This window comes from Streptomyces sp. M-16, from assembly GCF_052114405.1.
GTDB lineage: Bacteria > Actinomycetota > Actinomycetes > Streptomycetales > Streptomycetaceae > Streptomyces.
Genome location: NZ_JBFRER010000007.1, coordinates 1 through 114,479 on the forward strand (window position 1 = coordinate 1; position 114,479 = coordinate 114,479).

Sequence of the window (114,479 nt, forward strand, 5' to 3'; positions counted from 1 at the left end):
GGGGCGCCGGCGTCCCGGCGCGGCGCCCCGCTCGGCCGGGGCCCGGTCGTATACCCGCCGCGCGTCCGGGCCGGCCCCTCCCGCGGCCGTGCGGCACTGCCTTCCGCGACGAGGCCCCGCGGTCCGGACGGACCGCACGGCCGGACCGCGCCCGGGCGCTGCCGCGGACGGCTCCGGATCCCCTACGGCCATCCGCACGGTGCGCACCCGACGGACAGGGCCGGCTACTCGCGCCGCGGGATCCCGTCGCCCCGTTGGGGCAGGACCACGTCGCCGGGGTCCTTGGCGGGTGCCCGGACATCGGGGTCGGCGCAGGCCGCGAGCAGCAGGCCGCTCGCGAGGAGGGCTCCGAGCATGGCGAGACCGAGGCGTTTCGTTTCGTTCACGGCTGGCATGCCGTCAGGCCTGCCCCGCGCCCCGGCGGCGCCACCGCCGGTTGCGCCGATCGGCCTCGGGACACTCCCCCGGCACGGGCGTACCGCCGCGCGGGGCTCCGCCGTCAGGCGGGTACGAGGACGCAGGCGCGGACGAGTTCGTCCAGGGAGAGGCCGAGGGCCTCGGCCAGCGCGGCCACCGTGAAGAACGCGGGGGTGGGGGCGCGCCCGGTCTCGATCTTTCGGAGGGTCTCGGGGGAGAGCCCCGCGCCGGCCGCGACCTCGACCATGCTGCGGTCGCCGCGGGCCTTGCGCAGCAGCGCACCCAGACGCTCGCCGCGCTCGCGCTCTTCGGGGGTCAGGGGGGTGCGGACCATGCCCCCAGCCTACCCCTCCACCCCCAATAATCATCCCGGTAAAGTTATACCGGTATAGTTATTGGCATGGTGAAACTGAAGACGAACGAAGCGATCGACGAGATGCGTGCCGCCGGCCGGGTGGTCGGGCACGCCCTGGCCGCCGTCCGGGAGGCCGCGGAGGTCGGGGTCTCCCTGCGGGAACTGGACGCCGTGGCCCGGACGGTCCTGCGCGGGGCCGGGGCCGCCTCCCCCTTCCTGGGCTACCGGCCGCGGTTCGCGCCCGTGCCCTTCCCGGCGGTGGTCTGCGCCTCGGTCAACGACGCGATCGTGCACGGCATCCCCGACGACTACCGGCTGCGCGACGGCGACCTGGTCAGCATCGACTGCGGGGCGGAGCTCGGCGGCTGGGTCGGGGACGCCGCCGTCAGCTTCACCGTCGGCCGGCCCCGCCCCGCCGACCTGCGCCTGATCGAGACCGCCGAGGCGGCCCTCGCCGCCGGCATCGCCGCGGCCGTTCCCGGCAACCGGATCGGCGACATCGCGCACGCCATCGGCACCGTCTGCCGCACCGCCGGCTACGGCATCCCGGACGGCTTCGGCGGTCACGGCGTGGGCCGCACCATGCACGAGGACCCCGGCGTCCCCAACGAGGGCCCGCCGGGACGCGGCATGAAGCTGCGCCCCGGCATGGTCCTCGCGATCGAGCCGATGCTGATCGCGGGCGGCACGGACGACTACGCCTGCGACGCCGACGGCTGGACCCTGCGCACCGTCGACGGCAGCCGGGCCGCCCACGCGGAGCACACGGTCGCCGTCACCGCCGACGGCCCGAGGATCCTCACCGCCCCGTAGACCCGCCCTCCGGCTTCCCGTGGGGGTGGACGACCATCGCCGAGCCGCCGCCGCGCCGGGTGGTCTCGGCCGCGGCCAGCCAGCGGCCGTCCGCCAGGCGCTCCACGCCGGTGGCCGCGCCGATCTCGGGGTTCTGGCGGAAGCCCTGGCCGAGGGCTTCCAGCTCGGTGCGCACGGGGCTGTTCCAGAGCCCGGGTTCCAGTTCGGTGGTGGTCTGGTTGCGCTGGCTGGCGCGGGGGGCGGCGATGGCGTCGACCAGCGGCAGGCCCCGGTCCAGGCGGCCCAGCAGGGTCTGCAGGACGGTGGTGATGATGGTGGCGCCGCCCGGCGAACCCACGGCCAGGACCGGCCGTCCGTCCTTGAGGACGATCGTCGGGGACATCGAGGAGCGCGGGCGCTTGCCCGGCCCCGGCAGGTTCGGGTCGGGCACACCGGGGGCGGCCGGGGCGAAGGAGAAGTCGGTCAGCTCGTTGTTGAGCAGGAAGCCCCGCCCCGGGACGGTGATGGCGCTGCCGCCGGTGGACTCGATGGTCAGGGTGTAGGAGACCACGTTGCCCCAGCGGTCGGCGACCGTCAGGTGGGTGGTGTTCTCCCCCTCGTAGGTGGTCGGGGCCACCTGGCCGGTGGTGGCGCAGGGGGCCGGGTGCCGGGGGTCGCCGGGGGCGAGCGGGCTGGTCAGGGTGCGGTCCGGCCTGATGAGGCAGGCGCGGGTGTCCGCGTACCGCTGCGAGAGCAGCTCGCGGGTCGGGACCTGCTCGGCGGCCGGGTCGCCGACCCAGCGGCCCCGGTCGGCGAAGGAGATCCGGGAGGCCTCGATGTAGCGGTGCAGGTACTGCGCCTCGGAGAGCTTCGACAGGTCGGTGCCCTCCAGGATGTTCAGCGCCTCGCCGACCGTGGTGCCGCCGGAGGAGGAGGGCGCCATGCTGTAGACGTCCAGGCCCCGGTAGGCCACCTGGGTGGGGGCCTGCCGTTTGGTGGCGTAGGCGCTCAGGTCGGCGGTGGTCAGGTCGCCGGAGCGCACGACACGGGTGGCGGCCGGGTCGACGGGAGGTGTGCGGACGGCCCGGACGATGTCCTGCGCGAGCGGGCCGCGGTAGAGGGCGCCGGTGCCCTTGCGGGCGAGTTCGGCGTAGGTGGCGGCCAGGTCCGGGTTCTTGAAGGTGGAACCGACGACCGGCAGTTGCCCGCCGGGCAGGAACAGTTTGCGGGTGTCGGGGAAGTCCTTGAACCGGTCCTGGTTGAGCTCGGTCTGGGCCCGGAAGGTGGCGTCCACGGTGAAGCCGTCCCGCGCCAGCTTCTCGGCGGGCCGCAGCAGCTGCCCCAGCGGCCGGGTGCCCCAGGCGTCGAGGGCGCTCTTCCAGGTGGCGGGGGTGCCGGGGACCCCGACGGAGCGGCCGCTGGTCTGTCCCTGGTCGAAGGGGATAGGGACGCCGTTCTCCTGGAACAGGGTGGCGGTGGCGCTCGCGGGCGCGGTCTCGCGACCGTCGATGGTGTGCACCCGGCGGGAGGCGGCGTCGTAGTAGACGAAGTAGCCGCCCCCGCCGATGCCCGCCGAATAGGGTTCGGTGACTCCCAGTGCGGCGGCGGTGGCGACGGCGGCGTCCACCGCGTTGCCGCCGGCGCGCAGCACCGCGATCCCGGCGGCGGAGGCGTCGGCGTCGACGCTGGCCACGGCGCCCCCGTAGCCGGCGGCCACCGGGACCTTGGGCGGTGCGGCGGTGTCCTGGGGCGGCGCGGCGGCCCCCGTCGAGACGAGCGCCCCGGCGAGGGCGACGAGGGCCAACTGACGTGCTGCGGGACGGCGCATCCGGTTCCTCCAGTCGACGGCCTGTCAGACCTGCGAGCCGCAGCGTAACTTCACGGCACCGGCCGCGTCAGGAAGGCCGGGCGACGGTTACCATCCGCCGCATGAACGACGACGTGCGCAACATCGTGCTCGGGGTGGTGGCCACCGCCGTCAGCGGCGGTTTCGGCTGGTTCTTCCGGACCTACCTGTGGCGCCGCGAACTGCGCCGCAAGCAGTCCTTCTTCGGGCTCCCGGCCGGCTCCGACTGCCTGTTCGTGGTCAACCGGCAGATGGGCGGCAAGGATTCCTCGCTGCACCGCAACGACGCCTTCGCGCTGCTGGAGATATCGGCGCTGATCCGCGACTGCGGGGCGACCGTCCAGCTCGTCGGCCACGACGCGGCCCGGCAGGGCTTCGGCGAGCGCGCCGAGTTCTGTGTGGGCGGGCCCTCCTCCAACTCCCGTACGACGGCGCACCTGACGTCCCTGCTGCCGGGGGTGCGGATGGTCGTCGCGGCCGAGCCCGTCCAGGACCGGGGGGCGATCACCGTGGGCGGACGGACGTACCGCTGGGAGGCGGGCGCGGCCGAGTACGTGCTGCTGGCCCGGCTGGTCACGGAGCGGGGCACGCGGCCGGTGTTCGTCCTGTGCGGGCAGACCGCCAACAGCAACCAGGCGGCCGCCCGCTACCTGGCCAGGCACCACCGGGAGCTGGCGCGCGCCCACGGCGGCGACTCCTTCTGCCTCCTGCTCAAGGTGATCAACTCCGACGCCTACGGGCCGGACGTGACCGAGCTCGTCGCGGACGTCACGCGGGCGGCCCGGACACCCGCAGCGGCAGCCGCGTGATCCCGTTGATGAAGTTGGACACCAGCCGGCGCGGCTCCCCGGCGAGTTCGGGCGCGGGCAGGGCGGTGCGCCACTCCTCGTGGAGGATGCGCAGCTGGAGGCGGGCGAAGTGGGCCCCGAGGCAGACGTGGGGACCGTCGCCGAACGAGACGTGCGGGTTCGGGGAGCGGCCGGGGTCGAGGCGGCCCGGGTCGGCGAAGACGCGTTCGTCGTGGTTGGCGGAGGCGTGGAAGACGACCACCTTGTCCCCGGCGCGGATCGGCTGACCGGCCAGTTCGGTGTCGCGGGCGGCGGTGCGCCGGAAGCTGAGCACGGGCGGGTGGACGCGCAGGAGCTCCTCCACGGCCCGGTCGGCCGGGGCACTGCCGTCGGCGATCCGGCGGTAGGCGTCGGGGTTCCGGGCGAGGGCGAGGAGTCCGCCGGGTGCGGCGCTGCGGACGGTGTCGTTTCCGGCGACGGTCAGCAGGAAGAAGAACATCTCCAGTTCGGCGGGGTCCAGTCCGGCCTGCGCGAGGGCGGTCATCACGTCGTCGCCCGGGTGCGAGCGCTTGTGCGCGGCCAGTTCGCGGGCGTACGCGAACATCTCGCCGAGCAGGGCCGGGGACCGCGGGTTCAGCGGTGTGCCGTCCGGGCCGAGGAGCGGCGCGGGGGCGTCCTCGGGGTCCTGGTAGCCGATGACCCGTACGGTCCACTCCAGCAGCAGGCCCCGGTCGGCGGCCGGAACTCCGAGCAGGTCGGTCAGGTTCAGCAGGGCGTACTCGTCGGTGACGGACGCCACCACGTCGACCGCGCCGTCCTCGGCGCCGTCCCGGGCGGCGGCCAGCAGGGTGCGGGCCCGCTCCCGGACCCGGTCGGCGAAGGCGTCGACCCGGGCGGGGGTGAAGGCGCGGGCGACCAGGCGGCGCAGCCGGCCGTGTGCGGGCGGGTCCTGGTTGAGCATGGTGCTGCGCAGGAAGGGCAGGTCGGCGGGGTCGGGGTCGCGGATCTGGGTGGCTCCGGTCCAGGAGGAGTACGTGGTGTGGTCGCGCAGGACGCGGACGACGTCGGCGTGCCGGGTGACGGCCCAGAACCCGGGGCCGGCGGGCCAGCCCCCGACCTCAGGCTCCTCCTGCCGGGCGACCGGGCGGTGGTCGCGCAGCAGCCGGTAGCGCGCGTGCGGGACGCCCGCGGCGTACAGGCGCGGATCGAACACGTCGGGGATCCCGGGGACCTCGGGGACGTCGGAAGTGGTGCCCGGGGCTGCTGCGGCGCGGTCCATGGTCCACACGGTGGCGGCACGCGGGGCGCCCCCGCAAGGGCGCCGGGCCCGCGTCAGCGCCCGGCCTCGCAGCGTGTGGGCTCCAGTTCGGTGTCGGGACCGCGCACCACCACCTCGACGGCGGGTCCCGCGGTGGACACGGCCGTGCACACGAGCTGCCGCAGACCGAGCGGGTCGAGCGCGGCCACCGGGAAGGGGACACGGACCTCCAGCCGGTCCTTCGCGCTGAAGAAGGCCCTGACTCCCCCGGCCACCCCGCCGTCCGACGGCGGCAGCCGGGTGCCGAGCCCCGCCTCCTGTTCCACCCCGCCGGGCCCGCGCATCAGCAACTGCAGGCTGCCCTGCGGGCTGGTGTCGGCGTAGTCGGGCTCGGGCGCGGGGACCAGGCGTCCCTCACCGGTGACGAAGTACGCGATCGGGGCCCGGGAGGGCGCGGCGACCGGCACGCGGGCGGCGGAGCCGCTCTCGACGACCTCGGTGGGTTTGATCCCGCAGCCCGTGACCAGCGGCGGGCCGAGCAGGGCGGCGGCCACGGCCGCGGCGGTGCGGCGGCCGGATGCGGAACGGAGGGTCACGCGGTGGCCTCCAGGGGCATGTCGAGGGTGAACACGGCTCCCCCGTCGGGGGCGTTGGCCGCGCTCAGGGTGCCTCCGTGCAGCCGGACGTTCTCCAGGCTGATGGCGAGCCCGAGGCCGCTGCCGGCGGAGCGGGTGCGGGCGGCGTCGGCCTTGAAGAACCGGTCGAAGATGTGCGGGAGCACCTCGGCGGCGATGCCGGGCCCGCTGTCCGCTACCTCGACCAGCAGCCGTTCCCCGTCCTCACGGGACTCGGTGCGCACGGCGATCCGTACGGGGGCGCCGCCGTGCCGCAGGGCGTTGCCGACGAGGTTGGCGAGGACCACGTCGAAGCGGCGCGGGTCGAGCCGGGCGCGGACCTCGTGCGGCAGGTCGGCGCTCACCCGGTCGCCGTCCCAGTGGCGACGTTCGAGGGTCTTGCGCACGGCCTCGGCGACGTCCACGTCGTCGAGGTTGAGTTCGGCGGCGCGGGCGTCGAAGCGGGATATCTCCATCAGGTCCTCGACGAGGACGGCGAGTTTGCCGGTCTCGGCGCTGATCAGCCGCAGCGCCTTGGCGGTGTCGGGGTCGAGCCGTTCGGCGTCCTCGTCGAGGACCTCGGTGACGGCGAGCATCCCGGCGAGCGGGGTGCGCAGTTCGTGGGAGACGTCGGCGGCGAACCGGCGGGCCCGGACCTCCGCCTCCCGCAGTTCGGCGACGGACTGTTCCAGGGCTCCGGCCGTCTCGTTGAAGGTACGGGCCAGCCCGGCCAGTTCGTCGGCCCCGCGGACCTCGATACGCGTGTCCAGCTGCCCGCGTCCCATGCTCTGTGCGGCCCGCCGCAGGTTGCGCACGGGCCGCAGGACGCTGCGCGCGGCGAGCAGGGCGGGGACGACGGCGATGGCGAGGCCGGGGATGGCGCCCTGCCGGGCGGCCTGGACCATGGCGTCGACGGTCTGCTGCTCGGTGAGCAGCGGCATGACGGCGTAGAGGACGGCGCCGGTCGGCTCGCGGACGCCGTTGTGGGCGAAGACGGCGGGCATGGCGATGGTCAGGTACGGCTCGCCCCGCTCGTTCTCGACGCGCTGGAAGGCGCCGTGCGGATGGTCGGCGACCTGGGCGCGCAGGGCGTCGGTGAGGATGCCGGAGGTGGTGGGGGTGACGTTGGAGGAGGCGCGCAGGGTGCCGTACTCGGCGTAGACGGTCCAGGGGTGGGGCTTGCCGCGCTTGCCGATCTCGTTGACGACCCGCTGGAGCTGCGCGCGGTCCATCGGCAGGGTCAGGGCCTGGCCCTCCAGCTGGTCGCGCAGGGTGCTGACGGCGGTGTCCTGGCTCTGGGTGAGGACGGCGCTGCGGGCCTGACGGTAGGTGAGGGCGGCCGTGCTGACCGCGCAGATCGCGGCGACCAGGAGGAACGCCGCGATCATGCGGGTGCGCAGCCCGAGCGGCGCGAACTTTCGCACGGCGGCCGCCCTAGCGCGGTCCGAGCGGTCCGAAGCGGTAGCCGAAGCCCCGCACGGTCTGTATGTAGCGGGGGTTGCCACCGGGGTCCTCGATCTTGTTGCGCAGCCTGCGCACACAGGCGTCCACGAGCCGGGCGTCGGCGTGGTAGCTGTGCTCCCACACGTACTCCAGGAGCTGTTGGCGGGAGAAGACCTGTTCGGGCGAGGCCGTGAGGTGGAGCAGGAGTTTGATCTCGCTGGGGGCGAGGGGCACGCGTTCGCCGTTCTTGGCGACGGTCAGGCCGGCGCGGTCGACGGCGAGTTCGCCGTGGTGTTCCACGCCGGGGCGGACACCGGGGTCGCTGAGCCGGCGCAGCACGGCCTTGATGCGGGCCTCGATGATCTCGGTGCGGGCCGGTTTGACGATGTAGTCGTCGGCCCCGGCCTCCAGGCCGACGACGATGTCGAAGTCGTCGCCGCGTGCGGTGAGCATGATGATCGGGACCTCGCTGGTCTCGCGGATCCGGCGGCACACCTGGACGCCGTTGATCCCCGGCAGCATGAGGTCGAGGAGCACCAGGTCGGGGTGGAAGCCGCCCATGAGGGCGAGGCCGGCCTCGCCCGTGTCGGCGGCGCTCACCTCGTGGCCGCGGCGGCGCAGGCCGAGCCCCACCCCTTCCCGGATGGAAGGGTCGTCCTCGATCAGCAGTACGCGTGGCATCCGGTCAGTATCCCAGGCTGTTTCATACGGTCTCCTCCCGCTTCCGGCCGGTCTTGCGCCGCAGGGAGTCGATCAGGTCGGTGATCTCCGTCAGGCGCAGGGGCCCGGCGAGGAGTACGACGACCAGCGCGAGCACGATGGTTCCCGCCCCGGCCGCCGCGTAGGCCCCGAGGCCGTCGGCGGCCCTGGCCGTCGCGTACGCGGCGGCCCCGGCGGGCAGGCAGGCGACGAGCAGCCGCAGGTGGGTCCCGAGGGCCGTGGTGCGGGCGGCGCCGCGGGGCCGCGCGCGCGGGCCGAGCCGGCGCGCGAGGGCGTACGCGGTCACGGCGGCGCCCGCCGTGAAGGCGATCGAGGTGGCCGCGGCCATGCCGGTCACGGCCCAGCGCAGCGGGAGGACGGCGTAAGCGGCGTAGGAGAGCCCGGCGTTCAGGGCGACGATGACCAGGTTGAGGAGGAAGGGGGTCCGGGTGTCGGAGAGGGCGTAGAAGCCGCGGGCGAGCACGTACTGGGCGGAGAAGGCGATGAGCCCGGGCGCGAAGGCGATGAGCATGCCCGCCATGACCTCGACGTCGGCGGCGGTGACGTGCCCGTATCCGGCGACGCAGTCCATCAGCCAGGGGGCGAGCGCGGCGAAGAGGGCGGCGGCGGGCACGACGAGGGCGGCGCTGGAGCGCAGCGCGTAGGAGATCTCCCTGCGGACGCCCGTGAGGTCGCCGTCGGAGGCGGCCGTGCTCATCCGTGGCATCAGGGCGGTCACCAGGGAGACGGTGATGATGCCCTGGGGGACGATCCACAGCTGGTAGGCGTTGGTGTAGGCGGCGTAGCCGGCGTCGCCCGCGAGGCCCGCGTCGTGGGCGAGCCTGCCGGTGACGGTGGAGAAGCGGGTGACGACCCAGTAGGCGATCTGGTTGGTGAACACCAGCAGCACCAGCCAGCCCGCGTTGCGCAGCGGGCGGGCGAGGCCGCTGCCGCGCCAGTCGAAGCGGGGGCGCCAGCGGAAGCGGGCGGCGCGCAGCGAGGGGACCAGCGCGAGGGCYTGGACGACGATCCCGGCGGTGGTGCCGATGCCCAGGAGGCGGGTCCCGGAGGCGGTGAGTCCGTCGGGGGCACCGTGGGAGAGATACAGGAAGAGCCCGAACACGGCGATGACGACGGCGTTGTTGAGGACGGGGGTCCACATCATCGCGCCGAACCTGCCGCGGGCGTTGAGTATCTGCCCGAGGAGGGTGAAGAGGCCGTAGAAGAAGATCTGCGGGAGGCAGAACCGGGCGAGCGCGACGGTGGTGTCGCGCTGGGCGCCGGTGTAGTCGGTGTACCCGTCGATGAGGAGCGGTGCGGCGAGCACGGCGACGGCGGTGAGCACCACGAGGGCCAGGGCGCAGGCGGTGAGCAGCCGGTCGGTGTAGGCGGCCCCGCCGTCCTTGTGCTCCTTGGCGGCCCGGATCAGCTCGGGGACGAAGACGGCGTTGAGCGCGCCGCCGACCAGCAGCATGTAGATGATGTTCGGGACGGTGTTGGCGACGGCGTAGCTGTCGCCGAGGGGGCCGGTGGTGAGTGCCGCCACGACCACCGCGGAACGGAGGAAGCCGGTGGCCCGGGAGACGATGGAGCCGGCCGCCATGAGCGCGCCGCTGCGCAGGACCGAGCCGCCTCCCGTGGGCGCCGTCCGGCCCGCGTCGGCTTCGGCCCCGGCCCCGGCCCCGGCTCCGGTTCCGGCCGCGCGGGGGTCCGTGCGGGTGCTGGCTTCCATCAAGGTGTGTTCCCTTCACCTGGTCGAAGGTGGAGGGTAACCCGGTCCCACCGGACGGTCCCGCTCCGGCCCCGGTCGTGCGCGTGCGGCGACATCGGCATCCCGCCAGTGCTTTTCGGCCTTTGCTCCGGGACCAAAGTCCTTTCCGGAACGAGCCCTTTCATGTGACCGAACGGCAACTGTTTCGCTGCGGTGCACGTCACAACCCCGGAGGACGATGTTTTCCGCGGAATAGGGAACCTAGAGTCGTGTCGTCCGCTCCTTGATTACGGACGACCATTACTTCGGAGGGGTTTTCGTTGAGCCGCACACGCCGTACCGCACTGCCGCGTCGCCGGGTCCGCCATGTGGCGCTGGCCGGCACCGCGCTGCTCGCCGCCGCGCTGACCGCCTGTTCGGGTGGCGCCGACGGGGGCACGGACGGCGGCGACGCCAAGGCGGACGCGAAGAACAAGCCGGCCATGGCTGTCTCGGTGAACCTGACGGGCGACCAGGTCAAGGCGGGCGAGCCGGTCAAGGTGACCATCGCCGACGGCAAGCTGGCGCAGGTGAAGGTGACGGACGGCAAGGGCGGTGAACTGGCCGGGCAGATCACCGCCGACGGGAAGACCTGGACCTCGGGGCGCAACGCGGCGCCGAACACCGACTACAAGGTCGAGGCGCAGAACACCGACAGCCAGAACGCGAGCACGCAGTTCAAGACCTCGGCCGCCGACAAGGTGAACAAGGTCTCCATCAACATTTCGAAGGGCAGCACGGTCGGCGTCGCGATGCCCGTCTCGCTCGTCTTCGACAATCCGGTGAAGAACAAGGCCGAGGTCGAAAAGCAGCTGAAGGTGACCACCTCGAACAACACCGAGGGTTCCTGGGGCTGGTTCAAGGACTATTCCGGCAACGACCGGGTGGACTGGCGGCCGAAGGACTACTGGAAGTCCGGCACGGACGTGAAGGTCGAGATGAACCTGAACGGCGTGGACTCCGGCGCGGGCGGCGGGCTCTTCGCCCGCGATTACAGCACGGAGTTCAAGATAGGCAAGGACCGCCGGATGGAGGTGAGCCTCGACACGAAGAAGATGTCGATCACCGAGGACGGCCAGGTCGTGAAGACGGTCCCGGTCTCGGCGGGCACTCCGGGCGGCCAGAAGGCCTCCTGGTCCGGGAAGATGGTGCTGATGGCGAAGGAGGGCACCATCCGGATGGACTCCCAGACGGTGGGCCTCGGCGACGCCTACGACAAGATGGTCGACTACTCGATGCGCCTGACCTGGTCGGGCATGTACGTGCACGCCGCCCCCTGGAACTCCGCCAACTTCGGCAGCGCCAACACCAGTTCCGGCTGCGTCGGCATGAGCGACGCCAACGCCAAGTCCGTATACGAGCAGGTGCAGGCCGGCGACCCGCTCGAAGTGGTCGGCAGCGGCTCCAAGGGCAAAGCCGACCTCGGCAACGGCTACGGCGAATGGAACCTGTCCTGGGACGCCTGGAAGGCCAAGAGCGCGCTGGCCGGCGGCGACCGGAACGGCTGACCCCCGATCAATTGTTACCACCACGTAACTTACTGACGGGTTACCTTCGGTAAGCCCTTCCCGTTACCGTCGGGTCACTTTAGGACACCGGCGCACGCGAGGAGCGATCCGTGAAAGCCCGCCCCACCACCGCGGCGGCAGTGGCCGCCCTGCTCGCGGCCACCGCCCTGGGCCTGGCCCCCCACCAGGCCCAGGCGGCCCCCGCCGCGCCCGCGCCCTCGGCCCCGGCGGCCTCCCCGGAACTGCGCTTCCACGACATTCCCGGCTCCGGAGGCATCACCCTCAAGGGCAACGTCTTCACCCCCGCCGGGGCGGAGTCCGGCCGGAAGTACCCGCTGATCGTGCTCCCCAGCAGCTGGGGCCTGCCGCAGATCGAATACGTCRCCCAGGCCCGCAAGCTCGCCGACTCCGGCTACGTGGTGGTCAGTTACGCCTCGCGCGGCTTCTGGCTGTCCGGCGGCGAGATCGAGACCGCGGGCCCCGCCGACATCGCGGACGTCTCCGCCGTCATCGACTGGGCCCTCGCCACCACGCCCGCGGACCCCGGCCGGATCGGCCTCGGCGGGGTCTCGTACGGGGCCGGCATCAGCCTGCTGGCCTCCGCGCACGACCCCCGCGTCAAGGCCGTGGTCGCGCTCAGCGGATGGGCGGACCTGATCGAGTCCATCTACTCCGGCCGTACCGAGCACCGCCAGGCGGCCGGCCTCCTCGGGGCCACCGGACACCTCACCGGCCGCCCCGGCCCCGAACTCCGGCAGATCCTCGACGACTTCCTCGGCTCCAGGCTGGACAAGGAACAGGCGATGATCGACTGGGGGCGGAAGCGCTCCGCCTCCGAGCAGATCGACCGGATCAACGCCAACGGCGCCGCGATCATGCTGGGCAACGCCTGGGGCGACACCGTCTTCCCGCCCAACCAGTACACGAAGTTCTTCGAGGGGCTCACCGGCCCCAAGCGGCTGGAGCTGCGCCCCGGCGACCACGCCACCGCCGAGGGCACCGGCCTCCTCGGCCTGCCCAACGACACCTGGACCAACGCCCACCGCTGGTTCGACCGCTACCTCAAGGGCGACCGCAACGGCGTCGACACCGAGGCCCCCGTCCAGATCAAGTCCCGCAGCGACAACGGCTACGAGGGCTACGCCGACTGGAAGGCGGTCGGCTCCGGCGGCACCGAGCGCATCCCCCTGAACGACAGCGAGCACGTCTTCGCGAACGTCGACTCCGGGGCCGACGGGGGCGTGGTCATGCTCTCCAGCGTCCTCGACCAGTTCTTCAAGGCGCCCCCCGTCGCCTCCATCCCCCTCCTCCCCCGCGCCTTCGCGGCCGTCTGGCAGTCCGGCCGCTACCAGGAGGAGCGCCGGATCCGCGGCACCGTGCGCCTGCACACCACCGTCACGCCCACCAAGGGCGACGGCACGTTCGTCGCCTACCTCTACGACGTGGGCCCCCTCGGCCTCGGCAAGCTGGTCAGCAACGCCCCGTACACCTTCCACGGCAAGACCCCCGGGCAGTCCTTCGGCGTGGACCTGGACCTCTTCTCCACCGCCTACGACGTGCCCGCGGGCCACCGGCTCGCCCTGGTCGTGGACACGGTCGACCCGCTCTACATCGAGCACAACCCCGCCGGGGCGCAGCTGACCTTCTCCTCGCCGCGCACCGATCCCTCGTACGTCTCGGTACCGCTGCGCGAGCAGTGATCCACGGCTGCCGCCGGGGCGGGGCGGATCCTCACCGCCCCGGCAGCACCGTCTCGGGCTCCGCGGGGGCGACTTCGACGGCCGCGGTCTTCGGGCTGCGCCGCTCCCGCCGGGCCACCCAGGTGGCGAACCAGGACAGCAGCATGCACATCCCGATGTAGATCGGGGAGATGATCATCACGACGGGGATGAACGGCAGGTCGTAGTCGAGGTTCGAGGCGATCAGCTTGCCCGCGTGCAGGAACTCCTCGTAGGTGATCAGGTAGCCGAGCGAGGTGTCCTTCAGCGCGACCACCAGCTGGCTGATGATCGCGGGCAGCATCGCGCGGACGGCCTGCGGGGCCAGCACGAAGGTCATGACCTGCGTCTTGCGCATGCCGAGGGCGTACGCCGCCTCGCGCTGGCCCTTCTCCACGGAGTTGATGCCCGTACGGAAGACCTCGGCGAGCACCGATCCGTTGTACAGGGTCAGCCCCGCCACCAGCGCGGGCAGCGGCTGCGCCTTGAGCGCGACGAAGATGAAGAAGATCATCACCAGCACCGGCATGGCCCGGAAGAACTCCACGAACAGCGTCGCCGCCCAGCGCACGGGCCGGTGCACCGAGAGCCGGCCGGCGCCGAGCACCGCGCCGAGCAGGAGCGAGAGCACCGAGGCGTAGGCGAAGGCCTTGAGGGTGTTGCCCAGCCCCCGCAGCACCAGTTCCTGGATGCCCTTGTAGGTGAAGGGGCTCCACTTGGCGGAGGTGAACTGCTCGGTGTCGAAGAGCAGGTAGAGGATCCAGGCCAGCAGCCCGAGGATCACCACCGTCGAGACGATCCCGTAGAGGAGGTGACGGCGCCGGGTGCGGGGACCGGGCAGGTCGTAGAGGGCCGTGGACTGCGGGTCCCCGTGGAGCGCGTGCGCGGTCATCGGGCGACTCCGTAGCGCTTCTCCAGTACGTGGAAGAGCGCGCTGATGGACAGGGTGATGATCAGGTACCCCACGGCGATCCAGACGAAGGTCCAGATGATGTTGTAGCCCAGCTCGCTGAGCGTCTTGTACGTACCCAGCAGCTCGTTCACGCTGAAGGCGCCGGCGATCGCGGAGTTCTTGGCGAGGGCGATCAGCGTGGAGCCGATGGGCGGGATCACGGACCGGAAGGCCTGCGGCAGCACCACCGTGCCCAGCGTCTGCCCGAAGGACATCCCCAGGCTGCGGGCCGCCTCGCCCTGGCCCTTGGGCACCGTGTTGATGCCCGAGCGCAGCACCTCGCAGATGAAGGCGGAGGTGTAGCAGCCCAGGGCCAGGATGGCGAAGACCTGGAAGGGCAGCACCAGCCCGAAGCGGGGCAGGCCGAGCAGCACCGCGAAGAAGAGCAGGGTGAGCGGGGTGTTGCGCAGCACGGCCACCCAGACCGTGCCGAAGACCCGGAAGGAGCCGACGGGCGCGACCCGGAAGGAGGCCATCACGAAGCCCAGGACCAGGGCGAGGAGGGAGCCGTAGAAGGTCAGCTGGACGGTGCCCCAGAAGCCCTTCCCGTAGAGCGCGAAGTTCTCGGTGAGTACGTTCATGGCGGTGGCTCTCCCCTCAGCTCGCCGGGTAGCGGTCGATGGGCGGTGGTGTCGGGGCGGGCTTGCCGGAGAGGCCGAGCGTGGCCTCGTAGGCCTTCTTCCAGTCGCCGTTCTTCCCGTGCTCGGCCAGCGCGTCGTCGAGGGCGAAGCGCAGGGCCTCGTCGGAGCGCGGCACGCCGATGCCGTACGGCTCGCGGGAGAAGGGTTCGCCGACCACCTTGAGCTCGTCGGGGACCTTGGCGGCGTATCCGAGGAGGATGGAGTCGTCGGTGGAGACGGCGTCGACCTGGTAGGTGAGCAGGTTGTCCACGCAGACCGAGTAGGTGTCGTAGGCGACGAGGACCGCCTCCGGGTGCTCCTTCTGGAGCCGTTGGTAGGGCGTGGAGCCGGCGGCCGAGCAGACCCTCTTCCCCGCGAGGTCACCGGGGCCCTTGATGTCCTGCTCGTCCTTGCGGACCAGCAGGGACTGGCCGGCCATGAAGTAGGGGCCGGCGAAGCCGACCTGCTTCTTGCGGTTGTCGTTGATCGTGTAGGTGCCCACGTAGTAGTCGATCTGGCCGTTCTGGAGGGCGGTCTCGCGGTTGGCGGAGGAGATGGTCTTGAACTCGATGGTCTTGGGGTCGAAGCCGAGCGAGGCGGAGATCATCTTGGCGATCTCGATGTCGAACCCGGAGTAGGTCCCGCGCGCGGGGTCCTTCTCCCCCATGTACGGCTGGTCCTCCTTGGCCCCGACCACGAGGTGGCCGCGCTTCTTCGCCCGCTCCCAGGTGCGGGACTCGGGGAGCCGGAAGCCGGTGGCCACCCGGTACGCGGGCAGGTCCTCGGGCTGCGGCCCCTTGACCGGAGGGCTGCCGGGCTTGCCGCAGGCGGCGGCCGCGAGGAGGGCCAGGGCCAGGGCGAGGGCGCGCAGGACGTGCAGGGCGCGCGCGAAGCGGGTGGCGTGTCTCACCGGGCCGCCCCTCAGTGCTTGAGGATCTTGGAGAGGAAGTCCCGGGCCCGCTCGCTCTCGGGTGCGGTGAAGAACTCCTCCGGGGTGCGGTCCTCGACGATCCTTCCGTCGGCCATGAAGACGACGCGGTTGGCGGCGGAGCGGGCGAAGCCCATCTCGTGCGTGACGACGACCATCGTCATGCCGTCGGCCGCGAGCTGCTGCATGACCTCCAGCACCTCGTTGATCATCTCCGGGTCGAGCGCCGAGGTGGGCTCGTCGAAGAGGAGGGCCTTGGGGCTCATGGCCAGGGCGCGGGCGATGGCCACGCGCTGCTGCTGGCCGCCTGAGAGCTGGGCGGGGTACTTGCCGGCCTGGTCCGCGAGGCCGACCCGGTCCAGGAGTTCCCGGGAGCGCTTGTCCGCCTCCTCCTTACCGCGCTTCCTGACCTTGAGCTGTGCGAGGGAGACGTTGGCGAGGACGGTCTTGTGCGCGAAGAGGTTGAAGGACTGGAACACCATGCCCACCTCGGCACGCAGCCGGGCCAGCTCCTTGCCCTCGGCGGGCAGGGGCCGGCCGTCGAGGGTGATCGTGCCGGACTCGATGGTCTCCAGCCGGTTGATGGTCCGGCAGAGGGTGGACTTACCGGAACCGGACGGGCCGATGATCACCACCACCTCCCCGCGGCCGACGGTGAGGTCGATGTTCCGCAGGACGTGCAACTGCCCGTAGTGCTTGTTGACGTCCCGCAGCTCGATCAACGGATCGACGGCCATACGCTGCCCTGCCCACTTGTCGGTGTGTCGAGGTCAGCGCAAACTATCCAGCCGCCGCAGGGGCTTCACCGCGACACGCCTGAAAGGTACATAAAGCGCATCGGCGCTTCAGTCCCACGGGGTGGATCAGCCTTCGGAGGCCTCCGCGTAGGCCTGGCTGAGTTCCGGGGAACCGGTCATCGCCCAGGACACCCCCGACTCGACCACGTCGAGCTCCCGCCCCGAGGCGAGCCGGATCACGGGCCGGCCGTTGGGCCACGACTGCCAGGCGGATCCTCGGAGGGTGCGGACGATCACGGTGCCGAGGTAGAACCCGGCGTCGCTGCCCAGCCACGGGACGGCCTCGGGGTCCCGCCGCCAGCGGGGCATCAGCTGGTCGAGGGCCTCCAAGGAGGCCGGGGTCTGGTCGAGTTCGAGACCGGCCGCCCTCGCCTGCGCCCGCAGCATCTCGCACTCCGAGAACAACTCGGCGACGCCCTCGGGGTGATCCGCGAGGGCGGCGGCGAGTCCCGCACCCTGTTCCGTTTCATGCCGGTTCAGCCAGTTGGCGAGGAAAGGGATGTTCATACCGCCCAGCCTGGCACCAGGATCCCCGGCTGGCCACAGGGCGCGCCTTGATCCCTCGCCCGGTTCCGCTCCGGGCCGGGGCTACAGGTCCAGATCGACGACGACGGGGGCGTGGTCCGAGGCGCCCTTGCCCTTGCGCTCCTCGCGGTCGACGTAGGCGTCCTTGACGGCCTTGGCGAAGGGCTCGTTCCCGTAGACGAGGTCGATGCGCATGCCCCTGTTCTTGGGGAAGGCGAGCATCCGGTAGTCCCAGAAGGTGTACGGGCGGTCGTACTTGAGGGCGCGCGGGAGGACGTCGGAGAGACCGGCCGCGCGCAGGGCCTCCAGGGCGGCGCGCTCGGCGGGGGTGACGTGGGTGAGGCCCTCGAAGACCGCCGGGTCGTACACGTCCTCGTCGGTGGGCGCGACGTTGAAGTCGCCGAGCACGGCGAACGGGCGCGGTCCGGCCGCGTCTTCGGCGACGACGTCCGCCAGGACGCGGAACCACTCCAGCTTGTAGCCGTAGTGGTCGTGCTCGACCTCGCGGCCGTTGGGCACGTACACGGACCACACGCGGACGCCGCCGCAGGTCGCGGAGATGGCGCGGGGCTCCTGCACGCCCTCGTAGTCCGGGCCGCCGGGGAGCCCCGTGACGACGTCCTCCAGGCCGACCCGGGAGAGCAGGGCCACGCCGTTCCACCGGCCGGTGGCGTTGACGGCCGACTCGTAGCCCAGCTCGCGCAGCTCGGCGGCGGGGAACTGCTCCGCCGAGCACTTGGTCTCCTGGATGCAGAGCACGTCGGTGCCGGAGGTCTCCAGCCAGGCCAGCAGGCGCGGCAGCCGGGCGGTGATCGAGTTGACGTTGAAGGTGGCGATACGCATGCCGTCAAACCTACCGCCCGGCACCGACAGTCAGAGCGCGGCGCTCTCGCCCGCCCCGAGCCGGTGGTGGGGGGCTCCGCCGAGGTTGCCCAGGGCCGTGTCGTAGATCGGCCGGGCGATGTCCGCGAGGTAGGCGTCGTGGATGTCGATCGCCTGGCGGGGCTTGACCTCGCGGACGTAGTCGATCACTTCGGCGATCTTGTTCCAGGGTGCGTGCACCGGGAGCATCAGCGTGTCGACGGGGGCGTCCGGGACGGTCAGCGCGTCGCCCGGGTGGAAGAGGGAAGCGTCCACGAGGAAACCCACGTTGGTGATCCGCGGGATGTCCGGATGGATCACGGCGTGCAGCTCGCCGTGCACCCGGACCTCGAAGCCGGCGGCCTCGAAGGCGTCCCCGTGCCCCACGGCGTGCACCCGGCCGGGATAGGCGGCGGACAGCTTCTGCGCGACGCTGCGCGGGGTCCACAGCTCCGCCGCCGGATTCGCGTCGAGGGCGGCACGGATCCGGCCCTCCTCGAAGTGGTCCGGGTGTTCGTGGGTGACCAGCAGGACGTCGGCGCCGAGGCCCGCGTCCGCTTCGCTGAAGGCGCCCGGGTCGATGACGAGCGTCTGCCCGTCCTTCTCCAACTGGACGCAGGAGTGCAGCCGTTTGGTGAGCTTCATGGGGCCACCCTAGATCCCGCGGTTTACGGGACGGTGGTGGAGACCACGTAGACGCGCGGGGCGCGCGGATTGGCGAAGTCGACCGTGACGTCCCGGGTGGGGCGCGGGTCCTCGGCCTCGACGGTGACCCCGGACCACTTGTGCTTCGGGCTCCAGCTCCAGCCCGCGACCTTGGCGTCGCGTTCGGAGACCGACACGCCGGGGGTGAGGGCGGCCCGGCTGGTGCCCACGTCGGCGAGGAAGGCGTCCAGCGCCTGCGGCGTGACCTGGAACTGGACGTACAGCCGGCTGGTGTGCCAGTTGTTGGTCTCCAGGTAGCCGACCGAGGAGGCCCCCGAGTCGGGGATCGGGACCTCGTAGATGCTGCGCTGCACCGTGGACGGCCAGTCCGGACGGACCTTGGCCGCTCCGACCCGGGCCGCCTTGTCCTTGCCGCTGGCGCGGCTCTGCTGCGCGGAGACGGCGAGATAGCCCGCCGGGACGCCGACGAGCAGCAGGATGATGAGGGCGGTGATCCAGCGGCGCCGGACCGTCTCGCGGCGGCTCCCGCGTTCCCCGGCGGCGGGCGGGCGGCGGTCCTCCGCCTCGGGGGCGGGCGCCTGTCTGGGCAGGGAGGTGGGCGGTGTCACTGCTGGTCCTGGTCCTTGGGTTCCTGGGGCGGTGTCGGGCCCGTGGCGGTGCGCAGGCCGAACTGCGCGTAGCGCTCGTACCGCTCGACGCGCCGGCGCGTGGCGCGGCGGAAGCGGCGGGCGACGAGCCGGGCGAGGTCGGCGGCGCCGACCATGCCCGCCTCGGGACCGAGCTGGGCCTTGGCGATGCGCGCCTCGGGGCGGTAGCCGCGGCCGGTGAGGTGGCGGCGGAAGGCGTCCCGGGCGGGTCCGATGAGGAGGTCGTCGGCGGCGCTGACCCCGCCGCCGATGACGAAACAGGAGGGGTCGAGGGCGGCGGCGAGGTTGGCGATGCCCACGCCGAGCCACTGGCCGATGTCCTGGAGGAGCTCCACGCACATGGCGTCGCCCTCACGGGCCAGCTCGGTGATCAGCGGCCCGGTGATCTCGTGGACGTTGCCGCCGACCCGGGCGATGATGTTGTACGCGACCGGCGAGTCGGCGGCGGCCAGCTCCCGGGCCTCGCGGACGAGGGCGTTGCCGGAGCTGTACTGCTCCCAGCAGCCGCGGTTGCCGCAGGGGCAGCGGTGGCCGCCCGGGACGACCTGCATGTGGCCGAACTCTCCCGCCACCCCGTAGCGGCCGCGCTTGACCTGCCCGCCCTCCAGGATGGCCCCGCCGATGCCGGTACCCAGGGTGATCATGACCAGGTGGTCCTCGCCGCGGCCCGCGCCGAAGCGCCATTCCGCCCAGGCCGCGGTGTTGGCATCGTTGTCGACCATGACCGGGACCGCGAGCCGGGACTGYAGGGCGTCGCGCAGCGGCTCGTCGCGCCAGGCCAGGTGCGGGGCGAAGAGCACGCGGGAGCGGTCTGCGTCGACCCAGCCGGCGGCGCCGATGCCCACCGCGTGCACGTCGTGCCGGTCGGAGAGGTCCAGGACCAGCTCGACGATGGTGTCCTCGACGACCTTGGGGCTCTTGGACTTGTCGGGGGTCTCGGCGCGGATCTTCTCCAGGATGACCCCGTCGGCGTCGACGACGCCGGCCATCACCTTGGTGCCGCCGATGTCGATGCCGACGGTCGGGACGCGCGGGGCGGTCAGCAGCGAGCGGCGCTCCCGCGTCCCGACGGTCCGCAGGACGGTGCCCCGCGCCGCGCCCCGGTGGGAGAGCGCGAAGTCCCGGTACGTGCTCATCGAGTCGTGTCGTCCCTGTCGGAGGCGGAGTCGGATGGGGGGCCGGCGGGGGTGCCGGCCGGGGTGTCCCGTCCTGATTCTGCCACCCGCTCCAGCTCGTGGCTCAGCTCGTCCAGCTCGGAGCCGCCCGCCATCTGCCGGGTGAGCTCGTCCAGGGTGATCGAGTCCTTGGTGTGGCTGCCGGCCATGGCGCCGCGCTTGAGGAGGACGAAACGGTCCCCCACCAGGTACGCGTGGTGCGGGTTGTGGGTGATCAGGACCACCCCGAGACCGGCGTCGCGGGCGGCGGCGACGTATTTGAGGACCACGCCGGACTGCTTCACGCCGAGGGCGGCGGTGGGCTCGTCCAGGACGAGCACCTTGGCCCCGAAGTGCACGGCGCGGGCGATGGCCACGCACTGGCGCTCGCCGCCCGAGAGGGTCCCGATGGGCTGGTCGACGTCGCGCAGGTCGATGCCCATGCGCAGCAGCTCGGCGCGGGTGGTCTCGCGCATCAGCTCCACGTCGAGGCGGCGGAAGGGGCCGCGGCCCCTGGTGGGCTCGGAGCCGAGGAAGAAGTTCCGCCAGACCGGCATCAGGGGGACGACGGCGAGGTCCTGGTAGACGGTGGCGATGCCGCGGTCCAGGGCCGCGCGCGGGTTGGCGAGCACGGTCTCCTCCCCCTCGATCTCGAAGGTGCCGGCGTCGTGCCGGTGCAGCCCCGCGATGATCTTGATGAGGGTGGACTTGCCGGCGCCGTTGTCGCCGAGCACACAGGTGATCTCGCCGGCGGAGACCTCCAGCGAGACGCCCTGGAGGGCGCGGATGTTGCCGTAGTACTTGCTGACGTCGGTCAGCTTCACCAGGGCGGTCCCGGTCTGCGGGCCGGGCGCGGTCTTCGTGGTCACTTGCTCTCCTCCGCCCGCTTGCGGACCCATGCGTTCAGCAGCGTCGCCAGCAGGAGCATGGCGCCGAGGAAGAACTTGAACCAGTCCGGGTTCCACTGGGCGTACACGATGCCGTTGCTGGTCATGCCGAAGATGAAGGCGCCGACGGCCGAGCCGATGGCGGAGCCGTAGCCGCCGGTCATCAGACAGCCGCCGATGACCGCGGCGATGATGTAGAGGAACTCGTTGCCGACGCCCTCGCCCGACTGGACCACGTCGAAGGAGAAGAGGATGTGCTGCCCGGAGATCCAGGCGCACAGCGCGACGCCCATGTAGAGGCCGATGCGGGTCTTGACCACGGGGACGCCGGTGGCGCGGGCCGCGTCGGCCCCGCCGCCCACGGCGAAGATCCAGTTCCCGGCGCGGGTGCGCAGCAGGATCCACGTGGCGACCGCCACCAGGGCGAACCACCAGAGGATGGTGACCTTCAGGGTGACCGAGCCGATGTTCCACTGCGAGGCGAACAGGGCCCGCGCGGAGGAGAACCCCTCCATGTCGGCGATGGTCTTGGTGGAGACCGAGCCGCTGATCAGCTTGGTGAAGCCGAGGTTCAGGCCGGTCAGCATGAGGAACGTGCCGAGCGTGATGATGAAGCTCGGGAGCCTGGTGCGGGTCAGCATGAAGCCGTTGAAGAAGCCGATGGCCAGGGTGACCAGCAGCGACACCCCGACGCCGACCCACACGTTGGCGGTCATCTGGTAGCTGAACATCGAGCTGACCAGTGCCGAGGTGGTGACCATGACGCCGGCGGAGAGGTCGAACTCGCCGCCGATCATCAGCAGGGCCACCGGGACCGCCATGATCCCGATGGTGGAGGCCGAGTACAGGATCGTGCTCAGGCTGGAGGCCTGCAGGAAGCTGGGGGCGGCGAAGGAGAAGAAGACGAAGACGGCGGCGGCCCCGACGACCGCGCCCAGCTCGGGGCGGGCGAGGAGCTTCCTGAGGTGCGAGGCCGGCGCGAGCCGTTCGTCGGCGGTGCCGGTGCCGGCGCTCATCGGCTGCCCCGCTTGATGTACTCCTCCAGCTTGGCGGCCTCGTCCGCGGTGACGATCTGCGGCCCGGTCAGCACGGGCCGGCCGCCGCCGAGGACGTCAGCGTTGTATCGGTAGAGCCACAGCAGGTCGATCGCCTCGTAGCCCTGGAGGAAGGGCTGCTGGTCCACGGCGAAGCCGAGGGCGCCGGACTTCAGGTCACGGGCGACGGACTCGTTGAGGTCGAAGGTGTCCACCTCGGCCTTGCTGCCCGCCGCGTCCTTCGCCTTGACGGCGGTGGGGGCGAAGGGGGCGCCGAGGGTGACGATCGCGTCGACGGAGGGGTCGGCCTGGAGCTTGGCCTGGATGGCGGCCTGGACGGAGGGCATGTTGGTGCCCTCGACGTAGAGGTTCTCCATGCTTCCGCCGAAGGTCTTCTTCGCCCCGGCGCAGCGCTGCTCGTGGCCGACGTTGCCCTGTTCGTGCAGGACGCAGACGGCCTTCTTGCGGCCGCGCTTCGTCAGCTCGGTGCCGACCGCCTCGCCCGCGATCGCCTCGTCCTGGCCGATGTGGGTCAGGGCGCCGTACGCGGCCGACTGCTCGGATCCGGAGTTGACCGTGATCACGGGGATGCCCGCCTTGACGGCCTTGCCGAGGACGTCCTTGAGGGCCTCGGGCTTGGCGAGGCTGACCACGATGCCGTCGACCTTCTGGTCGATCGCGTTCTGCACGAACTGGGCCTGCTGCTGCGCCTGGTCGTCGTGCGAGTAGACGAAGTTGATGTTGTCCTTCGCCGCGGCCTCCTTGGCGCCCTTCTGGACGATGTCCCAGAAGGTGTCGCCGTCGCCCGCGTGGGTCACCATCGCGAAGGTCCAGCGCGGCGTGGAGACGGCCGGCCGGCCCGCCCGGTCGGCCTTCGCCCGCTCCTCGGCACGCTTGCCGCCCGTGCTGCTGCAGCCCGAGAGGGAGGCTCCCAGTACCACCGCGAGCACGGCGCCCACGACGCGTACCCCTGTCCGAACCCTAGCCACGTCGCCGTGCCCTTCCCTCGTCATACCCGCCACTGATTCTCAAAGTGGTCATTCCGGTTCCAGCCGCCCAGTATCCGCCACAGTCGACCTTGGGAGCCCATCGGGGCCGTCGCCACCATCGTGGCCGTCCGCGGGCGGAGGCGGGCAGATTGACAGCTCCCCCGGACGGGGCCACGTTGAGTGCATGCGCATCGGGCTCATCGGGACGGGCCGGATCGGCTCCTTCCACGCGGCCACGCTGGCCCGGCGGCCGGACGCCGGTTCGCTGCTGCTGGCCGACGCCGACCCGGCACGGGCCGCACGGCTGGCCGACCGGCTGGGGGCGACGGCCGCGCCCTCCGTCGAGCAGGTCTTCACCTGGGGCGTGGACGCGCTGGTGGTGGCCTGCTCCACCGAGGGGCACGCGCAGCTCGTGGTCCGCGCGGTGCGCGGCGGGCTGCCGGTGTTCTGCGAGAAGCCCGTGGCCCCGGACCTGGACCGCACCCTGGCGGTGCTCCGCGAGGTGGCCGCCGCCCGCGGGGTCCTGCAGCTGGGATTCATGCGCCGCTTCGACGCGGGCTGCCGCACCGCGCGGGAGCTGGTCCGTTCGGGTGTCCTGGGCCGGCTGCACACCGTACGGACGACGACGGCCGATCCCGCTCCGCCGCCCGCCGCGTACCTGGCGACCTCCGGCGGGCTGTACCGGGACTGCATGGTGCACGACTTCGACATGGTGCGCTGGGTGACCGGGCGGGAGGTCGTGGAGGCGTACGCGGTCGGCTCGGACGCGGGGCCGGCCGCCTTCCGGGAGACCGGTGACGTGGACACGGCGGCGGCCCTGCTCACGCTCGACGACGGGACGCTGGTCAGCAGTACCGCCACCCGGTGCAACGGCGCCGGTTACGACGTGCGGATGGAGTTCGCCGGGGAGCTGGACCAGGTCTCCTCCGGGCTGGACGACCGTACGCCGATCGCCTCGACGGAACCGCACGGGCCGCCCCCGGCGAGCAAGCCCTGGGGCGGGTTCCTGGAGCGGTTCGGTCCCGCCTACGAGGCCGAGCTGGGGGCCTTCGTCAAGCTGGTGCGCGGCGAGGGGCCCAACCCCTGCGACGGCCGGGAGGGGCTGGCCGCGTTCCGGATCGCGGAGGCGTGCGAGCGCTCCCGGCGCGAGCGCCGCCCCGTGCGGCTGGAGGAGCTCCCGGATCTCTAGGGCGGGCATGCGGGCCACAGTAGGGCGGATGATCACCCGGCCAGGAGGCGATTCCCGGACATTCGTTCAGGCCGCGGCGCGCCGTCCCCAGGCGGTGCCGGCCAGGACCAGCGCCGCGCCCGTGAGGCCGAGGGGGCCCGGGTGCTCGCCGCCGAGGGCGATGCCCGCGGCGGCGGCCCACAGGGGTTCGGTGCCGAGCAGCAGGCTGACCCGCGACGGGGAGGTCCTGCGGACGGCCCACATCTGCACGAAGAAGGCGAAGAGGGTGCACAGGACCGAGAGGAAGGCCAGTCCGGCCCACTGGCCCGGTCCGAAGCCGGCGGCGGCCGCCCAGGGCGAGTCGCCGGTCCCCGGCAGGGCCGCCAGCAGGGCGAAGACCAGGACGGCGCCGCCGAGCTGCACCGTGGTCAGGGAGAGGGAGTCCGCGTCCTGGACGGCCTTGATCCGCGCCATCAGCAGGACGTGCGCGGTGCGGGCGAGGGCGGCTCCGAGGATCAGCAGGTCACCTGCGCCGGGCGCGGTGAACCCGGCGCCCTGGGTGAGCAGCACGACACCCGCGACGGAGACGGCGGCCGCGCCGAGGAAGGCGGCCGGGGGCGCGGTGCGGCGGACGGCGGACTCGGCGAGCGGGGTGAAGATCATGGTCAGGCTGATGATCAGCCCGGCGTTGGTGGCGGAGGTGTGCACCACCCCGTAGGTCTCCAGCAGGAAGATCCCGCCCAGGACGAGACCCAGCACCCCGGCGCCGCGCAGCTGGGCGGGGCTCAGCGCCCGCAGCCGCCGCCGGCCGGCGAGGACGAGGACGGGCAGCACGAGCGCGAAGCGGAGCACCAGCACCGCGATCACGGTGTGCGGGGCCGTGATCCCCTTGGCCGCGAGGTAGCTGCCGCCCCAGACGACGGCGACGAGCAGCACGGGCAGGTCCGCGAGCCGGGCCCGGCGGGGAGCGAGGGCGGGGGCGGGGGCGGGGGCGGGGGCGGCGAGGGTGGACACCGGGGCGGCTCCGACGGCGGGAAGGGAGTGGAGACGACGGCGGCTCGCACGGATGCGGGCTCACGGTAGCCGAGCCGATCTTCCCGGTCGAACGTTTTGCCGGCCGCCCTCCCGCCGGCTCAGTCCGCGAAGGTGCCGAAGGTGGCGCGGCCCGTGGGCCGGTAGGTGTGGAGGGAGATGCCGGAGCCCGTGGTGCGCGAGGCGACCTGTGCGAAGGCGGTGGGGAGCCCGCCGGTCGGGAACAGCCGGCGGCCCGCACCGAGGAAGACGGGGAAGACCAGCAGGTTCAGCTCCTCGACGAGGTCCCGGGCGAGCAGCCACTGCGCCAGCTGTCCACTGCCGTGCACCTGGAGCTCCCCGTCGGTGGCGTCCTTGGCCCGGACGACCTCCGCCTGGAGGTTCTCGCCGTCCACCACGGTGGCGGGGGTCCAGCCCGGGTCCTTCAGGGTCGTCGAGGCGACGTACTTGGGCAGCCGGTTGAGGCGGCTCGCGACCGGGTCGGCGGGGTCGTCGTGCTGCGGCCAGTACGCGGCGAAGATCTCGTAGGTGCGCCGGCCGAGCAGGAACGCCCCGGCCCGCGCGAAGACCTCCTGCACGAACTCCCCCATGCCCTCGTCCGCGTACGGCACGACCCAGCCGCCGTACTCGAACCCGCCGCGGGGGTCCTCTTCGGGCCCGCCGGGGGCCTGCATCACGCCGTCGAGGGTGAGGAAGGTGGTGAGGGTCAGCTTTCCCATGGCACTGCGCTCCTTGGGTGTCGGCGCCCGGCCCGTATGCCGTGCACCGGTTCAGACTCCCCCGCCTCGCGGAACTCATCGGTGCGGCGCGCGCGAACCCGGGCCGCGTGTCCGCCGTGGGGGTGCCCGGACACGCCGCGGGGCGCACCGCGTGCGGTGCGCCCCGTGGGAGCGTGCTCGCGCCCCGGGGGTGTCGGCCCCCGGGGCGGTCCGTCGGGCGGGGTGGCGTCAGCCGCCCAGCTCCTGGTGACGGGCGGCGTGCGCGGCCGCGCCGGCCTCCGTCAGCGAGCCGAACAGGCGCAGCCGGGAGAAACCGCCGTCCGGGAAGATGTCGATGCGCACGTGCGTGCCGACCGCCGGGGCGTCGAGCACGAAGCGGTGGTTGGTGTCGGGCTGCAGGCGGGTGCGCGGCAGGAACTCGCTCCACTCGCCCTCCTCGCCCGTCTTGACGGACAGCGAGGCCCAGCCGGCCGAGTTGCCCTTGAGGTAGGCGGTGTCGATCTCGACGGCGCGGATCTCGGATTCGGCGACGAGCTGGTAGCGGATCCAGTCGTTGCCGTTGTCGCGGCGGCGGGCGGTCTCCCAGCCGTCGTCCATCTTGCGGGAGCGGCCCGGGTTGATGGTGTTGGTCGGCGGCGAGTAGAAGCGGTTGGAGGCGTCCTCGACCGAGCCGCCGTTCTCCAGGGCGACGACGTCGAAGGTGCCGAGCGCGGCGAGCCACTTGGGGTCGGGGCGGACCTCGCCGTAGACGCGGATGCGGGCGACGCCGCCGTCCGGGTGCTGGTTCAGGCGCAGGTGCGTGAAGCGCTGCTCGACGTCGACCTCGAAGCCGTTGGCCGCGTGGCCGCCGACGGGGGTGCGCTCGACGAGGGTCGTCCACTTGACGTCCTCGGACAGCAGCTCCTCGGCGGTCGGGGAGCCGGGTACCGAGGCGGCCTGGACGGACACGGCCTGCGGCATGTTGCCGCGGAAGTGGGCGGTGTCCACGACGATGCCGCGGATGACGCCGGGGGCGCCGAGGCGGATCAGCGCGAAGTCGTGGTCCTCGGCGGTCGGCCAGGGCTGCTCGGCGGACACGCCGCGGCGGCGGCGGGTCTCCCAGCCGTCCATGACCTTGCCCTTGTGCCCGAAGTGCTCGGGGTCGAAGTGCGGGGCCTCGGCGATGAGGAGGTTCTCGCGCTCGGCGAAGAACTCGTCGTTGGCGGCGATGACACCGGCGCCCAGCTCACGGGCGGCGAGGTTCGCGTACTGGGTGAAGGAGAAGTCCGCGGTGCGGTAGTCCGCGTACGGGTCGCCGCCCCCGTACGGGTTCGCGTTACCGGTGAAGGAAGCCAGTCCAGTCGAACGCTGTGCCACTGTCAGTTCTGCCTTTCAAGGAGGAGGCCCGTGGGCTCGGTCGGGGTTCCGTGGTCGGCGATCTGCCGTCCGCGCAGCCAGGTGGACTTCACGACGCCGTGCAGGGTCTTGCCCGCGTATGCCGTGACCTGGTTGCGGTGGTGCAGGTGCGCCGGGTCCACGGTGAAGGTCTCTTCGGGGGCCAGGACGGCGAAGTCGGCGTCGCGGCCGGCCTCGATGGCGCCCTTGGCGGCCAGTCCGGCGAGTGCGGCCGGGGCGGTGGACATCCAGCGGGCGACCTCTTCGAGGGTGCGTCCGCGCTTCCTCGCCTCGGTCCAGATGGCAGGCAGGCCCAGCTGGAGGGAGGAGATGCCGCCCCAGGCGGTGGCGAAGTCGCCGGTCTTCAGGTCCGCGGTGGAGGGCGAGTGGTCGGAGACGATGCAGTCGATGGTGCCGTCGGCGAGCGCGTCCCACAGGAGGTCCTGGTTGGCGGCCTCGCGGATGGGCGGGCAGCACTTGAACTCGGTGGCGCCGTCGGGGACTTCCTCGGCGGTGAGCGTCAGGAAGTGCGGGCAGGACTCGACGGTGACGGCCACGCCCTCGGCCTTGGCCGCGGCGATCAGGGGCAGCGCGTCGGAGGAGGACAGGTGCAGGACGTGCACGCGGGCGCCCAGCCGCCGGGCCTGGGCGATCAGGTTCTCGATCGCGGTGTTCTCGGCGTCCTTGGGACGGGAGGCCAGGAAGTCGGCGTACTTGGGGCCCGGGTTCTGCGGGGCGGACTCCAGATGGTGCGGGTCCTCGGCGTGCACGATCATCAGGCCGCCGAAGCCGGTGATCTCGGCGAGGGAGGCGGCCAGCTGCTCCTGGTCGAGCTGCGGGAACTCGTCCACGCCCGAGGGCGACAGGAAGCACTTGAAGCCGTAGACGCCGGCGTCGTGCAGCGGGCGCAGGTCCTTGACGTTGTCCGGCAGGGCGCCGCCCCAGAAGCCGACGTCCACGTGGGCCTTGGTGCGGGCGACCTCCTGCTTGACGCGGAGGTGGTCGACCGTGGTGGTCGGCGGGAGGGAGTTGAGCGGCATGTCGAGGATGGTGGTGATGCCGCCGGCGGCGGCCGCGCGGGTCGCCGTCCAGAAGCCCTCCCACTCGGTGCGGCCGGGGTCGTTGACGTGAACGTGGGTGTCCACCAGACCGGGGAGCAGGACGTCGTCGCCGAAGTCCTCCAGCCGGGCTCCGGCCGGTACTTCGGCGTCGTGTGCGAGCACGGCCGTGATCTTCCCGCCGGCGACGGCCACCGAGGCGGCACGCGTCCCCTCGGGGGTGATGACGCGCGTCGAGCGCAGTACCAGTTCCACAGCCACGTCGGCCACCGGAACCTCCCCATCTACTTCCACAGAGCGAAATTCAACGTTCTGTTGACGGAGTCTTCACCCCGATCGTGGGCCAGTCAAGAGCCGCCGGACGGACTGCCCAGCCCGCCATGCCGCAATTGGATGTTTCCACAGGATGGAATTAAGATTTCACTATCCAGAATGTAGCTATCACCACCGGATGCCGGGCAGGTAACTTCCCGAGGATGTCCGCCACCGGACAAACCGCCTCTGACCGGCGGGGACGGCCAGGCCCCGGCTCTAGGGCCGACGCCGACCGACCGGTAGGCTGCTTCCTTGCCTGCCAGCACCGAAAGGACCGCGCCGTGCCGACGTCCAGCGCCAGCACCACCGACGCTTCCGCCAAGCCCACCGCCGCCAGCGGTGGCGTCCAGTCCCTTGAGCGCGCCTTCGATCTGCTCGAACGCATGGCCGACGCYGGGGGCGAAGTCGGCCTCAGCGAGCTCTCCGCCGCCAGCGGACTGCCCCTGCCGACCATCCACCGCCTGATGCGCACCCTCGTCGCGTGCGGCTACGTGCGCCAGCAGACCAATCGACGGTACTCCCTCGGGCCCCGGCTGATCCGCCTCGGCGAGTCCGCCTCGCGGCTCCTGGGCACCTGGGCCCGCCCCTACCTCGCCCGGCTGGTCGAGGAGACCGGCGAGACGGCGAACATGGCCCTGCTCGACGGCGACGAGATCGTCTACGTCGCCCAGGTGCCGTCCAAGCACTCCATGCGCATGTTCACCGAGGTCGGCCGCCGCGTGCTGCCGCACTCCACCGGCGTGGGCAAGGCACTGCTCGCCCACACCCCCGCCGACGAGGTGCGCGCCCTGCTGGCCCGCACCGGGATGCCGGCCGCGACCGAGAAGACCATCACCACCCCGGAGGGCTTCCTGGAGGCCCTGGAGCAGGTGCGCGCGGTGGGCTACGCGGTCGACGACAACGAGCAGGAAATAGGAGTCCGCTGCCTGGCCGTGTCGGTGCCGAACTCGCCGACCGCCGCCGCGATCTCCATCTCGGGTCCGGCGGGGCGCGTCACCGAGGCGGTGGCGGAGTCCTTCGTACCGATCCTGCAGGGGGTGGCCGCCGAGCTGTCGGTGGCCCTCCAGAGCCAGAACCCGGCCTGACAGGCCCTGCGGGAAGGGCCGACCCGCCCGAACGGCCCCGGTGTCCCGGGCGCGCACCCGCGCGAGGGGCCACCGGGGCCTTCGTGGAATGAGTACGGTCTGCTCATGCACAGCATCGCGATGGAGCAGCAGCGGGGGCACGTACTCCTCATAGCCGGGGACGCCGTCGTGCGCCGCCGCGCCGTCCAGGTCGCGCCGAGCGCCAATCTGGCAGCGCTGGGCGTGGTGCCCGTGCCGGTGCTGCTGGGCAGCCCGGTCCCCAGCGACACCACCTACCTCGACGGGGCCCGCGACCCGAACACCGTGCTGACGCGGCTGCGGACGGCGGCCGCCACACCCGGCCCGCTGCTGGTCTACCTGTCGGGGCGGCTGACCGTCGACCGCCGCGGCCGACGGCTGCACCTGTGCCTGGCGGGGACCACGGCGGCCAGCGTCCGCCACACCGGCCTGCCGTGGGAATGGCTGGGCTCCGAGCTGCGCGAGAGGCCGCCCGGACTGACCACCGTGCTGCTGGACCTCGCCGCGGACAAGGCCGCCTGGCCGCTGCTCCAGGAGTACGGCAGCCTCCCCGCCCCGCCCTCCGTCGAGGTGTACGGGGTGGTGGCGCCCCCGGGGTTCGCGGGCGGCGGCAACGGGGTGAGCGGCTACACGCGGCAGTGGATCGAGCAGCTGCGCAGCAGCCCCGGACGGCCGGACAACCTGCGGCTGCACGCCCTCGCGGTGGGCGGCGCCGCGCTTGCGCCGGGCACCCTCGTCCTGCCGACGGCCCGCGAACTCGCCGCCCACCCGGCCGGGGAGCCGGGGCGCGGGGCCGCCTACCGGCACGGCCGGGAACCCGGGCCGGAGGCCGCCTACCGGCACGGCCGGGAACCGGGGCCGGAGGCCGCCTACCGGCACGGCCGGGAACCCGGGCCGGAGGCCGCCTACCGGCACGGCCGGGAACCCGGGCCGGAGGCCGCCTACGGGCACGGCCCGGCCGCGGGGCCGGGCGCCCTGGCGGAGGCCGCGGTCCGGCCCGCCCCGGAGCACGCGCCGCAGGCCGCGTACGGGCCGGACCGGGAGCGGCCCGGCGCCGGCGCGCAGGACCTTCCGGGCGGCGGGCGCGATCCCCGGCCGCACATCCACGCGCTGGCCACCGCCGGCCGGCACCCGGAGGCGGACGCGCTCGCGCAGGCGTGGGAGGCGCACGTCCTGCGGGCGTACGGGCCCGCCTCGCCGGAGGCGATCCACTGGGCGGAGATCCGCGCCGACCTCGCCCGCATGGCGGGCGACTTCCGGCTCGCGACCCGGCTGTGGACCGGAGTCGGGGTGACCCGGCTGGCCCGCCAGTCCCCCGACGCCCCCGAGGTCGAGGGCGCCGCCGCGGGCGCCCTGTACTGCTGGACCCAGCTCAAGGACCGGGCGGCGGCCGCCGAGGCGGGCCCGGAGCTCATCCGGCTCCTGCGGGCCCTGCCCTCGCTCGACCCCCGCCACCTGGAGCTGGCCGGCCAGCGCCTCGAACTCCTGCGCGCCGCCCCGATCGGCCGCTGAGGGACGGCCGCGCGTCGGCGTCGGCGGCTACGCCGCGGCGACCGGGTCCGGGCTCTGGACCAGGCGGCCGTCCGTGATGGTCGCGGCGCGGTCCATCCGGTCCAGGTGGGCGTGGTCGTGCGTGACCAGCACCGTGGCGGTGGACCGCTCGCGCGTGAGGGTGACCAGCAGGTCGAGCACGGCCGCGCCGCTCTCGTGGTCCAGGGCGCTGGTGGGCTCGTCGACCAGCAGCACGGTGGGCTCGTTCATCAGCGCGCGGGCGATGTTGACGCGCTGGCGCTGGCCGCCCGAGAGCTGGTGGGGGCGCTTGTCGGCCTTGTCCGCCAGGCCGACCGCGTCCAGCAGCTCGACGGCCCTGCGGCGCAGCTGCCGGGGGGACCGGCCGGAGAGGTGGGCCATCACCTGGAGCTGCTCGACGGCGGTGAGCGAGGCCAGCAGGTTCGGCTGCTGGAAGACGATGCCGATCTTCTCCCGGCGCAGGGCCGACTTCTCGGCGGCCCCCATCCGGGTGGTCTCCCGGCCCGCGACGACGACCGCGCCGGAGTCCGGGGTGACCAGGGTGGCGGCGACGGCCAGCAGGCTGGACTTGCCGGAGCCGGACGGCCCGACGATCGCGGTCAGGGTCCCGGCCGGAACCTCCAGGGACACGTGGTCGAGGGCCGTGAGGCGGCCGTCGCCGTCGGGGTAGGTGAGCGTGACGTCGTGGACGAGGAGGGTCATCGGGCGCTCCCGAGGGCGGTCAGCGGGTCTACGGCGGTGATCCGCCGGATGGACAGGGCCGCGCCCAGCACCCCGAGCGCGATCATGATCGCGGCGGGCACGAGGACCGTGGCGGGGTCGAGGACGAAGGGCACGTCGCCCCCGCTGATCAGCGCGCCGAAGCCGGCGGCCAGCGCGGTTCCGGCACCGGTGCCGATCGCCAGCATCACCACCGCCTGCCCGAGGGCGTCCTTCAGCAGGTACGGGGTGGAGGCTCCCAGCGCCTTGAGCACGGCGATGTCGCCGCTGCGCTGGATCGTCCAGACGGTGAAGAAGGCTCCTATGACCAGCGCGGAGATGACGAAGAGGAAGCCGCGCATCAGCTGGAGCGAGCCGTTCTCGGCCTGGTAGGACCCTATGGCACCCAGTGCCTCGTCGATGGTCTGCGTGAGGGTGCCGGTGGCCCGGTCGCCCGCGGCCCAGTCCACGTCGTCGGAGCCGTCGAGGGCCAGGACGGTGGCGACGGTTTCGAGGGAGGTGCCGGGGTTGCCGACGCGCTGCCAGTCGTTCAGGTCCATCCACACCACCGGGGTGTGGCTGTAGGCGGCGGTACCGGACACGGCGGCCACGGTCAGCTCCAGCGGGCCGACCTTCAGCCTGCCGCCCGCGGTGAGCCCGCCCAGTTCCCGGGCGGCCTTCTCGGTGAGGACCACCCGCCCCTGGCCGAGCCCGGCCCCCGCGGGCGCGAGCCGGCCGGTGGACTCGACGCCGAAGACGGAGACGGCGGCGGTCCGCTCGCCCGAGACGGCGTTGGTGGTGCGGATGCCGAGCGGTTCCGCAGCCGTCACACCCGGCCTGGCGCGCCAGTCGCGCCAGGCGCTCTCGGGCAGCTGGGAGCCGGTGAAGGAGACCTTCTGGTCCCCGGTGGGCGCGGCGAAGGCCAGCCGGGCGGCGGGCAGGCCGGTGACGGCCGAGATGTTCTCCCGGGCCAGGCCGGACGTGAGCCCGGACAACAGGCCGACCAGCAACGTGATGAGCAGTACGACCGAGCCCATGAGGGCGAAGCGGCCCTTGGCGAACCGGAGATCTCTCCATGCGACGAACATGTCCCCCACCTTGGTCGTGCACGGGGGCACCGGGCATCGCGCCACGGTAGGGATCCTGGTATCGAAGGTGGGATCCCGACATCGAACTTTTGGTTGACCGGGGGCCTTGGCCGTCGACTTACGCTGGTCGGGCCATGTCTGTCACTTCCCGTGCCCGCGCCCGCGCCGACGCCCGTGCCGATGCCGGTGCGCGCCCCGGCGCCGGCTTCCGCTCCCCGACCCCCGTCTCCCGCGTCCTGCGGCTGTGCCTGCACGCCCTGCTGGCGGGGCTGCTCGCGCTGGCCGCCGGGCGGGCCGTCGCCGACTCCGCGCCGCGGGCCGGGTGGGTGGTCGGCGTCTGCGCGCTGCTGGCCGTCGTCTACGCGGCCGGGGTGCTGGTCCCCGTCGTGGGGCGCTCGACGCCCGCCTCGGCGCTGTGGCTGGGCTCCCTGGCCGCCGTGTGGGTGGCGCTGCTGGTGGTGTCCCCGGACGGGCTGTGGATCGCCTTCCCGCTGTACTTCCTGGAGCTGCACCTGCTGCGGCCGCGCTGGGGCATCGCCGCCGTCGTGGTGACCGCCTGCGCGGCGATCGGCGGGTTCCTGGCGCACAGCGGCTCGGTGACCCCGGGGGCCTTCCTCGGGCCGCTGCTGGGCGGGGCGGTGGCGGTGGCCACCGTCCTGGGCTACCAGGCGCTGTACCGGGAGAGCGAGCGCCGCCGCGAGCTGATCGAGGAGCTCATCGCCACCCGTGCCGAGCTCGCCGTCGCCGAGCGGGGCGCGGGGATCCTGGCCGAGCGCGAGCGGCTCGCCCGGGAGATCCACGACACCCTCGCCCAGGGCCTGTCCTCCATCCAGCTGCTGCTGCGGGCGGCCGAGCGGACGCTCCCGCCGGACTCGCCGGCCACCGAGCACATCGCCCGGGCCCGCGGGGCCGCGCAGGAGAACCTCGCCGAGGCGCGTCGCTTCGTACGGGCCCTGACGCCCCCCGACCTGGAGCACGGCTCCCTGGCGGGGGCGCTGGAGCGGCTCTGCTCGGGGGCACCGGGCCCGCTCGTGCGGTTCTCGGTGAGCGGCACGCCCCGGGAGCTGCCCACCCCGTACGAGGTGGCGCTGCTGCGGATCGCGCAGTCGGCGCTGGCCAATGTGGTGCGGCACGCGGGGGCCGGACGCGCCGGGATCACCCTGACCTTCATGGACACGTCGGTCACCCTGGACGTGGTCGACGACGGGCGGGGCTTCGACCCGGCCTCGGCTTCCTCGGCCGGCTCGGACGGGGGCGGCTTCGGTCTGCCGGCGATGCGCGCCCGGGCCGAGACGCTGGGCGGGCTGTTCACCGTCGAGTCCGCCCCGGGCCAGGGCACCGCCGTGGCCGTCACCCTGCCGTTGCCCGTGGAGGCACCGTGACCATCCGTCTCCTGCTCGCCGACGACCACCCGGTGGTGCGGGCCGGGCTACGGGCCGTACTGGACACCGAACCGGACTTCGCGGTGGTCGCCGAGGCCGCGACGGCGGAGCGGGCCGTGGAGCTGGCCGCGTCCGAGCCGGTGGACGTGGTGCTGATGGACCTCCAGTTCGGCGCCGGGATGCACGGTTCGGCGGCCACGGCGGCGATCACGGCGCGGCCCGGCGGCCCCCGGGTGCTGGTCCTGACCACCTACGACACGGACGCGGACATCCTGGCCGCCGTCGAGGCCGGCGCCTCCGGCTACCTGTTGAAGGACGCCCCGCCGGAGGAACTGGCGGCGGCGGTCCGCACGGCCGCGGCCGGCCAGTCGGCACTGGCCCCGGCGGTGGCCCTGAGGCTGATGGACCGCATGCGCACCCCGGCGGAGGCGCTCACGAAGCGGGAGCTGGAGGTGCTCCAGCTGGTCGCGGACGGGCTCTCGAACCTGCAGATCTCCAAGAAGCTGTTCCTCAGCCAGGCCACGGTCAAGTCCCACCTGGTGCACATCTACGCCAAGCTCGGCGTGGACTCCCGCACCTCGGCGGTCGCGGCGGCCGCGACCCGCCGTCTGATCCGTACGCCGTAGGGCGGCCCCCGAGGTACACCACCGCAGCCGACCGGCCCGTCTCCGCCGCTCCCCGGGAGGTCCGCGGGCCGTACGCTCCGTGGCTCACCGCCGTGGGCGCACCTTCGCGGGCGCCGGTAGCCGGTCGGCTAGGCCACCCAGTACGGGCGCTCCACGCCCGGGGCCAGCGGCACCCCGTCGTGGAAGGCCTGCGCGAGGAGGCGTACGCCCTGGTCGAGGCGGTCCGCCGGCAGGGTGTACGGGATGCGCAGGCGGTGCTCGAAGGTGCCCGGGTCCACCCCGAAGCGGGCGCCGCGGCCGATGTGCACGCCCGCGGCGGCGGCCCGCTCCGCGAGCGCGGCGCTGACCGGTTCGCCGAGGTCCACCCAGAGCGACAGGCCGCCGGGCGGCAGCCGCCAGGACCATTCGGGAGCGTGCCGCTGGAGGGACTGGGCCAGGGCCGCGCGCTGGATCCGCAGCTGTGCGAGCCGGGCCGGCAGGGTCTGGTCCAGCCGCTCCATCAGGGGCAGGGCGACCACCTGGTCGAGCACGGAGCCGGTCATGTCGGCGGACACGCGGACGGCCGCCAGCTCGGTGACCAGTTTGGCGGTGGACCGGATCCAGCCGACCCGCAGGCCGCCCCAGTGGGTCTTGCTGAGCGAGCCGATGGTGATCACGTGGTCGGCGCCGGTGCGCCCGCCGAGGGAGGCCAGCGGCGCGGGCGCGGGCACGTCCAGCGCGATGTCGGCGATGGTCTCGTCGACCACCAGCCAGGTGCCGGCGGCCCGGGTCGCGGCGAGCAGCCGCAGCCGCTGCCGCTCGGGCATCAGGGCGCCCGTCGGATTGTGGAAGTCGGGGATCACGTACGCGAGCCTGGGCACGGTCTGCCCCAGCGTGGACTCGGCGACGTCCATGTCCCAGCCACGGTCGGAGACGGCGAAGGAGCCGGTGCGCAGCCTGGCGTGGCGCAGGGCGTCGAGGGCGTTGGCGTAGGTCGGGTTCTCGGTGACGACCCGGTCCCCGGGGCGGCAGAGCAGGCTGATGACCAGGGCGAAGGCCTGCTGGGCCCCGGCCGTGACCAGGATCTGCTCGGGGCGGGTGGGCAGGCCGCGCCGGGTGAAGCGGTCCGCGACGGCCTCGCGCAGGTCGGGCAGGCCGAAGGGGTGGTAGCCGGGGTTGCGGGCGAGCGCGGGCAGCCGGGGCGCGGCCCAGGCCAGGGCTTCGGTGAGGCTGCCCTCGGGGGCGCCCATGGCGGCGATGGCGAGGTCGATGCCGGGGTCGCCGTCGGCGTTGAAGCCGCCCGCGCCGACGAGGGAGTGGGCGCCGACCGGGCGGTGGCCGTCGGGGAGTTCGGTCCAGGTGCCGGAGCCGCGGCGGCTGCGGACGTAGCCGCTCTCGCGGAGCAGGTCGTAGGCGGCGGTGACGGTGGCCCGGCTGGCGCCGACCCCCTCGGCCAGCTCGCGCTCGGCGGGCAGCCGCACGTGCAGGGCGATCCGGCCGTCGAGGATCAGGGTGCGCAGGGCGTCGGCGAGGGACCGGTAGCCGGGGCGGGCCCGTACCTCGGCCGGGAGCATGGCCGCGAGCTGGCGGCTGCCGATCATCCTGTCCGCCGTCTGGACCACTCGCCCGTATGCCATGCCAACCTCCCCCGATTGGCTCTGCCTGCCAGGCCAATCGGGGTCCAGACTCGCGGTATTGGCCCGCGATTGGCAAGGAGAAGCCATCATGCCGTACGAGGTGTTCACCGACCGTGACGAACGCGCCCTGCTGCTGCGCGCGGAGAACCGGATCTCCCGGCCGCTGCGGATCGGGGCGGCCCTGACCGCCGTGGCCGCCCTCCTGGCGCGGCGGCCCCGCGGCGCGGGCGAGGAGCGAGAATCGCTGCCATGTCAGCAGAAACAGAGCAGGACCCCGGCCGCGGCCCCGGCAGCCGCCCCGGCCGTTCCGCAGCCCCACTGACCGGCGCGCAGGGCGCGGGCGCGGCGGCGGTGATCGCCGGTCTGCTCCTGGCCGCCGGTGGCGGCCGCCGGCTCGGGGGGCGGCCGAAGGCGCTGCTCCCCTACCGTGGCCGGCCCCTCGTCGAGAACGCCGTGCGCGTGCTGCGCGAGGCCGGCTGTGATCCGGTGCACGTGGTACTGGGCGCCTCGGCCGACGAGGTCCGGGAGCGGGCCGACCTGAGCGGCTGCGTGGTGGTGGACAACCCGGACTGGGCCGAGGGCATGGGCTCCTCCCTGCGGGTCGGCCTCGCCTCCCTGGCCGGGACGGGAGCCGGCGCGGCCCTGGTCTCGCTGGTGGACCAGCCGGGCATCGGAGCGGAGGCGGTGCTCCGGGTACGGGAGGCGTACCGCTCCCCGACGAGCCTGGTGGCCGCCTCGTACGACGGGGAGCGCGGCCATCCCGTGCTGTTCGGGGCGGACCGCTGGCCGGACATCGCGGCGACGGCGACCGGGGACCGGGGCGCGCGGGTCCACCTGAAGGAGCACGCGGACGAGGTCATGCTGGTGGAGTGCGGGGACGTCGCCGCCCCTTTCGACATCGACACCCCGCCCGACCTGGCACGTCTGGCTTGAGGAACGCTCGGGTGTCACTTGAGCGGGCTGTGACCGTTATGGCACTGAGGGCCATGGGTGATCGGAATCTGTCGACTCAGAGAATCTCGACATCAACAAACCATTGAACTTCCACCATGAGGAAATTACTATCCACTGGTCAGAAGCGCCCTGAACCACAGACGGCGCCCGCGACCGTTACCCGGAACTCTCCACACCCGACGGCACTGCGTGCCGTCTCGCGCGAGCATTCCCCGCGGCCGCCAGGCACCGCCGCTGAAGGAGTGACAGATATGTCCGCACCAGCGCCGTCCCCGCTGGCCATCGTCGACACCGAGCCCCTGCCCCGGCAGGACGAAGTCCTCACCGAAGCGGCCCTCGCCTTCGTGGCCGAGCTCCACCGGCGGTTCGCCCCCCGCCGTGCCGAGCTCCTCGCCCGACGCGGCGAGCGGCGCGCCGAGATCGCCCGGACCTCCACCCTCGACTTCCTCCCGGACACCGCACAGGTCCGCGAGGGAGACTGGAAGGTCGCGCCGGCCCCGGCCGCGCTGAACGACCGCCGCGTGGAGATCACCGGTCCGACGGACCGCAAGATGACCATCAACGCCCTCAACTCGGGCGCCAGGGTCTGGCTCGCCGACTTCGAGGACGCCTCGGCTCCCACCTGGGAGAACGTCGTCCTCGGCCAGCTCAACCTCATCGACGCCTACGAGCGCCGCATCGACTTCACCGACCCGCGCACGGGCAAGGCGTACGCCCTGAAGCCCGCCGACCAGCTCGCCACCGTCGTCATGCGGCCGCGCGGCTGGCACCTGGAGGAGCGCCACCTCAGCTTCGAGGGCGGCCCCGCCTCGGGCTCCCTCGTGGACTTCGGCCTCTACTTCTTCCACAACGCGCAGCGCCTGATCGACCTCGGCAAGGGCCCGTACTTCTACCTGCCGAAGACCGAGTCGCACCTGGAGGCTCGCCTCTGGAACGAGATCTTCGTCTTCGCCCAGGACTACGTCGGCATCCCGCAGGGCACCGTCCGCGCGACCGTCCTCATCGAGACCATCACCGCGGCCTACGAGATGGAAGAGATCCTCTTCGAGCTCAAGGACCACGCGGCGGGCCTCAACGCGGGCCGCTGGGACTACCTGTTCTCGATCGTGAAGAACTTCCGCGATGGCGGCGAGAAGTTCGTCCTGCCGGACCGCAACGCGGTCACCATGACGGCCCCCTTCATGCGCGCCTACACCGAGCTGCTCGTGCGCACCTGCCACAAGCGCGGCGCGCACGCCATCGGCGGCATGGCGGCCTTCATCCCGTCCCGCAAGGACGCCGAGGTCAACAAGGTCGCGTTCGAGAAGGTCAAGGCCGACAAGGACCGCGAGGCGAACGACGGCTTCGACGGCTCCTGGGTCGCCCACCCCGACCTGGTCCCGATCGCGATGGCCTCCTTCGACGCGGTCCTCGGTGACAAGCCGAACCAGAAGGACCGCCTGCGCGAGGACGTCTCGGTGGCCCCGGGCGAGCTGATCGCGATCGATTCCCTCGACGCGAAGCCCACCTACGACGGCCTGGTCAACGCCGTCCAGGTCGGCACCCGTTACATCGAGGCGTGGCTGCGCGGCCTCGGCGCCGTCGGCATCTTCGGCCTCATGGAGGACGCTGCCACCGCCGAGATCTCCCGCTCGCAGATCTGGCAGTGGATCAACGCCGGAGTCGTGTTCGAGAACGGCAAGACGGCCACCGCCGAGCTGACCCGCGAGATCGCCGCCGAGGAACTGGCCAAGATCCGCGCCGAGGTCGGCGAGGAGGCCTTCGCGGCCGGCAAGTGGCAGCAGGCCCACGACCTCCTCCTGCAGGTCTCCCTGGACGCCGACTACGCGGACTTCCTCACCCTCCCCGCGTACGACCAGCTGATCGGCTGACCTGGGCCTTCGACTGAAACGCACAGCAGTCGAACACCGGGTTCCGCCCCCGTCGCCACCGAGGCGACGGGGGCGGAGCCATGTCGTGGACCGGTCGCGGGCCGGTCGCGGGCCGACCGAATGGTCGGCCGTTACTTCATCGTAACCTTGCTGTACCTAGCGGTAACAAGCGGGGGCGTGTCACCTTTCCGATGCCACCGGCGCCGGCGGTACCCCCACTTTCCAAGCCACGCACCGGAGTTGCCGCCCAGCGTTTCGTCGGCGGCTCCGGCGTGGCCGACCGCAGGAGTTCCGCAGTGATCGGATTCCGCAAGGCCGGCAAGGACAGGGCCGCCGCCCGCAGCCGCGTGCGACGACTGGCCGGCGCCGCGATGGCCGTACCGCTCGCCGCAGGCGCGCTGCTGGCCGCCGGGGCCGGGACGTCGGCCGCCAGCCCGGGGACCGGGCCCACCGCCCTGGTGTCCATGGGCGACAGCTACATCTCCGGCGAGGCCGGACGCTGGAAGGGCAACAGCCTGACCAACAGCGGGAGCAGGAACGGCACCGACCGGGCGTGGGTCAGCGGCAGTTCCTACGACCCCGCCAAGGTGTACGGCGCGACCGCCATGGGGTGCGACCGCTCGGATTCGGCCGAGGTGCTGAGCGCGGGCGCCGTCGCCGAGGTGGCCGTCAACCTCGCCTGCTCGGGAGCCACTTCGCAGAACGTGTTCCGCGCCTCCAACGGCGGCGTGGCCTTCAAGGGCGAGGCCCCGCAGGCCGACCAGCTCGCGGCCGTGGCCGCGGCCAAGAACGTGAAGGTCATCGCCCTGTCCATCGGCGGCAACGACCTCGGCTTCGCCGACATCATCAAGGACTGCGCGCTCGACTTCGTCCTCTGGAACTCGTACTGCTACGACGACCAGCAGGCGGTCGTCGACCAGAAGATCGACGGGGTGGTCGCAGGCATCGGCAAGTCCGTCGACGAGATCCGCGCCGTGATGGGCGGGGCCGGCTACGCGGACTCCTCGTACCGGATCGTGCTGCAGTCGTACCCGTCGCCGATCCCCCGGGGCGCGGAGAACCGGTACACCCAGAGCGACTGGAGCCGGCTCAACACCGGTGGCTGTCCCTTCTGGAACCGTGACTCGGACTGGGCGCGCGACTCGCTCGTGCCGCAGCTCTCGGACCGCATCAAGGGGGTCGCGACGGCCAAGGGCGTCCAGTTCCTCGACCTGCGCGACATGCTCCAGGGGCGCGAGGTGTGCGCGAAGGCCAGCAAGCTGGTCAGCTCCACCGTCCCGGCCTCGGCCAAGACGAGCGAGTGGGCGCGCTGGATCGACAACAACGAGACCCAGGGGCCGATCCAGGAGTCCATGCACCCGAACTACTACGGCCAGCTGGCCGTCGGGCGCTGCCTGGCCCTGGCCGTGGCCCAGCCCGCGAACTCCGGTTCGAGCTGCAAGAACACCGCCGGGGGCGACCACACCGGGATGTACCTGACACCGGCCCCGTAAAGCGGATGAGCGAAACGGGACGGGCTGCCATCCTCTTGGTCATGACAGCCCGTCCCGCACGCCCGGCACGCCCCGCACGTCCGAGCCTCTACATCTCCGTCGACATCGAGGCGGACGGCCCCATCCCCGGCCCGTACTCGATGATCAGCTTCGGCGCCGCGGTCGCGGGACGCCAGGACGGCGCCGTGTACACGGCGGCCGACCCGGCGGAGCGGACCTTCTACCGGGAGCTGCGGCCCGTCGGCGACCGGTACGTGGACGCCGCGCTCGCCGTCAGCGGCCTCGACCGAGACCGGCTGCTGCGCGAGGGCGCCGACCCGGCCGAGGCCATGGACGCGTTCCGTGCGTGGGTGCGGGAGGTCTCCGCCGGGGCGCAGCCCGTGATGTGCGGCTACCCGGCCTCCTTCGACTGGACCTTCCTGTACTGGTACCTGATCGCCTTCGGCGACGACAGCCCCTTCGGGCACTCCGGCTGCCTGGACATGAAGACCCTCTACGCGACGAAGGCCCGCGTCCCGCTGCGCGCCGCCGTGAAGGGGCGGATGCCCCGCGAGCTGCTCCCCCGACGCCCCCACACCCATCACGCGCTGGACGACGCGGTCGAACAGGCCGAGCTGATGAACAATCTGATGCTGTGGCAGCCCGGGGACCCCGGCACCGGCTGACCCCCGACCGGGCGCCGGAGCCTACGCCGCGCGCCGCGGACCGCCCGGGAGGGCGGCCAGGGCCGTGGCGAAGGCCGCGCGGCAGCGGAGCCAGTCCGGGTCCGGGGACGGCGCGTGCAGCGCGAGGAGCTTGGGCAGGAGGTCCGCCGAGAAGGCGCGGGCAGCCTCCGCCGGGAGCAGCGAGGGCAGGTTGTCGATGGCGATGACGTCCAGCGCGGGGGCGCCGCCGCGCAGCCGGCGGGCGGGGGCCGTCCAGTCGGTGAGGCGGTCGTAGACGGGGAGCAGGTGCAGCGGGGATCCGGTGTCACAGGTGATATCGGCGATCACCGAGAGCCGGCGGGTCCCGGCGGAGGCGTCGAGGTCGGCCGGGGTGAGGAAGGGCGCCACCGGGCGGGTGGTGAGGACCGCGTGGACCAGGATGTCGTGGCCGAGCAGCGCGGCCCGGTCCAGATCGCGGGTCGCGGCCCGGTCCCAGAGCGTGGGCCGGATCCCGGCGGTGGTCAGGGCGTCGCAGGCCCCGCGTCCGCTGCGGCCGCCCGCGCCGGTCACCAGGGCCCGTAACGGCCGGCCCTCGCGGGCCCGGCGCAGCCGCGCGTCGAGTTCGGCGCGGGGCAGCGGGGCCAGCGGGGCGGTGAGCCGGCCGCGCGCGTGCAGTGCGGCCAGGGCGGCGCCCGCGTACCCGGCCCAGTAGCCGAAGGCGGCCAGCCTGCGGCCCTGCGCGTCGGCGAGGTACTCCAGGTCGAACAGGGTCCCGCCGCCTGCCGCGAAGCGCCTCAGCAGCTCGGGGCCCTGCGCCTGCCCCTTGTAGGCGTGCCCGAAGTACACGTGCCGGTGGTGCAGCCGCTCGGGTGTGGGCGGGAGTTCCTTGAGCCCGAGGACGTACGCCGACCGGGGCGCGGACCCCGCCCAGGACCCGGCCGGGGCGGTGGCGCAGCCGGCGGCCGCGTAGGCGTCGAGCGGGAAGACCCGGTGGCCGGACTCCTCCACCGTGATCCGTACGCCCTGCCGGACGAGCCGCGCGGCGTCCTCGGGGGTCAGCGGTGCGCGGCGTTCGGTGGGTCGGGTCTCGCTGCGCATCCAGAGCTGGGGGAGCTGCGACATGGCTGTACCACCTGTCCGTTCGGCGGGGTGGGTGGGCTCATGCGATGTCTTTCCGCGTCGTATACGGCGTACGCGGGATCGGCGCGGCAACTCCGGGCCCGGGAGCCCCCGGGGCCCCGCCCGTCGCCCCCGGCCCAGGGCCCGCCGGGGGCCGGCCCGGACCCCGTCCGGCGGACCGTCCGGCGGCCGTCCGGCGGCCTGGATCAGAGTTCCGGGAGGAGGGCCCGCAGCGGGGTCCTGGCCCCCTCGGCGAGCGCCGCCCGGAAGGCCTCCGGGTCCATGCGGGCCCGCAGGACCCGCTCCGCCCGCGGGAGGCAGGCGCTGGCCGGGCGGATGCGGGCGACCGCTCCGAGCAGCCGCGCGGACTCCTCGTAGCAGCCCGCGTCGGCCTCCAGTTCGGCGAGCAGTTCCGCCGAGAGCGCCTGCCCGAGCCCGTCGCCGAGGACCAGCTGGATCTCCAGGGCGCGCAGCAGTTCGGCGCGGGCCAGCGCCGGGCGGCCCTCGCGGCGCTGGACCATGGCATGGGCGTATCCGGTCCAGGAGCGGGCCCACAGGTCCACCGGTCCGTCCGGCGGACCGTCCTCGACGGGGACGGACGCCGGGTCGGTGTGCGCGAGCGCCATCGTCAGGGCCGCCCGCACCGCCTCCGGCCCCGGTCCGAACTCCGGCTCCGGGGGCAGCAGTTCGAGTGCCTCGCGGAATTCGGCGGCCGCCTCCCAGGGCCGGTCCCGCCAGAGCGCGACGAGCCCCCGCAGGTGGGCCAGGTAGGCCACGCAGGCGTCCTCCCCCTCCTGCACGGCCGCGCTCCAGGCCTCCACCAGCAACGGATCGGCGGCTTCCGCCTCCCCGGAACTCGCCACCAGCCAGGCGGCCAGCCACAGCGCCCGGGCGGGCCGGGGCGCCGGGTGCACGGCCAGGGCCCGTTCCAGGTGCCGCCGCCCCTCCACGACCAGCCCGCAGGGCGACCACAGGAACCACAGCGACACGGCGATCTCCAGGGCGCCCCCGGGGCCGGCCGCGGTGAGCGGGTTCATCGCGGCGCGCAGCTCCGGCAGTTCCGCGACGGCCAGTGCGCGCGCCTCCCGCTGCGCCCCCGACCGCCACAGCCGGGCGGCCCGCTCGGCCGTCGCCCGGTACCGCTCGCGGTGACGGCGTGCCGCGGTCGCCCCGTCGCCGTTCGGGGCGAGGGCGAGCCGCCGGGCCGCGAGGGCGCGTACGGACAGCGGCAGCCGGTGGCGGCCCGGGTGCCCGGCTTCCTCCAGCAGGGCGGGGCTGATCCGCTCCAGTGCCTCGGCGGCCCGCCGCGGGGCGAGCGGGCCGAAGCCGCACACCTCGACGACGGCGTCGCGGTCGAAGGAGCCCGCGAAGACCGAGAGCCGTTCCCACAGCAGCCGTTCGTCGGGCGGGGCGAGGCTGCAGGTGCGCAGGGCGTCCGCCCCGCCGGCCCGGCCGGCGCCGCCCGAGAGGAAGTCCAGCGGGTCGGCGGTGAGCCGGCGCAGCGCCTCGGCGGGGGCGTACCGGTGGGCGCGCCCGGCGGCGAGTTCCAGCGCGCCGGGGATCCCGTCGAGGGCCCGGCACAGGGCGGCGACGGCTCCGGCGTTGCGTTCGGCGAGCTCGAAGAAGGGGTCGGCCCCGCGCGCCCGTTCCTCGTAGAGGCGTACGGCCTCGTACCCGGCGACCTCGGCCACGGGCCGCCGGGCGGGATCGGGCGCGGCGTCCGGTACGGGCGCGGGCGGTACGGGCGCCGGCGGTACGGCGAGCGGCGGTACGGCGAGCAGTGCCTCCCCGGCCGGCCCGACGGCGCGCTGCGAGGTCGCCAGGATCCGCAGCCGGGGCAGCCGTACCAGCAGCGCGGACACCAGCGGGCCGGCCTGCGCGCCGAGCTGTTCGCAGCCGTCGAGCACCAGCAGGGCCTCGCGGCCGTCGAGCCGCCGGACCAGCTCCGCCTCCAGCGCCCCGCTGCCGTCCGGGGGCACGCCGACCATGTCGGCCCAGACCACGTCGACCCCCTGGCTGCGGCCCAGGGTGCGGACGGTGCGCACGGCCAGCCGGGTCTTGCCGATGCCGGCCGGTCCTGTGAGGGTGACCAGTCGGGCCGTGGCGAGCAGGACCGCCGTACGGCTCAGCTCGCGCTCCCGGCCGATGAAGCTGGACAGTTCGGCAGGCACCGACTGGCGCACGCTCGTGCCGGGCTCCCCCACACGTCCTCCCGCTGATCTCGCCAAGGTGCGCACTGCTGTCCGATTCAACAGTTCAGCACACAAAGAGAGATCATCAGCCGAGCGTCCGGTCGACCGGACGGTGACCGGGAGAACCACCAGGGGAAGGCATGAACTCCGCCGTTTCCGCCATCGACGACACCGACCGGGCGCTGGTCCACGCGCTCCAGCTGGCACCCCGTGCGAGCTGGGAGCGGCTGGCACCGGTGCTCGGCGCCCGGCCGGACACCCTCGCGCGCCGCTGGGACCGGATGACCGCCGCCGGGGAGGCCTGGATCACGGGCCTGGGGCTGCGGACGGGCACCCGGGCGCCCTGCATGGCGTGGGTGGAGGTGACCTGCGCGCCGGGCTCCTCCCCCACGGTCGGCTCCTCCCTGGTGGCGGACCCCCACACCATGGGCGTGGAGCACACCACGGGCGGCCGCGACCTGCTGCTCTTCGTCGCCGTGCCCGACCTGCACACGTTGTACCGCTACCTTCAGTTCCGCGTTCAGCGGATCCCCGGGGTGAGCGGTACCCGCTCCTCGATGGTCACGGCGGTGCACACCGCCCCCGACCGCTGGCGCCTGGACCAGCTGACGCCGGCCCAGAGCGACCGGCTGACCGGGCGCACCCGCCGGGCGGCCGCCCCGGTCTCCGCCTCGGCGCCGGGGCCGGCGGCCCTGCTGGAGGAGGACCGGGCCCTCGTGCTGGCACTGGCCTCGGACGCGCGCCGCAGCGTGGCCTCGCTGGCCCGGGAGTCGGGGATGAGCGAGTCGACGGTACGGCGCCGGCTGGGACGGCTGGAATCGCGGCAGAGCCTGCGCTACAGCTGCGCGATGGCCTCGGGGCTGTCCGGCTGGCCGGTGTCGGCGACGCTGTGGGCGGAGGTGCCGGAGCACGAGGTCGCCGACTGCGCGGCGGTGGCCTCGGGGCTGCGCGAGACCCGGACCTGCATGTCCGTCAGCGGCCCCTGGAACTTCATGATCAGCGCCCGGCTGCGCACCGTCGAGGAGCTGTCCCGCTACACCGCCGACCTGTCGCGGCGGCTGCCGGGGCTGCACATCACCGACACGGCGGTGGCGCTGTGCGTGCGCAAGTCGGAGGCGCAGGAACTGGACCAGGCGGGCCGCAGGGTACGGACCGTCCTGCCGGACATCTGGCGCGACCCGGTGCCGGAGCCCGGCTCCGCACACGGGCGGGGCGCCCCGCAGGTCGGGGCCCCCGGCGGTCAGGGCTTTCCGTAGGACGGGGCTCACCCCAGTACGGGGCACCCCGCAGGTCGGAGCTCACCGCGGTCAGGGCTCACCGCAGGACGGAGCACCCCCGCAGGACGGGGCTCACCGCGGTCGGGGCCCACCCCAGACCGGGGCCACCGCGGTCGGGGCTCCCGGCAGGCGGGGAGCCCCGTACGGCAGGGCTTCCCCATGGGCCTCAGGTCCCCGGGGGCAGGGCCCGCTCCAGCGCGTCGAAGGCGGCGTTGACCCGTGCGCGGTGGTCCTCGGCGATGTCCGCCGCGCGTTCTCCGGCGAGCAGCCGCCCGGCCGTGGTGACGTAGACGGTCCGGTACGCGGCCACGGTCAGGGCCGCCGTCAGCCGGGCCCCGGGGCCGCCGATCGCCTCGGCCAGCGCGTCCTCCAGCTCCTCGACGCCCTCGCGCGCCCGGGCCCGCAGCGCCGGGGAGCCGAGGACGATCCGCCAGAAGTGCGGGAAGGTGTCGCCGACGCCCGCCAGCGGGTGGCGCTGGTCGAGGAGCCTCAGCAGCAGCTCCCGAAGGCCGGTCAGCGCGGGCGTGCCGTCCGGACGGTCGCGCACCGCGTCCGAGAACAGCTCGACGGCTTCGGGGATCCGGTCGAGGAAGAGGTCCTCCTTGCGCGGGAAGTGGTTGAACACCGTCATCGTCGAGACCTGCGCGGCCTTGGCGACCTCGGCCACGGTCACGTGGTCGAAGCCGCGCGCCGCGAACAGCGTCGTCGCCACGTCGGAGATCCGCTGCCGGGTCTCGCGCTTCTTGCGTTCGCGCAGCGAGCCCGTCGCCGGGCCCGCGTCCTTCTCGTGTTCCATGAAGATAACTATAGCGACTACAAACTTTTAGTGACTATAGTCAACGCATGGACTCGGACTTCGGCACAGACGCACACACAGGACCCGCCGCGGAAGCGGGCACGGACACGGACGTGGTGGTGGCCGGCGGCGGCCCCGTCGGGCTCATGCTCGCCTGCGAACTCCGGCTCGGCGGGGCCCGCGTGGTCCTCGTGGAGCGCCGCACCGACGTGGACCCGACCGTCAAGGCGGGGGCGATCAACACGCCGACCGCCGAGGCCTTCCACCGGCGCGGGATGCTGCCCGCGCTCGCCGAGGTGCAGCAGCGCGCCCTCGAACAGTTCCGGAACTTCATGCGCGACCGGCCGGGGGGCGACCAGGACGCACGGCCCCCTCGTACGCCGCCCCGGTTCGCCGCCCACTTCGGCGGGATCATGCTGGACGGCACCCTCCTGGACGAGGCCGACCCCGACTTCGCGCACGCCGGTCCGGCCTCCGAGGTGGGCTTCGTACCGCAGCAGGACATCGAGCGGGTGCTCGCCGAACGCGCCGCGCGGCTCGGCGTCGAGCTGCTCCGGGGCGTGGAACTGACGGGCTTCGACGCCGACGACGAGGGGGTCGAGGTCCGCACGGCCCCGGTGGGCGGCGGGCCGGACCGGAGGATACGGGCGGACTGGCTGGTCGGCTGCGACGGCGGTCGCAGTACGGTGCGCAAGCTCGCGGGCTTCGCCTTCCCCGGAACGGATCCGCAGATCACCGGTCACCAGGCCGTCGTCAGCATGACCGGGGCCGAGGCCCTGAAGACCGGCTGGCACCACACCGACACCGGTACGTACGTCCACGGCCCCGTCCCCGGCCGCATCCTCACGGTCGAGTTCGACGGACCGCCCGCCGACCGCGAGGCGCCCGTCACCGCCGAGGAGCTGCAGAAGAGCCTGCGGCACGTCACCGGCTCGGCCGACGTCACGGTCACCGGTGTGCACTCCGCCACCCGGTTCACCGACAACGCCCGCCAGGCGTCGGACTACCGCTCGGGCCGCGTACTGCTCGCGGGGGACGCGGCGCACGTCCACTCGCCGTTCGGCGGACAGGGGCTGAACCTCGGCATCGGGGACGCGGTGAACCTGGGCTGGAAGCTCGCCGCGGTGGTCCGGGGCGGGGCTCCCGAAGGACTCCTCGACTCCTACACCGCCGAACGGCACCCGATCGGGGCCTGGGTGCTCCAGTGGACCAGGGCACAGATCGCCCTGATGCGGCCGGAGCCCGCGTCCCGGGCCCTGCGCGACGTGGTCGGCGAGCTGACCGCGACCGTGACCGGCACCACCTACTTCGTCAAGAAGATCTCCGGGGTGTGGCAGCGCTACGAACTGCCCGGCGGCCACCCGCTGGTGGGCCGCAGCGCCCCCGACCTCGAACTGGCCGACGGGCGCCGGCTCGCGGACCTGATGCACGACGGGCGGGCCCTGCTCCTGGACCTCTCGGAGGACGCGGGCATCGGGGCCGTGGCCGACGGGTACGGGGAGCGGGTGCGGGTGGTCACCGCCGCCGGCCCCGCCGGACCGGCGCCGGCCGCACTGCTCGTGCGCCCCGACGGGTGCACCGCCTGGGCGGTGGACGCCGACGGCGACCGGGCGGAGGCGCTGCGCGGACTCGCCGACTCCCTGACCCGGTGGTTCGGCTCCCCCGCGCCCGCCGGAGCCTGACCCCGCCGGCCGGACCTCGTCAGGGGGACCGGGCCCCGTACGGGAGCCGGCACGAACGGCGGCGCGTACGCCACACCCGCAGTGCCGAGGTGGTTGAAGGCCAGGTTGAGGACGATCGCGACCACGCAGCCGGTGCTGATGCCGGAGTCGAGGACGACGAGCAGGTCCTTCGGGAAGTGGTGGTAGAAGCCGGGGGCGGCGATCGGGATCAGGCCGATGCCGACCGAGGCGGCGACGATCAGGGCGTTCTCGCCCTTCTCCATGGCCGCGCCCGCCAGGGTCTGGATCCCGCTGGCCGCGACCGAGCCGAAGAGCACGATGCCGGCGCCGCCGAGGACGGGCAGCGGGACGACCCCGATGACGGAGGCGGCCATCGGACACAGGCCCAGCAGGATCAGGATGCCGCCGCCGGCGGCGACCACGAACCGGCTGCGCACCTTGGTCATCGCGACCAGGCCGATGTTCTGGGCGAAGGCGCTGCACATGAAGCCGTTGAACAGCGGGCTGAGGGCACTGCCGAGGGTGTCGGCGCGCAGGCCGCCCTCGATGGTCTTCGCGTCCGCCGGACGTCCGACGATCTTGCCGAGGGCGAGGATGTCGGCGGTCGACTCGGTCATGCAGACGAGCATGACGATGCACATCGAGATGATCGCGGCCACCTGGAACTGCGGGGCCCCGAAGTGGAAGGGGGTGGGGAAGCCGATGACGTCCGCGTTCTTGACGGCGTCGAAGCTGGTCATGCCCAGCGGCAGTGCGATGAGGGTGCCCGCGACGAGGCCGAGCAGGATGGAGATCTGCTGCAGGAAGCCGCGCAGGAACTTGCGCATCACCAGGACGATCGCCAGCGTGAGGGCGGCCATGCCGATGTTCTTCATCGAGCCGTAGTCGGTCGCCGTGCGGTTGCCGCCCTGGGACCAGTTGAACGCCACGGGGAGCAGTGAGACGCCGATCAGGGTGATGACGGTGCCGGTGACCACGGGCGGGAAGAAGCGGACGAGCTTGCCGAAGTAGGGGGCGGCGAGGAAGCCGGCCAGTCCGGCGACGATGATCGCGCCGAAGATCACGGGGATGGCGTCGGCGCCCTCACCCTTGCCTATCGCGATCATCGGGGTCACTCCGGCGAAGGAGACACCGTTGACGAAGGGGAGTTTGGCGCCGATCTTCCAGAACCCGAGGGTCTGGAGGAGGGTGGCGAGCCCTGCGGTGAAGAGCGAGGCGCCCATCAGGAAGGCGGTCTCGGCGGCGGAGAGTCCGACGGCGGGGCCGACGATCATGGGCGGAGCCACGACGCCCGCGTACATGGCGGCCACGTGCTGGAGCCCGCTCGTGAACATCTTCAGCGGAGGCAGGGTCTCGTCGACCGGGTGCGTCTCCTCCGGTACTGCGACTGCATCTTTGCGAAACCTGGGCGTTGCGGCCACGGCTTCCTCCGGTCGGTATAGCACGTCGCAGGGACGTGAGTGTCATGGAGGGGGGTGCGAAAGCGTTGCTGTCGAGCCTGTATGGAGTTGTGGGTGCTGCGACTTCTTGTCCCAAGGGGTGCGGAAACGATTCGCCCAAAAAGGTTCCGCGCATCGAGCCGGTATGGCCGTGGCAGTGGACCGGAACAGGGCAGCACGGTGCCGCGGTCCTGGTGTTGTCACGCCTCACCGCCCCCGGGAACGCCTTCGGATCTCTCCTCGGGCGCTTCCCGGGAACGGCTGCCGCGGACCCCGCTCGGGTCCGCGGCCGCCGGCCGGGGGCCGTCCCCCCCGACCGGACTCCGTGGGATCAGGCCTGCGCGGAGATCCGCGCGAGGCGCTGGGCCTCTTCCCGGGTGGACACGGCGATCGCGTCCTCGTCGGCGAAGAGCAGTCGGTTGTTCTCGACGATCTGCTTGCCGTTGACGAACGAGGCCGTCACCGGGGCCGCCGCGCCGAAGACCAGGGCGGTGACCGGGTCGGCGATGGAGGAGTGCAGGAAGGTGTTCAGGTTCCACAGGACCAGGTCGGCGAGCTTGCCGACCTCCAGCGAACCGATGCTGTCCGCGCGGCCGAGGACCTGGGCGCCGCCGTAGGTGCCCAGGCGCAGCGCCTGGCGCGCGTTGAGCGCGCGCTCGCGGTGGACCGGGTTCAGACGGTTGATCAGCAGCGCGTTGCGCAGCTCGGTGTGCAGCTCACCGGACTCGTTGGAGGCGGTGCCGTCCACGCCGAGGCCCACCGGTACGCCGGCGGCCAGCATGTCCGGGACGCGGGCGATGCCGGCGGCCAGACGGGCGTTGGAGGACGGGCAGTGCGCGACACCGGTCTTGGTACGGGCGAACGCGGCGATGTCGGAGTCGTTCATGTGGACGCTGTGCGCCATCCACACGTCCTCGCCGAGCCAGCCGGTCGACTCGAAGTAGTCGGTCGGGCCCATGCCGAACAGTTCCTTGCAGAACTGCTCTTCCTCGACGGTCTCGGAGCCGTGCGTGTGCAGGCGCACACCCAGGCGGCGGGCCAGCTCGGCGCCCTGCCTCAGCAGCTCGGTGGAGACCGAGAAGGGGGAGCAGGGGGCGACGGCGACCTGGGTCATCGAGTCGAAGGAGGCGTCGTGGTACTTCTTGACGGTCGCCTCGGTGTCGGCGAGCGCGCCTTCGAGGGTCTCGACGGCGTGGTCCGGCGGCAGGCCGCCGTCCTTCTCGCTGCGGTCCATCGAGCCGCGGGCGAGGGTGAAGCGGACACCCATCTCGGACGCGGCGCGGATGATGGAGCCGGACAGGTCACCGGAGCCCTTGGGGAAGACGTAGTGGTGGTCCATCGCGGTGGTCACACCGCCCTTGGCCATCGCGGCGAGGGAGCCCTGCGCGGCCGTGTACGTCATCTGCTCGTCGATGCGCGCCCAGGTCGGGTACAGCGAGACGAGCCAGTTGAAGAGGTTGTGGTCGGTGGCCAGGCCACGCGTGATCCACTGGTAGAAGTGGTGGTGCGTGTTGACCAGGCCGGGGGTCACGAGGTGGCCGGTGCCGTCGATGCGGCGGACGACGTTGTCGAGGTTCTCGGGAGCCTTGCCCGCACCGATGAACTCGATCTTGTTGCCCGCGACCACCACGTGTCCCGAGACGTACTCGGTGTCGTTCGCGTCGACCGTGGCGATCGCACAGTTTTCGATGACGATGCGCTCGACGGCGCTGTCCTGGGCTGCGGGTGCTGCCATGGGACTTCCTCGTGCTTTCAGTGGCGGTGCGGGCACGGCAAAACCCAGGGGATTTGAGTGCCGGAGCCGGGGGCCTTGACAGCTGACAGTACTGCCGCCCCGAAGGGTGCGTCCGGGTGCCGATTCAGGAAGCGGGAACGTGTCGCCCGTCCCGGGGCCACTGCGGAGCCCCGGGACCGGCGTGCCGTGATCAGAGGTTGGTCATGTCCACGGGGATACGGGCATCGACGCCGTCGCGGAGGACCGTCGCCTCGATCAGACCGTACGGACGGTCCGCGGCGAAGTACACCTCGTTGTCGTTCTTGAGGCCGAAGGGCTCCAGGTCGACGAGGAAGTGGTGCTTGTTCGGGAGCGAGAAGCGGACCTCGTCGATCTCCGAACGGTGGTTGATGATGCGCGAACCCATCTGGTACAGGGTCTGCTGCAGCGACAGGGAGTAGGTCTCCGCGAAGGCCTGGAGCATGTGCTTCTTGGTCTCGGCGTAGGACTTCTCCCAGTTGGGCATCCGCTGCTCGTCGTCCGACCAGTTGAAGCGCCAGCGGCCCGACACCTGGGTGGCCAGGATGCGGTCGTACGCCTCCTGCAGGGTCGTGTACTTGTCCTTCACGTAACCCCAGAACTCGGAGTTCGTGGAGTTCATGACGATCAGGTCCTTGAGGCCGGAGATGACCTCCCAGTTCTGGCCGTCGTACGTGATCTGGGTGACGCGGGTCTCCATGCCCTTGCGGACGAAGGAGTGGTTCACCTCGTCGGAGCCGATGAACTTGGAGTTGGCGTCCGAAGTGGCGATCCGGTCCCAGGCGTACTCCTCGATCCGGATCCGCGCGCGCTTGATCGGCTCCTGGCTGTTGACGAACCAACGCGCCAGGTGGATGCCGAACTGCTCGGCGGACTCGATGCCGTACTCCTTGGCGAACGCGTACACCGTGTTCTTGGTGGTGTCCGTCGGCAGGCAGTTGGCGTTCGAGCCGTTGTAGTGGACGTCGTCCATGTCGCCGGAGAGGGCGACCGAGACGTTCAGGTCCTTGATGTGATGGGTGTCGCCGTCCCGCGTGATCTTGACGACGCGGTTCTCTGCCTTGCCGTACTGGTTCTGGCCCAGAATCGTGGCCATGACTAGCTCCCTCGGTAAACGGAGTAGCCGAACGGGTTGAGCAGCAGCGGTACGTGGTAGTGCTCGCCCGGGTTCACCGCGAAGGTGATGGTTACCTCGGGGAAGAACGCACCGCTGTCCCTTACGCGGGGGGCGTCCTGCTGCGCCTCGGCTTGCTTCTCTGCACTGTGCTTATTCAAGAAGTACGTCTCGGTCTCGAAATCGAGACGCACGTGTGTGGTGCCCTCCGGCAGCGCCGGCAGGTCCTTGCAACGCCCGTCGGCGTCGGTGGCGGAACCGCCGAGAGCCGCCCACTCGCCGTCCAGGCCCGTACGGGCCGACAGGGAGATGGCGACGCCCTCGGCGGGCTTGCCGATGCTGGTGTCCAGGATGTGCGTGGACACCGACGCGGTGGTCGCGGTGCTCATGCTCACTCTCCTTCTTCTGCGAGTTCTGCGAGGCGGGTCAGACGGATCCGGTTGATCTTGACGAGCTCGCCGCGGGCGATTTCGCGCTCCCGCTCCGGCGAGTTGCCGATCCGGACCTTGACCGCGTCCCGCATGAACTCACCGGTCGCACCGGTGGCGCAGATGAGGAAGACGTGGCCGAACTTGTCCTGGTACGCGAGGTTCAGTTCGAGGAGCTCGTTCTTGAGCTCCTCCGAGGCACCGGCCATGCCACGCTGCTCGCGGGCGGAGGTCGGGTCTCCCGGCTTCGGCCGGCCGATCGGCGCGTGGCCGCCCATCGCCTCGCCGAGGTCCTCGGCGGTGAGCTCCGCCATGGCGGACTCGTTGGCCGAGAACAGGGCATCGACGTCGGCGAAGGGGCGCTGGGCGAGCATCTTGCTCCCCCAAGCCGAGCTGGCGCACACCTCGTGGAGCTCGGCCGCGGCCGCGCTGTCGTCCAAGGCGTTGAACCGGGTGAGACCCGGGGTCGGACTCGAAGTCACGGTAGGCCTCCGTGGCCTGTTGTTGCTTTGACGGGCTGCGCATAGCTAACGCCCTCGACAACACGGCGTCAACACTTTGTTGAAACTTCCCGTACACAAAAGCCGCCGCCCGGGTGAATTGGGCGGCGGCTCGTCACCGCGGGTGAATCTGCGTTCACTCCTGGCCGCTCTTGGCCCCCTTCGGGGCGCCGGCGTCCCTGTTCAAGTAGTTGTAGACCGTGAAGCGGCTCACGCCCAGGGCTCCCGCGACCGTTTCGACGCCGTGCCGCACGGAGAAGGCGCCCCGCGCCTCCAGTATCCGCACCACGTCCTGCTTGGACTTCCGGTCGAGCTGCGCCAACGGTACGCCGTGCCGCCGCTCCAGGGCCGCCAGGATGTGGTCCAGCGATTCGGAGAGCTGGGGCAGGCGCACCGCGAGCAGCTCCCGACCCTCCCACGACAGCACGACGTCGTCCGGCTGCGCCAGGGCGGGATCCATCAGCTCGCCCCCCATCGCGTCCACCAGCGGCTTGACCGCGGTGACGAAGGGGTGGTCACGGGGCTCGGTCACGGGGTGTCCTCCCCGATCACGTTGACCTGGAGCGAGACGCGCGTCGCCCCGGCCTCCAGGGAACCGCGCAGCAGCGCGGCCACCGCGGTCAGCACCCGGTCGGACTCGCCCTCGGCGGTATTGCCGAACGGGCCGACGTCCACCGCGTCCAGCTGGGCCTTCTGGATGACCTCGCGGGCGGCCACGGCGTGGGCGGGGGCCTCTTCGAGGTCGAAGGGCTCGGTCGTGAACTCCACTCTCAATCGCACGCAGGTCAACCTACTGCGCGGTCGGGATTTTTCGGGAGTCCGCACTTGACATCCGCGCCGAGGCCAATGCAGTCTTCCATCAAGCAGAAAATAACTTCCGCAATACGGAAGGAGCGCACACCCCTCATGGGATACACGGACCAGCGCTTCGATGTGAACCTGTCGATCCTCTTCACGGAACTCCCGCTTCTGGAGCGTCCCGCGGCCGCCGCCGCGGCGGGCTTCACCGCGGTCGAGCTGTGGTGGCCCTGGATCGAGACCCCCACCCCCGCTCAGGAGGAGCTCGACGCCCTCAAGCAGGCTCTTGAGGACGCCGGCACTCAGCTGGTGGGCCTGAACTTCTACGCCGGCCGGCTGCCGGGCCCGGACCGCGGCGCGGTCTCGGTACCCGGTGAGGAGTCGGACCGCTTCAACGCCAACATCAACGTGGCGGCGGACTTCGCCGCCTCGGTCGGCTGCAAGGCGCTCAACGCCCTCTACGGCAACCGGGTCGACGGCGTCGACCCGGCCGTGCAGGACGAGCTGGCCCTGAAGAACCTGGTCGTCGCGGCCCGGGCCGCGGACCGCGTGGGTGCGATCCTCTTGATCGAGACCCTCAACAAGCCCGAGTCGCCGCTCTACCCCCTGGTGAGCGCCCCGGCCGGCATCGAGGTGGTGGACAAGGTCAACGAGGCCACCGGCCTCGGGAACGCCAAGTTCCTGCTCGACCTGTACCACCTGGCGATGAACGATGAGGACCTCTCCGAGGTCATCGAAAAGTACGCCGCCAAGACCGGCCACGTCCAGATCGCGGACAAGCCGGGACGCGGTGCCCCCGGTACCGGCGAGCTGCCCCTGGAGGCGCTCCTGGACCAGCTGAAGAAGGCCGGGTACGAGGGCTGGGTAGGCCTCGAATACAAGGCCGCCGACGCCGCCGCGTCCTTCGCCTGGCTCCCCGCCGAGGCCCGCGCCGCCCGGTAGGCGGGCCAAGTCCGGGCGATCAGCCGGGCACCCCACGCACTTTTCGTACGATGCATCAAGAGAAGGACCCTCAATGAGCACCCTCCCCAAGATTGCCTGGATCGGTCTCGGAATCATGGGCTCCCCCATGGCCGAGAACCTCCTGAAGGCCGGCTACTCGGTCACCGGCTTCACCCTGGAGCAGGACAAGCTGGACCGCCTGGCCGCCGCCGGCGGCTCCGCGGCCGGCTCGATCGCCGAGGCCGTCAGGGACGCCGACGTCATCATCACGATGGTGCCCGCCTCCCCGCAGGTCGAGGCCATCTCCTACGGTGAGAACGGCATCCTGGAGAACGCGAAGTCCGGCGCGCTGATCATCGACATGTCGTCGATCACCCCGCAGACCTCGGTCGACCTCGCGAAGAACGCCGCCGCGAAGGGCATCCGCGTCATCGACGCCCCGGTGTCCGGCGGCGAGGCGGGCGCCATCGAGGCCGTCCTGTCGATCATGGTGGGTGGCGAGCAGGCCGACTTCGACGAGGCCCTCCCGGTCCTCCAGGCCCTCGGCAAGGTCATCGTCCTGTGCGGTCCGCACGGCTCCGGCCAGACGGTGAAGGCCGCCAACCAGCTCATCGTCGCGGTGAACATCCAGGCGTGTGCCGAGGCCGTCGTCTTCCTGGAGAAGTCGGGCGTGAACCTCACCGCCGCCCTGGACGTCCTCAACGGCGGTCTGGCCGGCTCCACGGTCCTGACCCGCAAGAAGGACAACTTCCTGAACCGCGACTTCAAGCCCGGTTTCCGGATCGACCTGCACCACAAGGACATGGGCATCGTCACCGACGCCGCCCGCAACGTCGGTGCGGCCCTCCCGGTCGGCGCGGTCGTCGCCCAGCTCGTGGCCTCGCTGCGCGCCCAGGGTGACGGCGGCCTGGACCACTCCGCGCTGCTCCGCGCGGTCGAGCGCCTCTCCGGCGCCCAGGTCTGATCCACCCCCCGCGGCGGCCCGCTGTCCCGGGCCGGATGGTGCCGGTGCTGACACCTGTCCTGTCGCGCCCAAGTGCCGGCACCGTCCGGATCACCACTCCCCTCTTCTTTCTTTCAACAAACTGTTGACGTCGAGTTCACGCCGAAATTAGGCTGTTCCGCATGACGGAAGACGCTTTCCGTCAACAGTTGTCCCGTACGGAAGGTCACCATGTCGAAGCGCACGCTGACGACCGAGTCCGGCGCCCCGGTCGCCGACAATCAGAACTCCGCCACCGCCGGCGTCGGTGGCCCGCTCCTGGTCCAGGACCAGCAGCTGCTGGAGAAGCTCGCCCGCTTCAACCGCGAGCGGATCCCGGAGCGCGTGGTGCACGCCCGCGGCAGCGCCGCCTACGGCTACTTCGAGGTGACCGACGACGTCACCGCGTACACCAGCGCGGCGTTCCTGAACACCGTCGGCAAGAAGACCGAGACCTTCCTGCGCTTCTCCACCGTGGCCGACTCGCTCGGCGGCGCGGACGCGGTCCGCGACCCGCGCGGCTTCGCCCTGAAGTTCTACACCGAAGAGGGCAACTACGACCTCGTCGGCAACAACACCCCGGTGTTCTTCATCAAGGACCCGATCAAGTTCCCCGACTTCATCCACTCCCAGAAGCGCGACCCCTTCACGGGCAAGCAGGAGCCGGACAACGTCTGGGACTTCTGGGCGCACGCCCCCGAGGCGACGCACCAGATCACCTGGCTGATGGGTGACCGCGGCATACCGGCGTCCTACCGCCACATGAACGGCTACGGCTCCCACACCTACCAGTGGACCAACGCCCAGGGCGAGGCCTTCTTCGTCAAGTACCACTTCAAGACGAACCAGGGCATCCGCTGCCTGTCGGGCGAGCAGGCCGCCGAGGTCGTCGGCAAGGACGCCAACTCGCACCAGACCGACCTGCTCCAGGCGATCGAGCGCGGCGTGAACCCGAGCTGGACCCTCTACGTCCAGGTCATGCCCGCCGCCGAGGCCGCGGACTACCGCTTCAACCCGTTCGACCTCACCAAGGTGTGGCCGCACAGCGACTACCCGCTGCAGCGCGTGGGCCGTCTGGTCCTCGACCGCAACCCCGACAACGTCTTCGCCGAGGTCGAGCAGTCCGCCTTCTCCCCGAACAACTTCGTCCCGGGCATCACCGCCTCGCCGGACAAGATGCTCCAGGGCCGCCTGTTCGCGTACGCCGACGCCCAGCGCTACCGCCTCGGTGTGAACCACACCCTGCTGCCGGTCAACGCCCCGAAGGCGACGCAGGCCGACAACTACGGCCGCGACGGCGTCATGGCGCTGCGCAACGGCTCGCGCCACGACAAGAACTACGAGCCCAACTCGTACCAGGGTCCGGCCGAGACCGGTCTGGCGCTCGGCGCCCCGAAGGCCGTCTCCGGCTACACGGGCACCCACGAGGCCCCGGCCCACACCAAGGACGACGACTTCTTCCAGGCCGGTGAGCTCTACCGCCTGATGTCGGAGGCCGAGAAGGAGCGTCTGGTGGCGAACATCGCCGGCGGTCTCTCCCAGGTCACCCTGGAGGACGTCATCGAGAAGAACCTGGCTCACTTCCACGCCGCCGATGCCGACTACGGCAAGCGCGTCGAGGAGGCCGTCCGCGCCCTGCGCGACGCCTGAGCCGCATGTTGTACCGGGGGCCTGACGGGAGGTCATGCCCCGGGTGCTGAGCCCGCACCGCGGACCCGGATGAGGGGTGGTACGCGGTGAGGGCAGGACGAGGACCGTGACGGGCGTGTGAGCCAGTGCGGTGGTAATGGGTTCCGAGGCCCGTCTCTTGACCTGAGGGAGACGACGCCGGAGTTCTCGTCACCGCCCGTCGCGGTCCCAGCCACTCCCCCCTCCTCCATGTACAGGGGCCACGCACAGAGCCCCTGCCCGTGGAGCGGGAAACCCTCCCCCAGTCTCCGCCCGGCGGTGCGAACGTCCTGTCGCGCCAGCCTCGCACCGTCGGGCGGTCACACACCAGAGCGCCGAGTCACGGACGGTCCCGTGACTCGGCGCTTTGCCGTTCCCCCGTGACGCGCTCCCCCGTACGGCTCGGGCTATCGTTGCAATCTGACTGAAAGCTCAGTCAAGCCGGTCCGAGCAAGGGGTGCGAGCAAGAGTGGCCGACCGTCAATCGCTGATCCTGGAAGCAGCCGTCCGAGTCATCGCCCGCAACGGCGTCAGAGGGCTGCGGGTCGAGGAACTGGCGACCGAGGCCGGAGTGTCCACCGCACTCATCTACTACCACTTCAAGGACCGCGCCGGCCTGGTCCAGCGCACGCTCGCCTTCATCAGCGACCGCGCCACCGGCTACACCGACGAGGCCGTCGAGGCCGTGGCGGGCACCGAGGACGCCCGCGCCGTCCTGCTCCAGATGCTGCTCGGCGAGCTCCAGGACACCCCCCGGGTGCGCGAGAACAGCATCGCCTGGGGCGAGCTGCGGGCCACCGCCATCTTCGACGCGGACCTGCGCGCCGCCCTCGCCGAGTCCACCCGCAGCTGGAACCGGGACACCGCCGACGCCGTGGCGGACGCCCAGGCGGCCGGTCAGGCCGACCCGGCCGCGGTCCCGCTGGACGTGGCGGAGCGGCTGAACTCCCTGGTGGAGGGGTTGAGCGAGCGCTGGCTGAGCGGCTCACTGGAGCTGGAGCGGGCCCGGACGCTGCTGGAGGGCGCGGTGGACGCGGAGCTGGGCCCGTACCCCGCTCGAAGCGGCGGCCCCGGGCCCCGGGTCCCGTAGGAGAAGCGGAAGGCCCCGGGCCCCGCAAGGGGACGCACGGAACACCGAGCAGGTCCACGGCACGCGGAACGGCCCCCGTACCTCCACAGGGAGGTACGGGGGCCGTTCCGTGCTGTCACACCGGTACCGGCGCGGTGTTCACCGCGCCGGGGGCGCGGACGGTCAGACGGTCAGCGGGCGGATCGCGGTCGGGGCGTGGCCCGGCTCGGTCGCCAGCTCCTCGAACTCGGTGACGTCGCTCATGTCGACGGTCTTGCTCATCGCGATGTTGGTGATGCGCTCCAGGATGGCCTCGACGACGACCGGGACCTGGAACTCCTGCGCCAGCTTCTTGGCCTCCTCGAAGGCCTCGCCCAGCTTGTCCGGGTCGGTGACGCGGATGGCCTTGACGCCCAGGCCCTCGGCGACCTTGACGTGGTCGACGCCGTAGACGCCGATCTCCGGGGTGTTGATGTTCTCGAATTCGAGGTTGACCTCGAAGTTGATGCCGAGGCCGCCCTGCGCCTGGCGGATCAGACCCAGGTAGGCGTTGTTCACGAGGACGTGGACGTAGGGGACCTTGTGCTGGGCGGCGACCGCCAGCTCCTCGATCATGAACTGGAAGTCGTAGTCGCCGGAGAGGGCGACGACCGGGGTCTCCGGCTGCGCGGTGGCGGCACCGATGGCGGCCGGGATGGTCCAGCCGAGCGGGCCGGCCTGGCCGCAGTTGACCCAGTGGCGCGGCTTGTAGACGTGCAGGAACTGCGCGGCGGCGATCTGGGAGAGACCGATGGTGGTGACGTAGCGGGTCTCCGGGCCGAACGCCTTGTTCATCTCCTCGTAGACGCGCTGCGGCTTCAGGGGGATGTTGTCGAAGTGCGTGCGGCGCTGCAGGGTGGCCTTGCGCTCCTGCGCGGAGGCGGCCCAGGCGGAGAAGTCCGGCAGCTTGCCCTCGGCCTTGAGCTCCTTGGCGATCTCGATGAAGAGCTCCAGCGCGGCCTTGGCGTCGGAGGCGATGCCGAAGTCCGGGGCGAAGATCTTGCCCAGCTGGGTCGGCTCGATGTCGACGTGGACGAACTTGCGGCCCTTGGTGTAGGCGTCCAGGTTGTAACCGGTGTGACGGTTGGCCCAGCGGTTGCCGATGCCGAAGACGAAGTCCGACTCCAGGAACGTGGCGTTGCCGTAGCGGTGGGCGGTCTGCACACCGACCATGCCGGCGGCCAGCTCGTGGTCGTCCGGGATGGTGCCCCAGCCCATCAGGGTGGAGATGACGGGGACGTTGACCAGCTCGGCGAACTCGACCAGCAGGTCGGAGGCGTCCGCGTTGATGATGCCGCCACCGGCGACGATCAGCGGGCGCTCGGACTCCAGCAGGAACTGCAGGGCCTTGGCGGCCTGGGCGCGAGTGGCCTGCGGCTTGTAGACCGGCAGCGGGGAGTAGGTCTCCGGGTCGAACTCGATCTCGGTCAGCTGGACGTCGATCGGGAGGTCGATCAGGACCGGGCCCGGACGGCCGGAGCGCATCAGGTGGAAGGCCTCCTGGAACACGCCCGGAACCTGGGCGGCCTCCAGGACGGTCGTGGCCTTCTTGGTGACCGGCTTGGCGATCGAGGCGATGTCGACGGCCTGGAAGTCCTCCTTGTGGAGCTTCGAGACCGGAGCCTGACCGGTGATGCACAGGATCGGGATCGAGTCGGCGATCGCCGAGTACAGGCCGGTGATCATGTCGGTGCCGGCGGGACCCGAGGTGCCGATGCAGACGCCGATGTTGCCGGCCTTGGCACGGGTGTACCCCTCGGCCATGTGCGAGGCGCCCTCGACGTGGCGGGCCAGCGTGTGGCCGATCCCGCCCACGTTCTTGAGCTCGCGGTAGAACGGGTTGATCGCAGCACCGGGGACACCGAACGCTTGTTCGACACCCTCGAGCTTGAGGATCTCCACTGCAGCGGCGGCGGCTGTCATACGAGGCATCGAGTTCTCCTGCGGGTCCGGCGGTCAGACTTTTTCCGTAATGCGGAATTTTTGTTCTGCTATACGGAACAAGCTAAGCGGCCACTTCGCGCACGTCAAGGCGGTGGGGCACCCCGGAACCCACCAAAAGGCGCATCTCGTTCGGCGAGTTGCACAAATGGCCGGTCCTTCGGCCGGATCCGGCGGCAATCCGCGCCCCTGCCCGCCCCGACGGTCGCCGGTGGTGGAGCATGGGACTACGCACGGCGACGGAAGGGGCCGGGTCTCATGACGGAAGCGGTACGGGTGCGCTGCCCGGGATGCGGGCGCGAGAACGGTTACGCGGCGCCCTCCTTCCCCTGCGCCTGCGGAAACCCCGTGACCCCTCCCCTGGACCCGTCGGCCGAGCCCCGGCCGCTGACGCACCGGACCTGGTCGCAGAGCTGGGTGGTGGTGCGGTGCGGGGCCTGCGGACGGGAGGGCGAGTGGCCGCAGCCGGAGCTGGGCTGCGGGACGTGCGGGACGGTGGTCCGGGTCCCGGTCCGCCCGCCGGGGGCGGCGGGCGGGGACGCGGGCGCGGCGGGCCCCGCTACAGCGGGGGCGCGGGGCCGGACGGGCCCGACGGAGGCGGAGCCGCGTGCGGGGGCGGATCGCGGGACGGGAGCCGGGACGGGCCCCGGGTCGGTCTCCGGGACGGGCCCCGGGACGGGTGCCGTCGCGCGGCCGGCGTTCCGGCCGGTGACCATCCGTACGGGCCGGGACGCCGTGGTGACGGCCGCGCTGTACCTGCGCTGGCTCGGCTTCCGCGACGTGCGGCGGCCCGACGGCGTGCCGATCCCCTCTGCGGCGGCAGACCTGCGGGCCCCGGGGGTGGTGGCGCAGGTGGACCCGACCACGGCCCCGGTGGGGCTGCGCGCGGTGGAGTGCGTCTGGCTGAACGGCCTGACGGCCGCCGCGACCGGCGTCTACTTCTCCCTCGCCGGATACACGGAGGAGGCCCGGAGCCGGGCGGACGAGCTGGCGGTACCGCTGTTCGTCATGGACCTCACGGGCGTGCCGCAGCCGGTCAACGACCCGGCGGACGAACTGGTCGCGACGGGGGCCTAGGCTCGGAGGGCGCGGGCCCGTGCCCGCCCGTTCTTCCGTCCGTCCCTTTGTCTTCCTTGTTCCCCCTGCCTGCCGAGGAGAGCCCGATGAGCCTGTACGACATCCCGCTGACCACCCTGGACGACGAGCCCACCAGCCTCGCGGCACACAAGGGCAAGGCCGTCCTCGTCGTGAACACCGCCTCCCAGTGCGGGCTCACCCCGCAGTACTCGGGGCTGGCCCGGCTGCAGTTCACGTACGCGGAGAAGGGCTTCACCGTCATCGGTGTGCCCTGCAACCAGTTCGGCGGTCAGGAGCCGGGCACCGCGGAGGACATCCAGACCTTCTGCGCGGCCGGTTTCGGCGTGACCTTCCCGATGCTGGAGAAGTCCGAGGTCAACGGCGAGAACCGGCACCCCCTGTACCGCGAGCTGGTGCAGACCCCGGACGCCGAGGGCGAGGCCGGGGACATCCAGTGGAACTTCGAGAAGTTCCTGATCTCCCCGGCCGGCGAGGTCGTCGCGCGCTTCCGCCCGCGCACCGAGCCCGAGGCCCCCGAGGTCATCGCCGCGATCGAGGCGCACCTGCCCGCGTAGGCGCACCGGCTCGCGCAGGCGCCCCGCCCGCAGAGGCGCACCGGCCCGCAGCCGCATCGGCTGCGGGCCGGCCGCGTCAGGGCCGCCCGTTCCGGCGGGCCGCGTCAGGGCCGTCCGGCCAGGCCGTACCAGTAGCCGGCCTCCCGTTCGTCCCCCTCGGCCGCCGCGACGTCCCCCAGCAGCACGAGCACCCCGACCGGAAGCGGATGCGGGGCAGGACCGGGCGGTCCGGGCTCCGTGGGCCGCCCGGCGGGCCGATCCGGGAGCGGTTCGGGGCGTGGATCCTCCTCCGTGGCGCCGTCGGTCACCCGCGGGGCCAGGACCTCGCGGGCGCGTTCCTGCAGGCCGGCGCTCATCAGCAGCTCGCAGTAGAGGCGCCGGGCCTCGGGCTCGGTTTCCGGGTCACCGCAGTCCATCGCCCGCTCGAACCAGGGGTACGCCTCCTCCGGGCGGTCGCCGACCGCCAGGACCTGGGCCAGGAGCAGCAGCGCCTGCGGCCGGTGTTGGGTGTCGTCGGACCGGGCGAGGGGCAGCAGCGTGCTTTCGGCGTCGGCGTACAGCCCGAGGCGGAAGAGGGTGCTGCCCAGGTACCGGCGGGCCAGCGGTTCGACGGACGGCTCCCCGCTGGCGAGGGCGTCCGTGAGCAGCCGCCGGGCCTCCTCCAGCTCCTCCCCGCACGAGGCGCTCCCGGCGTCGACCATGGAACGCCGTACGACGCCGAGCAGCGCTCCGGCGCGGGGCGCCGTCTGCGGGTCGCCGGTCTCCAGCGCGGCTTCGAGGAGGTCGCCGGCCGCGATGACCTCCCCCACGTCCAGCAGGTACTCGCCGGTGCCGAGGTAGGCCAGGGCGATCGCCCCGGCATCGCCCGAGGTCTCCACCCCCGTCAGGAGCGTCTCGGCGGCCTCGCCGTCGCCGCGGCGCAGCAGCAGTACGCAGAGCGAGGCCTTGGCGGCCTCGGTGACGTCCGAGGGCTCGTCCTCGACCACGGACCGCAGGAGCTCCTCGGCGCCGTCGTCGTCCCCGTCCTCGGCCAGGCACTTGGCCAGCTGGAACCGGGCCATCGGGGAGGCGGGGTGCACGCCCGCGTCGCCCGCGGCCCGCAGGTGTCCGATCCCCTCGGGCCTGCGCCCGCCGCGGATGAGCACCATGCCGAGCAGGGCCCTCCCCCACGACGCCGCCGTCTCCTCCTCGGATTCGGCCAGCACGCGCAGCAGGCTCTCGGCGCGCGGGAAGTCTTCCTGGTCGGCGAGCATGACGGCGAGGTCGTAGCGGGCGATCAGGGACCAGTGGGGGTGTCCGGAATCGATCGCGGTGCGGTAGGCCTCCTCCGCYTCCCGGGGGTGGCCCTCGCGGACGAGCAGGTCGCCGAGGAGATCGGCGGCGCGCGGACCCTGATGGGGATGCCCGGAAGCCATCGCCTCGGCCAGCAGCGCCCGCGCCCGCCCCGCCCCGCCCTCCTCCCCCGCGAGCATGACGGCSAGGSCGACGCGGGCCGGYGGCGCCCACTCCGGGTGACCGGAGGCGATCGCCCGGTCCAGCCACTCCCCGGCGGTCTCGGTGTCGCCGAGCGCGGCGTGCCATTCGCCGAGTGCGCAGGCCGCCCGGGTGCCCTGGTCGGGACGTCCGGATGCGGCCACCTCCCGGAGGATGGCCACTCCCCGCTCCTCCTCGTCCCCTCCGAGCAGGAGGACGGCCAGGCCGACCCGTGCGATCGGGAGCACGAGGGGGTGTCCGGAGGCGATCGCGGCCTCCAGCACCTGCCGGGCCTCGCCGTACCTCTCCTGGAGGGTGAGGAGGTCGCCCAGGCTCACCTGGGCCCAGGGCACGACGTGCGCCTGTCCGCAGTCCGCGACCGAGCGCAGCAGGGCCTCGGCCCGGTCCAGCTTGCCCTGGTGGAGCAGTACGCCGCCGAGGTTCGCGCGGGCCGCGGAGGTGATCTGGACCGCGACCGCGTCGCCCATCATGCGGGGCAGGGTCCACGGCCGCTCGGTCGGCTCCGGCCGGCCGGGGCCGCGGGCGGCGCCGAGGCCGGTCGCGGGTTTGCCGAGCCCGGTGCCCGGCTCCCGGCCGGTGCGCACGCCGGCCGGGTCGCCGTCGGTCAGCGTGCGGACCAGTTGGGCGCCGGCCAGGTACTCGGCTTCCGCGTCCCCGGACGCGAGGACGGCCTCCAGCAGCCGTTCGGCCCGTTCGCTCTCGCCCTGCAGGACCAGGAGGCGTGCCAGGCCCACCTGGGCCAGCCGGGAGATCTGCGGGTCGGCGGAGGCGACGGCGCTCTCCAGGAGGCTCCTGGAGCGCGTGAGGTCGCCGTTCACCACGAGTGCCGCGGCCAGTTCGACCTGCGCCAGCGGGGCGACGTCCTCCGTTCGGGAGGAGGCCGCCGCGTCCAGCAGTTCCAGGGCCTCGTCCACGTTCCCGCGGACGAGGGACATCTGTCCGAGCATCAGTGAGGCCCATGCCGAGCCGTCCCGGTCACCGGTCTCCCGCACGATCCGGCGCAGCAGTCGCTCGGCCACGTCGGGCTCCTCCCGGACCAGCGCCGCGTAGGCGATCGGCACCAGCTCGGTGGGCGTGCGGTGCTCGGCGAGGTACTCCCAGGCGATGCGGGGTACCGCGGCGGAGGGGTCGTCGAGACGGGTGTCCAGGTACTCCGAGGTGTAGGGGAACCCGGTGTACGCGGGCCGGTCCCGCTGCCCCGGTACCCGGTACAGGAGGGCGATGGCCCCGGCCACGGGCTCCCTGGCCCAGGCCAGGCCGCTCCGGTAGAGGCTCTCGTCGGCGTCGAACCGCAGGTAGTGGGTGGACATGTAGGAGCGGAAGAGGGCCAGGAGGGCGGTTTCGGGGACCGGTCCGGTCATGCCCATCCGGTGCCAGTCGGCCGCCGCCTTCACGAGCGCCCATCCCTCGGGGCAGGTCTCCGCACCGTCGCGCAGGCGCTGTTCCAGCCGGGGGGCGGCGACCATGTGCTCGCCGATGCCCCTCGCGGCGAAGTCCTCCCGGGGGTAGAGCTCCCGTGCCGCGGCGGCGTCCTGCTCGGTCAGGAGCGCCGGAAGTTCGACGGTGTGCGCCTTGCCGAGGACCGTGCGGGCGACACGGCCGATGTCGTTCTCCATGGCGGTGAGGGCGGCCCGCTGTTTGGCCGGGATGGTGGCGACGACGGTGACCGCCGGCTGCCGCCGGGTCAGCCGGTCGAGGATCTGCAGGTCCAGGCCGCCGGGCCGGAGGTAGCGGTGGAGGTCGTCCAGCCAGAGGACGGCGCGGTCCCGGCCGAGCGGCAGACCGGTCCGGCTGAGGTCGTCGAGGATCCGGCGGTCCGTGGCGTCCGGGCGCGGGACGATCAGGCGGGCTCCGGGCAGCGTGCGCAGCAGCGCCTCGTACAGGGTGCGCGACTTGCCCGCCTTGGACTGCCCGGCCAGCAGGACGAAGCGCGACTGCTCCAGGGCGGTGTCGAGGAGGGCGTCCTGTGGACGGCGGGGCACGTAGGGCGAGGTCCCGGGCCGGCCGCTGTACTTGGAGCGGGAGACTCCTATGTCGTGCGGATCCACCTGGTCGACGCGGGCGACCTCGCCGTCTTCGGTCAGCGGCAGCCACAGCAGGTTCTCCAGCCGCTCCCGCACCTCTCGCGTCGTGGCAGCGCGTACGTGCGCGCCCAGTTCGGGCCAGTAGCGGACGAGCGTCTCGACCCTGATCGCGTACGCCGTGCGCCGGTCGACCTTGGTCACGGAGTCGCGGGCGACGAGCATGCCGATGACGCCCTCGCTGTGCACGTCCCAGACGGGGGAGCCCGAGAAGCCCTGTTCCAGTGCCCAGCCGGTGTGGGGGCTGGCCTCCACCTGGAGCCACTCGCTGCCGGCGTGGCCGATGATCTCGCCCCGTACGGGTACCCCCTGGCGGGGGTGCTCCCGGGGGTAGCCGTACGCGCGGAACTGGTGGTCCCAGGTGCCGGAGTCCGTGGTCCGCAGGGGGGCGGGGACGGCGTCCGGGGGCGGCGGCGAGCCGAGTTCGAGGACGGCTACGTCCCCGGTGTCGGTGCCGGTGGCCGGGTGCCAGCCGCCGGGTACGACGGTGGCGGGCAGGGGTTCGTGCGCCTCGGCATACTGGAACTCCACGAAGACCGGTTCCTCCGGCATCCCGAGCGCCGTCCCGGCCCGTACGACGTGGGCGCAGGTCAGGATGTGCCGCGGGCCGACCAGCAGCCCGGCCCCGACGGGGTTCTCCCGCGGGGAGCGACGGATGCTCACCAGCCAGGGCGGACGCTCTCGGGCGGCGGACAACGGGGTCAGTCCGCGGGACCGGCGGCGGACCGGCTCCAGTGGATCCTGACGCTGAAGTGTCCCTCCATCGCCGTCTTGGCGATCACCACTCCGGACTCCGCGTTGAGTTTCATCCCGAACTCGACCTCGTACTCGTCCGGCGCGAGGGCCCTCACGGAGTCGACCACCGAGCGGATCGCGGGGCGGACCGCCGTCAGGGCGTCCTCCAGCCGGCGGCTCGCCCGCACCACGCCGTCGGAGTCCCGGGAGATCCGTTCCAGGCCGGGCGAGTCCTCCTCCACCTCGATGATCAGTGACGCGCCGTCAGGACCGTCGAATCGCACCAACTCGGCCATGAGTCCCCCGAATTCATCGCTGCGGACCGCTCCGGGAAGAGTAGTCGCGCAAGTGCCGGTCGCGGGCGCGTTCACGGCGATACCGTGATCGCCATGGACGACGCCAGACGAGAGATAGCCGACACGCTGGACGCCACCGGCGTCGACGACGTGGAAGCCGCTCTGCACGTGCTGGGCTGCGCCTTCCGGTGGGCCGCGGCGGCGGTGTGCCGGGTGGGCGCCGACGCCGGCGGCGCCCGCGCGCTCGGGGCCCTGTACGCGTTGGACGACGCACTGGAGCACGGCCGCGAACTGGAGGGAGCGCTGCCCGCGCTGCTGGCCGCCGCGATGCCCGGGGACCGGGTGGGCGGCGGTACGGACGGGCTGGTGCGGCGGCTCGCCGAGGTGACCGAGCGCGTCGCGCAGGAACGGGCCGAGCTGGAGAAGCTCGTGGCGACGCAGGAGGCTCTGCGCACCCGGCTGGAGCAGCACGGGGAGCTGCGCCACCAGGTGGACGAACTGCGCCGGCTGGAACGGCTGGTCGCCGCGCTGGACGCGCTGCGGGAGCAGCAGCAGGTCATCGGGGAGCGGCTGGCCGCGCTGCGCGGCCGGGACGCCGGGGTCGACGACGCGCTGCGCACGAGCGGCGACGCGCTGATCCGCCTCTCGGACGACCAGCTGGCCGCCCTGGGTCCGCAGACCAGGCAGGTGCTCGAACGGGCCGCGGCGGTGCAGAGCGCGCTGGCGGCCGAGGAGCGCGAGCGGGACGAGGGCGCCGCGGCGCTCGCGTCCGGGCAGGAGCTCCTGGAGCGGGTCCGGGCCGAACGGGGCGCGCAGCTGGTGTCGTTGAGGCTCTACGCCGAGGCCAACCGTGACCTCGCGCGGGCCCTCCTCGTCCCGGCGGGATCCGGTGGAGCCGGGCCGGAGGCGGCTTCGCTGGAGCAGGTGGCGGCCGCCGTGGCGGACATCGAGCGGCGGCTCGGGGAGGCGGACCGGGCGCTGGGCCGCGTCCTGGAAGCACGTGACTCCCAGGACGCGCAAGGGCGTTCGGTCATCCGGTGACCGGGCCGCCCGCCGCCGGGTCCGGGACGTCCGCCGGTTCGAACTCCAGCGGGACGACGGGGCCGGGGCCGGGGCCGGGGCCGGAACCGGGTCCCCGCGGCCAGCCGTGCACCGCGAACCGGGCCGCCATCGCGCCTTCCATGTCCTCCAGCAGCCCGCGGACCGTGCGGGCGTTGCCGAAGCCGGCCGGATCGGCCGCGCGCTTGCGCTCCAGCCAGAGCGCGGCCCGGTCCGCCACGCCCGCCCCGAGGGCGTAGCCCTCGGCGGCGGCCGACCGGCGCAGGATCTCCACCAGGTCGGCGGTGGAGTACGGGGGGAACGGGATCGGTTCCGTGAACCGGGACTTCAGCCCGGAGTTGGAGTCGAGGAACTCCGCCATCTCCCGCGGGTAGCCCGCGGCGATCACGACCAGACGGCCCCGCCAGTGCTCCATCTCCCGGGTCAGGGTGTCGATGGCCTCGGCTCCGTAGCCCCCGTACGAGGTGTCGCGGGCCAGGCTGTAGGCCTCGTCGAGGAACAGGACGCCGTCCAGCGCGTCCCGCACGGCCTTCTGTACCTTGGGGGCGGTCTCCCCGATGTGGACGCCCACGAGTTCGGCGCGGGTGACCTCCAGCACGTGCCCCTTGCGCAGCAGGCCGAGGTCCCGGAACATCCTGCCGACCAGCCGGGCCACCGTGGTCTTCCCCGTCCCCGGCGGCCCGGTGAACAGCAGGTGCGGCGCCGCGAACCCGCCTCCCCCCTTGGCCTGGCGCAGCCGCAGCCGGTTGGCCAGCTGCGTGAGGTGTTCCCTGACCGGGCCCAGTCCGACGTAGCGGTCGAGTTCCGCCAGCAGGGCCACGGGGTCGGGGGCCGGCGGGGCCAGGTGGGTCCGGTGGGCCTCCGGGATGTCCTCGGGCGTGACCGGCTCGTGGACGCCGCGGCGGACGCGGGCGGCCCACCGCGTGTAGATGCCGTCCGCGAGGGTCCGCATGTCCCGCGCGTTGCCGAAGGACGCGTCCTTGGTCCGGTGCATCCCGTCGACGATCCGCGCCAGCTGCTCCTCGGCGTCGGGGCTCAGACCCACGCCCCGCCGGGTGAGCCGCCCCAGGAGGATGGCGAGCAGGGTATCGGGGGGATAGTCCGTGAAGTCCAGGACGGCCGGGAACCGGCTCCTCAGACCCGTGTCGGAGTCCAGGAACTCCTCCATCTTCTCCCGGTATCCGGCCGCCACGACGGCCAGACGGCCGCGGTCGTTCTCCATGCGGCTGAGGAGCGCCCGGATCGACTCGCCCCCGAACCCGTCGAGCTGGTCGCTGAGTCCGTACGCCTCGTCGATGAAGAGCACCCCGTCCAGCGCCCGGTCCACCGTCTCGTCGGTCAGGCCGGCCGTCTGGCCGACGTATCCCGCGACGAGGTCCCGTACCCGTGCCTCGACGACGTGTCCCCGGCTCAGCAGGCCCAGATCGCGGTACATCTCCCCGACCAGCCGGGCCACGGTGGTCTTCCCGGTCCCGGGGTTGCCGGCGAACACCAGGTGGAGGGACGGGAGGTCGGCCTCGGCGGCGTGGCCGGCGGCCCGGAGGGCCGTGGTGGCCTCCACCTCGGCCCGCAGGTGACGGAAGTGCTCCTTGACCGCGTCCAGCCCCGGCATGGCGGACAGCCGTTCCCAGGCGGTGCGGGGGTCGGTGTCGGCGCCGTCGATCCAGCCCCGGACCGCGTCCCCGTCCAACGGGGCGTCCACAGCGGCCAGTTGTGCCAGACGGGCCCGCCAGGTCCGGGTCTTGCAGGGCTGGCCCGCCATCGCCCGCACGATCGGGGCCAGTTCCCGCCAGTCGCCGATCCGCAGCCCTTCCCGCAGCCGCGTCGCGTGGATCAGCCGTTCCAGCTCGGCTCCCTGCGGGTACCCGATCCAGGCCGTGCCGGGACGTCCCGGGGTCTGCGACTGCTGGCGCACGAAGGTCTCCAGCAGGGGGAAGCCGCCCTGCTCCGCGACGAACCGGGCCACGGCGTCCAGGGTCGGCCTGCGGAAGACGAGCACCCACAGGTTGCGGCCGTCGCTCTGCTGGGCCCAGTCCGCCATGGCGTGCGCCAGCTGCCGTGCCGCACCGTGGTGGCGCAGGACCTCCTCGGCGTACGGGAACACCACCGCGGTCCGGTGCTCGCGCCGGCGCAGGTGTGCGGTGAGGGTCATCACCCCGAACGGATCGGAGATGCCCATCGCCGACGGTGCGGGCCCGGTGCCGCCCGCGCCGCCGCCCGCCGGGGCCTCCCGCTGTTCCCCGGGGTCACCGCTCGGGCCGAGGCCGGACACCAGCATGCCGCCGAGCGGGCCCTTGAGCTGCGAGTGGCGCATGGTGCGCGGCGCCCGGCGCGGCGCGGCAGCGCTGCGGGACAGGCCCCGGGAGGCGTGGTCGCGGAAGTAGACGGGATCCTGGAGGGAACTGAAGACGATCCGCTCGTAGCCCTCGGCGCGCAGCAGCCGCCACAAGGTTTCCTCCAGGGTGCGCACCTGGTGGGTGCCGTCGACGAAGACGTCGTCCACGCCGGGACCGTAGAGGACTGCGAACGGTTCACCGCCGTGCAGCACGGAGGCCGGGAACCGTTCCACGGCCGGCCCGGGCGGGGGCGGCGGGACGCCCGGCCCGGCCGCGGGCGGCGTCGCGGCGCCGGTCATGCCGTCCCGGGCCGGGGCTGCTGCCGGGTGCGGTGTCGTTCGATGTCGCGCAGCAGCGGGTCCGGGTCGCCCTTCTCGCCCACCGGCTCCGACACCCGCAGGCCCTCCGCCGCCAGCCCCTGTCCGATCGCCCGGGCCCGGGCGGTGAGATCGGCCTCGGCGGTGGTGTCGTGGTCGTAGGAGTGCACCCGGATGACGCATTCCCCGTCGTCCTGGACGGCCTGCGAGATGTCCAGGACGATCTCGTTGCCGTTGTCGTGGCGGAGCTTGGCGTAGTAGGCGCCCCGGGGGTCGGCGTCCTCGTACTCTCCGTCGACGAGGTCGTAGTAGGCGTAGTCACTGAGGGTCCGGGCGACGGCGTCGGCGAGGTTCACCCGGATCTGCGAGGCCAGCTGGCGCATGCCGGCCCGTTCCACGATGTCTCCCAGTGCGCCTTCGAGCTCCGGCGCCCGCTCCCGCAGCGCGTGCAGTTCGCCGGTGTCGGTCCCGTCGTCGCGGGCCCGCGACAGGGCCCGCTCCGTCTCCCGGCCCAGCTCGTCGAGTTCCCCGGCCGACCAGTAGGCGACGTCGAGCGTGTACCCGGCCAGGGGTTGGCCGTCCGGACCGAGGACGGGGCGTTCCCGGTTGCCCTCGATCAGCTTCTCGATCCGCACCAGGGCCTCCACGGCGGCGGTCTGGGCCCAGGAGCGGTCCAGCTCGCGCTGCTCGATCTCCAGCCGCAGTTCGCTGAGCGAGTGGTACGTCTCCTGCGCCACGGCGAGGGCCGCGTCGAAGCGGCCGCCCGCCGTGTTCTGCTCGGCGGTGGTCAGCCGTCGCGTCAGCCGGTCCAGTTCTCCGGGGGCGTGGCGCTCGTGGGGCAGCGACCCCTCGATCAGACCGGCCATGGCCCTGCTGTCGGAGAGCCAGGAGCGGACGGTCTCCTCGGCCCGTGCCCGGTCCTGCTTCATCACGTCGATCTCCCCGGACAGCCGGGCCGTCTCGGCACGGCGTTCGGCGCGCTCCGCGGCGATCTCCCGGCGTACGGCCTCCTGGTGTGCGGCCAGCTGCCGTCGGGACTCCTCCTGGATGCGGCCCGCGGTCTCGTCGAGGGTCCGGTGCAGGTCCCGGGCCTGCTCCTGGAGCCGTCGCGAGGTGTCGGCCTCCAGCTGCCGGGTCTGCGCGCTGAGGCCGCGCACCACTTCCTCGTGCCGGCGCTGGCGCTCCTCGACCCTGGCGAAGGTGCGGTCGATGTCGGCGCGGGTCTGCTTGCGGACGTCGTCGATCAGCCGGGGCAGATTGCGCTGCACGTCCTTCAGCTTCTGCGCGTTGCGCTGGAGGCGGTACCACTCGGACTCGTCGACCTGGATGCGCTTCCTACCGCTCATGGGGCAGTTCCCTTCCGGTGGGCGTGTCGGCTCGGACGGAGTCGACGGCGGCGTCGAAGGCGGCCAGCAGCCCGGCCGGCGGTACGCCGACGAGCAGGGCCTCCGGGCCGCTGATGGCGATCTCGGCTGTCCTGGGGCGGCGGGCGAAGTCGTACCCGCAGTCCGCCAGCCGCCGGGTGAGGTGGTGGATCCGCTGGTTGGCGCTGCCGCGCAGTCCGCGGCCGTCGTCCAGCGCCGCCACGTACCGGCCGTCGATCAGTACGTCGACCGCGGACAGCAGTGCGGCAACCCCCGGGGACGGCGGCGCGGCACGGAGCCGTTCGAGCCGGTAGCCGGTGAAACAGATCACGGAGACCTCGCGGTCCTCCCGGGCCAGCCGTGCCACCTCGGCGAGTCCGGCCGCCTGAAGCATCGGCTCACCGCCCGAGAAGGTCAGGCCGTCCACCCGCGGATCGCTCAGCAACTCGGCTGCCAGGGCCGCCGGTTCGGCCCGCCGGGCCGGCCGCTCGGGTATCCAGTCGGGCGACATGCAGCCGGCGCAGCGGAAGGGGCATCCCTGCACCCAGAGCACCGACCGCAGGCCCGGCCCCAGCGCCTCCGTCCCGACCCGGGTCGCGGCGACGTTCAGCGTCGGGGTGGCGGCGTTCATCGCGGCCTGCCGGTGAAGGTGTCGGACGGGCCGTACGCGACCCGCCCGGACACGTAGGTGAACGACACCCCGTTGACGACGACGTCCCGGTCGGGGAGACAGGTCGCGGTGCTCTCCCGGGCGGTGGAGCCGTCCGGCGTGTAGCGGATCAGCAGGTCGATCCTGGGGCCGGTGTCGGTCGACCGGCGCCGGCCGCGGACGCGGCCCCGGCCGCCGACCGACGGGGGACGAAGCGTCACCGCGCGGCCGCTCAGCACGACGCGGTCGGTGAACGCGTCACCGAACACCCGGGTCAGCAGCAGCTCGCCCCGCAGGGGCGGCCGGTGGATCCTGCGCCAGTACAGCCAGCCGGCCAGCAGTACCAGCGCGGCACCGCCCAGCACGCCGGGCAGGAAGACCGCCGACCCCACCGTGGCCCGCAGCGGCACCGCCGCCCGCGTGACGCGTACCTGCTGGGGAACGTTCAGCCGTACGTCCGGGGCGAGGGCCTGCTCCCACGGGGAGGTCACCCGGCCGGACAGCTTCAGCGTGGTGTCGGCGTCCTTCACCCGGCGGTACGGCAGGGGACCTGCCGACAGCCGGCCCCTCAGCCGTACGTCGAAGGACCTGGACTCGCCCGGCTGGAGGGTCAGTTGCCCCGGCAGCCCGTCCAGCGTGACGGACGGGTCGCCGACCGAGGCGCTCGCGCCGGTGACCGTCAGGGGGACGTGCCGGGAGGTCGAGCGGAGCGTGAGTTCCGCGGTCGCCGACCCGTCCGTGAGATCGCTGCGCCCGGCGTCCTGCCACTGCGCGGTCACCCCCTGGCCGACGTCCCCGGCCAGCAGCAGCTGCGCCTTGCGGATCTGGGTGCGTTCCCCGGCCCGGGCCAGGTACGAGCCGAGGTCCTGGATGCTCTCGGGGCGCAGGACGGTGGTGTTCTTCACGACGTCGCCCAGCAGGCCCGCGCCCGTCGCTCCGTTGCCCAGCGGCAGCGCGTAACCGGCCAGTTCGGTGCGTTGGACGAGGGCCTGCGCCCGCCCGCGCAGCGCGGTCCAGGCGGGACCGGTGGAACCGGGGTAGCCGGAGCCGGCGGCGGGGTGGTGCTCGCCGTCGGTGAGCAGCACCACGGAGGCGACCGCCGAGGCGTGGTCGCGTTCCAGTTCGGTCAGTGCCGCGTCGAGCGCCGCGCCGATGTCGGTGTCCCCGGCGGGGTCGGGTGCGGCGGGCAGCTTGGACGTGATCGCGGCGCTGTCGCCGGCCGAGCCGATGTAGCGCGGCTGCGGACGGGAGTCGAAGGTGAAGAGCGCGACGTGGTCCTTGGGTGACATGCCGTTCAGGAAGCTGCCGAGGGTCGAGCGGACCGTGTCGTAGCGGCCGTCCTGGTTCATCGATCCGGAGGTGTCGACGAGGACGACGTAGTCGGCGGGCTGGTCGTTCAGCCCGAGGGCCTGGTAGACCTCCGCGCGGGAGGGGGCCGGGTCGGTGGTCGTCGCCCGTGCGGTCGCCGGCGGGGCGGCCAGCAGGACGGCGGTCACCAGAGCGGCCGCTCCCCGCGCGACGCGCGCGAACCGGGGTGCCCGTGGCGGGGTGGGGTGCTTCACGGACCTGCTCCCTTGAGGTCGGTCGGCAGGGTGCCGAGGGGGAATTCGCCGGGCGCCGCGGAGCCCAGCGGGTGCAGCACGAGATGGGCCGTACCGTCGACGGCGATGCGCACTCCCACGTGGAAGCGGTCGCCCTCGCCTCCCGCGGGGAGGGTCAGGGTGCCCACGGCCTCGGCGCGCTCGCCCTGGGCGTCACGCACCCGCACCCGTACGGGCGGCGCGGGAGCGGCGGGGGACGCTGTCCCCGTGGCCACCGGGACGCGGTGTCCGCCGGTCTCGGCGAAGACGGTGGCGCCGCCGGGTTCCAGCACTCCGGCGGGGCTGATCACCAGCTCCTGCGACCGCGGAGAGCCGCCGACGACGCGGTGGGTGCCCACGCAGACGGCGTGCGGGTAGCGGTCGCCCGGGTCGGCCCGGCCGGCGGCGACCAGCGCGGCGCCGAAGACGGCGGCGAGGGCGGGGTCGGTGTCGCCGGGCAGGGCCACGAGCGGCCCGTGTCGGGCGGCGAGGTGCCCGACCAGCGGGCCGAACCGGGCCGCGCCGCCCACCGCGATCACCGGCGGGGCCGGCGCACCGCCCAGGGCCTCGTCGAGCACCCGGTCGAATCCTTCCGTGAGCCGTCCGAGGGCCTGGCGGACCACGCCCGCGGTGATCTCCCGCCCGTCGACCCGGTGGACCGCCGTGTCCTCGTACCGGCCGCGATGGCTGTCCGCGCGTCGCAGGGCGATGTCGAGCCGCTCCGCGGCCCCCGTCTCTCCCCGGGCCGCGGCCAGCGCCCGCAGTCCCGCGGCGTCGTCCACCAGCCCGACGGCGGCGAGCAGCGCCCGGTCGAGTCCGGCTCCGTAGCCGTCGGCGGGAGCGTGCCACGCCCGGCCGGTGACGGCCACGGTGCCGGAGACCGGTACGCACACCGACACCTCCGCCGCGCTCGCGCCGAGCTCGCAGACGGCGTACCGCGCCGACGGCGGCGCGCCCGCGTGCCGGAGCAGCGCCAGCACCGCGTGCGGCGTGCCCAGCACCCGGATCCGCGGTGCCGGGCGCGTGCCGTGGACGGCGCTCAGCGCGTCGGCCGCCCGCTCCGCGGCCCCGGCGCGGTCCTGCTCCCGTACGACCAGCACCACCCGGTCGGGGATTCCGTGGCTCCCGCAGTACTCCCCGTAGGCGGTCCGCAGAGCGGCGTCGCGGCGGGCGCCCGCCTCCCGCGGTACGGGCACGCCCTCGCCGGGTACCGAGCCGGGCAGCCGGACCAGTTCCGGGGCACCGTCGGCGCCGAGCACGGCGATGCGCGTGAAGCGGGAGCCCGCGTCGACGGCGACGGCCGCGGCGGTCATGGTTTCCCCCAGGGGAGCCGGTCGCGCAGCTTTCCCCTCTTCCTCTCCTGCGACGACGGCTGCCACGGATCGGGCTCGTGGTACTCCGGCGCTGCCTGAGGGGGCGGAGAGGGCCGAGAGGGCGGAGGCTGAGGGGTGCCCCGGCGGGGGGCGCCCAGCCGGCTGAGGATCTGGTGGTGGCGTTCCATCTCCGCGTAGCTGAATCGGCGCAGCTGCTCGCACAGGTCCCGGGCCCACTCGCTCCGCCCGAGTTCCCGGTACAGGGCCAGGCCCAGTCCGGGCGCCCGCCGGTCCAGCTCGCACCCGAGCTCGTACACGGCCTGGGCTCCCCGGCTGTACAGCAGGGGAACGAGCTCGACCAGCAGCGGCGGGGAGAAGTTCCGGTCGGGACAGGCGTCGACGATGACCCTGGCCAGTTCCCCGAGGTCCTCACCGGCGAGGGCGGCCTTGCGCAGCTTCCAGACGGGACGCAGCCAGCCCAGCCGCTGCCGGCGGCCGAAGGCCGTCACCAGCTCCTCGGGCAGTACGTCGATCCACAGGCCCGGGTCCTCGGCGAGCCGCCGTTCCAGGCTGTCGCAGACGACCTCCTCGGTGCTGGGGCGTTGCTTCATCAGCTGGGTCAGCACGGTCCACGAGGCGGGGTCGGGCGTGTCGCCCAGCAGCGCCTCGACCGCGAGCCTCTTCAGGTCGGGATCGGCATCGATCCGCTGGATCACGGCGGACGCGTAGGGCCGGGCGGCGCCGGGGGCGGTGAGCTCCCGGAGCCGGGGCATCGTCGGGACCGGCCGGCGGCCGTCGTGCACGGTGGCGCCGGCGATCGCGCACAGCAGGTCCGCGTCGGCGGCCACCTGAGGGTCGAGTCCGGGCGCACCCGGCACGGCGACCCTGTTCAGCTCCGTGAGCAGCAGCTGCGGGGCCGTCCTCAGCGCGACCTCGCGCAGGCGCGGCCACATGAGGCCCACCACGGCCGGCGTGCCGTTGCGTGCGGCGGCGTCCAGCGCGATCCACCAGGCGTCCTCACCTGCGTCGGTGAACTCGCCGACGTCGGCTTCCACCACCTGCCCGGCCCGTAGGTCACCGGTGAGCACCGCGGCGAACCGCAGCCATCCGGCAGGGGCGTTCCCCCCGTCCCGCAGGGCCGACCGGACGATCCGGCGGAGCGGCGAGAGGTCGTGGCTGCGGTCCTTCAGGAGCGTGCGCAGCCACGCGTCCCGCACCTCGCGCGAGCCGATCAGTACCCGGTCGGCGGCTTCCGAGGTGTGCCCGAGCTCGTGCTCCGTCCGGTAGACGAGCGCGGCCACCCAGCCGGGCTCCTGGTCCGGCGCCGTCGCCATGGCCGTGAACAGTTCCTCGAACGCGCCCGGGTGGTACGCCTCCAGGCCGCGCAGCGTCCTCAGGTAGTCCGTGGCACGGGTGAAGGTGGCCTGCGACGCCCGTGCGGCCAGGACGTCCTCGGCGAGCAGCCGCGGGGTCAGTGGGCTCCAGTACCGCAGCAGCACCTCCCCCGGCGCGTGGCGGGCGAGGAAGGGCAGGAGCAGTCCCAGCTGCCGCTCGGTCAGGCCGTTCGGCCCGTACGTGTCCAGCACCCGCGTCACGTCGGCGAGTTCACCGCCGCCCTGGCCGATCTCCGTGAGCACGCTGTCCAGCAGGTCCGCCTCGCGCAGCGCCCGCAGGGCGGCCTTCGGGTCCTGGGAGGAGATGGCGTCGCCGGCGCCCAGGAGGTGCGCGACGAGTTCGGCGGTGGACTCCCGCCGGGCCCGGAGCCGCAGCAGCTCGTTCAGGTACTCGCGCCCCACGGCGGTCTGCGGCTCCGGCGGGGTGCCGCCCGCGGCGCCCGCGCCCAGGCGGGCTTCGGCCTGGCCGGTCCGCGCGGCGGTCGCGAAGACCAGCATCAGACGGTGCTCGGACTGGCCGGTCCAGGTGGCCGCGCTCAGCCAGGCGCGGCATCCGTACGGCAGGAGCGAGCAGACGGCGTCGAGGATCAGCACCCGGTCGTCGGTGTCGGGAAGCCGGGCACCGGGGGCCGGCACGACCGCCACCTGCCGGCCTTCCAGCAGCAGGGCCGCGATCCCGGCCGCCCAGTCGAAGCCCAGCCGGTCGACGGCGTCGGCGAGTTCGCCGGCCGTGGTCCGGGCGGCGTCGACGGCCACGGCGGTCTCCGCCGGGTCCGGCTGCGTACGGGGGGCGGCCCGGTCCAGTGCGGTCCACGTCAGCCGGGCGGTGCTCGCGGGGATCCAGTCCACGACGAGCAGGCGCCAGGTGTAGCAGGGGGCGCCGGTGCCGTCGGCGCTGCCGTCCCAGGTCGTCTCGACCAGGGTGCAGGCGGAGCGGCTCTCACCGGGCACGCCGCTGAGGAACACCCGCCAGGGCAGTCCGCCGTCGGCCTCCCGGTCGTCGGGGGTGCCGGTGGCCGCGCCCCAGTAGTAGCGCTCGGCCCGGTCGGACGGCAGGCTGCCGCCAAGGACCTCGTACCCCATGGTCTGCCCGGGGTACTTGCCCACCACCGACCAGTCGGCGGACAGCCGGTGGGTTTCGGGACCGTCGCTCACTGACCGCTCCGCTTCGTTCCGAAGAGGCCCGGCTTGGCGTGGATCCTGCGCTCCAGGTCGATCAGCGGCTCCAGGACGTTGATGGGCTCGGGGGAGGTGCAGATCCGGGGGCGGCCCTCGACCTCCTCCACGTTGGCGTAGTTGTTGTAGTCGAAGATGTGCTGTGGGTTGAGCCGGTACCCGATGGCCGAGGTCGCGTAGTAGGTGATCCGGTCGGGGTGGAAGAAGGTGGCCAGCCCGTCGCGCACCATCCGGGCGGTGGCCCCCCGGAAGTCCTCGCACAGCCACTGGAAGAAGCGGGCGCTGAGGTGCGCGGGCACGCGGGGCAGCCGGGATCCCACGGAGTCCTGGGTGACCCAGCCCGCCCGCATGGCGGGCTCGAAGAGGGCGGGGTGGTCGAACTTGGCGACGCACACGGAGACGTGGTGCGGGAGTCTGTTGTCGTGGTGCCCCCGCCTGTCCCGGACCCTGGCGTTCAGCTCGTTGAGCGTCGCGTAGAAGAAGTTGAAGCTCTCCGTCGCCGACTCCCTGTCGCCCAGCGGGTCGAAGAGGTAGATCAGGCCCTGTGCGCGGGCGAGCTGGTCGGTGATCTCCTCGTGCAGCGGGTTGTTCGCCTGGAACACCTCGCCCGCCGCGTCGTTGATGTCCAGTACGAAGCTGGCCCTGCGGCTGCGCCTGCGCAGGCCGCCCGGGGAAGGTTCCTCCCCCTGGACGGACCAGCTCATGCTGCGCAGGCCCACGCTCGCCTCCGGGAAGATCCGGCGGGTCGATAGCCGTGTCACGCTGTCGTTGAGGAAGTTGTTGGCCTCCCTGCTCATGCCGCTGATCCGCCAGCTGCCCTGCCCGTGCCGCTGGGCCTGCATCGCCGCGATCGGCAGCGCGCCGAGGAAGCTGGTCTTGCCGGAGCGCGGCGCGCCCCACAGTCCTATGCGGACGTGGTCCGTGGCGTCCGCGCCGGCCGGCGCGGTGGGGATGGGTGCCGGAGCCGCGTTGCCGTCCATGACGGGGACCTCGTCCTGCTGGTACGGGTTCCCCGCGGGCCGGGCGGGGGGCCCGGACCACGGCTGCCCGTTGGGGTGCGGGGGCGCCGGCTTCAGGGGAACGCCCGCCAGGGGCGTCGGGGAGCCGTCGGCCGGCGCACCGCCGGAGGGCCTGTCGTTCGGGTCGTAGTATTCCTCGGCCATGGGGTCTCCTCGTGCCGGAGCGGTCGGTCACAGCAAGGGGCTTGCGAAGGCCAACGGGCAGGGCGGACCCTCCCATTGCCAGGTGGGGCTGAGCGCCTCGGCCACGTCGGCGGCGGTGTCCGCGCCGGGGCGGAAGGAACCGTCGCGGGACAGCTCGGCCCACGCCGTGGCCCCGTAGCGCTCGACGGCGGCCCGTGCCCGGTCGGGGGGCGTCGGCCCGGTGCGCGGGTCCGCCCTGGTCATCACGCGGACTCCGGCGGCACGCAGCCGGTCGACTTCGGCCCGCCAGTCGGCGCCGAGCGGGCAGGACGGCACCATGCCGTGCTGCCGGGGCGGCGCGGGCGGCCTGCGGGCGACGATCAGGGCGACCCGTCGTACCGCCTCGTCGCCGGGGGGCGACGCCGTGGCGAGCGGCACCAGAGTCCTGAGCGCGTCCTCCAGCGAGGACACCGTGTCCTGGCGGCGCCGCGCGGGCTCCCAGGCGTCCAGCGCGGCGAGCGCGGCGAGCGGGGTCCCGGCCGGGACCGGTGGCATCAGCAGGATGCGCCGGGGGGCGTAGCCGTTCTCGTGGATCGCGTGGTCGTAGTGGCCCACGGCGCCGACGCGCAGGGCGCTCCCGGTACCGCGGTGGCGGGCCAGTGAACCGATGAGGTCCCGTACGAAGGCCAGCCGCTCTTCGGTCTCGGCCGCGTCCGCGCCGCTCAGCTCGACGGTGCAGAAGACCTCCAGCCGCGGCGGGCGGACGATCCGCCGCGGCAGGCCGGTGACCAGCGCGGTCAGGTTCAGGTCGGGATCGTCCAGTGCGGTCGGGGCCGGTGTCGCCCCGCCCGGCGCGGGCGGCGCCTGCGCTCCGCCGCCCTCGTGGGGGCGTGGCGGGCCGTCGCCGGTCGCGGCGAGGGCGATCTCCCCGGGGCCGCGCAGTACGAAGGTGAGCCGGGCCGGTTCCAGGGCCCCGAGGGCGGTCCGCCCCACGCCCAGGACCGTCGGGCCCGTGATGCCGCCCGCCGGGGGACCGGCCAGCACGGGGAGGAGCACGGCTGTGTTGCCGGTGGCCCCGCCGTGCACGGTGACGGTGGCGGTCGCGTCCGCCCCGGGACGGAGCCGGACGCCCGCGGGGAAGAGCACGTGGTGGTGGACGTGCACCGCGCCGGTCAGCCGATCGGCGCTGGCCAGCAGCAGGCAGTGGTCCACGGGAAGGGGCGCGGTACGCAGGACCCCCCGCACGGCGTCCGTCGTCGTGGTGCCGTACGCCTGCCCGTCCCGGCGGTGCAGCTCGGCCCGCAGGGGGCGGCTGCGGCGGAGCGTGGCGACGGCGCGGTCCAGCAGGGTCCAGCCGGGGTGGCCCACCAGCAGCACCGTGGAGCGGTCGCGGGGCGGTGGTAAGGACGCCGTCAGCCGGCGCAGCACGGCCGCATCGAAATCCCTCCGGTCGACCGGGGATATCTCGCCGATGCCCCCGGCGAGCTGGAACCGGCGGATTTCCGGGTGCGGGTCCAGCGCGGGGGCGAGGGTCTCCCAGTCCACGCTCCCGGCGTCCTTCTGGCGGGGTATTCCGCTCTCGTCCAGGTACGCCTTGATCACGTTTACGCGATCGGGGTCGAATTCGACGAAGAGCAGTTCCTCGACCCGCCCGAAGATCAAATCGTCGAGTATTTCAAGCCATTGCGCCGGCCTGCGAACCGACACTTCCTCCCATGGACCCGCCGGCTGGTCCCCCGGTGCCCGCGACGCGCCCGGACCGGCCTCCGGCAGCCCTCCCCGGACCACCGCCGCGAGCCGCCCGGAGGCGCTGCCCTCACCCGCTGCCGGGCGCGCTCCGACGCCCGCTTCCGAGCCCGCTCCGGCGCCCGCTCCGGCGCCCGCTCCGGCGCCCGCTTCCGGGGCGGGCGCCACGCTCCCGCACAGCRCTGCCGCCCGTACGTCCCAGCCGTGCGCGGCGGCCGCCAAGGCGTCGGCCGCCCGGCGCGCGGCCTCCTCGGTCAGGTCCCCGAGGACCGGGTCGCCCCGCATCCGCCACCGACAGACCGTGCACAGGTCCCCCTCTTCGGGAGTTCCGCACACGGGGCATGCTTGATCAATACGGGTCCCCCGCATCCGACGACTCCCGCCCCCCGCCGCACAAAGCGCCAGCACGTTCACGCGTACGTGTTCGAAAACCCGGCTGTCGCCCGACATGTAACCGGGATCACGTAGCGTTCAGCGGAATCATGGTGGCACAACCGAGCAGGAATGTGACGTGTTTTGCACAGCCCCCGGCTCAGTGGTCATCTGTTTGGTTTCGGAACATGGAGCGGCCCCGGCCCGCAGGCCCGCGGCCGTACGGCCGGACCCACCGCCGGTCAGTTGACCTCCCGGTCCAGGCCGGACCAGTAGGGCTCGCGGAGCTTGAACTTCTGGATCTTGCCCGTGGCCGTGCGCGGGATCGCCTCGCGGAACTCCACGCTGGTCGGCGCCTTGTAGCCGGCGATCCGCTGTTTGCAGTGGGCGATGATGTCGGCCTCCTCCGCCCGGGCCCCCTCGGCGAGGACGACGAGTGCCTTGATCGTCTCGCCCCACTTCTCGTGCGGCACTCCGATGACGGCGACCTCGGCAACCGCCGGGTGGCTGAAGATCACGTCCTCGACCTCGATCGACGACACGTTCTCGCCTCCGGTGATGATCACGTCCTTCTTCCGGTCGGAGATCGTCAGGTGCCCGTCGGCCTCGTCGACGGTGCCGCCGTCGCCGGTGTGGAACCAGYCGTCCTCCAGCGCCGCCGCGGTCTCCTCGGGCTTGTCCCAGTAGCCGTCGAGCACGACGTTCGAGCGCGCCAGGACCTCACCGGACCCGGAGACCTTGAGCTTGACCCCGAGCGCCGGCAGTCCGGCGCGCGACAGCTTGCGCGCCCGCTCCTCGGCGGGCAGCTCCGCGTCGGCGGGCCGGGCCCGGTTGAAGGTGAGCAGGGGCGAGGTCTCGGTCAGGCCGTAGATCTGGGTGAACTCCCAGCCCAGCTCCTCGTCCATCCGCTGGATCATCCTGCTCGGCGGCGGGGCGCCCGCGCACACGATGCGCACCCGGTCACGGCCCGGGATCTCGCCCTCCCAGGTCGCCGCGGCGTCGAGGACCGCGTTCCAGACGGCGGGCGCCCCGCACATGAGGGTGACGCCGTGCTCCTCCACCCGTCGCAGGATCTCGCCGCCGTCGACCTTGCGCAGGACCACCTGCTTCACGCCGAGGCCGGCCATGACGTAGGGCATTCCCCAGCCGTTGCAGTGGAACATCGGCAGCGTGTGCATGTAGACGTCGCGTTCCCACACGCGGGTGTGCAGGCCGAAGGTCAGCCCGTTGACCCAGATGTTGCGGTGCGTCAGCTGCACCCCCTTGGGGCGGGCGGTGGTGCCCGAGGTGTAGTTGATCGTCGCGGTGGCGTCCTCGTCGGGCTTCGACCACGGGCGCGGCTCGACGCCGAAGCGCATCAGATCGGTCTCGGTCCGCTCGCCCAGGACGAACCGGTGGCGCGCCGTGACACCGGACAGCACGCCGTCCAGCTCCGGGTCGACGAGCAGGACCGAGGCCCCGCTCTGCCGCACCACGTACGCGACCTCCTCGGGCTTGAGCCGGAAGTTGACCGGCACGCAGACGCGACCGCTCATCGGCACCGCGAACAGCAGCTCCAGCAGCCGGGCCGAGTTGTGGCTGACCACGGCCACTCTCTCGCCCTCGCCGACACCGAGCGCGTCGAAGCCCGCCTGCCAGGCCCGTACGCGCTCGCCCAGCCGCCCGTACGTCGACACGGGCACCGGCGCGCCGGGCTGGTCCGGCTCGTCGATCACCCCGGCACTGGACGGGAACCCCAGCTCGGCCCGGTCGAGGAAGTCCGCAACAGTCATTGGAACCCGCATAGCCCACTCACTCCTGAATCCCGGATCGCCAGAACACCCGTACGGAGGGGCGGCACCGCACGGCCGGGGCCGTCGGTGGCGCCGAACTCCGATCATGAAGGCATCGTGCCGTGCCGGACGGGCGCTCCACCAGGGTGGCGTCAGCCGCGGATTGACCCGAAGCGCACGGGCCCCCGACCTCCGCCCATGCCGGCGAGCAGCGCCTCCCCCTCGGCGACGATCTCCTCCTCGACGCCCCGGGGATGCGTCCCGAACAGCTCCACGACCAGCCCCTCGCCCTCCGTCCGCCACAGCCCGGCGAGGAACCCGTCGACGAGCAGGGTGGGGTGGGCCTGGCTCCCGGTCCAGGTGCGGCCCTTGTGCTCGGGGGCGACGACGCGGGAACGGTCGGCGTGGGAGAGCAGCAGGTTGTCGAACTCGGGGAGGAAGCGGGGCGGCGCCGGGGCGTCGGCGTCGGGGCGGGGCGCGTCGGGCAGGTCGAAGAGCTCGACCCCGTTCTCGTCGCGGAAGACGAGCAGCCGGGGCCGGAGCCGCTCGAAGGCCGCGCGCAGGCGGGTGAGACCGGCCCAGGTCTGCATGTCCTTGACGGAGGCGGGCCCGAAGGCACCGAGGTAGCGCAGCACCGCGTCGTCGACCGCCTGCGCCGACACCTCGTCGACGTCCCTGCCCAGCCACCGCTCGACGGTGGTCAGCCGCACCCGACCGCTGCGCCCCCACACCCCGCGGGGGGTGACCTGCACGAGCGGGAGCAGACAGCGGGCGGCGACGGACAGCGACTGGGGGTCGGCCGCGGGCCACTCCCGGAGCAGCTCCTCGCGGATCTCCCCCATGGTGCGCGGCTCCTCCTCGACGAAGGCCCTGGCGCGCGCGCCGAGCCGGTCGAGGTCCACGCCGGCGAGGCCCTTGCGGAAGTGGCCCACCTCGCGGTCGCGGGCCGCCTGGACGAGCGGGCGCAGGGTGAGGGCGTCGTGGGCGGTGTGCGTGTGGATGGTGGAGCGCATGGTGACCATCCGGACCACCTCCCGGGACTCCATGAGCCCGGCCAGCCGCTCGGGCCCGAAACCGGCGAGGCGGGCGTGCAGCTGGTAGTAGGGCGGCTTCACGTTCTGGGCCTGGAGTCCGATGAGGTGCGCGACGGCGTCCCGCGCGGACATCTCGGCGCGGCTCAGCAGCAGCTGGCGGGCGAGCGTGGCACGGTTCAGTGCGCGTATGCCGAGTACGGGGTTCGTCGCGGAAGCCATACGCCCACGCTAGCCCCCCTTGCGGACATCCCTTGTCCGCAATCCCACCCGCACACGCCCCCTCACCACTCCCCTCACCACCCCTCTCACCACCCCTCTCACCACGCCGCTCACCTCCCCTCCCCCCCTCCCCGCCCTATATCCTGCCCTTTGCCCGTAAACACCCCACCCGTTCGACCGGGAGCTGACCTGCGATGTCGGAGCGCCCAGACCGCCGCCCCTCCTCCCTGTCCGCGAAGCGCTCGGGGTGGCTGCGCCCGTCCGGCTCCTCCTCCCCGACCCCGCCGGCCGCATCCGGCCCGGCGGGCACAGCCACCCCCGTCCCCGCGGACCACCGCAGCGTGATCGACTCCGCGGTCTACCGCGACGGCCGCCGGGTCGCCTCCCCCGCCACCCTCGCGGACACCTTCCGACAGCTGCGCGAGCAGCACGGCGGCATGGCGTGGATCGGCCTGCACCGCCCGACGGAATCCGAACTCCACTCCCTGGCGGCCGAGTTCAACCTCCACCCCCTCGCGGTCGAGGACGCCATGGAGGCCCACCAGCGCCCCAAGCTGGAGCGCTACGGCCACACCCTCTTCGTGGTCCTGCGCGCGGCCCGCTACCTGGACGCCCCGGAGGAGGTCGACTTCGGGGAACTCCACGTCTTCGTCGGCCCGGACTTCCTGATCACGGTCCGCCACGGCGCCGCCCCCGACCTCTCGGCGGTCCGCCGCCGCATGGAGGAGACCCCGGACCTCCTCTCCCTGGGCCCGGAGGCCGCGCTCTACGCCATCCTCGACGCCGTGGTCGACGGCTACGCCCCGGTCGTCGCGGGCGTCCAGAACGACATGGACGAGATCGAGACCGAGGTCTTCCGCGGTGACCCGGAGGTCTCCCGCCGCATCTACGAACTCTCCCGCGAAATGGTCGAGTTCCAGCGAGCCACCCGCCCCCTGGTCGGCATGCTCAACGCCCTGATGGCCGGCTTCGCCAAGTACGGCACGGACGAGGAACTCCAGCGCTACCTCCGCGACGTGGCGGACCACGTCACCCACACCAGCGAACGCGTCGACGGCTTCCGCCAGGCCCTCACCGAAATCCTCACGGTCAACGCCACCCTCGTCTCCCAACAACAGAACGCCGAAATGCGAGCCCTGGCCGAAGCCGGCTTCGAACAGAACGAGGAGATCAAGAAGATCTCCTCGTGGGCCGCAATCTTGTTTGCACCCACACTCGTGGGAACCATCTACGGCATGAACTTCGAGACGATGCCCGAGCTGAAGTGGGCAGGCGGCTATCCCTTCGCAATCCTGCTGATGGCGGTCGTCTGCGTAAGCCTGTACGTCATCTTCAAGAAGCGCGACTGGCTGTAGCCAGCACATCAGAGCCGTTGATCAACTTAGCTCCTGCGAACACCTGAGGGCGGCCCACAGGGCCCCTGGGGAGAATCTGGGGAGAATCCGCAGCCCGCCCATGCCGGGCGCTCCCCCGCACCTTGGGGCTGGCCCTCCCGCACCGCCGACCACCTTCGACGGCACGCGGTTGCGGAGGGTAGCGACAACGGGTGGCACAGCAGATGCTGTGCCACCCGTTGTCGCGACCAGGTCTGTCCTGTCTCCCCCGACGACTACAAACCGGCAGTCGTCCAACAACCTTGCCCGTAGGACGTCGATGTCCGACCCCCTGTCTAGCCTGTCTCCGTGAAGCCCACCGATGACCGCCAGTTCCCCGCCGCGCTCGCTACTGCGATGGCCGTTCGATTCGACTATGCCGACGGGAAGACCGGGGTCGACTTCGAACCCTTCCCGGCCTTCCTCTCCGCTGCCGAGACCACCGACTGGTTCCAGGCGTGGACCGGGAACAGCGAACTGGACGGCAACGACTTCCGCGTGTTCGGACAGGACGGCACGGGCGGGTACGCGACGATCTGGCTCATCCGCCCGAGCCGGCCACTGGCCGAGCAGCCCGTGGTCTTCCTCGGCTCCGAGGGCGAGACCGGTGTCGTCGCCCGCGACCTGGGCGACTTCCTGTGGCTACTTGCCGACGGCTTCGGCCCCTGGGAAGCCGCAACTTCGTACGAGCCCGACTGGAAGGCGCACCCCAACCCTGAGTTGACAGCCATCGCCGAAGGATTCGCACCGCACCAGCGCCGGTCGGCGGCAGCCGTGATCGAGCTGGCGGCCCAGGAGTTCCCCGACTTCGACGACACCATCATGGAGCTCTGCCGCTGAACCCAGCGTCGTCACCTGCACGACCGGCCGGAATCACTGGACAAACCTCGATCGGACGCGAGTGATCACCGCCGAACTCGCCGCTTCGGCACGGTCCCCACGGCAGGGGGATGCGAGCCGCTCACTCAAGTCACCACGCCCCTCTGTCGCGTTCGAGCACCGCTGTAGCCTCTGGCCATGAATCATGGGGAAGGCGAGGACGAGCTGGTCCTGGAGGCCCTCGAAATGCTGGCCACCGGACGGGACGATGAGGAGGTCTTCGCCGACCTGGCCGCGCGTACCGGCGACTGGGGCGCCTCCGCGCTGGCTGTGTGTCTGGCCCTGGGAGTGCCCCGAACGGACGCCGAAGCCCGAATCCGCGAGGCTCGGCCCCTCTTCGAGGAGTTCGTGGTGGGTGAGGAGGACCTCGTCGCCTCGGTTCTAGCCTTTGGGCACGTGTTCGTCGTGGACCGGGTGCTGGACGCTCACGGCGAACGGATCCGCGACCTGTTGGGGACCGCCGCCGGCGCCCGCGGGGGCTATCCCGGCGGCCTTCTCGCGTGGTTTCGTAGCGGGGAACTCACAAAGATCTTCCTGTTCTTCGCGAAAACGCGGTTCCGGAACGGACGGGGCTCATCACCTCCTGAGTTCTGGGCGGCCATGGTTACGGCCGGGGAACTCCTGGCGACCGAGGACGGCCCGGACCAGGCGGAGGTGACGGCTGGACTGGAACATTGCCGGGCGCAGGCGACCGCCGTCGGTACGGACTCTCAGATGCTGCCCTGAGAGGAGACGAGGCCCTCAGGTACGTACTCGGGCACCGTGCCGAGCAGTGCGTCGATGGCTGCGCGTCCCCTGCCGCCAGCCTCCGGCATGAGGTGGGCGTAGTGGTCGAGGGTGATGGTCGGGCTTGAGTGACCGAGCCACCGGGCGAGCGTGACGATGGACTCGCCCGCTTCGAGGAGGACCGAGGCGTAAGTGTGCCGGAGTACGTGGAAGCCGTCCTTGCGCGAAGCCTTCCACCGCGCGCCCCTCTCCCGTACGGGAATGACTCCGGCCGCAGCGAGGGCCGGCTTCCAGGCCTCGTCGTTGAAGATGTTGGCGCGGATGGCGTTGCCGTACGTCGTCGTGAGGACGAGCGGGAAGCTCTGCTTCTCCCGGTGGGGCTCCGGTCCGCCCCAGGGGAGCTCGACGTCGACCGCCGGATGGTCGAGGAAGTACGCGGCCAGTTCCGTGGCCACCGACCGGGGCATGTCGACGATGCGCGTCTTGCCACCCTTGGGCAGGGCGAAGTAGAGGCGTCCGGAGAGGAGTTGCACCTGCCTGCGCACCCGGATGACACCGCGTTCGAAGTCGATGTCCCTCGGCGACAGCCCGAACACCTCTCCCTGGCGCAGCCCACACCCCAGCGCGACGACAACCGCGATCCGGTAGCGAGGATTGATCACGTCCCGCACCCTCTGTGCCGTTGCCAGCGGCCACGCGTCACGATCCTCGTCGGGGGCCTTCGGCCAACGCACCGTCTTGGCCCGCATCGGGTTGCGAACAAGGCGCTTGTCGTCGATCGCGGTCTCGAAGATGTTCGACAGCGAGGTGAGGATCTGCCGGGCGTACCGCGGAGAGCACTCGCCTTCGAGCGTGGCTATGTAGCCGCGCAGGACGGTCGCCGACACGTCGCGCAGCGCCACCGCACCGAGGTGCGGAAGGATGTGGAGTCGTACACGCTCGTCAACTCGCTTGACCGTGCCGGGCGCACCGCGAACGCCGGCACGCCAGTGGCGCGTGACGAAGTCCGTCAAGGTGATGGAGCCGTCGCGCGGGTCGACGAACTCGCCTCGTTTGCTGTCGGTGCCGGACCGTCGGAGCCACCCCTTGGCGTCCTCCAGCACGTCGAACGACATGTCCCGGACGCCCGGGATTCCAGCGACACGATATCGGGACCCCTTGCCGTAACGGGTCGTACGCTCACGCTTCCCGGTGACGGGATCCTTCTTCTTTTTGATCCAACGGTCTTCGATATAGCCAGCCAAAGAATTCCTCAGGGTAAGGGTTGGGCGTAGGGCGGGCGGTAAGGTCGGGTAGATCGGTCAGGTCGTGGCCGGATACCCGGCGCGGCGCTGCGTGACGGCATTCACCGGGCTTAGGGAGGTATTACTGCGGGAGTCTGCCTGCTCCTGTTCCCGGATCCACTCGTCAAGCGTTTCGATCCGGTACATCACACGTCCGCTCCGCCCCATCCGAAAACTCGGCGGACCTTGGCGACGGTGCCGCCACACGTAAAGGGTGCAGGGCGACAGCCCCAGGTATTCGGCAGCTTCACGGACGTTCAGAAACCCCTTCCCCAGCGGCGACAAACGGGGAGGCATAGGGGCATTCGCCAGCAATTCACTGTCACAAGCAACACTTCGCACGTATCGAACCTTCGGGGTCTTCCGTCGGCAACCTGCGGCGACGGACATCGGGCATGACGAGCCCGCCCCCGCTTGCTGTCAGGCAGGTGGAGCGGACTACTTCTATGGTCTGGAGAATCCCCGGTTTGGCTGACCGGGGATCGTCGGGTATAAGCCGGGGCGGCGTCACAGCGCACCCACCCCGGACCCCTACGTCGCGGGCTGGAGCAAGGCGAGTGGGGAGACACCAAGGGCGGCCGCAATGGCGATGAGGTCATCCACGTCGCAGCGTCGGCGGGTGCGTTCGATGCGGGACAGCATGGTGTTGGTCATGGGGTGGCCGAGCTCGGTGACACGGGCAGCGAGCTCGCGCTGGGCGAATCCGCGCGAGGTGCGCAGGCGCTCGATGGCGCCGGCGGTCCGTTCTCCGGCGGGACCGATTTCCGTAGCTCTTCGGGGCATGCGTCTGTTGTAGCTCGGGTTCCCGGGTTCTCGTAATCGCGGAAGCCCAGACATGGGACTTTGGGGCCCGTTTCGCGGAGAACGAACTGGCGATTCCCGCATAGACAGCCATTGCGGAACTACGACCCATCTCGGACCACAGAGGTACGCTCACCATCAGTTGCTCCGGGCGGCGGAAACATAGATCGCCTCGCCTACCCCGGTCAATGGCTTTCGGGGTGCGATCTTCGCCGCTCTCCCTAGGCCGTCGACTTTTGGGTCAACCGGGGATTCGCCCTTACTGTGAAGACGTTCGCGATCAGCGATGCGCTCTGACGCTTTTCGAGTGCGGATTCGCTGGACTTGCGCGGGCTGGGTGTGGCTGTCTTGGCCAAGCACCCCTGACAAAGGAATCGGCTCCCGGCGTTGCAGCGCCGAGAGCCGATGGGAGCCCCTTGTCCAAACCGCCCACTCCTGAACGGATCTGAGGAACGTCTATGCCCAACAGTACGGCCGAAGCAGCCGTCCGCACACCCGCGCCCACCCCGGCGTCGCCGTCCCCGCAGCAGGCGAAGGCGGGGCGATAGGCATGGCACGCATCCGCACCATCAAGCCGGAAGCCTTCAGCTCCGAATCGCTGGCCGCCGTCAGCATCACCGCGGAGCGGACGTTCTTCGGTCTGCTCACCCAGGCCGACGACCACGGCCGGTTCCGTGACCAGTCCGCCGTCATCGCGGGCCTCTTGTGGTCCCTGCGCCCCGAACATGGCCCGATCGAGGTCGAGGACGACCTCACCCAACTCGCCGGCAATGAACTCATCTGCCGGTACGAGGGCGAGGACGGCAAGCGGTACCTGCACATCGTGACCTTCTCCAAGCACCAGAAGGTCAACCGCCCCAGCGGTGTCCGGCACCCGAACTGCCCCTACCACGACGGCGGCCGGGTACCCCTGACTTCACCGCTGGCGCAGGGAGGGCTCCGTGAGGCGTCCCTGCCCCATCAGGCAACCGTCCCGGAGCTCGCACCCGCACCTCATGCCGCTTCGATGATCCCCGTATCCRCAGGTCAGGACGGATTCAGTGAGCCCTCCGTGCAGCATCAGGGGGAGGTGCGGGAGCCTGCGCCGAGCCCTCACGGTCCGGATCTAGGACCTAGGATCATGGATCTAGGATCTCCGTTGGGAGGCGCGAGCGCCCCCACCACACCCCAGACCGCAACGGCCCAGCAACTGGTCGCCGAGTACGCCGCCGCGTGCGGGAAGCGCCCTCCGGAGAGGGTCCTGGGCCATGTCGGCCGGGAGATCAGCAAGTTGCTGCACGAAGGCATCGACCCGGACCACATCCGAGCCGGGGTCGACCGCATGCGCCTCAAGAGCCTCTACCCGAGCCTGCTGCCCAGCCTGGTCAACGAGGCCATGAACCCGCCCCAGGCCACTGCTGGCGCCCGCAGGGCCCCTCAGCCGTACACCAACCCCGGTGACGCCGAAGCCGCTTACGGAGGCCAGCTGTGACCACCGCGACCCGCGAACCCCAGCGTGCTGGCGCCCTGGCAGCCCGTCTCCATGCCATCCTCGCCGCCAAGGGCATCGACCCCGACGCCGCCCCCGCCGGGCCCACCGTGGAGCCCGTGACCGCCCTGGAACTCGCCGACCGCCGCATCCCGCCCCGCTACCGCGAGGCACTCGCCACCCAACCCGAAGTCATGGGCTGGGTGGAGGCGGTCACCGGCGCCGGGCGGAACGGGCCGGCCGGTACCCGGGGCATCGCCTACGGCCCCTCGCTGCTGATCGCCGGGCCCACGGGCATCGGGAAGACCCATCAGGCCTACGGAGCCGTCCGCTCATTGCTGGCCGCCGGAGTCCGTCTGCGCTGGCAGGCAGTCACCTCCGCCGACCTCTACGCCCAGCTCCGGCCCCGTCCCCACCACGACCCCGAGCGGGAGATCCAGGAGCTCGGCCGGTGCCCGCTGCTGATCCTGGACGACCTCGGCGCTGCCAAGCAGTCCGAGTGGACCGAGGAGCTGACGTACCGGCTGATCAACCGCCGCTACACCGAAATGCTCCCGACCCTGATCACCACCAACCTGCCGATAGCGGAACTCCGCAACGCAGTCGGGGACCGAGTCGCCTCCCGCCTGGCAGAGATGACCACCCGCGTCATCCTCACCGGCTCGGACCGCCGACGCGCCCAGCCGTCAGGCTCCTGACCACCACGGTCCCCACCCAGCTCGGTCCCGTCATCGAGGGGACCGAACCGCTGACCGAGCCATTCGGGGACCGTCCCCATCTCTGCCCCACCCCGGTCCCGTCTCGATCGCGGTCCCCGATCGCGGTCCCCGTCGCCAGCCCGGTCCCCCGTCCCGCCTGACGGGAGTCTCCCCCGGAGGGGACCGGCGGCAGTCGATCGGGGACCGTCCCGGTTCACGGCGCGGCAGTGGGGACCGTCGCCTGATTGCGCTGCGCGCGCCGGGCCCCACGGGGACCGGTCCCCAACTCTGTTTCCGCAGGTCAATCCCCTGAAATCTTCCGCCTCGGTGGGGACCGTCCCCACGGTCCCCACAATCCGGGACCGCCCTGAGACCTTGCGGGGACCGCGAGTTCGCCACATCGGGGACCGTCCCCACCCACCGGTTACGGGGACCGAGACGGGACCGGTCCCCCCACCCATGCCACTGGGGACCGGGCACCTCCCGGAACGGGACCGTCCCCGCCCAGTCCCCGGACAGCACCGGCAGCGTCGCGCGTCACGAGCAAGCGGTCCCCACAGGCGCCGGCCCGACCCATCAGCCCTTCAAATCCCGAGCCTCTACCTCTTCAAGGACACACATGCACAACCCACCGCACGACCGTCCCAACCACGACGAGCACGTGCCCTCGCTTCCAGCCTCAGAGGGAGCAAGTTGGAGGTTCGGACACTCCCCCGTCGGGGGTGCATCCGAACCAGAGCCCGCCCCGGGGGTGGCGGGCCGCGTCCCGCGCCAGGGGGCACGGGACGGGAAGGCTGCGGCCGAGGGCGGACCGCAGCCTGACAGGCCCCGGGGCAAGCCCCGCATCCGCGCCAGCAAGCAGCGCCGAGCCATCAGCGTCCGCCTCAGCGAACCCGAGCACGAGCTCGCCTCCGCCGGCGCCGCTGCCGTCGGCATGCGACTGGCCGGCTTCCTCGCCCACAGCGGACTCACCGCCGCCCGCGACCTGCACCGCACCTCCGCCGTCATCGCCACCACCCAAGACGTCCTCACCACCCTGTTCGCCCTGCGCCGTCAGCTCGGCATCGCCAACAACAACCTCAACCAGGCAGTCAAAGCACTGCACCTGGGCATCGCCCCCGAAGGACTCGACGACACCATCGCCACCGTCCTCCGCGCCGCCGAGGACATCCAGCGCGTCACCACCCGCATGACCAACCCCGAAGGAACCTGGGCCGCTTGATCCCCTCCGTCCATCCGCAGGGCGGGAGCACCGCCGGCCTGATCGCCTACCTCTACGGCCCCGGGCGCAGCGAAGAGCACACCGACCCGCACCTGGTCGCCTCATTCGACGGCCTCGCCCCCGACCCCGGCCGCAACCCCTACGCCACCGAGGAGGACCTCCAGCAGCTCCTCGACGAACCCCTCCACCTCCTGCCCGCGGACACCCGCCCGGACAAGCACGTCTGGCACGCCTCCGTCCGCGCCGCCCCCGGCGACCGGACGCTCACGGACGCCGAGTGGGCGGAGATCGCCCGTCGCGTCATCGCCGCCACCGGCATCGACCCCGGCGACGGAGCCGGCTGCCGCTGGGCCGCCGTCCGCCACGCCGACGACCACATCCACCTCATCGCCACCCTCGTACGCGAAGACGGCCGCAAACCCGACCACCACCGCTCCGGCAAGCGCGCCCAGACCGAATGCCGCCGCATCGAAGCCGACTACGACCTCCACCGCGTGGCTCCCGGCGACGGCACCGCCGCCAAGCGCCCCACCAGCGCCGAACAGCACAAAGCCAAGCGCCGGGGCCGGGACCGTGCCGCCCGTGAGGAACTGCGCGAGACCGTCCGCCGCGCCGCCGCGGGCACCGCCTCGGAGACGGAGTTCTTCGACCGCCTCGCCTCCGCCGGCCTCCTCATCCGCCGCCGCATCGCCCCCTCCGGTGACACCCTCGGCTACACCGTCGCCCTGCCCGAGGACCGCAACAAGGACGGGGCACCCGTCCACTACTCCGGGTCGAAACTCGCCCCCGACCTCTCCCTGCCCCGCCTCCGCGAACGCTGGACCGACGCGCCGACCCAGCCGACGACCGCCCAGGCGAGCGCTCCCGCGTCCACCCGGCGCCGTGCCACCGGTGCTCTCTGGCAAGCCGTCCTCCTCATCGATCACGGCGACGACGGGACCGTGGCCGCCCAGATCGCAGCCGCCGGCGAAGTCCTCGACGCCCTCGCCAAAACCTCCGCCGCCCACACCCGCACCCAGCTGAGGCAAGCAGCTACGGCCTTCGAGCGGGCAACCCGCTCCCACATACGCGCCGAACGCGGCCACGACCGCGCCCTACGCCAAGCTGCCCGCGACCTCGTCCACAGCGGTCCGGCCCTTGGCCGAGGCGAAGAGAGCGCCACGGGCGCGATGCTGATCGACATGGCGTTCTTCCTCGCCGTGGCAGCGGCCGCCTGGCACGCCAAGAGGAACCACGCCCAGCAGGCTGTCGCCGCCCTCCAGGCAGCCGAACACCTCCGCGCCGCCTACCGGACAGCCGCAGCCCAGCCCATGGCGGTCCTGCAGCAGCAAGGCCAACGCCTGGCCCCGCATGTCCAGCAGCGGCAGGCCCGCCTCGTCCACCAGGCACTGCCTGAACTGGCCGAACGCGTCCTGGCTGAGCCCGGCTGGCCCGCCTTGGCCGCCACTCTCACCGATGCCGAGAGCATCGGACACGACCCAACCGCCCTGCTCGCCGAAGCCACGCGCCGCCGAGAGCTCGACACCGCAACATCGATCAGCGATGTCCTCGTCTGGCGCCTGCGCCGCAGTGCCCACCTACCCGCCGCCCCCGACACCCGGCCCGCCCGAGGCAACCGGCGCACCCCGCCTGCGCCTCCGGCCGCGCAACTGACGACCAAGGCAGCGAGCGACCCAACCCGAGGGCGCTGACCAAAGAAGAGCCGCTGAAGGTAGCCGACGATCCCCGGTCAGCCAAACCGGGGATTCTCCAGATCCTTGATACATCGCCCTTCCCGCACCCCTTCGAGGAGCACCCGTATGCCCGAAACCGAAATCCGACCCCACATCGTCGCGCTGCTCTGCGACGCGGACTGGAAGTACCGACCCGACACCAACACCTGGTCCCACCGTGACGGCCACCCCTTCACCAAGGAAGAGCAGACCACGGCCTTCCAGGCCGTCCGCGCCGAGGTCGAAGAGGCCTCCGAACAGTTCAAGCGCTACCGGGACTACGTGCGCAAGTGGGAGGACGCGCCCGAAGCCCTGCAGCAGTTCCTCGCCCCGTTCATGGAACAGCTCACTACGAAGACCCTCGGCAACGCCGTCGAGCTCATGACCGAGGACGAGAGGGCCGAATTCGATCGGCGGCTTCGCTTCGTGATCGAGCCCCCTCGCCCCTTCACCCCGTACACCTTCTGAGAATGTGACCGGGGCCAACGCAAAGCAGCGTTGGCCCCGGTGGCATGTTCACATGGTCGACCGCTAGCCCGCGGCCCCGGCCCCGGCCCCGGCCCCGGCCCCGAGGGTGTCAGCACCAACGGCGCCCCGCAGGACATGAGCGATCTCCTCGGGCTTGAGGTCGATGCCGTCAAGCCCCTCCACGGTCAGCGGGATCTCCTCCAACGCGTATTCGCCGCGTCCCTCGGCGCCGAACTCGGGGCCGGTCCGGTCCTCGAAGGACCACGTCGCGATGCGGGCGAGGTAGAAGAGCTGACGCTCGTCGTCGGACTCCATCGTGTGCAGGAGGCGGATGATGTCGGCCTTCCCCGCGATCTCCTCATGGATCTCCCGGTGGAGTGCGGCCTCCCGGGACTCATCGCTCTCCTCGACCCCGCCGCCGGGCAGCACCCAGTACACGGGAGCTCCGGGCTTGGTGCGGCGGATGACCAGCATCATGTCGTCAGCGGTGACGAGGACGGCACGGACTCGTTCGATCATGTGGGGCTATCTCCTTGGTCGTTGGCGATTTCAGTGCAGCAGCCAGCCCCTGTCGGCGGGGTGGGTTGACCAGCGGTAAACGACGTTCATCCACGCGGGGGACGTAACGCGCCCGTTGCGGTAGAGCTCGCCCAGCGATGGGCCGCGGCGGTCGAACACGCCGAACACAGAAGCAGTTGTGCAAAATCTTCGACGTCAACTAAAGTCAGGGACGCACTGGAATGCTTCGATGCGTAGTCCGACCCTAGGAGTCGTCCGCATGAGTGTGCCTCCGTCGCCGTGGGCGACCGACGTGTTCGGCGATCAGGCCGCAGCTGTACGCCTCGGCGTCGGACAGGGCCTTCGCAACATGCAGGCCAACGCACAGGCCGCACAGGACCAAACAGCATCCCGCACCACCCGCACCTACGGCAGCAGCCGGTATGAGAACCAGTACGAACGACTGCAGGACGAACTCAAGGACCTGCCCGGCGCCCGCGCGGTACAGCCCTTCGGGTTCTCCTATGAGCTGATGCTCATCGGCAACGGGCTGCTCTACCCGTTCCGGTACTCCAAGACCAAGTCCGACGTGGGCAGCGCGCGAATCCCCAGCGAGTCGCGGCTGGTACGGGAGCTCTTCACCTTCGCGCCGGCGCCGAAGCACACCCAGGACCCGTTCGACCTCGACTTCGGGCCGGCTGTCCCGACCGCCGAACCGCGCGGCGCTTTGGCGACCGTCCCACAGGGCACCCAGTTGATCCTGGTGCCCTTCGCCTGCAACGCCTCCGAGCTGCTCGAGGCGTACTGGGGCATCGCGGCGCTCGGGGTGAACCGCCGGCTGGAATGGACCACCGATCCCGAGCCGCTCCACCTGCCGCAGTCGGTCACCTCGTACACGCCGCGACCGATCAGCATTCCGCACCCGATCACGGCGCACACCAGCTTCGCCGACGGAACCGAACCCACCCTTACGCTGTCCTCTCGTACCGCCTCGGACCGGGCCCTGCACGTACCCGCTCAGACCGAGGCAGAACCCGTCGAGGACCAGACCAGCGAAGACGATGCGACTCACTAAGCAAGACCTGATTCCCGGTACGGAAGAACGAGGCGCCACGCCGCGTGCCATCTCCGACGGCTTCGATCCCACCCGGCTGACACAAGCCCGTCGGTTGGCGGAGATGACGAAGAAGGACGTGGCGGCACAGCTCGGGGTGACGCCTGCCGCGGTGGGTCAGTACGAGACGGGGGTCTCGAGGCCACGGCCTGACTTGATCCCCCGTCTCGCGGAGATCCTCGGGGTTCCGGTGACGTTCTTCCTGTTGGGCAGGCCGGCCAACCGACTCGACGCCTCCATGGCGCACTTCCGAAGCCTGCGCAGCACGCCGAAGTCCCAGCGAGAGCGTGCGCTCGCCTTCGCAGAGCAGGTCTGGGAGCTCACCTACGCGCTGGAACAGCGGATCCAGTTGCCACTTGTCGACCTGCCCGGCTTCGCCGGCGGGGAGGTCCACCCCGGCGAGGAGCTGTCCGCCGATCCCGTGTCCGCCGCCCGTGAGCTCCGCAGGCGATGGGGTCTCGGCGACGGCCCTGTCACACACCTGGTGAGGCGGATGGAGTCCCACGGCATCGTGGTGGTCATGCCGCCTGCCAGTGATCCTTCCGCTGCGAGCGTGGACGCGTTCTCCACCCGGGCCGCGCGGCCCCTCGTCGTTCTGACCGCCAACCGGGCAGACGACATCTACCGGCATCGGTTCACGGCGGCCCATGAACTGGGCCACCTCGTGCTTCACGGCGATGCCACCGGTGACAGCCGTCAGGAGAAGGAGGCCGACGCCTTCGCGGCCGAGTTCCTGACCCCTCAGTCCAGCATCCTGCCCCTGTTGCCCAGGCGTATGGATATCGCTCGGCTGGCGGAGCTGCGAGGAGTCTGGGGGGTCTCCCTCCAGTCGCTCGTCTACCGATGCCGTGAGCTGGGACTGATTTCCGACGCCACAGCCAGCAGGACGTACCAGCGCCTGCGCGCGCTCGATGGTCAGCCCGGCTTCACGCCGGAATCGGTCTCGAACTTCCCCGGTGAGCAGCCCTCGCTGCTCGGTCAGGCCTTCGACCTGGCGGCTAAGGAAACGAATCTCTCCGTTTCCGAGCTGGCGCATGAACTGGCGTGGACCAACAAGCGAGTTCGACATCTGCTGGGTGTCCAGGAGCAAAGACCGGTGCTCCGCCTCATCCAGTAATGCCGATGCCTTCGAGCACCAGCACGGTCCACGCCGGCCGTGAGGTAACTCAAGGACGTTCGGCCTCCGCGCGGATTGCTGGGGCCAGGAGTTCGACCGCCTCCTGCCAGCGGAAGCGGTCAGCGCCTCCGCCGGACTTGGGAGGGTGAGGCTGGTAGCTGCCGACCAGGACGCCCATCTCGCGGAGTTCGGCCAGGCTTCTCTGGTACGCCTGGTGGGCAGCGAGGGCGCTGTTCACGTACGGAAGGACCACGGTCGGGATTCCCATGCCGCTGGCCTCGCACAGGATCCCGAGGGCGAGGTTGTCCGCGAAACCGGCCGCCCACTTGTTGACCGTGTTGAAGGTGGCCGGTGCGACGGCGATGGCGTCGGCCGGCGGGAACGGCCTTGCCTCGCCGGGTGAACGCCACGCCGAGCGAATTGGATACCCGGTCTGGTCCTCGACAGCCGCGGCGTCCAGGAAGCCCAGCCCCTGGGGTGTGGCGACCACTCCCACATCCCAGCCCCGCTCCTGTGCAGCGGTAATCAGTCTGCCGACATCGCCGGCGACCCCGGCCGCGCACACGACGACGTACAAGAAGGGCTTGGGCTGCGGCTCGGTCACGCGGGTACTCCCAGTCGGCGGCTGAAGTGGTGGAGCTCTGGCAGCGTACGCCGACGGTCTCGGGCCGCCACGCCGGCGACCAGGTCGCGGATGCCAAACCCGTCCGTGCTCGTATCGGGCAGCGGACGGGTCAGCCGAGTACAACGTCCAGATACTGCTGCACTGGTTCGAAGAGCCCTTGTGGCACGTACTCCGGGATCTGGGCGCGGGTGATCCAAGCGACCTCCGCGACTTCCCGCGCAGCCGCCACGTGTGCGTTGCCGCTGACCACGTCGCAGGCCGTGTACGACATCATGCGACCGCTGGCAGGGTGGACTCGCTCACCGAGCAGCCCGCGCGAGACCACCTCCAAACCCGTCTCCTCCTTCGTCTCCCGGACTGCGGCGTCCTCGCGCGACTCCCCCGGCTCGACCTTGCCGGCCGGGAACTGCCACGACAGGTTCCCCTCCGCGATTCGCCGACGCACCAACAGCACCCGGCCCTCGCGCACGACGACGGCAGCGGCAACGGGCCGCTGAGGCGCCTCTCCCAAGGACATGCCGATTCCCCCTCAATCTCCCTGGCCGCGAAGGTGAGCCAGGGCGTCGCCAACCGGGAGGTCGTACTGGTCCTTGTCGTCTTCCCAGCGTGACATCACGGAGATCGCGGCCTCAGCCATGTCCGTCGGCAGGCCGACCGAACGAAGGGTGTCGGCGATGTCTTCCATCTCAGGTACCCAGCGCCAGGCCCGTGCCGCCACGCTGGGCAAGTACCCCGGGTCGGAAAGGATGTTGGACGCCATGACCTGGGCCTCCGCGGTGAGCTCATCGCCGACCCCGTGGGCATCGGCGAGGGCGTGCGCGACGCCGGCGAGGGTCCGAGCCGCCTTCTGGTAGCTGGCGAAGGCCATCTTCAGAGCGGAGGCCGATCCGATACCGCCACTCGCCGCCTGGCGTGTGTGCAGGGCGGTGTCCTTGAACAGGGTCTCCACGAGGGCGATGGCCGACTCGTCCCCGGCGAGGTAGAGACGAGCAACCCGCTGTGCACCGGGAGGAGGGCCAAAGATCGCGCCATCGAGCACGACTGCCCCAGGGGCGATCTCCTCGGCGATGCGATGCATGCGCTGCGGATTGATCGCGTTGGCGTCCACGTAAACGCCGGCGAAGCCTTGAGCGGCGACCGATTCGGCCACGTCCTCGGCTGCCTGCGGAGGACACACGGCCAGAACCACCGCACTGCGCTCCAGGGCCTCGGTCAGGGAATTCACCGCTACCCCTCCCGCCTGCAGTGCCCGCGCGCGGGTGATTTCGCTTCGTCCCTCGGGCACCCACAGCACCTCGTGGCCTGCTGCGGCGGCCTGGGCAGCGACGGCGGAGCCCATGGCGCCGGGGTGCAAGACGGTCACGGTGGTCACGGGCGGCCTCCTGGCTGGAGCTCGGCGATGCTGCGTTCTCGACGCAATGATCGACTCTTCGGGCTCGACATGGGCAGTCGAGTTCGCTCAGGCTCCGGACTGGGCAGAGAGTCGGTCATCGGAAGTACTCGATGGCACTGGACAGACCAGTCACCGCGACCGGAACGAGACGGTCATGCGCCTGCCAGTCGGCTGACGCGATGACTTCCTCATACGCATCGAAAGGCCGGCCTTCCACGGCAATGCGGTGCACTCCATTGGGCTGATAGCCGAACTTCCGCGAGACGCCTCGGGAGGAAGCATTGTTCGCGAAGGCAGTGGAGGTGACCCGGGCTGCGTCGAGGCCGTCGAATGCGAGGGCCAGGGCGGCGGCACGCATCTGGGTGCCGTACCCCTGGCCCTGGAAGCGGCGGCCGAGCCAGAAGCCTGTGCGGGCCTCGCCTGTGGTGGCGAAGTCGCGGGCGGAGAGGTTCTGCTGGCCGATGACCTGGCCGTCGTGGAAGACGGCCAGGAGAAGGCGCCAATTGTCGCGGTTCCAATCACCGCGCGCCCACCAATGGTTCTGTACGACGTTCCTGGCGCGCTCAGCCGGCGGGGCGGAGGCCCAGGGTTGCGGGAAGAACACGGCGCCGTCGGGCACGACGCCTTCCGCGGCGACCTGGGCGAGCTCGTCGAGCTCCGCGTCCGAGGGAAGACGTAGAAAGAGGTCGGGGGTGGAGAGTTCCAGTTCGATGATGGGCCAGTGGCGCATGGGCAGGCTCCGGTGTCAGGGCCCGTCGAGTCCGAAGATCGTGCCGAACGGATCGACAAGCTGGCAGATGCGTCGGCCGGGTTCCACGTCGAGGGGACCTCGGTGGTGGATGCAGCCGGCGTCCAGGAGGCGCTTGCGTTCGGTGTCGAGGTCTTCGACGGGCCAGTACGGGACGGTGCTTCCACCGTGGGGGTTGGCCTTGGGGGACGCCTGGTGGAAACCGAACTCGAGTCCGTCGAGGTCCAGCCAGGCGTAGACGGCGGTGCCGTTGATGTCGAGCTTGACCTCGGATACGAAGATGTCGCCCCACCAACGGGCGGCGGCTTCGGGGTCGTCGACGAAGACCATAACGGTGCGGATACCGCGCAGCACTTGGGGTTCTCCTATGCGTCGGGAAGTTGGCACGGTACCGCTGTGTCGGTCACTCGTGGGCGCCGTGCAGGGAACGCAGGCTGGTGGCGGAGGCGAACGCCGTGAGGGCGCGTACGAGGCTGTGGTCGTTCCACTGCGCGCCGAGTTCGTTGACGTGGTGCAGGTAGGCGTGGCGCACCCAGCGGGGCGCCAGCTTGGGCTCATCTCCTGCGATGAAGGCAAGCGTGATGAGGTCGGCCATCCCCGTGATGTCGGGGCGGAGGGTTTCGGCGTCGATGAGGGCCAGGCACCCGTCGTCGCGGCGGCGTACGTGTTCCGGTTTGAGGTCGAGGTGTCCGAGGGGCACGTGGCCGGAGCCATGGGCATCGCTGACGAGCTGGAGGAGTCGACGCCAGTCGTCGGCATGGCTGATCCATTGCGGCGCTGGTGCGCTGACGGCAGCGCCAGTTCGCCACCTTGCCATGGCCTCGCCGACCACCGGATGCCAGCGGGCGGAGGCCGTGTGGATCGTGGCGACCGCCCGAATCAGCTCGTCGAACGCATCGGTACTGGTGAGGGTGACGGCCTGGCCGACGTAGTCGACGAGCAACGTGCGGGAAGTGTCGCAGACGCGGTGCAGGTCCGGCAGGACACGCTCGCCGGCCAGCAGCTCGTACGCGAGGACTTCGCCTTGGTAGGCGCCTTCGTCCGCGTGCCGCTTGAGGATCCGGCGGGGTGGTGTCCCGAGGGCGAAGACTGCGGTGCGGTAGCGGGCAGTGAGGCAGTACACCAGACCCGGCTCGCCCGCGTGGTGCCGGTCGAGGATGGCGTGGGCCTCGCGCTCGGCAGCGGCCCGGTCGGTGGTGAGAGGGGTGGCCAGCCACCCGTCGGACCTTGTGCGGGCGGCGCCGTCCAGCGGCCCGACGGGGGCGGTGGTCATGCCGAGGTCTCCTGATGGACCCCGAGCGCGGCGAGGCTGTAGGCGTAGCAGCGGGCGGCGAGGTCGGGCCGCTGGTGCTCGCCGTAGATCGCGAAGAGGGCGTAGACCGGGGAGTCGAGGTTCTCGCCGATGTGCCAGCCCTGGTACGAGCCGCCGACCACGTCCCAGATCTGGGCGCGGCCGAGGAAGACTGCGGCCAGGTCCTGGAAGTAGATCTCGACGCCGAAGGGGTAAGCGGCCATGGCCTCCTCGCGACTGGTCGTCTCCACCTTGTCCCACGTGGGTCCGGTGATGTTCCACGCGTAGGTGTCGATGTCGCCGGGGCGGCCGGGCGGGTCGAGGAGGCGGAGTACGGCGCGGTGGGGCCCGAGGGGGCCGTGGAGGTAGTCGTGGATGCTGGTGGCGAGGGCACCGGTGCGGGTGGCAATGAGCTCGCGGGCCAGCCGGGGCAGCTCCTCGGCCACCAGGGTCTCGGCGCTCTCCCAATCCTCCTTGTCCAGGGGCGGGGTGACCGGGGTCGGCTCGACTCGCTGCGGGGAGTCGAGGAACGACGCGAGCGCGTCAAGGGCGGTCTTCTCCGTCACCGGGTCGGGGGTGACCCAGGGGACGCGGGAGGTGGTGAGGGAGCCGTCGCCGGCCGGGACGGTCAGGCGGTCGCCGGGACGGGGGCCGTGCACGCGGAAGAGGTGCTGGAGCTCGTTTGCGGTGGCGGCCAGGGCCTTGTGATCGGCGTAGAGGAAGGGGCCGTGGGGACTACGCGGCGCGGTGAAGCCGTTGCCGCACAGGGCCACGTCGCGAACACCGTCCAGGGACTTGAGGTAGTCGATGAGCAGGCCGTTGAGGATCTGGACGCCGGTGGTGCGGTTGCGGGGGCCGTCCATGCCGGGCAGCAGATTGTTGTCGGCGCCGAGCGCGCCGTACGGGACGGTCTGGGCATTGTTCGAGACGACCGCGAGCCGGGGCGGCGCGAGTACGCCCTGGGCCAGCTGCTCGATGTAGAGGTCGGAGACGTCCGCGTCGACGCCGATGAAGACGTCGTTCCCGGTGGTGCCGGACAGGCGGACCAGGGGTTGGGAGACGCGCTTCTCCCAGAAGAGGGTGCGGGCGCCGGCGGGGTAGAGGGTGATCTCGATGTCGCCGACGTTCAGCGGCTGTGTGTGGTCCAGGCGGTGAATGGTGAAGCCCAGGGCCTCGATGGCGTCGGTGACGGCGGCCGGGGTGGTGGTGCCGGTGTAGATCGGCACGGTGCGGGCGAGGAGGTCGAGGGAGGGCAGGTGGAAGTGGTCCAGGTGCTCATGGCTGAGGATCACGGCGTTCGGGGCGGGCATGCCCTGGGTGTCCACGGTGCGGGGAGGCCAGATCGCGAACTCCAGGCTCCCTGCTCCGAAGGCGGGCGCGAGGATCGGGTCGAGGAGGACGGAGGAGAGGCCGTCGGTGATGTGCCAGGTCTGGTGGCCAAGGAAGGTCAGTTCCAGGCCGACGGGGGCTGCTGCCATGACGAACTCCTTTGCACGGTTGGGAAGGGTCACGAGGGTGGCGCGGAGAGGGACAGCGGACGTCCCCCTCCGCGCCGATTCGCGGACCGGCAGGATCTACCGGTGGTAGGTGGTCGGGGCGTTGTTGGTGGTGCCCGTGGCGGCGAACGCCGTCACGCGCTGCTGCAGCCGGCGGACCGCCTCTGCGGTAACGGCCGTACTCGGCTTCGTCTGGGGCTTGGGTCGGTTCATGACGTGCCTCCATCACTTCGGTTTCTCGGCGGTGCGGACGCAGCCGCCGTTCCCCGTCGCCACAAGCGGCGGGTGGTCAGTGTTCGGTGGCCGACAGGAGACAGCCCACGATGGCGCCGCAGAGGATCGCGTAGACGATCACGGCGATCCGCTGTCTCACTGCCTCGCCACCACGTTCACGTCCTGCGGCACCCGGCCGGCGGCGGCAACGCCGCGCTTCCGGTGCACCTGGTGCTCGATCAGCAGTACGCGGCAGACACGAGCAAGGGCCCGCATGTGGATCCAGGCCCCGAGCCGTCCCTCACCGGGCTCCCGCGCCAGCAGCCGCTCGGCATCCGTACGGGCTTGGGTGCCACCGCCCGGCTCGCCGAGCAGCAGTCGGACGTGGCCCGACAGCAGGGTCGTGGCCGCCCGTACCTCGCCACCCGGTATGCCATACGTGTCGGGCGTGAGGACACGGGCACACAGGGCACGAATGATGTCCGTCTGCACGCGAGCCTGCGGGGCGGGGGTGGTCGTCATCCCGAGTGCCCCACAGCAGCCTCGCGCATCCCGATCGCCCGGTCCAGCTGTGCGTACAGAACCTCCAGCTGGGTGGGGTCGAGGATCAGGGTCGTGGTTTCGGTGGTGCCGTCAGAGCGGTGCAGCTCGATCGGCAGGGTGGCCTGGTGGTCGTCGTGGTGGTACGTGATGTCGCGCCGGACCGAAGTTGCGTGGGTGATCACGGGGGCTCTCCCGGGGCTGTCTGAGCGGGGGCAGGGGTTCAGTCAACTCCGCCACCAGGGCCCCTAACAGGGCATTCCTGTAGGCACGTTGTAGGCACGAACTAGGCAGAATCCCGCTAGGATTCCGGGCGCCCGACTCGACCAGCGGACGGCGGGATGATGGCGAACGAGGCCCTGCGCAGGTTCAGAAACGAGCGCCGGTGGACTCAGGCACAGGCAGCGGAGCAGGTCTGTGCCCAAGTCCGAGCGACCACCGGCCGCGACCCCGAGCTCGATGCGAACTGGATCTCCCGGCTGGAACGCGGTGCGATCACCTGGCCCTCCGGCGACTACCGGGCAGCTCTGTGCGCGGTGTTCCAAGTCGACAACGAGGCAGTGCTGGGTTTGCATCCGAAGGGGGCGACCCCACACTCAGGAACACCACACACGCTCGGCACTTCCGCAGCGCCCACAGACGATGCGGGCAGCATCATCGCGGACGCGGAGCTCTCAGCCCGGCTCGCTCGACACGCTGCCGCCACCAACGTCAACGCCCTGGTCCTGGAGCAGCTCGACGCCGACCTAGAACGCCTCGCAAGGGACTTCGTCAGCCGGCCGCTGACCCTGCTGATCCCTGAGATCCGCACCCTGCGCACCGTGGTGTTCCGCTTGGTCGAAGGCCGCCAGCACCCACACCAGACCCGACATCTGTACGTCGTCGCCGGATGGCTTTCCGGCCTCGCGGCACACGTCTCCCTCGACCTCGGCCACCAGCCTTCGGCCGCCACCCATGCCCGGACCGTGGTGCAGTGCGCCGAGATCGCGGAACACCCGAGGCTGCGAGCCTGGGCCCGCTCCTTCCAGTCACTGGCCTCGTACTGGACAGGCGACTACCGGCGGGCCGCAGACCTTGCGAGGTCCGGATACGAGGATGGCCGGGGCCTGGGCTCCGGGACGATCACGGCACGACTGCTGAGCCTGGAAGCCCGGGCTCTCGCGGCCGGCGGAGACAGGCGCAGCGCGCTGCGCTCCCTCGCCCTTGCCCACGAGGCCCGTGCCATCGCAGACCTGGATGAGCTGCCGGGGGTGTTCGCCTTCCCCGAGGCCAAGCAATGGGCCTATACCGGCACCACGCTGCTGGCCGTCGGCGGTGACGAACAGGTACAGCGCGCGATCACGGCCTCCACCCGCGCGGTGGAGCTCTACCAGACAGGGCCTGAAGACGACCGCTCCCCCGGAGACCTGCACGCCGCGCACCTGGACCTGGCCACCGCGTACCTCGCGAACGGCCAGGTGGACGTGGCAGGTGCGGAACTCGACACGGTCCTCGTAGCGGAGCAGTACACGGCGAGCATCACCATCAGGCTCCGCAAACTGGACACGCTCATCGCCAGCGGGCCGTACCGTGACTCGCGGCCGGTAGTCGATCTCCGTGAACACATCCACGAGGTCACCTCCCGACCCACGATCGTCAGCACACCCACGGAGCCGCGATGAGCACCCAGCCCACGAACGAGCCCTCGGTCACCGACCGGCACCTCCTCTCCACTCAGGCGTACGGCACCGGCCGGCACTTGGCAGCCCGCCAGTCCCTCTACCAGTGGCAGACCCCGCGGCACGACTTGCCCGGCCTCGTCGCGGAGGAGCTGGTCGGCGTACGCGGCACGGTAGCTGACGTGGGCTGTGGAAACGGCACGTTCGTGCAGCGGATACGCACTCAGCGGCCGGACTTGACCGTCCTTCCCATGGACGTCTCTCCCGGCATCCTGGCGGGCATCGCCGGCGCCGCGGCTGCAGACGTCCAGCAGCTCCCCATCGCGGACGGGGCCCTGGGCGCTGTCCTGGCCATGCACATGCTGTACCACGTGGCGGACCAGGCACGCGCCGTCCGGGAGCTGGGCCGAGTCCTGGCCAAGGGCGGCATCGCTATCGCGTCCACCAACAGCCGTACCGACAAACGCGAACTGGAAGACCTCTGGCGACGAGCCGCCGGCGAGGTCCTCGGCATCCCAGAGGGGCCGGCACGCGTCCAACTCTCTGCACGCTTCACCCTGGAGGACGCCCCCGCAGTCCTCGGCGCCATCTTCGAGGACGTACGGACGATCCCCCTCCCAGGAGTGATCGAAGTGACCGACCCGGCGCCCGTGGTCGCCCACCTGGCCTCGTACGAGGCATGGGCCGATCAGATGGGTGTCCCCTTCAAGGCGACGGTAGAGCGCGCCCGAAAACGAGTGGAAGAGACCATCCAGGCAGAAGGCGCTTTCCGCGTCACCTGCCTCGGAGGCATCCTCGTCTGCCGATGACGAACACACAGGGGTGCCGCAGGCCACCCCTGGTCGGACATCGGCACTGGTAGGCCAACACCATCAGCGCTCGCGGCGGGCCTCGGGGTGCCCCTTCGGCTCCCAGGGAACTACTCGTACGTGTCCTTTCGGAGGGTGCGGTGTCGATGGTCTCCCTGACCGGCGCCGTTCACCGCGGTAAGCGACGGGAGCGCAGCGCCGTTGTTCCACAGGCCGAGATGATCGCGGTGGACAGCGACGACGCCGTTCTGCACCGCGCAGCGTTCGGCGGGGGCGCTGAAGTACGTGGTGGTGACGAAGACGGCGACTTCGGCTTTGAAGTGCACCTGTGAGCCGAGTAGGTTGCGGACCTCTCCGTTGGAGATCTTCCGCTTCGGGTTGTACCGCTTGCACTGGATCACCATTGTGCGGCCGTCGGGCAGCCGTCCACGTACGTCGGCGCCGTCGTCGCCTGTTCGGCCGACGCGGCGGACCTTCGTGCAGCCGTCCCGTCGGCAGAGGTCGGCCACGAAGTCCTCGAACTGCGTGCCGTCCATCGCGTCGACCTCGGCGAGCGTCCGATGGCCCGCCCTGACGGCTTCCTCGTGGCGCCACCGCCGGTCGTCGCCTCGGACCAGGCGGTCCGTCTTCCACAGCCACCAGCCTCCGCCGCCGCCCGCGCCGAGGACCAACCCTCCCATTACATAGGGCCAGATCGTCGACCAGAACGTCAGGAGCAGCGCCAATGCGACGACGCCGCTCCAGGCACCCGCCTTGAGCCGGGCCTCCCGGCGTTTCCGCGATGCCGACCGCCCCTTCTTGCGTGCTGCCACCCAGTTCCTCCCCGCCTCCGAGTAGCAGTCTGGGCAAGGCGACGCGTGTCAGTAAGGGCGCCCGTTGGCCATGGCTCGTTTCCTGCACCACTTCGAACTCGTCGCTGCGGGCACCAAGACCATCGGTGTGCTGATCAAGTACCCGAATCTTGCCGGCCTCACTATCCGCCTCCGCATCGAGGACACCGACGAGACCTGCGACGTAGAGGTCCTCCACGTCACCGAGTACCCCGACTTCGAGGCTCTCCTCGACGGCGAGGGCTCGTCCAGCGTCAGCCCGACCGCCACCCACCACCCGCGACTCGTCAACATCCACACCACCTACAGCCCCGAGAAGGAAACCCTGGCAGTAATGGCCATCGTGATCCAACGTATGGCTGCATGATGCGACCTGCGCTGGAGGACAGCTGCCGCCGTCCAGGCTCGGCCGGACTACCGGCGGGCTCTTCCGAGGTCAATGCGCTCCCGGCTGCTGCTGGATCCTGCAACTGACCCGAACCCGAGTCACCGCCTCGGCGGCATAGAGCTTCTTTTCACTCATGTTCGCCAGGGACGAGACAGCTACGATTTCCCGATGGCCCGCCCGATCGACCGAGCGGCGGCGCCTTGGTCGCGCCGTACGGGAGGAACCCCTTGACGCAGCACCACCTCCGCTTCGCCCCACAGATCCTCGCCCGGCTCGGTGAAGAGCTGGTGCCACACGCAGACTTGGGCATCATGGAGCTCGTCCGCAACGCCTACGACGCGGACGCCGCTCTCTGCCAACTGCAGATAAGCGAGGCCGAGCAGCCCGGCGGCACGCTCATCATCTCGGACGATGGCGACGGAATGACCGCGGAGCAGCTCGCCAATGGTTTTCTCCTCATCGGAAAATCCGGAAAATCATCGAACACTCACACCCCCAAATTCCGACGCAAAGTGGGAGAGAAGGGGCTGGGGAGAATTGCTGCCCTGCGCCTTGGGACGCAAGCCAGAATACGTACGCGCTCCGTAGATGATCCCGATTTCGAGCACACCCTGACAATCGACTGGGATCGAATCGACCGATCCGAGGCGGTGGAAGATGTTCCGCTAGCAATCGTGAGTCAACGGTGCGAGGGAGCAACCGGTACGACCGTCGAGATTAGTGGACTTCGCCAGGGAATCACCGAGCAGGACGCTGGCCGCCTGGCACGGTCGGTGCTTATGCTTACGGGCCCTTTTACCTTCGCGGATGGCTCGGCGTTTCGGGTGACCTGCGACTCGCCGGAGTTCGAGAACCTGTCGAAGGTGATCACGGCAGATCTGCTCCAGTGGGCCGAGTTTCGTCTTGTTGCCGAGCTGGACGAGCAAGGCAAGGCATCAGCCACCCTCCTCAACTGGCGTGGCGAAATCATCAAGTCGGCGGGCCATGACGACGTGGGCAGGATGCGCCAAGGACGCGGCAACCGCGACGCTCCAATGAGGTTTTCTGCGCCGCCGGCCAAGTTCGAGATGTGGATGTTCAATCTGAATCCCGGCGCGTCCAAGGAGGTTCGACTCGCGCAGCAGCCCACAGCCGAAATCAAGGCGTGGCTCAGAGAGGTGGGCGGAGTTCACCTCTACCACAGGCAGTTGCGCGTACAGCCCTACGGAGACACGGGTAACGACTGGCTGATCATCAACTTGCGGCGTGTCGCAAGCCCCGAGGTTCGTCCGTCCACGAACAACTCCGTGGGCCGGATTCAGGTGGAGGACTCAGACGACCTCCTCCAACCCAAGACCGACCGCAGCGGCTTCGTGGACAACCTGCCATTCCTGGAACTGCAGGAGTTCGCCAAACGCTCACTGGACTGGTCGGCGGAACAGCGACTCGAACTTCGGGAACAGCGTCGTATTGGCGCGGCGCCGAAGGCACGCGACCGGGTCAAGGAAGCCGAGAAACAGTTCCGGAACCTATTGGAGGCCATGAACCCGAAGGATTCCGATGCGCCAACTCTGGACGGAGTCGCCGATTCCGCCGTACTGGAGTCCTTCACTGCCGGGGCTTCCGAAGTCTTCGACTCACAGCGACAGGAAATCGAAGCGCTCCGCGAAGATCTACTCCTTTACCGGACCTTGGCCACAGTCGGCACCAGCACTGCAGTGTTCGCGCACGAGGCGATGAAGCCGGCAGCTCGCATCATCAACGAGGTCAAAACGGTCAGCCGCCGAGTCAAGCAGCATGTCTCGGAAGACGAGTACAAGGAGAGGTTCCACTCGTCGATCGAGAACTCGATTGACAGCGCCAAGACCCTGGAGACCTTCGCCCGTCTTCCATTGACCCTTCTCACAAAGAAGAAGCGGCAAATCACCGATGTCGAGTTCGACAGGGAGTGCCCGGCGATCATCCGACTTTTTTCCCGCTACCTCGACGAGCGGGGAATCCAGGTTGAATTCGATCTGGACGCGGAGGGGGCGATCGTCCGCAGCACGATCGCCGACATTGAGTCGATCCTGTCCAACCTGATCGTGAACGCCGCGCATGCCTTCACACGTACGGATGCCATCCGGCCCGAGCGCACGATCCGCGTCCGCACGCGATTGGTCGCAGAGGAAGACTCGACTCGACTTTGCCTATGTGTCGATGACTCGGGCCCTGGAATCAAGGACATCTCGCTGAGCGCAATCTGGCTGCCGGGCAAGACGACACGCGACAATGGGACCGGTCTCGGTCTCACGATCGTCCGGGACATCGTGGCCGATCTTCGAGGCACCCAAGAGGCACGTGAGCACGGGGAGTTGGGTGGCGCAGGTATCATCGTCTGGCTTCCGGTCCATACCGCCGGGGGCCAAGGGGCATGAGCTGGGGGGACGAGTGAGCGTACGTCCGCTGACAGAGGGATCGTCGATCGTGGTCATCGACGACGACGTCATGGACGCGAGCAGCATTACGCATCCGCTTCAGGACGCGGGCTTCCTCACGGAGATGATCACTGAGTTCGCGCCGAGCCAGGATGCCGATGCATTTCTCGCTTCTCTCGGCGATCGCTACGACGCCGTGGTGTGCGACCACATCCTCGGCGGACGTAGCAACGCCCGCTTCACGGGCGCGGAGCTGGTGTGCAAGGCCAACCGGAGAGCAGGTAGACCTTTGCCCGCTGTCCTCATCAGCAGCCACGTCAACACTGATCAGAACGGAGCGATTTTACGCTGGCGGGAGGGCATCCCGAGCGTTGTCGACAAGAGTGACGCCTCCGACGCGGTGGTTGACGCGCTCCGATACACGCTAGACGAGCTGGCGGGAAACCTCGCTCGGGAACGGCGCGCCTTCGCAACTCCGATCGAAGTACTCGACGTGCGGTCCGAGGGGGAGGAACCCCAGGCGAAGGTGGTCGTGGTCGGCTGGAAGATCGACTCTTCCGTCTGGATGCCGTTGCGCCCAATCGAGGCAGCCACGGGTCTCCGGCCGGACGAGCTGACTGGACGTTGGCTTGAGGCTGAGGTGAACTGCTACGCAAAGGACGCCTCTGACCTCTTCTATCGCAACATCATCCTCGCTCCCGATCTGCCGCAGGGGTGGCTGACTGCATGAACACCCCGAACACGTCCACCGAACTGCCGCCCAGCGCGCAGCCAGAACGCGACTTAGCTGTCACTATCCTGGACGTCGGGCACGGAAACTCCGCGGTGGTGCGGGATGGTTCGACCTGCGCCGTGATCGACGCGGCCCCTGGCGACATCGTTCAGCGCGAACTGGATCGTGTCGAATGCAGGCACATCGAGCACCTGATCATCTCGCACTCCGACCAGGACCACGCTGGCGGCGGCCCGCAGATCCTGCTCGATCCGCTGCGCACGGTGGGAACCGCCTGGTTCAACCCGGATGCGAGGAAGAACAGCCGAATCTGGGAGCGGTTGATCCGGGCCGTTCACACTCGTCACAGGCGCGGTGGCTTCGGCGGGCACCAGATGCTGCACACGGAGACGCCTCAAACGCTGCTTTGCGGCCGCGCGAGGCTCGAAGTCTGCCACCCCAGCTTCCTGATGGCCGGCACAGGCCCGACGGACACGTCCCCGACCTTCGGTAAACTGGACACCAATACTGTGTCCATCGTGGTCCGGGTGCATCTCGAGGATGAGCCAGCCGTCCTCCTCGCGGCCGACATGGATGCGGTGGCACTCAAGCACATTCGGGAGAATGGCCATCAGCTGTCGGCACCAGTTCTCGTCTTCCCCCACCACGGAGGACTCCCAGGCAAGGCCGATCCGCAGTCCTTCGCCAAAGAGCTGACGGAGCTGGTGGCCCCTCGGCTGATCATCTTCTCCATCCGCGGTGGTCTACGCCCTGCCAATCCGCATCGGGAGATTATGGCGGGCGTCCGACTGGCAGCACCGGACGCCCACATTGCATGCACGCAGCTATCCGTGCACTGCCATGAGGAGAAGCAGCTCGTAACCGACCGGCACCTGGCAGTGCTCCCAGCTGCAGGCCGCAAATCCGGCAGGGCCTGCGCGGGCAGCGTGACCGTGGCACGCATCGAGGCAGGTCTGCACTTCGACCCGCCTCTGGAGAGCCATCGGTCGTTCGTCGACGGAGGTTCCGTGGCCAACCCGCTCTGCCGACTCCCCATCCCCGGCCCACGCAAGGCTGCCGACAACGTTCAGCCTGAAGGAAGTGGCTGATGAGACTTGGCGCGACAGGATTTGGCGATCTGTTCCCAACGCCTCCGAGCCTGCTGCAGAATGACACCTCTGCCAATTCGCGTATTTGATCCAGGACGTAATCCCTTCCGGATCAGCAGGAGGGGAACACGTGAGTATCGCTGCCTACTCAACCTACGCACGACAGCTTGAGTCCTTGGTGACCGACGTGGCCTTGGGTCGTTGGCGCCGTGTGGCGGACGACGTCCAGCATGCCCTCAATGGCCAGGCGTCGGCCCAACTGCGACGCATCGTCTCGCGAGCTGACCGCCGTACCACCGGATCATTCTTCACGACCGGCGGGGTCCGGCAGTCGTATGAAGAACTGCTGGCGCGCGGCACGGCACCCGGAGGGTCAACAATGATCTGGGACCCCACCTGCGGTGCCGGCGACCTGCTTATTGCCGGTACTTCACAGTTCCCAATAGGGGCGACACCAGCGGAGACGCTCACCCTGTGGAACCGCCGGGTGAGGGGCCACGACCTTCACGATCCCTTTGTGGCAGTGGCGCGCATGCGGCTGGTCTTGGCCGTGCTGGAACGTCACCGGGCTGTCGGATCCGACGCCCTACTCGTGGAACGCCGGTGGCGCACCGCCTTCCCACGGGTGCAGGTCGGCGACGGTCTACAGGCGCTGCGTGCAGCGGCCGAAGGCCGTGGCTTCGGAGGTCGACTGCTCCTGAATCCCCCCTACGGCATGGATGCAGCGCTCCCCGGCTGTACATGGTCGACGGGCAGGACGTCCTTGGCGGCAACATTCACCGCTCAAGCGTCGGCCGCAATGGCTCCGGGCGGGAGGCTCTTCGCCGTCCTACCCGACGTATTGCGCAGCGGAAGCCGATACCAGTCCTGGCGCGGCCAGTTGGCCGAGCATCTGAAGATGGAGGAGATCCGCCCGCACGGCCTCTTCGACAACCACACCGACGTAGACGTTTTCCTGCTCTCCGCCGTACGGAGAAGGGGCGGCCACTCCGGCGCGGTCGCCTGGTGGCCGCCGTCCGCTGTCAGCACGGATAGCGTCATAGGTGACCATTTCCGCGTTGGCGTCGGCCCCGTCGTCGACAACCGAGACCCTCACGACGGGCCGGAGGTTCCCTATCTCACAGCGAAGGAACTGCCGGGCCAAGGTGAGACGGGGCTGCCACTGCGCAGGCGCCTCTTCGGTGGGCGCTTGTTTGAACCCCCTTTCGTGGTCATGCGCCGTACGTCCCGCCCAGGGCAAGGGGCCAAAGGAGGGGCTCGCGGAACAGGCGTTCTCATTCAAGGTGATCGGCCAGTGGCAGTGGACAACCACCTGATCGTGGCCGAGCCGCTGAGGGGTGGCGTGGCAAGCTGCCGAGAGCTGCTAGAAGTGCTGGATGGGCCCAAGGTCGTCCACTGGCTCGACGAGCGTATTCGCTGTCGCCACCTGACCGTCACGGTTGTCCGGTCACTCCCTTGGGGCTGACCTGCACGTAGGGCAGGGGGAGACAGACAACCGTGCGCCTTCTCTGACAGCCCGCCG

104 protein-coding genes and 1 pseudogene are annotated in these 114,479 nt (G+C 71.6%); 40 read left to right on the forward strand and 65 right to left on the reverse strand.

The window, feature by feature from the left end; all coding sequences use genetic code 11:
* Positions 1–224 precede the first annotated feature (224 nt).
* Positions 225–386 (reverse strand): hypothetical protein, encoded by a 162-nt coding sequence (locus tag AB4039_RS05305; protein WP_266843670.1) that lies wholly within the window; start codon positions 384–386, stop codon positions 225–227.
* A 113-nt stretch (positions 387–499) separates the two neighbouring features.
* Positions 500–751, reverse strand: coding sequence for a helix-turn-helix domain-containing protein (locus AB4039_RS05310; protein ID WP_266843668.1), 252 nt, complete (start codon positions 749–751; stop codon positions 500–502).
* Positions 752–817: 66 nt separating this feature from the next.
* Here AB4039_RS05310 and map point away from each other — a divergent pair, with 66 nt between their 5' ends.
* Entirely contained in the window at positions 818–1,585 is a 768-nt protein-coding gene (map, locus tag AB4039_RS05315; protein ID WP_266843666.1) for a type I methionyl aminopeptidase, read from the forward strand.
* Here the strand turns inward: map and ggt are convergent.
* On the reverse strand, positions 1,572–3,392 hold the full coding sequence (gene ggt / locus AB4039_RS05320) for a gamma-glutamyltransferase (RefSeq protein ID WP_266843665.1): 1,821 nt from the start codon (positions 3,390–3,392) through the stop codon (positions 1,572–1,574). The two genes, map and ggt, sit on opposite strands and share 14 nt — an antisense overlap.
* A gap of 101 nt (positions 3,393–3,493) precedes the next feature.
* Here ggt and AB4039_RS05325 point away from each other — a divergent pair, with 101 nt between their 5' ends.
* Positions 3,494–4,219 (forward strand): hypothetical protein, encoded by a 726-nt coding sequence (locus tag AB4039_RS05325; protein WP_266843663.1) that lies wholly within the window; start codon positions 3,494–3,496, stop codon positions 4,217–4,219.
* Here the strand turns inward: AB4039_RS05325 and AB4039_RS05330 are convergent.
* The 5 genes from AB4039_RS05330 to murJ are packed head-to-tail and all read right to left on the reverse strand — an operon-like array spanning position 4,179 to position 9,944.
* Positions 4,179–5,477 carry a cytochrome P450 gene (locus AB4039_RS05330; RefSeq protein ID WP_442270118.1) on the reverse strand — a complete coding sequence of 433 codons (1,299 nt, stop codon included), beginning with the start codon at positions 5,475–5,477 and terminating at the stop codon, positions 4,179–4,181. The genes AB4039_RS05325 and AB4039_RS05330 overlap by 41 nt on opposite strands.
* A gap of 53 nt (positions 5,478–5,530) precedes the next feature.
* Positions 5,531–6,052, reverse strand: a complete 522-nt coding sequence (locus AB4039_RS05335; protein WP_266843661.1) for a hypothetical protein — start codon at positions 6,050–6,052, stop codon at positions 5,531–5,533.
* Entirely contained in the window at positions 6,049–7,494 is a 1,446-nt protein-coding gene (locus tag AB4039_RS05340; protein ID WP_442270119.1) for an ATP-binding protein, read from the reverse strand. The genes AB4039_RS05335 and AB4039_RS05340 overlap by 4 nt, the downstream gene beginning before the upstream one ends.
* Positions 7,495–7,504: 10 nt before the next feature.
* Positions 7,505–8,194, reverse strand: coding sequence for a response regulator transcription factor (locus AB4039_RS05345; protein WP_266843659.1), 690 nt, complete (start codon positions 8,192–8,194; stop codon positions 7,505–7,507).
* Between the two features lie 22 nt (positions 8,195–8,216).
* The gene (murJ, locus tag AB4039_RS05350) at positions 8,217–9,944 is read right to left on the reverse strand and encodes a murein biosynthesis integral membrane protein MurJ (protein WP_442270120.1); all 1,728 of its coding nucleotides are present in this window, start codon (positions 9,942–9,944) and stop codon (positions 8,217–8,219) included.
* 299 nt (positions 9,945–10,243) lie between these two features.
* Here murJ and AB4039_RS05355 point away from each other — a divergent pair, with 299 nt between their 5' ends.
* Together AB4039_RS05355 and AB4039_RS05360 are read left to right on the forward strand one after the other, a co-directional pair.
* A complete protein-coding gene (locus AB4039_RS05355) occupies positions 10,244–11,470 on the forward strand; it encodes a L,D-transpeptidase family protein (protein WP_266843657.1) in 1,227 nt (408 codons plus the stop codon).
* 110 nt (positions 11,471–11,580) lie between these two features.
* Positions 11,581–13,170, forward strand: coding sequence for a CocE/NonD family hydrolase (locus tag AB4039_RS05360; RefSeq protein WP_442270121.1), 1,590 nt, complete (start codon positions 11,581–11,583; stop codon positions 13,168–13,170).
* 31 nt (positions 13,171–13,201) lie between these two features.
* Here AB4039_RS05360 and AB4039_RS05365 read toward each other — a convergent pair whose 3' ends face one another.
* The 12 genes from AB4039_RS05365 to AB4039_RS05420 form a co-directional block, all read right to left on the reverse strand.
* A complete protein-coding gene (locus AB4039_RS05365; protein ID WP_266843654.1) occupies positions 13,202–14,080 on the reverse strand; it encodes an amino acid ABC transporter permease in 879 nt (292 codons plus the stop codon).
* On the reverse strand, positions 14,077–14,721 hold the full coding sequence (locus tag AB4039_RS05370; RefSeq protein ID WP_266843653.1) for an amino acid ABC transporter permease: 645 nt from the start codon (positions 14,719–14,721) through the stop codon (positions 14,077–14,079). Before AB4039_RS05370 ends, AB4039_RS05365 begins: the two co-directional genes overlap by 4 nt.
* A gap of 16 nt (positions 14,722–14,737) precedes the next feature.
* On the reverse strand, positions 14,738–15,670 hold the full coding sequence (locus tag AB4039_RS05375; RefSeq protein ID WP_442270122.1) for a glutamate ABC transporter substrate-binding protein: 933 nt from the start codon (positions 15,668–15,670) through the stop codon (positions 14,738–14,740).
* A gap of 11 nt (positions 15,671–15,681) precedes the next feature.
* Positions 15,682–16,425: an amino acid ABC transporter ATP-binding protein gene (locus AB4039_RS05380; protein ID WP_266843651.1), complete on the reverse strand. Its 744-nt coding sequence runs from the start codon at positions 16,423–16,425 to the stop codon at positions 15,682–15,684.
* Positions 16,426–16,551: 126 nt separating this feature from the next.
* The gene (locus AB4039_RS05385; RefSeq protein WP_266843650.1) at positions 16,552–16,992 is read right to left on the reverse strand and encodes a DUF6278 family protein; all 441 of its coding nucleotides are present in this window, start codon (positions 16,990–16,992) and stop codon (positions 16,552–16,554) included.
* 81 nt (positions 16,993–17,073) lie between these two features.
* Positions 17,074–17,853 carry an exodeoxyribonuclease III gene (locus tag AB4039_RS05390; protein WP_266843648.1) on the reverse strand — a complete coding sequence of 260 codons (780 nt, stop codon included), beginning with the start codon at positions 17,851–17,853 and terminating at the stop codon, positions 17,074–17,076.
* A gap of 30 nt (positions 17,854–17,883) precedes the next feature.
* Positions 17,884–18,516: an MBL fold metallo-hydrolase gene (locus tag AB4039_RS05395; protein ID WP_266843647.1), complete on the reverse strand. Its 633-nt coding sequence runs from the start codon at positions 18,514–18,516 to the stop codon at positions 17,884–17,886.
* Between the two features lie 23 nt (positions 18,517–18,539).
* Positions 18,540–19,145: a hypothetical protein gene (locus tag AB4039_RS05400; protein ID WP_266843645.1), complete on the reverse strand. Its 606-nt coding sequence runs from the start codon at positions 19,143–19,145 to the stop codon at positions 18,540–18,542.
* Positions 19,142–20,320: an ROK family glucokinase gene (locus AB4039_RS05405; protein ID WP_266843643.1), complete on the reverse strand. Its 1,179-nt coding sequence runs from the start codon at positions 20,318–20,320 to the stop codon at positions 19,142–19,144. The genes AB4039_RS05400 and AB4039_RS05405 overlap by 4 nt, the downstream gene beginning before the upstream one ends.
* Entirely contained in the window at positions 20,317–21,237 is a 921-nt protein-coding gene (locus AB4039_RS05410) for an ATP-binding cassette domain-containing protein (protein WP_442270123.1), read from the reverse strand. The genes AB4039_RS05405 and AB4039_RS05410 overlap by 4 nt, the downstream gene beginning before the upstream one ends.
* Positions 21,204–22,241 (reverse strand): ABC transporter permease, encoded by a 1,038-nt coding sequence (locus tag AB4039_RS05415; RefSeq protein WP_266843640.1) that lies wholly within the window; start codon positions 22,239–22,241, stop codon positions 21,204–21,206. Before AB4039_RS05415 ends, AB4039_RS05410 begins: the two co-directional genes overlap by 34 nt.
* Positions 22,238–23,248, reverse strand: coding sequence for a sugar ABC transporter substrate-binding protein (locus AB4039_RS05420; protein ID WP_442270124.1), 1,011 nt, complete (start codon positions 23,246–23,248; stop codon positions 22,238–22,240). The genes AB4039_RS05415 and AB4039_RS05420 overlap by 4 nt, the downstream gene beginning before the upstream one ends.
* 184 nt (positions 23,249–23,432) lie before the next feature.
* Between AB4039_RS05420 and AB4039_RS05425 the strand changes: the two genes are divergently transcribed.
* On the forward strand, positions 23,433–24,437 hold the full coding sequence (locus AB4039_RS05425) for a Gfo/Idh/MocA family protein (RefSeq protein ID WP_266843636.1): 1,005 nt from the start codon (positions 23,433–23,435) through the stop codon (positions 24,435–24,437).
* Positions 24,438–24,503: 66 nt separating this feature from the next.
* Here AB4039_RS05425 and AB4039_RS05430 read toward each other — a convergent pair whose 3' ends face one another.
* The 4 genes from AB4039_RS05430 to allB form a co-directional block, all read right to left on the reverse strand.
* Positions 24,504–25,430 (reverse strand): DMT family transporter, encoded by a 927-nt coding sequence (locus AB4039_RS05430; protein ID WP_442270125.1) that lies wholly within the window; start codon positions 25,428–25,430, stop codon positions 24,504–24,506.
* 119 nt (positions 25,431–25,549) lie between these two features.
* Complete coding sequence (locus AB4039_RS05435) at positions 25,550–26,167, reverse strand: dihydrofolate reductase family protein (protein WP_266843633.1); 618 nt, start codon at positions 26,165–26,167, stop codon at positions 25,550–25,552.
* A gap of 228 nt (positions 26,168–26,395) precedes the next feature.
* Positions 26,396–27,523 (reverse strand): allantoicase, encoded by a 1,128-nt coding sequence (gene alc, locus AB4039_RS05440; protein WP_266843631.1) that lies wholly within the window; start codon positions 27,521–27,523, stop codon positions 26,396–26,398.
* Between the two features lie 2 nt (positions 27,524–27,525).
* Complete coding sequence (allB, locus tag AB4039_RS05445; protein ID WP_442270194.1) at positions 27,526–28,860, reverse strand: allantoinase AllB; 1,335 nt, start codon at positions 28,858–28,860, stop codon at positions 27,526–27,528.
* Positions 28,861–29,195: 335 nt separating this feature from the next.
* Here allB and AB4039_RS05450 point away from each other — a divergent pair, with 335 nt between their 5' ends.
* The gene (locus AB4039_RS05450; protein WP_266843628.1) at positions 29,196–29,999 is read left to right on the forward strand and encodes an IclR family transcriptional regulator; all 804 of its coding nucleotides are present in this window, start codon (positions 29,196–29,198) and stop codon (positions 29,997–29,999) included.
* A gap of 105 nt (positions 30,000–30,104) precedes the next feature.
* Positions 30,105–31,529 carry a hypothetical protein gene (locus tag AB4039_RS05455; protein ID WP_442270126.1) on the forward strand — a complete coding sequence of 475 codons (1,425 nt, stop codon included), beginning with the start codon at positions 30,105–30,107 and terminating at the stop codon, positions 31,527–31,529.
* Between the two features lie 27 nt (positions 31,530–31,556).
* On the opposite strand, the gene AB4039_RS05460 is transcribed toward AB4039_RS05455, so the two are convergent.
* Positions 31,557–32,249 (reverse strand): ABC transporter ATP-binding protein, encoded by a 693-nt coding sequence (locus AB4039_RS05460; RefSeq protein ID WP_266843624.1) that lies wholly within the window; start codon positions 32,247–32,249, stop codon positions 31,557–31,559.
* Positions 32,246–33,334, reverse strand: a complete 1,089-nt coding sequence (locus AB4039_RS05465; protein ID WP_266843622.1) for an ABC transporter permease — start codon at positions 33,332–33,334, stop codon at positions 32,246–32,248. The genes AB4039_RS05460 and AB4039_RS05465 overlap by 4 nt, the downstream gene beginning before the upstream one ends.
* Positions 33,335–33,468: 134 nt before the next feature.
* On the opposite strand from AB4039_RS05465, the gene AB4039_RS05470 reads away from it, so the two are divergent.
* Positions 33,469–34,716 carry a sensor histidine kinase gene (locus AB4039_RS05470; protein WP_371675872.1) on the forward strand — a complete coding sequence of 416 codons (1,248 nt, stop codon included), beginning with the start codon at positions 33,469–33,471 and terminating at the stop codon, positions 34,714–34,716.
* Complete coding sequence (locus AB4039_RS05475) at positions 34,713–35,342, forward strand: response regulator (RefSeq protein WP_266843620.1); 630 nt, start codon at positions 34,713–34,715, stop codon at positions 35,340–35,342. The genes AB4039_RS05470 and AB4039_RS05475 overlap by 4 nt, the downstream gene beginning before the upstream one ends.
* A gap of 128 nt (positions 35,343–35,470) precedes the next feature.
* Here AB4039_RS05475 and yczR read toward each other — a convergent pair whose 3' ends face one another.
* Complete coding sequence (yczR, locus tag AB4039_RS05480; RefSeq protein ID WP_442270127.1) at positions 35,471–36,958, reverse strand: MocR-like transcription factor YczR; 1,488 nt, start codon at positions 36,956–36,958, stop codon at positions 35,471–35,473.
* An 88-nt stretch (positions 36,959–37,046) separates the two neighbouring features.
* Here yczR and AB4039_RS05485 point away from each other — a divergent pair, with 88 nt between their 5' ends.
* The 5 genes from AB4039_RS05485 to AB4039_RS05505 all read left to right on the forward strand — a co-directional run bounded on the left by AB4039_RS05485 (position 37,047) and on the right by AB4039_RS05505 (position 41,941).
* Entirely contained in the window at positions 37,047–37,280 is a 234-nt protein-coding gene (locus AB4039_RS05485) for a hypothetical protein (protein ID WP_442270128.1), read from the forward strand.
* Complete coding sequence (locus tag AB4039_RS05490; protein ID WP_442270129.1) at positions 37,208–37,891, forward strand: nucleotidyltransferase family protein; 684 nt, start codon at positions 37,208–37,210, stop codon at positions 37,889–37,891. The genes AB4039_RS05485 and AB4039_RS05490 overlap by 73 nt, the downstream gene beginning before the upstream one ends.
* Positions 37,892–38,163: 272 nt before the next feature.
* Complete coding sequence (aceB, locus tag AB4039_RS05495) at positions 38,164–39,783, forward strand: malate synthase A (RefSeq protein ID WP_266843615.1); 1,620 nt, start codon at positions 38,164–38,166, stop codon at positions 39,781–39,783.
* Positions 39,784–39,974: 191 nt separating this feature from the next.
* Positions 39,975–41,276 carry a GDSL-type esterase/lipase family protein gene (locus AB4039_RS05500; RefSeq protein ID WP_442270130.1) on the forward strand — a complete coding sequence of 434 codons (1,302 nt, stop codon included), beginning with the start codon at positions 39,975–39,977 and terminating at the stop codon, positions 41,274–41,276.
* 41 nt (positions 41,277–41,317) lie between these two features.
* Positions 41,318–41,941, forward strand: a complete 624-nt coding sequence (locus AB4039_RS05505; protein WP_266843612.1) for a 3'-5' exoribonuclease domain-containing protein — start codon at positions 41,318–41,320, stop codon at positions 41,939–41,941.
* Between the two features lie 21 nt (positions 41,942–41,962).
* Here the strand turns inward: AB4039_RS05505 and AB4039_RS05510 are convergent, their stop codons facing one another.
* Positions 41,963–43,042, reverse strand: a complete 1,080-nt coding sequence (locus AB4039_RS05510) for a saccharopine dehydrogenase (RefSeq protein WP_442270131.1) — start codon at positions 43,040–43,042, stop codon at positions 41,963–41,965.
* A 203-nt stretch (positions 43,043–43,245) separates the two neighbouring features.
* Complete coding sequence (locus tag AB4039_RS05515; RefSeq protein ID WP_442270132.1) at positions 43,246–45,222, reverse strand: ATP-binding protein; 1,977 nt, start codon at positions 45,220–45,222, stop codon at positions 43,246–43,248.
* Between the two features lie 149 nt (positions 45,223–45,371).
* Between AB4039_RS05515 and AB4039_RS05520 the strand changes: the two genes are divergently transcribed.
* On the forward strand, positions 45,372–46,487 hold the full coding sequence (locus AB4039_RS05520; RefSeq protein WP_442270133.1) for an Lrp/AsnC family transcriptional regulator: 1,116 nt from the start codon (positions 45,372–45,374) through the stop codon (positions 46,485–46,487).
* A gap of 187 nt (positions 46,488–46,674) precedes the next feature.
* On the opposite strand, the gene AB4039_RS05525 is transcribed toward AB4039_RS05520, so the two are convergent.
* Positions 46,675–47,304 carry a TetR/AcrR family transcriptional regulator gene (locus AB4039_RS05525; RefSeq protein WP_266843605.1) on the reverse strand — a complete coding sequence of 210 codons (630 nt, stop codon included), beginning with the start codon at positions 47,302–47,304 and terminating at the stop codon, positions 46,675–46,677.
* A gap of 47 nt (positions 47,305–47,351) precedes the next feature.
* Between AB4039_RS05525 and AB4039_RS05530 the strand changes: the two genes are divergently transcribed.
* Positions 47,352–48,986, forward strand: a complete 1,635-nt coding sequence (locus tag AB4039_RS05530; RefSeq protein WP_266843603.1) for an FAD-dependent oxidoreductase — start codon at positions 47,352–47,354, stop codon at positions 48,984–48,986.
* A gap of 83 nt (positions 48,987–49,069) precedes the next feature.
* Here AB4039_RS05530 and AB4039_RS05535 read toward each other — a convergent pair.
* The 7 genes and pseudogenes from AB4039_RS05535 to AB4039_RS05565 all read right to left on the reverse strand — a co-directional run.
* A pseudogene (locus tag AB4039_RS05535) lies at positions 49,070–50,407 on the reverse strand (nucleobase:cation symporter-2 family protein); the annotation flags it as partial.
* A gap of 349 nt (positions 50,408–50,756) precedes the next feature.
* Positions 50,757–52,160 (reverse strand): 8-oxoguanine deaminase, encoded by a 1,404-nt coding sequence (locus AB4039_RS05540; protein WP_266843599.1) that lies wholly within the window; start codon positions 52,158–52,160, stop codon positions 50,757–50,759.
* A 190-nt stretch (positions 52,161–52,350) separates the two neighbouring features.
* On the reverse strand, positions 52,351–53,274 hold the full coding sequence (gene pucL, locus AB4039_RS05545) for a factor-independent urate hydroxylase (protein ID WP_266843597.1): 924 nt from the start codon (positions 53,272–53,274) through the stop codon (positions 52,351–52,353).
* 2 nt (positions 53,275–53,276) lie between these two features.
* Positions 53,277–53,681 carry a hydroxyisourate hydrolase gene (gene uraH, locus AB4039_RS05550; protein ID WP_266843595.1) on the reverse strand — a complete coding sequence of 135 codons (405 nt, stop codon included), beginning with the start codon at positions 53,679–53,681 and terminating at the stop codon, positions 53,277–53,279.
* Positions 53,682–53,683: 2 nt separating this feature from the next.
* Entirely contained in the window at positions 53,684–54,202 is a 519-nt protein-coding gene (uraD, locus tag AB4039_RS05555; RefSeq protein ID WP_266843594.1) for a 2-oxo-4-hydroxy-4-carboxy-5-ureidoimidazoline decarboxylase, read from the reverse strand.
* 154 nt (positions 54,203–54,356) lie between these two features.
* A complete protein-coding gene (locus AB4039_RS05560) occupies positions 54,357–54,752 on the reverse strand; it encodes a helix-turn-helix domain-containing protein (protein WP_266843593.1) in 396 nt (131 codons plus the stop codon).
* Positions 54,749–55,000: a thiamine-binding protein gene (locus AB4039_RS05565; RefSeq protein WP_266843592.1), complete on the reverse strand. Its 252-nt coding sequence runs from the start codon at positions 54,998–55,000 to the stop codon at positions 54,749–54,751. The genes AB4039_RS05560 and AB4039_RS05565 overlap by 4 nt, the downstream gene beginning before the upstream one ends.
* A gap of 126 nt (positions 55,001–55,126) precedes the next feature.
* Here AB4039_RS05565 and AB4039_RS05570 point away from each other — a divergent pair, with 126 nt between their 5' ends.
* The 4 genes from AB4039_RS05570 (at position 55,127) to AB4039_RS05585 (ending at position 59,700) form a co-directional block, all read left to right on the forward strand.
* Positions 55,127–55,960, forward strand: a complete 834-nt coding sequence (locus AB4039_RS05570) for a TIM barrel protein (RefSeq protein ID WP_266843590.1) — start codon at positions 55,127–55,129, stop codon at positions 55,958–55,960.
* 73 nt (positions 55,961–56,033) lie between these two features.
* A complete protein-coding gene (locus tag AB4039_RS05575; RefSeq protein WP_266843588.1) occupies positions 56,034–56,924 on the forward strand; it encodes a 2-hydroxy-3-oxopropionate reductase in 891 nt (296 codons plus the stop codon).
* 210 nt (positions 56,925–57,134) lie between these two features.
* A complete protein-coding gene (locus tag AB4039_RS05580) occupies positions 57,135–58,592 on the forward strand; it encodes a catalase (protein WP_266843586.1) in 1,458 nt (485 codons plus the stop codon).
* A 487-nt stretch (positions 58,593–59,079) separates the two neighbouring features.
* Complete coding sequence (locus tag AB4039_RS05585; RefSeq protein ID WP_266843585.1) at positions 59,080–59,700, forward strand: TetR family transcriptional regulator; 621 nt, start codon at positions 59,080–59,082, stop codon at positions 59,698–59,700.
* Positions 59,701–59,862: 162 nt separating this feature from the next.
* On the opposite strand, the gene gcl is transcribed toward AB4039_RS05585, so the two are convergent.
* A complete protein-coding gene (gene gcl, locus AB4039_RS05590; protein ID WP_266843583.1) occupies positions 59,863–61,650 on the reverse strand; it encodes a glyoxylate carboligase in 1,788 nt (595 codons plus the stop codon).
* A gap of 267 nt (positions 61,651–61,917) precedes the next feature.
* Here gcl and AB4039_RS05595 point away from each other — a divergent pair, with 267 nt between their 5' ends.
* The gene (locus AB4039_RS05595; RefSeq protein ID WP_442270134.1) at positions 61,918–62,736 is read left to right on the forward strand and encodes a hypothetical protein; all 819 of its coding nucleotides are present in this window, start codon (positions 61,918–61,920) and stop codon (positions 62,734–62,736) included.
* Between the two features lie 86 nt (positions 62,737–62,822).
* Positions 62,823–63,311 carry a glutathione peroxidase gene (locus AB4039_RS05600; RefSeq protein ID WP_266843580.1) on the forward strand — a complete coding sequence of 163 codons (489 nt, stop codon included), beginning with the start codon at positions 62,823–62,825 and terminating at the stop codon, positions 63,309–63,311.
* A gap of 104 nt (positions 63,312–63,415) precedes the next feature.
* Here the strand turns inward: AB4039_RS05600 and AB4039_RS05605 are convergent, their stop codons facing one another.
* Both AB4039_RS05605 and AB4039_RS05610 read right to left on the reverse strand, forming a co-directional pair.
* Positions 63,416–67,582, reverse strand: coding sequence for a tetratricopeptide repeat protein (locus tag AB4039_RS05605; RefSeq protein WP_442270135.1), 4,167 nt, complete (start codon positions 67,580–67,582; stop codon positions 63,416–63,418).
* 5 nt (positions 67,583–67,587) lie between these two features.
* Entirely contained in the window at positions 67,588–67,917 is a 330-nt protein-coding gene (locus AB4039_RS05610) for a CU044_2847 family protein (RefSeq protein ID WP_266843577.1), read from the reverse strand.
* 93 nt (positions 67,918–68,010) lie between these two features.
* Here AB4039_RS05610 and AB4039_RS05615 point away from each other — a divergent pair, with 93 nt between their 5' ends.
* Positions 68,011–68,958 carry a hypothetical protein gene (locus tag AB4039_RS05615; protein ID WP_266843575.1) on the forward strand — a complete coding sequence of 316 codons (948 nt, stop codon included), beginning with the start codon at positions 68,011–68,013 and terminating at the stop codon, positions 68,956–68,958.
* On the opposite strand, the gene AB4039_RS05620 is transcribed toward AB4039_RS05615, so the two are convergent.
* The 10 genes from AB4039_RS05620 to AB4039_RS05665 form a co-directional block, all read right to left on the reverse strand.
* Positions 68,948–71,611 (reverse strand): AAA family ATPase, encoded by a 2,664-nt coding sequence (locus AB4039_RS05620; RefSeq protein ID WP_442270136.1) that lies wholly within the window; start codon positions 71,609–71,611, stop codon positions 68,948–68,950. The two genes, AB4039_RS05615 and AB4039_RS05620, sit on opposite strands and share 11 nt — an antisense overlap.
* A complete protein-coding gene (locus AB4039_RS05625; RefSeq protein ID WP_266843571.1) occupies positions 71,608–72,975 on the reverse strand; it encodes a hypothetical protein in 1,368 nt (455 codons plus the stop codon). The genes AB4039_RS05620 and AB4039_RS05625 overlap by 4 nt, the downstream gene beginning before the upstream one ends.
* Positions 72,965–73,624, reverse strand: a complete 660-nt coding sequence (locus AB4039_RS05630; RefSeq protein WP_266843569.1) for a 4Fe-4S single cluster domain-containing protein — start codon at positions 73,622–73,624, stop codon at positions 72,965–72,967. The genes AB4039_RS05625 and AB4039_RS05630 overlap by 11 nt, the downstream gene beginning before the upstream one ends.
* Positions 73,621–75,204: a vWA domain-containing protein gene (locus AB4039_RS05635; RefSeq protein ID WP_442270137.1), complete on the reverse strand. Its 1,584-nt coding sequence runs from the start codon at positions 75,202–75,204 to the stop codon at positions 73,621–73,623. Before AB4039_RS05635 ends, AB4039_RS05630 begins: the two co-directional genes overlap by 4 nt.
* Positions 75,201–76,535 (reverse strand): hypothetical protein, encoded by a 1,335-nt coding sequence (locus AB4039_RS05640; protein ID WP_442270138.1) that lies wholly within the window; start codon positions 76,533–76,535, stop codon positions 75,201–75,203. Before AB4039_RS05640 ends, AB4039_RS05635 begins: the two co-directional genes overlap by 4 nt.
* Positions 76,532–79,084: a hypothetical protein gene (locus AB4039_RS05645; RefSeq protein ID WP_442270139.1), complete on the reverse strand. Its 2,553-nt coding sequence runs from the start codon at positions 79,082–79,084 to the stop codon at positions 76,532–76,534. Before AB4039_RS05645 ends, AB4039_RS05640 begins: the two co-directional genes overlap by 4 nt.
* A complete protein-coding gene (locus AB4039_RS05650; protein WP_442270140.1) occupies positions 79,081–80,268 on the reverse strand; it encodes a hypothetical protein in 1,188 nt (395 codons plus the stop codon). The genes AB4039_RS05645 and AB4039_RS05650 overlap by 4 nt, the downstream gene beginning before the upstream one ends.
* A 27-nt stretch (positions 80,269–80,295) precedes the next feature.
* A complete protein-coding gene (locus tag AB4039_RS05655) occupies positions 80,296–82,278 on the reverse strand; it encodes a hypothetical protein (protein WP_442270141.1) in 1,983 nt (660 codons plus the stop codon).
* Between the two features lie 329 nt (positions 82,279–82,607).
* A complete protein-coding gene (locus AB4039_RS05660; protein ID WP_442270142.1) occupies positions 82,608–84,149 on the reverse strand; it encodes an AMP-binding protein in 1,542 nt (513 codons plus the stop codon).
* 140 nt (positions 84,150–84,289) lie between these two features.
* A complete protein-coding gene (locus AB4039_RS05665) occupies positions 84,290–85,390 on the reverse strand; it encodes a winged helix DNA-binding domain-containing protein (protein WP_442270143.1) in 1,101 nt (366 codons plus the stop codon).
* 194 nt (positions 85,391–85,584) lie between these two features.
* Between AB4039_RS05665 and AB4039_RS05670 the strand changes: the two genes are divergently transcribed.
* The 3 genes from AB4039_RS05670 (at position 85,585) to AB4039_RS05680 (ending at position 88,368) form a co-directional block, all read left to right on the forward strand.
* Positions 85,585–86,745: a magnesium and cobalt transport protein CorA gene (locus AB4039_RS05670; protein WP_442270144.1), complete on the forward strand. Its 1,161-nt coding sequence runs from the start codon at positions 85,585–85,587 to the stop codon at positions 86,743–86,745.
* Between the two features lie 327 nt (positions 86,746–87,072).
* Entirely contained in the window at positions 87,073–87,603 is a 531-nt protein-coding gene (locus tag AB4039_RS05675) for an SMI1/KNR4 family protein (RefSeq protein WP_442270145.1), read from the forward strand.
* A gap of 177 nt (positions 87,604–87,780) precedes the next feature.
* Positions 87,781–88,368: a hypothetical protein gene (locus tag AB4039_RS05680; protein ID WP_442270146.1), complete on the forward strand. Its 588-nt coding sequence runs from the start codon at positions 87,781–87,783 to the stop codon at positions 88,366–88,368.
* Here AB4039_RS05680 and AB4039_RS05685 read toward each other — a convergent pair.
* The 3 genes from AB4039_RS05685 to AB4039_RS05695 form a co-directional block, all read right to left on the reverse strand.
* Entirely contained in the window at positions 88,353–89,483 is a 1,131-nt protein-coding gene (locus AB4039_RS05685) for a tyrosine-type recombinase/integrase (protein WP_442270147.1), read from the reverse strand. The two genes, AB4039_RS05680 and AB4039_RS05685, sit on opposite strands and share 16 nt — an antisense overlap.
* A 186-nt stretch (positions 89,484–89,669) precedes the next feature.
* Entirely contained in the window at positions 89,670–90,041 is a 372-nt protein-coding gene (locus AB4039_RS05690) for a helix-turn-helix transcriptional regulator (protein ID WP_442270148.1), read from the reverse strand.
* 141 nt (positions 90,042–90,182) lie between these two features.
* Complete coding sequence (locus AB4039_RS05695) at positions 90,183–90,434, reverse strand: helix-turn-helix domain-containing protein (protein WP_442270149.1); 252 nt, start codon at positions 90,432–90,434, stop codon at positions 90,183–90,185.
* Positions 90,435–91,002: 568 nt separating this feature from the next.
* Here AB4039_RS05695 and AB4039_RS05700 point away from each other — a divergent pair.
* The 5 genes from AB4039_RS05700 to AB4039_RS05720 all read left to right on the forward strand — a co-directional run bounded on the left by AB4039_RS05700 (position 91,003) and on the right by AB4039_RS05720 (position 96,020).
* The gene (locus AB4039_RS05700) at positions 91,003–91,923 is read left to right on the forward strand and encodes a hypothetical protein (protein WP_442270150.1); all 921 of its coding nucleotides are present in this window, start codon (positions 91,003–91,005) and stop codon (positions 91,921–91,923) included.
* Positions 91,920–92,618, forward strand: a complete 699-nt coding sequence (locus tag AB4039_RS05705; protein WP_376679091.1) for an ATP-binding protein — start codon at positions 91,920–91,922, stop codon at positions 92,616–92,618. The genes AB4039_RS05700 and AB4039_RS05705 overlap by 4 nt, the downstream gene beginning before the upstream one ends.
* Positions 92,619–93,369: 751 nt before the next feature.
* Complete coding sequence (locus tag AB4039_RS05710) at positions 93,370–93,840, forward strand: plasmid mobilization relaxosome protein MobC (protein WP_376679092.1); 471 nt, start codon at positions 93,370–93,372, stop codon at positions 93,838–93,840.
* Positions 93,837–95,531, forward strand: coding sequence for a relaxase/mobilization nuclease domain-containing protein (locus AB4039_RS05715; protein WP_442270151.1), 1,695 nt, complete (start codon positions 93,837–93,839; stop codon positions 95,529–95,531). Before AB4039_RS05710 ends, AB4039_RS05715 begins: the two co-directional genes overlap by 4 nt.
* Positions 95,532–95,639: 108 nt before the next feature.
* Positions 95,640–96,020, forward strand: a complete 381-nt coding sequence (locus tag AB4039_RS05720; RefSeq protein WP_376679094.1) for a hypothetical protein — start codon at positions 95,640–95,642, stop codon at positions 96,018–96,020.
* A 63-nt stretch (positions 96,021–96,083) separates the two neighbouring features.
* Here AB4039_RS05720 and AB4039_RS05725 read toward each other — a convergent pair whose 3' ends face one another.
* Entirely contained in the window at positions 96,084–96,539 is a 456-nt protein-coding gene (locus AB4039_RS05725; RefSeq protein WP_442270152.1) for an NUDIX hydrolase, read from the reverse strand.
* A 259-nt stretch (positions 96,540–96,798) separates the two neighbouring features.
* Between AB4039_RS05725 and AB4039_RS05730 the strand changes: the two genes are divergently transcribed.
* Together AB4039_RS05730 and AB4039_RS05735 are read left to right on the forward strand one after the other, a co-directional pair.
* Entirely contained in the window at positions 96,799–97,593 is a 795-nt protein-coding gene (locus AB4039_RS05730; protein ID WP_442270153.1) for a hypothetical protein, read from the forward strand.
* A complete protein-coding gene (locus AB4039_RS05735; protein WP_442270154.1) occupies positions 97,580–98,749 on the forward strand; it encodes a helix-turn-helix domain-containing protein in 1,170 nt (389 codons plus the stop codon). Before AB4039_RS05730 ends, AB4039_RS05735 begins: the two co-directional genes overlap by 14 nt.
* A gap of 49 nt (positions 98,750–98,798) precedes the next feature.
* On the opposite strand, the gene AB4039_RS05740 is transcribed toward AB4039_RS05735, so the two are convergent.
* The 10 genes from AB4039_RS05740 to AB4039_RS05785 all read right to left on the reverse strand — a co-directional run bounded on the left by AB4039_RS05740 (position 98,799) and on the right by AB4039_RS05785 (position 105,240).
* On the reverse strand, positions 98,799–99,353 hold the full coding sequence (locus AB4039_RS05740; RefSeq protein WP_442270155.1) for a flavoprotein: 555 nt from the start codon (positions 99,351–99,353) through the stop codon (positions 98,799–98,801).
* 130 nt (positions 99,354–99,483) lie between these two features.
* Complete coding sequence (locus AB4039_RS05745; protein WP_376679099.1) at positions 99,484–99,891, reverse strand: NUDIX hydrolase; 408 nt, start codon at positions 99,889–99,891, stop codon at positions 99,484–99,486.
* 12 nt (positions 99,892–99,903) lie between these two features.
* Positions 99,904–100,746 (reverse strand): DUF1932 domain-containing protein, encoded by an 843-nt coding sequence (locus tag AB4039_RS05750; RefSeq protein WP_442270156.1) that lies wholly within the window; start codon positions 100,744–100,746, stop codon positions 99,904–99,906.
* 115 nt (positions 100,747–100,861) lie between these two features.
* Positions 100,862–101,497, reverse strand: a complete 636-nt coding sequence (locus tag AB4039_RS05755) for a GNAT family N-acetyltransferase (RefSeq protein WP_442270157.1) — start codon at positions 101,495–101,497, stop codon at positions 100,862–100,864.
* Between the two features lie 15 nt (positions 101,498–101,512).
* Positions 101,513–101,869, reverse strand: a complete 357-nt coding sequence (locus tag AB4039_RS05760) for a VOC family protein (RefSeq protein ID WP_242707637.1) — start codon at positions 101,867–101,869, stop codon at positions 101,513–101,515.
* 49 nt (positions 101,870–101,918) lie between these two features.
* Positions 101,919–102,788, reverse strand: coding sequence for a hypothetical protein (locus AB4039_RS05765; protein WP_442270158.1), 870 nt, complete (start codon positions 102,786–102,788; stop codon positions 101,919–101,921).
* Complete coding sequence (locus AB4039_RS05770) at positions 102,785–104,284, reverse strand: MBL fold metallo-hydrolase (RefSeq protein ID WP_442270159.1); 1,500 nt, start codon at positions 104,282–104,284, stop codon at positions 102,785–102,787. The genes AB4039_RS05765 and AB4039_RS05770 overlap by 4 nt, the downstream gene beginning before the upstream one ends.
* 96 nt (positions 104,285–104,380) lie before the next feature.
* Entirely contained in the window at positions 104,381–104,515 is a 135-nt protein-coding gene (locus tag AB4039_RS05775) for a hypothetical protein (protein WP_376679105.1), read from the reverse strand.
* Between the two features lie 156 nt (positions 104,516–104,671).
* Entirely contained in the window at positions 104,672–105,037 is a 366-nt protein-coding gene (locus AB4039_RS05780) for a DUF6415 family natural product biosynthesis protein (RefSeq protein ID WP_376679106.1), read from the reverse strand.
* A complete protein-coding gene (locus tag AB4039_RS05785) occupies positions 105,034–105,240 on the reverse strand; it encodes a hypothetical protein (RefSeq protein ID WP_442270160.1) in 207 nt (68 codons plus the stop codon). Before AB4039_RS05785 ends, AB4039_RS05780 begins: the two co-directional genes overlap by 4 nt.
* Positions 105,241–105,396: 156 nt before the next feature.
* Between AB4039_RS05785 and AB4039_RS05790 the strand changes: the two genes are divergently transcribed.
* A complete protein-coding gene (locus AB4039_RS05790; protein ID WP_442270161.1) occupies positions 105,397–106,716 on the forward strand; it encodes a helix-turn-helix domain-containing protein in 1,320 nt (439 codons plus the stop codon).
* Positions 106,713–107,522 carry a class I SAM-dependent methyltransferase gene (locus AB4039_RS05795; protein WP_442270162.1) on the forward strand — a complete coding sequence of 270 codons (810 nt, stop codon included), beginning with the start codon at positions 106,713–106,715 and terminating at the stop codon, positions 107,520–107,522. Before AB4039_RS05790 ends, AB4039_RS05795 begins: the two co-directional genes overlap by 4 nt.
* A 110-nt stretch (positions 107,523–107,632) precedes the next feature.
* On the opposite strand, the gene AB4039_RS05800 is transcribed toward AB4039_RS05795, so the two are convergent.
* The gene (locus tag AB4039_RS05800; RefSeq protein WP_442270163.1) at positions 107,633–108,334 is read right to left on the reverse strand and encodes a restriction endonuclease; all 702 of its coding nucleotides are present in this window, start codon (positions 108,332–108,334) and stop codon (positions 107,633–107,635) included.
* 70 nt (positions 108,335–108,404) lie between these two features.
* Between AB4039_RS05800 and AB4039_RS05805 the strand changes: the two genes are divergently transcribed.
* The 5 genes from AB4039_RS05805 (at position 108,405) to AB4039_RS05825 (ending at position 114,422) form a co-directional block, all read left to right on the forward strand.
* Positions 108,405–108,719, forward strand: coding sequence for an ASCH domain-containing protein (locus AB4039_RS05805; protein WP_442270164.1), 315 nt, complete (start codon positions 108,405–108,407; stop codon positions 108,717–108,719).
* 248 nt (positions 108,720–108,967) lie between these two features.
* A complete protein-coding gene (locus AB4039_RS05810; RefSeq protein ID WP_442270165.1) occupies positions 108,968–111,136 on the forward strand; it encodes an ATP-binding protein in 2,169 nt (722 codons plus the stop codon).
* Positions 111,137–111,185: 49 nt separating this feature from the next.
* Positions 111,186–111,866, forward strand: a complete 681-nt coding sequence (locus tag AB4039_RS05815; protein WP_442270166.1) for a response regulator — start codon at positions 111,186–111,188, stop codon at positions 111,864–111,866.
* On the forward strand, positions 111,863–112,957 hold the full coding sequence (locus AB4039_RS05820) for a ComEC/Rec2 family competence protein (protein ID WP_442270167.1): 1,095 nt from the start codon (positions 111,863–111,865) through the stop codon (positions 112,955–112,957). The genes AB4039_RS05815 and AB4039_RS05820 overlap by 4 nt, the downstream gene beginning before the upstream one ends.
* Before the next feature lie 130 nt (positions 112,958–113,087).
* Positions 113,088–114,422 (forward strand): hypothetical protein, encoded by a 1,335-nt coding sequence (locus AB4039_RS05825; RefSeq protein ID WP_442270168.1) that lies wholly within the window; start codon positions 113,088–113,090, stop codon positions 114,420–114,422.
* The last annotated feature ends 57 nt before the right edge of the window (positions 114,423–114,479 follow it).

Coding starts and splice junctions, on each gene's coding strand:
- AB4039_RS05310 (WP_266843668.1), bottom strand. CDS start 751: ATGGTCCGCACCCCCCTGACCCCCGAAGAGCGCGAGCGCGGCGAGCGT.
- map (WP_266843666.1), top strand. CDS start 818: ATGGTGAAACTGAAGACGAACGAAGCGATCGACGAGATGCGTGCCGCC.
- ggt (WP_266843665.1), bottom strand. CDS start 3,392: ATGCGCCGTCCCGCAGCACGTCAGTTGGCCCTCGTCGCCCTCGCCGGG.
- AB4039_RS05325 (WP_266843663.1), top strand. CDS start 3,494: ATGAACGACGACGTGCGCAACATCGTGCTCGGGGTGGTGGCCACCGCC.
- AB4039_RS05330 (WP_442270118.1), bottom strand. CDS start 5,477: ATGGACCGCGCCGCAGCAGCCCCGGGCACCACTTCCGACGTCCCCGAG.
- AB4039_RS05345 (WP_266843659.1), bottom strand. CDS start 8,194: ATGCCACGCGTACTGCTGATCGAGGACGACCCTTCCATCCGGGAAGGG.
- AB4039_RS05365 (WP_266843654.1), bottom strand. CDS start 14,080: ATGACCGCGCACGCGCTCCACGGGGACCCGCAGTCCACGGCCCTCTAC.
- AB4039_RS05370 (WP_266843653.1), bottom strand. CDS start 14,721: ATGAACGTACTCACCGAGAACTTCGCGCTCTACGGGAAGGGCTTCTGG.
- AB4039_RS05380 (WP_266843651.1), bottom strand. CDS start 16,425: ATGGCCGTCGATCCGTTGATCGAGCTGCGGGACGTCAACAAGCACTAC.
- AB4039_RS05385 (WP_266843650.1), bottom strand. CDS start 16,992: ATGAACATCCCTTTCCTCGCCAACTGGCTGAACCGGCATGAAACGGAA.
- AB4039_RS05390 (WP_266843648.1), bottom strand. CDS start 17,853: ATGCGTATCGCCACCTTCAACGTCAACTCGATCACCGCCCGGCTGCCG.
- AB4039_RS05395 (WP_266843647.1), bottom strand. CDS start 18,516: ATGAAGCTCACCAAACGGCTGCACTCCTGCGTCCAGTTGGAGAAGGAC.
- AB4039_RS05410 (WP_442270123.1), bottom strand. CDS start 21,237: ATGGGTCCGCAAGCGGGCGGAGGAGAGCAAGTGACCACGAAGACCGCG.
- AB4039_RS05415 (WP_266843640.1), bottom strand. CDS start 22,241: ATGAGCGCCGGCACCGGCACCGCCGACGAACGGCTCGCGCCGGCCTCG.
- AB4039_RS05425 (WP_266843636.1), top strand. CDS start 23,433: ATGCGCATCGGGCTCATCGGGACGGGCCGGATCGGCTCCTTCCACGCG.
- AB4039_RS05435 (WP_266843633.1), bottom strand. CDS start 26,167: ATGGGAAAGCTGACCCTCACCACCTTCCTCACCCTCGACGGCGTGATG.
- AB4039_RS05455 (WP_442270126.1), top strand. CDS start 30,105: ATGCACAGCATCGCGATGGAGCAGCAGCGGGGGCACGTACTCCTCATA.
- AB4039_RS05460 (WP_266843624.1), bottom strand. CDS start 32,249: ATGACCCTCCTCGTCCACGACGTCACGCTCACCTACCCCGACGGCGAC.
- AB4039_RS05465 (WP_266843622.1), bottom strand. CDS start 33,334: ATGTTCGTCGCATGGAGAGATCTCCGGTTCGCCAAGGGCCGCTTCGCC.
- AB4039_RS05470 (WP_371675872.1), top strand. CDS start 33,469: ATGTCTGTCACTTCCCGTGCCCGCGCCCGCGCCGACGCCCGTGCCGAT.
- yczR (WP_442270127.1), bottom strand. CDS start 36,958: ATGGCATACGGGCGAGTGGTCCAGACGGCGGACAGGATGATCGGCAGC.
- AB4039_RS05485 (WP_442270128.1), top strand. CDS start 37,047: ATGCCGTACGAGGTGTTCACCGACCGTGACGAACGCGCCCTGCTGCTG.
- AB4039_RS05490 (WP_442270129.1), top strand. CDS start 37,208: ATGTCAGCAGAAACAGAGCAGGACCCCGGCCGCGGCCCCGGCAGCCGC.
- aceB (WP_266843615.1), top strand. CDS start 38,164: ATGTCCGCACCAGCGCCGTCCCCGCTGGCCATCGTCGACACCGAGCCC.
- AB4039_RS05500 (WP_442270130.1), top strand. CDS start 39,975: ATGCCACCGGCGCCGGCGGTACCCCCACTTTCCAAGCCACGCACCGGA.
- AB4039_RS05505 (WP_266843612.1), top strand. CDS start 41,318: ATGACAGCCCGTCCCGCACGCCCGGCACGCCCCGCACGTCCGAGCCTC.
- AB4039_RS05510 (WP_442270131.1), bottom strand. CDS start 43,042: ATGTCGCAGCTCCCCCAGCTCTGGATGCGCAGCGAGACCCGACCCACC.
- AB4039_RS05520 (WP_442270133.1), top strand. CDS start 45,372: ATGAACTCCGCCGTTTCCGCCATCGACGACACCGACCGGGCGCTGGTC.
- AB4039_RS05525 (WP_266843605.1), bottom strand. CDS start 47,304: ATGGAACACGAGAAGGACGCGGGCCCGGCGACGGGCTCGCTGCGCGAA.
- AB4039_RS05530 (WP_266843603.1), top strand. CDS start 47,352: ATGGACTCGGACTTCGGCACAGACGCACACACAGGACCCGCCGCGGAA.
- AB4039_RS05540 (WP_266843599.1), bottom strand. CDS start 52,160: ATGGCAGCACCCGCAGCCCAGGACAGCGCCGTCGAGCGCATCGTCATC.
- pucL (WP_266843597.1), bottom strand. CDS start 53,274: ATGGCCACGATTCTGGGCCAGAACCAGTACGGCAAGGCAGAGAACCGC.
- uraH (WP_266843595.1), bottom strand. CDS start 53,681: ATGAGCACCGCGACCACCGCGTCGGTGTCCACGCACATCCTGGACACC.
- AB4039_RS05570 (WP_266843590.1), top strand. CDS start 55,127: ATGGGATACACGGACCAGCGCTTCGATGTGAACCTGTCGATCCTCTTC.
- AB4039_RS05575 (WP_266843588.1), top strand. CDS start 56,034: ATGAGCACCCTCCCCAAGATTGCCTGGATCGGTCTCGGAATCATGGGC.
- AB4039_RS05580 (WP_266843586.1), top strand. CDS start 57,135: ATGTCGAAGCGCACGCTGACGACCGAGTCCGGCGCCCCGGTCGCCGAC.
- gcl (WP_266843583.1), bottom strand. CDS start 61,650: ATGCCTCGTATGACAGCCGCCGCCGCTGCAGTGGAGATCCTCAAGCTC.
- AB4039_RS05595 (WP_442270134.1), top strand. CDS start 61,918: ATGACGGAAGCGGTACGGGTGCGCTGCCCGGGATGCGGGCGCGAGAAC.
- AB4039_RS05600 (WP_266843580.1), top strand. CDS start 62,823: ATGAGCCTGTACGACATCCCGCTGACCACCCTGGACGACGAGCCCACC.
- AB4039_RS05610 (WP_266843577.1), bottom strand. CDS start 67,917: ATGGCCGAGTTGGTGCGATTCGACGGTCCTGACGGCGCGTCACTGATC.
- AB4039_RS05615 (WP_266843575.1), top strand. CDS start 68,011: ATGGACGACGCCAGACGAGAGATAGCCGACACGCTGGACGCCACCGGC.
- AB4039_RS05620 (WP_442270136.1), bottom strand. CDS start 71,611: ATGACCGGCGCCGCGACGCCGCCCGCGGCCGGGCCGGGCGTCCCGCCG.
- AB4039_RS05625 (WP_266843571.1), bottom strand. CDS start 72,975: ATGAGCGGTAGGAAGCGCATCCAGGTCGACGAGTCCGAGTGGTACCGC.
- AB4039_RS05630 (WP_266843569.1), bottom strand. CDS start 73,624: ATGAACGCCGCCACCCCGACGCTGAACGTCGCCGCGACCCGGGTCGGG.
- AB4039_RS05640 (WP_442270138.1), bottom strand. CDS start 76,535: ATGACCGCCGCGGCCGTCGCCGTCGACGCGGGCTCCCGCTTCACGCGC.
- AB4039_RS05650 (WP_442270140.1), bottom strand. CDS start 80,268: ATGGCCGAGGAATACTACGACCCGAACGACAGGCCCTCCGGCGGTGCG.
- AB4039_RS05665 (WP_442270143.1), bottom strand. CDS start 85,390: ATGGCTTCCGCGACGAACCCCGTACTCGGCATACGCGCACTGAACCGT.
- AB4039_RS05670 (WP_442270144.1), top strand. CDS start 85,585: ATGTCGGAGCGCCCAGACCGCCGCCCCTCCTCCCTGTCCGCGAAGCGC.
- AB4039_RS05680 (WP_442270146.1), top strand. CDS start 87,781: ATGAATCATGGGGAAGGCGAGGACGAGCTGGTCCTGGAGGCCCTCGAA.
- AB4039_RS05685 (WP_442270147.1), bottom strand. CDS start 89,483: ATGTCGTTCGACGTGCTGGAGGACGCCAAGGGGTGGCTCCGACGGTCC.
- AB4039_RS05690 (WP_442270148.1), bottom strand. CDS start 90,041: ATGTCCGTCGCCGCAGGTTGCCGACGGAAGACCCCGAAGGTTCGATAC.
- AB4039_RS05695 (WP_442270149.1), bottom strand. CDS start 90,434: ATGCCCCGAAGAGCTACGGAAATCGGTCCCGCCGGAGAACGGACCGCC.
- AB4039_RS05720 (WP_376679094.1), top strand. CDS start 95,640: ATGCCCGAAACCGAAATCCGACCCCACATCGTCGCGCTGCTCTGCGAC.
- AB4039_RS05725 (WP_442270152.1), bottom strand. CDS start 96,539: ATGATCGAACGAGTCCGTGCCGTCCTCGTCACCGCTGACGACATGATG.
- AB4039_RS05730 (WP_442270153.1), top strand. CDS start 96,799: ATGAGTGTGCCTCCGTCGCCGTGGGCGACCGACGTGTTCGGCGATCAG.
- AB4039_RS05735 (WP_442270154.1), top strand. CDS start 97,580: ATGCGACTCACTAAGCAAGACCTGATTCCCGGTACGGAAGAACGAGGC.
- AB4039_RS05745 (WP_376679099.1), bottom strand. CDS start 99,891: ATGTCCTTGGGAGAGGCGCCTCAGCGGCCCGTTGCCGCTGCCGTCGTC.
- AB4039_RS05755 (WP_442270157.1), bottom strand. CDS start 101,497: ATGCGCCACTGGCCCATCATCGAACTGGAACTCTCCACCCCCGACCTC.
- AB4039_RS05765 (WP_442270158.1), bottom strand. CDS start 102,788: ATGACCACCGCCCCCGTCGGGCCGCTGGACGGCGCCGCCCGCACAAGG.
- AB4039_RS05770 (WP_442270159.1), bottom strand. CDS start 104,284: ATGGCAGCAGCCCCCGTCGGCCTGGAACTGACCTTCCTTGGCCACCAG.
- AB4039_RS05775 (WP_376679105.1), bottom strand. CDS start 104,515: ATGAACCGACCCAAGCCCCAGACGAAGCCGAGTACGGCCGTTACCGCA.
- AB4039_RS05780 (WP_376679106.1), bottom strand. CDS start 105,037: ATGACGACCACCCCCGCCCCGCAGGCTCGCGTGCAGACGGACATCATT.
- AB4039_RS05790 (WP_442270161.1), top strand. CDS start 105,397: ATGATGGCGAACGAGGCCCTGCGCAGGTTCAGAAACGAGCGCCGGTGG.
- AB4039_RS05795 (WP_442270162.1), top strand. CDS start 106,713: ATGAGCACCCAGCCCACGAACGAGCCCTCGGTCACCGACCGGCACCTC.
- AB4039_RS05805 (WP_442270164.1), top strand. CDS start 108,405: ATGGCTCGTTTCCTGCACCACTTCGAACTCGTCGCTGCGGGCACCAAG.
- AB4039_RS05820 (WP_442270167.1), top strand. CDS start 111,863: ATGAACACCCCGAACACGTCCACCGAACTGCCGCCCAGCGCGCAGCCA.